81 protein-coding genes are annotated in these 99,045 nt (G+C 41.1%); 52 read left to right on the top strand and 29 right to left on the bottom strand.

The features are described 5' to 3' along the window. Positions 1-310: 310 nt before the first annotated feature. Positions 311-823: a hypothetical protein gene (locus tag ACK4HU_RS10455; protein WP_409806525.1), complete on the bottom strand. Its 513-nt coding sequence runs from the start codon at positions 821-823 to the stop codon at positions 311-313. A 129-nt stretch (positions 824-952) separates the two neighbouring features. On the opposite strand from ACK4HU_RS10455, the gene ACK4HU_RS10450 reads away from it, so the two are divergent. Genes ACK4HU_RS10450 through ACK4HU_RS10435 form a run of 4 tightly spaced genes read left to right on the top strand, consistent with a single transcriptional unit; the run spans position 953 to position 5,907 of the window. Continuing rightward, positions 953-2,545: an ATP-dependent DNA ligase gene (locus tag ACK4HU_RS10450; RefSeq protein ID WP_409806523.1), complete on the top strand. Its 1,593-nt coding sequence runs from the start codon at positions 953-955 to the stop codon at positions 2,543-2,545. Beyond that, complete coding sequence (locus ACK4HU_RS10445) at positions 2,535-4,994, top strand: ligase-associated DNA damage response DEXH box helicase (RefSeq protein WP_409806521.1); 2,460 nt, start codon at positions 2,535-2,537, stop codon at positions 4,992-4,994. Before ACK4HU_RS10450 ends, ACK4HU_RS10445 begins: the two co-directional genes overlap by 11 nt. A 41-nt stretch (positions 4,995-5,035) precedes the next feature. Then, a complete protein-coding gene (locus ACK4HU_RS10440; RefSeq protein WP_409806519.1) occupies positions 5,036-5,458 on the top strand; it encodes a hypothetical protein in 423 nt (140 codons plus the stop codon). Beyond that, positions 5,455-5,907, top strand: a complete 453-nt coding sequence (locus ACK4HU_RS10435; RefSeq protein ID WP_409806517.1) for a nucleotidyltransferase — start codon at positions 5,455-5,457, stop codon at positions 5,905-5,907. Before ACK4HU_RS10440 ends, ACK4HU_RS10435 begins: the two co-directional genes overlap by 4 nt. Positions 5,908-5,913: 6 nt before the next feature. Here ACK4HU_RS10435 and ACK4HU_RS10430 read toward each other — a convergent pair whose 3' ends face one another. The 4 genes from ACK4HU_RS10430 to ACK4HU_RS10415 all read right to left on the bottom strand — a co-directional run bounded on the left by ACK4HU_RS10430 (position 5,914) and on the right by ACK4HU_RS10415 (position 11,431). Continuing rightward, positions 5,914-7,362, bottom strand: a complete 1,449-nt coding sequence (locus tag ACK4HU_RS10430; protein WP_409806516.1) for a TrkH family potassium uptake protein — start codon at positions 7,360-7,362, stop codon at positions 5,914-5,916. Positions 7,363-7,365: 3 nt separating this feature from the next. Further along, entirely contained in the window at positions 7,366-8,712 is a 1,347-nt protein-coding gene (gene trkA / locus ACK4HU_RS10425) for a Trk system potassium transporter TrkA (RefSeq protein WP_409806528.1), read from the bottom strand. Between the two features lie 471 nt (positions 8,713-9,183). After that, on the bottom strand, positions 9,184-10,425 hold the full coding sequence (locus tag ACK4HU_RS10420) for a DNA recombination protein RmuC (RefSeq protein ID WP_409806514.1): 1,242 nt from the start codon (positions 10,423-10,425) through the stop codon (positions 9,184-9,186). Then, a complete protein-coding gene (locus ACK4HU_RS10415; RefSeq protein ID WP_409806513.1) occupies positions 10,415-11,431 on the bottom strand; it encodes an alpha/beta fold hydrolase in 1,017 nt (338 codons plus the stop codon). The genes ACK4HU_RS10420 and ACK4HU_RS10415 overlap by 11 nt, the downstream gene beginning before the upstream one ends. Positions 11,432-11,517: 86 nt before the next feature. On the opposite strand from ACK4HU_RS10415, the gene ACK4HU_RS10410 reads away from it, so the two are divergent. Further along, positions 11,518-12,744 carry an Nramp family divalent metal transporter gene (locus ACK4HU_RS10410; RefSeq protein WP_409806511.1) on the top strand — a complete coding sequence of 409 codons (1,227 nt, stop codon included), beginning with the start codon at positions 11,518-11,520 and terminating at the stop codon, positions 12,742-12,744. Between the two features lie 119 nt (positions 12,745-12,863). On the opposite strand, the gene ACK4HU_RS10405 is transcribed toward ACK4HU_RS10410, so the two are convergent. Beyond that, positions 12,864-13,763, bottom strand: a complete 900-nt coding sequence (locus tag ACK4HU_RS10405; protein WP_409806510.1) for a neutral zinc metallopeptidase — start codon at positions 13,761-13,763, stop codon at positions 12,864-12,866. A 510-nt stretch (positions 13,764-14,273) separates the two neighbouring features. On the opposite strand from ACK4HU_RS10405, the gene ACK4HU_RS10400 reads away from it, so the two are divergent. Continuing rightward, positions 14,274-15,017, top strand: coding sequence for a DUF1080 domain-containing protein (locus ACK4HU_RS10400; protein ID WP_409806508.1), 744 nt, complete (start codon positions 14,274-14,276; stop codon positions 15,015-15,017). Positions 15,018-15,183: 166 nt separating this feature from the next. After that, the gene (locus tag ACK4HU_RS10395; RefSeq protein ID WP_409806506.1) at positions 15,184-15,558 is read left to right on the top strand and encodes a four helix bundle protein; all 375 of its coding nucleotides are present in this window, start codon (positions 15,184-15,186) and stop codon (positions 15,556-15,558) included. A gap of 165 nt (positions 15,559-15,723) precedes the next feature. Here ACK4HU_RS10395 and ACK4HU_RS10390 read toward each other — a convergent pair whose 3' ends face one another. From ACK4HU_RS10390 to rsmA, 5 genes are all read right to left on the bottom strand, one after another. After that, positions 15,724-16,116 (bottom strand): HIT family protein, encoded by a 393-nt coding sequence (locus tag ACK4HU_RS10390; RefSeq protein ID WP_409806504.1) that lies wholly within the window; start codon positions 16,114-16,116, stop codon positions 15,724-15,726. 40 nt (positions 16,117-16,156) lie between these two features. Further along, the gene (gene greA, locus ACK4HU_RS10385; RefSeq protein ID WP_409806502.1) at positions 16,157-16,630 is read right to left on the bottom strand and encodes a transcription elongation factor GreA; all 474 of its coding nucleotides are present in this window, start codon (positions 16,628-16,630) and stop codon (positions 16,157-16,159) included. Between the two features lie 155 nt (positions 16,631-16,785). Further along, positions 16,786-17,718 carry a 2-hydroxyacid dehydrogenase gene (locus tag ACK4HU_RS10380; RefSeq protein ID WP_409806499.1) on the bottom strand — a complete coding sequence of 311 codons (933 nt, stop codon included), beginning with the start codon at positions 17,716-17,718 and terminating at the stop codon, positions 16,786-16,788. Between the two features lie 4 nt (positions 17,719-17,722). After that, positions 17,723-19,090, bottom strand: a complete 1,368-nt coding sequence (mgtE, locus tag ACK4HU_RS10375; protein ID WP_409806496.1) for a magnesium transporter — start codon at positions 19,088-19,090, stop codon at positions 17,723-17,725. Beyond that, positions 19,077-19,862: a 16S rRNA (adenine(1518)-N(6)/adenine(1519)-N(6))-dimethyltransferase RsmA gene (gene rsmA, locus ACK4HU_RS10370; protein ID WP_409806494.1), complete on the bottom strand. Its 786-nt coding sequence runs from the start codon at positions 19,860-19,862 to the stop codon at positions 19,077-19,079. Before rsmA ends, mgtE begins: the two co-directional genes overlap by 14 nt. Positions 19,863-19,967: 105 nt before the next feature. On the opposite strand from rsmA, the gene pdxA reads away from it, so the two are divergent. The 7 genes from pdxA (at position 19,968) to accC (ending at position 25,640) form a co-directional block, all read left to right on the top strand. Beyond that, positions 19,968-20,990, top strand: a complete 1,023-nt coding sequence (pdxA, locus tag ACK4HU_RS10365; RefSeq protein ID WP_409806491.1) for a 4-hydroxythreonine-4-phosphate dehydrogenase PdxA — start codon at positions 19,968-19,970, stop codon at positions 20,988-20,990. Between the two features lie 109 nt (positions 20,991-21,099). Then, positions 21,100-21,666 carry a YceD family protein gene (locus tag ACK4HU_RS10360; RefSeq protein WP_409806488.1) on the top strand — a complete coding sequence of 189 codons (567 nt, stop codon included), beginning with the start codon at positions 21,100-21,102 and terminating at the stop codon, positions 21,664-21,666. A gap of 18 nt (positions 21,667-21,684) precedes the next feature. Continuing rightward, a complete protein-coding gene (gene rpmF, locus ACK4HU_RS10355; RefSeq protein WP_409806486.1) occupies positions 21,685-21,876 on the top strand; it encodes a 50S ribosomal protein L32 in 192 nt (63 codons plus the stop codon). 228 nt (positions 21,877-22,104) lie between these two features. Beyond that, entirely contained in the window at positions 22,105-23,106 is a 1,002-nt protein-coding gene (locus ACK4HU_RS10350; protein WP_409806483.1) for a beta-ketoacyl-ACP synthase III, read from the top strand. Between the two features lie 25 nt (positions 23,107-23,131). Then, the gene (gene efp / locus ACK4HU_RS10345) at positions 23,132-23,695 is read left to right on the top strand and encodes an elongation factor P (RefSeq protein ID WP_409806480.1); all 564 of its coding nucleotides are present in this window, start codon (positions 23,132-23,134) and stop codon (positions 23,693-23,695) included. Between the two features lie 96 nt (positions 23,696-23,791). Next, entirely contained in the window at positions 23,792-24,265 is a 474-nt protein-coding gene (gene accB, locus ACK4HU_RS10340; protein ID WP_409806477.1) for an acetyl-CoA carboxylase biotin carboxyl carrier protein, read from the top strand. A gap of 25 nt (positions 24,266-24,290) precedes the next feature. Continuing rightward, a complete protein-coding gene (gene accC, locus ACK4HU_RS10335) occupies positions 24,291-25,640 on the top strand; it encodes an acetyl-CoA carboxylase biotin carboxylase subunit (protein WP_409806474.1) in 1,350 nt (449 codons plus the stop codon). Here accC and ACK4HU_RS10330 read toward each other — a convergent pair. The 4 genes from ACK4HU_RS10330 to ACK4HU_RS10315 all read right to left on the bottom strand — a co-directional run bounded on the left by ACK4HU_RS10330 (position 25,557) and on the right by ACK4HU_RS10315 (position 31,890). Beyond that, positions 25,557-26,129 (bottom strand): hypothetical protein, encoded by a 573-nt coding sequence (locus tag ACK4HU_RS10330; RefSeq protein WP_409806471.1) that lies wholly within the window; start codon positions 26,127-26,129, stop codon positions 25,557-25,559. The genes accC and ACK4HU_RS10330 overlap by 84 nt on opposite strands. A gap of 165 nt (positions 26,130-26,294) precedes the next feature. Further along, positions 26,295-28,220 (bottom strand): hypothetical protein, encoded by a 1,926-nt coding sequence (locus ACK4HU_RS10325; RefSeq protein WP_409806468.1) that lies wholly within the window; start codon positions 28,218-28,220, stop codon positions 26,295-26,297. After that, positions 28,217-29,272: a DUF4249 domain-containing protein gene (locus tag ACK4HU_RS10320; RefSeq protein ID WP_409806465.1), complete on the bottom strand. Its 1,056-nt coding sequence runs from the start codon at positions 29,270-29,272 to the stop codon at positions 28,217-28,219. The genes ACK4HU_RS10325 and ACK4HU_RS10320 overlap by 4 nt, the downstream gene beginning before the upstream one ends. Next, entirely contained in the window at positions 29,269-31,890 is a 2,622-nt protein-coding gene (locus tag ACK4HU_RS10315; protein ID WP_409806462.1) for a TonB-dependent receptor domain-containing protein, read from the bottom strand. The genes ACK4HU_RS10320 and ACK4HU_RS10315 overlap by 4 nt, the downstream gene beginning before the upstream one ends. Before the next feature lie 336 nt (positions 31,891-32,226). On the opposite strand from ACK4HU_RS10315, the gene ACK4HU_RS10310 reads away from it, so the two are divergent. The 6 genes from ACK4HU_RS10310 (at position 32,227) to ACK4HU_RS10285 (ending at position 41,451) form a co-directional block, all read left to right on the top strand. Then, positions 32,227-34,536 carry a PSD1 and planctomycete cytochrome C domain-containing protein gene (locus ACK4HU_RS10310; protein WP_409806459.1) on the top strand — a complete coding sequence of 770 codons (2,310 nt, stop codon included), beginning with the start codon at positions 32,227-32,229 and terminating at the stop codon, positions 34,534-34,536. A 1-nt stretch (position 34,537) separates the two neighbouring features. Further along, positions 34,538-35,992, top strand: coding sequence for a DUF1501 domain-containing protein (locus ACK4HU_RS10305; RefSeq protein WP_409806456.1), 1,455 nt, complete (start codon positions 34,538-34,540; stop codon positions 35,990-35,992). A 9-nt stretch (positions 35,993-36,001) separates the two neighbouring features. Next, positions 36,002-38,116 carry a c-type cytochrome domain-containing protein gene (locus ACK4HU_RS10300; RefSeq protein ID WP_409806453.1) on the top strand — a complete coding sequence of 705 codons (2,115 nt, stop codon included), beginning with the start codon at positions 36,002-36,004 and terminating at the stop codon, positions 38,114-38,116. 14 nt (positions 38,117-38,130) lie between these two features. Continuing rightward, the gene (locus ACK4HU_RS10295; protein ID WP_409806450.1) at positions 38,131-38,871 is read left to right on the top strand and encodes a sugar isomerase domain-containing protein; all 741 of its coding nucleotides are present in this window, start codon (positions 38,131-38,133) and stop codon (positions 38,869-38,871) included. Between the two features lie 338 nt (positions 38,872-39,209). Next, complete coding sequence (locus ACK4HU_RS10290; RefSeq protein WP_409806447.1) at positions 39,210-40,421, top strand: DNA cytosine methyltransferase; 1,212 nt, start codon at positions 39,210-39,212, stop codon at positions 40,419-40,421. Then, on the top strand, positions 40,372-41,451 hold the full coding sequence (locus tag ACK4HU_RS10285) for a restriction endonuclease (RefSeq protein WP_409806444.1): 1,080 nt from the start codon (positions 40,372-40,374) through the stop codon (positions 41,449-41,451). Before ACK4HU_RS10290 ends, ACK4HU_RS10285 begins: the two co-directional genes overlap by 50 nt. 80 nt (positions 41,452-41,531) lie before the next feature. On the opposite strand, the gene ACK4HU_RS10280 is transcribed toward ACK4HU_RS10285, so the two are convergent. Further along, positions 41,532-44,054 carry a family 20 glycosylhydrolase gene (locus tag ACK4HU_RS10280; RefSeq protein ID WP_409806441.1) on the bottom strand — a complete coding sequence of 841 codons (2,523 nt, stop codon included), beginning with the start codon at positions 44,052-44,054 and terminating at the stop codon, positions 41,532-41,534. 167 nt (positions 44,055-44,221) lie between these two features. Here ACK4HU_RS10280 and ACK4HU_RS10275 point away from each other — a divergent pair, with 167 nt between their 5' ends. Then, positions 44,222-46,426 (top strand): adenylate/guanylate cyclase domain-containing protein, encoded by a 2,205-nt coding sequence (locus ACK4HU_RS10275; RefSeq protein WP_409806438.1) that lies wholly within the window; start codon positions 44,222-44,224, stop codon positions 46,424-46,426. 33 nt (positions 46,427-46,459) lie between these two features. Here the strand turns inward: ACK4HU_RS10275 and ACK4HU_RS10270 are convergent, their stop codons facing one another. Beyond that, positions 46,460-47,764, bottom strand: coding sequence for a S8 family peptidase (locus ACK4HU_RS10270; RefSeq protein ID WP_409806435.1), 1,305 nt, complete (start codon positions 47,762-47,764; stop codon positions 46,460-46,462). A 240-nt stretch (positions 47,765-48,004) separates the two neighbouring features. Between ACK4HU_RS10270 and ACK4HU_RS10265 the strand changes: the two genes are divergently transcribed. The 3 genes from ACK4HU_RS10265 to ACK4HU_RS10255 all read left to right on the top strand — a co-directional run bounded on the left by ACK4HU_RS10265 (position 48,005) and on the right by ACK4HU_RS10255 (position 52,628). Continuing rightward, positions 48,005-49,150, top strand: a complete 1,146-nt coding sequence (locus ACK4HU_RS10265; protein WP_409806432.1) for an acyltransferase family protein — start codon at positions 48,005-48,007, stop codon at positions 49,148-49,150. Between the two features lie 76 nt (positions 49,151-49,226). Next, entirely contained in the window at positions 49,227-50,219 is a 993-nt protein-coding gene (locus ACK4HU_RS10260; RefSeq protein WP_409806429.1) for a hypothetical protein, read from the top strand. 126 nt (positions 50,220-50,345) lie between these two features. Then, entirely contained in the window at positions 50,346-52,628 is a 2,283-nt protein-coding gene (locus ACK4HU_RS10255) for a DPP IV N-terminal domain-containing protein (RefSeq protein ID WP_409806426.1), read from the top strand. Between the two features lie 151 nt (positions 52,629-52,779). Here the strand turns inward: ACK4HU_RS10255 and ACK4HU_RS10250 are convergent, their stop codons facing one another. Together ACK4HU_RS10250 and ACK4HU_RS10245 are read right to left on the bottom strand one after the other, a co-directional pair. Continuing rightward, positions 52,780-53,004 carry a DUF2283 domain-containing protein gene (locus ACK4HU_RS10250; RefSeq protein ID WP_409806423.1) on the bottom strand — a complete coding sequence of 75 codons (225 nt, stop codon included), beginning with the start codon at positions 53,002-53,004 and terminating at the stop codon, positions 52,780-52,782. Next, entirely contained in the window at positions 52,992-53,303 is a 312-nt protein-coding gene (locus ACK4HU_RS10245; RefSeq protein WP_409806420.1) for a hypothetical protein, read from the bottom strand. Before ACK4HU_RS10245 ends, ACK4HU_RS10250 begins: the two co-directional genes overlap by 13 nt. Positions 53,304-53,578: 275 nt before the next feature. Here ACK4HU_RS10245 and hisG point away from each other — a divergent pair, with 275 nt between their 5' ends. The 6 genes from hisG (at position 53,579) to ACK4HU_RS10215 (ending at position 59,743) form a co-directional block, all read left to right on the top strand. Beyond that, positions 53,579-54,439, top strand: coding sequence for an ATP phosphoribosyltransferase (gene hisG / locus ACK4HU_RS10240; protein WP_409806417.1), 861 nt, complete (start codon positions 53,579-53,581; stop codon positions 54,437-54,439). A gap of 30 nt (positions 54,440-54,469) precedes the next feature. Then, on the top strand, positions 54,470-55,765 hold the full coding sequence (gene hisD / locus ACK4HU_RS10235; protein ID WP_409806414.1) for a histidinol dehydrogenase: 1,296 nt from the start codon (positions 54,470-54,472) through the stop codon (positions 55,763-55,765). Next, positions 55,762-56,817, top strand: coding sequence for a histidinol-phosphate transaminase (hisC, locus tag ACK4HU_RS10230; RefSeq protein WP_409806411.1), 1,056 nt, complete (start codon positions 55,762-55,764; stop codon positions 56,815-56,817). The genes hisD and hisC overlap by 4 nt, the downstream gene beginning before the upstream one ends. A 389-nt stretch (positions 56,818-57,206) precedes the next feature. Beyond that, complete coding sequence (gene hisB, locus ACK4HU_RS10225) at positions 57,207-58,301, top strand: bifunctional histidinol-phosphatase/imidazoleglycerol-phosphate dehydratase HisB (protein WP_409806408.1); 1,095 nt, start codon at positions 57,207-57,209, stop codon at positions 58,299-58,301. Positions 58,302-58,462: 161 nt separating this feature from the next. Beyond that, complete coding sequence (locus ACK4HU_RS10220; protein WP_409806405.1) at positions 58,463-58,834, top strand: cupin domain-containing protein; 372 nt, start codon at positions 58,463-58,465, stop codon at positions 58,832-58,834. A gap of 282 nt (positions 58,835-59,116) precedes the next feature. After that, positions 59,117-59,743 (top strand): tetratricopeptide repeat protein, encoded by a 627-nt coding sequence (locus tag ACK4HU_RS10215; protein WP_409806402.1) that lies wholly within the window; start codon positions 59,117-59,119, stop codon positions 59,741-59,743. A gap of 308 nt (positions 59,744-60,051) precedes the next feature. Here ACK4HU_RS10215 and ACK4HU_RS10210 read toward each other — a convergent pair whose 3' ends face one another. Continuing rightward, positions 60,052-60,963 (bottom strand): RimK family alpha-L-glutamate ligase, encoded by a 912-nt coding sequence (locus tag ACK4HU_RS10210; RefSeq protein ID WP_409806399.1) that lies wholly within the window; start codon positions 60,961-60,963, stop codon positions 60,052-60,054. A 516-nt stretch (positions 60,964-61,479) separates the two neighbouring features. Here ACK4HU_RS10210 and ACK4HU_RS10205 point away from each other — a divergent pair. After that, the gene (locus ACK4HU_RS10205; RefSeq protein ID WP_409806396.1) at positions 61,480-62,232 is read left to right on the top strand and encodes a polyprenol monophosphomannose synthase; all 753 of its coding nucleotides are present in this window, start codon (positions 61,480-61,482) and stop codon (positions 62,230-62,232) included. Here ACK4HU_RS10205 and ACK4HU_RS10200 read toward each other — a convergent pair. Continuing rightward, on the bottom strand, positions 62,210-63,427 hold the full coding sequence (locus ACK4HU_RS10200; RefSeq protein ID WP_409806394.1) for an ABC transporter permease: 1,218 nt from the start codon (positions 63,425-63,427) through the stop codon (positions 62,210-62,212). The genes ACK4HU_RS10205 and ACK4HU_RS10200 overlap by 23 nt on opposite strands. Before the next feature lie 39 nt (positions 63,428-63,466). Between ACK4HU_RS10200 and ACK4HU_RS10195 the strand changes: the two genes are divergently transcribed. The 9 genes from ACK4HU_RS10195 to ACK4HU_RS10155 all read left to right on the top strand — a co-directional run bounded on the left by ACK4HU_RS10195 (position 63,467) and on the right by ACK4HU_RS10155 (position 73,063). Next, entirely contained in the window at positions 63,467-64,645 is a 1,179-nt protein-coding gene (locus ACK4HU_RS10195) for an exo-beta-N-acetylmuramidase NamZ domain-containing protein (protein ID WP_409806392.1), read from the top strand. 29 nt (positions 64,646-64,674) lie between these two features. Beyond that, positions 64,675-65,550: a DNA-methyltransferase gene (locus ACK4HU_RS10190; RefSeq protein WP_409806389.1), complete on the top strand. Its 876-nt coding sequence runs from the start codon at positions 64,675-64,677 to the stop codon at positions 65,548-65,550. Further along, positions 65,519-66,475, top strand: coding sequence for an XcyI family restriction endonuclease (locus ACK4HU_RS10185; protein WP_409806386.1), 957 nt, complete (start codon positions 65,519-65,521; stop codon positions 66,473-66,475). The genes ACK4HU_RS10190 and ACK4HU_RS10185 overlap by 32 nt, the downstream gene beginning before the upstream one ends. Before the next feature lie 496 nt (positions 66,476-66,971). Then, positions 66,972-67,895 carry a methionyl-tRNA formyltransferase gene (fmt, locus tag ACK4HU_RS10180; RefSeq protein ID WP_409806527.1) on the top strand — a complete coding sequence of 308 codons (924 nt, stop codon included), beginning with the start codon at positions 66,972-66,974 and terminating at the stop codon, positions 67,893-67,895. A 76-nt stretch (positions 67,896-67,971) separates the two neighbouring features. Further along, positions 67,972-68,832 (top strand): DUF4412 domain-containing protein, encoded by an 861-nt coding sequence (locus ACK4HU_RS10175; protein WP_409806384.1) that lies wholly within the window; start codon positions 67,972-67,974, stop codon positions 68,830-68,832. A 173-nt stretch (positions 68,833-69,005) separates the two neighbouring features. Then, on the top strand, positions 69,006-69,506 hold the full coding sequence (locus ACK4HU_RS10170) for a dihydrofolate reductase (protein WP_409806381.1): 501 nt from the start codon (positions 69,006-69,008) through the stop codon (positions 69,504-69,506). A 2-nt stretch (positions 69,507-69,508) separates the two neighbouring features. Further along, entirely contained in the window at positions 69,509-70,294 is a 786-nt protein-coding gene (locus ACK4HU_RS10165) for an SDR family oxidoreductase (RefSeq protein WP_409806378.1), read from the top strand. Positions 70,295-70,417: 123 nt separating this feature from the next. Further along, positions 70,418-71,674 carry a competence/damage-inducible protein A gene (locus ACK4HU_RS10160; protein WP_409806375.1) on the top strand — a complete coding sequence of 419 codons (1,257 nt, stop codon included), beginning with the start codon at positions 70,418-70,420 and terminating at the stop codon, positions 71,672-71,674. Between the two features lie 87 nt (positions 71,675-71,761). After that, on the top strand, positions 71,762-73,063 hold the full coding sequence (locus ACK4HU_RS10155; protein WP_409806373.1) for a dihydrolipoamide acetyltransferase family protein: 1,302 nt from the start codon (positions 71,762-71,764) through the stop codon (positions 73,061-73,063). 40 nt (positions 73,064-73,103) lie between these two features. On the opposite strand, the gene ACK4HU_RS10150 is transcribed toward ACK4HU_RS10155, so the two are convergent. From ACK4HU_RS10150 to ACK4HU_RS10135, 4 genes are read right to left on the bottom strand one after another with little or no spacing between them, the layout of a single operon-like run. Continuing rightward, positions 73,104-75,956, bottom strand: coding sequence for an ATP-binding protein (locus ACK4HU_RS10150; RefSeq protein ID WP_409806370.1), 2,853 nt, complete (start codon positions 75,954-75,956; stop codon positions 73,104-73,106). Then, positions 75,956-76,969, bottom strand: coding sequence for a PDC sensor domain-containing protein (locus tag ACK4HU_RS10145; protein ID WP_409806367.1), 1,014 nt, complete (start codon positions 76,967-76,969; stop codon positions 75,956-75,958). The genes ACK4HU_RS10150 and ACK4HU_RS10145 overlap by 1 nt, the downstream gene beginning before the upstream one ends. Before the next feature lie 23 nt (positions 76,970-76,992). Continuing rightward, entirely contained in the window at positions 76,993-77,232 is a 240-nt protein-coding gene (locus ACK4HU_RS10140; RefSeq protein ID WP_409806365.1) for a hypothetical protein, read from the bottom strand. Next, positions 77,229-77,648: an OsmC family protein gene (locus ACK4HU_RS10135; RefSeq protein ID WP_409806362.1), complete on the bottom strand. Its 420-nt coding sequence runs from the start codon at positions 77,646-77,648 to the stop codon at positions 77,229-77,231. Before ACK4HU_RS10135 ends, ACK4HU_RS10140 begins: the two co-directional genes overlap by 4 nt. Before the next feature lie 206 nt (positions 77,649-77,854). Between ACK4HU_RS10135 and ACK4HU_RS10130 the strand changes: the two genes are divergently transcribed. Continuing rightward, complete coding sequence (locus ACK4HU_RS10130) at positions 77,855-78,007, top strand: hypothetical protein (protein ID WP_409806360.1); 153 nt, start codon at positions 77,855-77,857, stop codon at positions 78,005-78,007. 30 nt (positions 78,008-78,037) lie between these two features. Here ACK4HU_RS10130 and ACK4HU_RS10125 read toward each other — a convergent pair whose 3' ends face one another. Further along, a complete protein-coding gene (locus tag ACK4HU_RS10125; RefSeq protein WP_409806357.1) occupies positions 78,038-81,415 on the bottom strand; it encodes a methylmalonyl-CoA mutase family protein in 3,378 nt (1,125 codons plus the stop codon). Positions 81,416-81,733: 318 nt separating this feature from the next. On the opposite strand from ACK4HU_RS10125, the gene ACK4HU_RS10120 reads away from it, so the two are divergent. Continuing rightward, the gene (locus ACK4HU_RS10120) at positions 81,734-83,077 is read left to right on the top strand and encodes a sugar porter family MFS transporter (protein ID WP_409806354.1); all 1,344 of its coding nucleotides are present in this window, start codon (positions 81,734-81,736) and stop codon (positions 83,075-83,077) included. Then, positions 83,070-83,951 (top strand): carbohydrate kinase family protein, encoded by an 882-nt coding sequence (locus ACK4HU_RS10115; RefSeq protein ID WP_409806351.1) that lies wholly within the window; start codon positions 83,070-83,072, stop codon positions 83,949-83,951. Before ACK4HU_RS10120 ends, ACK4HU_RS10115 begins: the two co-directional genes overlap by 8 nt. A gap of 142 nt (positions 83,952-84,093) precedes the next feature. Here ACK4HU_RS10115 and ACK4HU_RS10110 read toward each other — a convergent pair whose 3' ends face one another. Then, positions 84,094-84,561 (bottom strand): SixA phosphatase family protein, encoded by a 468-nt coding sequence (locus ACK4HU_RS10110; RefSeq protein ID WP_409806348.1) that lies wholly within the window; start codon positions 84,559-84,561, stop codon positions 84,094-84,096. Between the two features lie 156 nt (positions 84,562-84,717). On the opposite strand from ACK4HU_RS10110, the gene topA reads away from it, so the two are divergent. From topA to ACK4HU_RS10075, 7 genes are all read left to right on the top strand, one after another. After that, the gene (topA, locus tag ACK4HU_RS10105) at positions 84,718-87,045 is read left to right on the top strand and encodes a type I DNA topoisomerase (protein WP_409806345.1); all 2,328 of its coding nucleotides are present in this window, start codon (positions 84,718-84,720) and stop codon (positions 87,043-87,045) included. A 606-nt stretch (positions 87,046-87,651) separates the two neighbouring features. Then, positions 87,652-88,350, top strand: a complete 699-nt coding sequence (locus ACK4HU_RS10100; protein WP_409806342.1) for an SIR2 family NAD-dependent protein deacylase — start codon at positions 87,652-87,654, stop codon at positions 88,348-88,350. 91 nt (positions 88,351-88,441) lie between these two features. Further along, positions 88,442-89,782, top strand: a complete 1,341-nt coding sequence (locus ACK4HU_RS10095; RefSeq protein WP_409806341.1) for a flavin-containing monooxygenase — start codon at positions 88,442-88,444, stop codon at positions 89,780-89,782. A 5-nt stretch (positions 89,783-89,787) separates the two neighbouring features. Beyond that, positions 89,788-90,894 carry a serine hydrolase domain-containing protein gene (locus ACK4HU_RS10090; protein WP_409806338.1) on the top strand — a complete coding sequence of 369 codons (1,107 nt, stop codon included), beginning with the start codon at positions 89,788-89,790 and terminating at the stop codon, positions 90,892-90,894. A 10-nt stretch (positions 90,895-90,904) separates the two neighbouring features. Then, positions 90,905-92,239 (top strand): YfcC family protein, encoded by a 1,335-nt coding sequence (locus tag ACK4HU_RS10085; protein ID WP_409806336.1) that lies wholly within the window; start codon positions 90,905-90,907, stop codon positions 92,237-92,239. Between the two features lie 231 nt (positions 92,240-92,470). After that, positions 92,471-93,490 (top strand): L-glyceraldehyde 3-phosphate reductase, encoded by a 1,020-nt coding sequence (gene mgrA / locus ACK4HU_RS10080; protein ID WP_409806333.1) that lies wholly within the window; start codon positions 92,471-92,473, stop codon positions 93,488-93,490. Beyond that, positions 93,490-94,659: an MFS transporter gene (locus ACK4HU_RS10075; protein ID WP_409806331.1), complete on the top strand. Its 1,170-nt coding sequence runs from the start codon at positions 93,490-93,492 to the stop codon at positions 94,657-94,659. Before mgrA ends, ACK4HU_RS10075 begins: the two co-directional genes overlap by 1 nt. Before the next feature lie 57 nt (positions 94,660-94,716). On the opposite strand, the gene ACK4HU_RS10070 is transcribed toward ACK4HU_RS10075, so the two are convergent. Then, on the bottom strand, positions 94,717-95,508 hold the full coding sequence (locus tag ACK4HU_RS10070; protein WP_409806328.1) for a hypothetical protein: 792 nt from the start codon (positions 95,506-95,508) through the stop codon (positions 94,717-94,719). A gap of 199 nt (positions 95,509-95,707) precedes the next feature. Here ACK4HU_RS10070 and ACK4HU_RS10065 point away from each other — a divergent pair, with 199 nt between their 5' ends. Both ACK4HU_RS10065 and ACK4HU_RS10060 read left to right on the top strand, forming a co-directional pair. Continuing rightward, complete coding sequence (locus ACK4HU_RS10065) at positions 95,708-96,832, top strand: pyridoxal phosphate-dependent aminotransferase (protein WP_409806326.1); 1,125 nt, start codon at positions 95,708-95,710, stop codon at positions 96,830-96,832. Further along, entirely contained in the window at positions 96,832-97,371 is a 540-nt protein-coding gene (locus tag ACK4HU_RS10060) for a GNAT family N-acetyltransferase (RefSeq protein ID WP_409806324.1), read from the top strand. Before ACK4HU_RS10065 ends, ACK4HU_RS10060 begins: the two co-directional genes overlap by 1 nt. A gap of 137 nt (positions 97,372-97,508) precedes the next feature. Here the strand turns inward: ACK4HU_RS10060 and ACK4HU_RS10055 are convergent, their stop codons facing one another. Then, positions 97,509-98,867: an exonuclease domain-containing protein gene (locus ACK4HU_RS10055; protein WP_409806323.1), complete on the bottom strand. Its 1,359-nt coding sequence runs from the start codon at positions 98,865-98,867 to the stop codon at positions 97,509-97,511. Positions 98,868-99,045: the final 178 nt, after the last annotated feature.

Here is a 99,045-nt window from a genome sequence, read left to right as displayed (position 1 = left end):
CAACCTAATTCCCTCTTGCCCCCGACGCCGCTCGCCCACCGTGTTTTTTTATATTTGGCCGGGTGGGGGCATGGAGCGGCTCCCCCGCTCCATCCCCCCTCCCAACTTCTTTTAAAATAAATTCCGGACACCGAGCGGAGTCGAGGTGCTTCCGATATAATTAATTTTTTTTCTTCAGATTTAGCACAAATAATTGTCGTGGAGTTGAGTCTAGAACAACTGACTAAAAACAGTCCCACATTTCGACTTGGATCAATGTCGAAATCGGTTATTATGAGGTCCGCCCCTTTTATTTGAATTAATTATTTCCTTAAAAACTCTTTCCGCAAACAGTAATCTTGGAAGGATCAAATCCTAACTCGGGATTGAAATTAGCACCTACATTCCCAGCAACTAGAATCACTTGGTAATCGGGCCCCTCATTTGCCAAATGTATTTTGACATGACCATCGAAATTTTTCATCTGATCAAAACTTACTTTTGATCCATCCGACAATGTATTTACCACAGATACGCTCTTGAGATCAGATCCAGAGACAGGAGTTAAAAGTTGAGCTATTGGTGCATCTGCCTGATCATAGCTACCGAAGTGAAGGTGGGCTGGATAAGAAATAGAGCTCGTCGAAGTGGCTCCATCCAACTTTATTGTGAACTCCAGATCACCAGTTACCAATTCCTGAACCACCAAATTTCCGCTGTAATTAAAATCGCTCGATTTGAACAATTCAAAATCCAAAGATTGACCGGTGTATGGATTTGGTTCCTGATCACTACAAGACCAAAGTCCGACTGAGATCAATAAACCAAGGAGTAACTTTTTCATCTGATTAGAGTTTGTTTAACTAACGAAAAGCTTTCGCTTCCTGTTTTATTCAGATCTAAATTTATCATTTTCAAGAACAATCTTGGTATCCTAGTTCTCCAAATCTCAAATCCCCTATTTTTTTTTCACATGAAGCATTTTGCAGAACTGATCACCAAACTTGACCAAAGCAATAAAACCAATGATAAAGTCAATGCTTTGATTGATTTTTTTGAGAAATCAGTAGATGAGGAAAAGATTTGGGCAGTTGCGATTTTTTCCCATCGTCGACCGAAAAGGCAGATTTCCACCAAGCAGCTTCGGGAGTGGTGTCAAGAACTTGCTCAAATCCCTGATTGGCTTTTTGATGAATCTTACCATGCTGTCGGTGATTTGGCAGAGACGATTGCCTTGCTTTTACCATTGCCCACTTCGGAAAACGATAAAAACCTCGGTCAATGGATCCAATTTCTTCAGGATTTGGAAAAACTACCTGAAGAAGACAAAAAGGAAGAAATCCAAGCCGCTTGGTTTCAATTAGATCGAACCGAGCGCTTTATTTTCAATAAAATTATTACTGGGGGATTTCGGATAGGAGTAAGTCAAAGTTTGATGAGTCAAGCCCTCGCCAAAGTGCTCCAACTAGACAGATCCAACATTGCGCATGCATTGATGGGAAACTGGAATCCTAAGGAAACCAGTTTTATCACACTTTTTGATCAAGAAGAAATGAAACTTGACATTTCGAAGCCTTATCCTTTTTTTCTAGCACATCCTTTGGAAATTGCTCCAAATGAATTAGGTGACGCTTCAGAATGGCAAGCAGAATGGAAATGGGATGGAATCCGTGGTCAGCTCATTCGCAGAAGTGGAGAAACCTTCCTTTGGAGTCGTGGTGAGGAATTGGTGAATGACAAATTTCCGGAGCTTTTGGAATTTGCAAAAGGGCTTCCCGATGGAACAGTCATTGATGGTGAAATCATGGCTTTCCGGGATGGCTCTCCCCTGCCCTTTGCTCTGCTTCAGACACGGATTGGAAGAAAAAATCTGAGCAAAAAGCAGCTTTTGGAAGCTCCAGTTAGTCTTTTGGCTTATGACCTGTTAGAATTTGGGGGAAAAGACATCCGAGATCTACCGATACAAAATCGCCGAAGTCTCTTGGAGCAACTTCACCTTGATTTTCCTCATGACCGGCTGCAACTTCCAGCTATAATTCAGGCAGAGTCCTGGGAGGAATTGAGTGAATTACGAACGCTTTCCAGAGATCATTTGGCCGAAGGCCTGATGCTCAAACGGAAAAACTCCAGCTACGAAGCGGGACGAAAGCGTGGGAGTTGGTGGAAATGGAAAATTGAACCGCTGACCATCGACGGAGTGATGATCTATGCGCAAAAAGGTCATGGTCGACGATCAGATTTATACAGTGATTACACCTTTGCAGTTTGGGATGGTGATAATTTGGTGCCATTTGCGAAAGCTTATTCGGGTCTGACAGATGCTGAAATGCGCCAAGTGGATGCTTTTGTGAAGAAAAACACCCGGGAGCGATTTGGCCCTGTACGAACTGTAAAAGCAGAATTGGTATTTGAGATTGCCTTTGAAGGAATTCAGGACAGTCCGCGTCACAAGAGTGGGATTGCACTGAGATTTCCACGAATATTGCGCTGGCGCAAAGACAAACCAAAGGAAGAGGCAAACACTTTGGATGATCTGAAAGCCATTCTGAAAACCTATGGAGGATAAGCGCTTAGCAGTTGGGCTGGAATATTTTGAGAAAAAAGGCTGGACGCCCTTTCCTTTTCAGATAGAGACTTGGCAGGACTTTTTGGATGGCAAATCCGGACTGCTCAATGCGCCTACAGGTTCGGGAAAGACCTTTGCGCTTTGGTTTCCTGTCCTTTTGGAATACATCCAAAAAAATCCAGATACTTGGCAAAAACCTCAGAAGAATGGAATTCAGCTGATTTGGGTCACACCACTCCGAGCTTTGGCACAGGACATCCAAAAAGCCATGCAGGAAGTCTGTGAGGTCATTGGACTACCTTGGCAAGTAATGGTCCGAAATGGTGATACGGATCCCAAAACTCGGGCTGCAATGAAGCGAAATCCGCCAGAATGCCTGATCACTACGCCTGAGACACTTCATGTACTGATTTCCCAGAAGGATCATCAAGGCCTCTTTCAATCGATCCAAGCTGTTGTTGTGGACGAATGGCATGAGCTGGTTGGAAATAAGCGTGGCGTCCAAGTGCAGTTGGCCTTGGAATACATTCAATCGATCTGTCCGGGTACGTTTAGAAGATGGGCAGTTTCGGCGACGATTGGCAATCTTAAGGATGCTGCAAAAGCACTTTTGGGAGAAAATCTTCCTATGCATATCGTCAAAGCCAAGGTGAATAAGGAGATTCTGATCCATTCTGTTTTTCCGGAGGAAATAGAAACATACCCCTGGCATGGTCATTTGGGCATCCGGATGATGGACCAGGTCATCGAGATTATTGAAGCTGGAAAGACGGTTTTGCTTTTCACCAACACGCGCTCGCAAACAGAGATTTGGTATCAAAGGATTCTTGAAGCGAGACCGGACTGGGCAGGCTGGATTGCGATGCATCACGGTTCGCTGGATAATTCTGTACGCGCTTGGGTTGAAAATGCGCTACATGAAGGAAAACTCAAACTGGTCGTCTGTACCTCGAGTTTGGATCTTGGGGTCGATTTCCGACCTGTGGATCGCGTGATTCAGATCGGCAGTCCAAAAGGTGTTTCTCGCTTTGTACAGCGAGCAGGACGTGCAGGACATCAGCCGGGTTTACCCTCAGAGATCTTTTTTGTCCCGACCAATTCTCTGGAATTGATCGAAGCGGCAGCACTTCGGGACGCGATCGAAAATGAGGAAATGGAGTCACAATTCACTCCACAATTGCCCTACGACGTTTTGATCCAGTTTTTGGTGACATTGGCAGTTGGCGAAGGTTTTGACCCTGAGGTAATTTATCCGGTGGTAAAAAGAGCAGCCTCATTTACTCAGCTTTCTCAAGAAGAGATGAACTGGATGATGGACTTCATTACAAAGGGTGGAAATTCTCTGGGGAATTATGAAGATTTCCTGAAAGTCAGTTTGGATGACGATGGCCTCTATAAAGTAAAAAGTAAGCGAATCGCCATGAAGCATCGGCTGAGTATGGGGACGATCGTCTCAGATGCGATGATCAAGGTAAAATTTAAAAATGGTGCTTACCTCGGGACCGTGGAAGAGTATTTCATTGCGAAAATGAAGGTAGGTGATCGGTTCTTTTTTGCGGGAAGACCCTTGGAATTGCTTCAGGTGAAGGATTTGAACGCTTTTGTAAAATTATCCGAGAAAAAAACGAACAATGTCGTGAGTTGGATGGGAGCAAGAATGTCACTTTCGTCCATGCTTGCAGACAAAATCCTTCAGATCTTTCAAGAGTATAATTCAGGGATCATCAAATCTGAGGAAGTAAGAAGGGTTTTACCCATTCTTGACTTACAGGACAAACTGTCAATTGTACCTGATCAAAATACCTTCTTGATCGAGTCCCATCGAAGTAAAGAAGGCTATCACCTATTCTTTTATCCATTCGAAGGGCGAATGATGCATGAGTTAATGAGTGCCTTGATCGCGTACCGAATTTCATTGAATTTCCCGATTTCATTCAATATGGCCATGAATGATTATGGGTTTGAGTTGCTTACAGACTCTCCGATATCGGCAGAAGATATTTTGGAGGAAGATATTTTCTCTATGAAAAACATCGAAGAAGACATCCTTCATTGCGTGAATGAAAGTGAAATGTCGAGACGAAAATTTCGGGAAATTGCCAGCATAGCAGGATTGATTTTTCAAGGTTATCCCGGCAAACCCATGACTTTTAAGCACATTCAGGCGAATTCAGGATTGCTTTACCAGGTATTTGAGCAGTATGATCCTGACAACCTTTTGCTCAAGCAAGCCAAGAAGGAAGCGCTCAATCAGCAAATGGAGCAAGATATGTTTTACCATGCTTTGCGCAAGCTGAATCAAAAGGAAATCGTGGTGAAGCATCCGGTTCAGTTTACTCCATTTTCCTTCCCGATCATGGTGGACAGACTCAGCCGAACCAACATATCATCCGAAACGATAGAGGATAAAGTGGCTAAAATTATGGCGCAGTTTGAGGTGATGGAATAAAATTTTAACCAATATTTGCATCATATTGGTTAAATTTGAAGATGGATTCAAAAAAAACTTCAAAAAAGCGAGTAGTAATTGCAGTTTGGAAAAATCGTATTGAACGAGCAATTGAGGTGTTTTCAAACCTCAAGGTTTTCTGCGAATCCTATCCCGGTTTCAGTTACAACACGTTGAATAATTACCTAGGAAAGGCGAAAAAACCATTTGAAAACGAACAATTATTTCTCTCCAGAAAAGAAGTTTTTACAAAACCAATCGTAAGGAAAGTTAGATCAATCCAACCCGTTGTAAATCGATACGAACTAACAAATCATGACGAAGGAGAACAAAATCTGGACTTTTGGCTTGCTGCTGACCCGGAAACCAGGATTTATGCAGTGACTAAACTTGTTGCGGAAGGAATTCCAAAAGAGACCAAAATGGATAAGAGTATAGTACAAAAACTTAAAATGAGAGAATGATACTATTCCCCGACTTTGAAGATTTTATTAAGCTATTAAATGCTCATTCCGTAGATTATATGGTTGTAGGTGGATATGCTTTGGCATTTCATGGGAAACCAAGAAACACTGGAGATTTAGATATTTGGATTGAAATTTCAGAAACTAATGCGAAAAAGCTACTTCAAGTTCTTGATGACTTTGGCTTTGGTAATCTGAATTTCAAAAAAGAGGATTTCACAAAACCTGGATACATTTCCCAAATAGGTTACCCCCCTCTTCGTATTGACATTTTAAACAATATCGATGGTGTGGAATTCAAGGACGCATTTCCTAACTCAAAAATCCTGACAACAGAAAATTTAGAAATCAGATTTATTGGTTTAAAAGACTTTATCCAAAATAAATCTGCTTCAGGAAGACCACAAGACCTTGTAGATATTCAGGAAATCAAAAAGAGAAGAAAATAAGGAAATCTAATTCGCTCTCCAGAAAAACGGCGTAAACAGGATCAGAATGGTGAATAATTCCAATCTGCCAAGGAGCATCATGAAAGACAGAATGATTTTTGCAACTGGTGAGAAAAACGCGAAATTATCTACTGGACCAACCTGACCGATAGCAGGACCGACATTTCCCAAACAAGTCGCCACTGCGCCTAGCGATGTGGCCAAATCATAGCCTAGCAAAGAAATTAATAGCGAACCTATCACAAAAGTACTCAGGTAGATTAAGAGGAAATTCATGATGTTATTGATGATCCTTCCTGTGACTCGCTCTCCATTGATAATCAGGGGCACGATCGCTCTTGGATGGACAATACGTTTGAACTCGAGCCATGAATTTTTAAGGAAGGTCACATGTCGGACAAACTTGATTCCACCTGCCGTAGAACCTGCCGAGCCACCCAAAAAGAGTAACATAAAGCAAATAAAAATAACTCCTTCTCCATATTGGGTGTAATCATCAGAAACAAAACCTGTCGTGGTGACCAGAGAAACTACCTGAAAAGCTGCCTTTCGAAAGGCAAACTCGGCACTGATATCCGATTGAGAATAAATGGGTAAGAAGAGAATAATTGAAAGACCGAGGAGTGCGAAAGAATAGGCTTTGAATTCGTCACTTCTGATCACTTTTCTAAACTTCCCAATCAATCCAAAGTAAATCAGCGTAAAGTTGGTCCCTGCCAAAAACATGAAAAAGATAGCTGTGTATTGTATAAAAGCAGAGTCATAGTAAGCCATAGAGGCATTTTTTGTCGAAAATCCTCCTGTAGCCAAAGTGGTTAAACCATGATTGACTGCATCGTAAAAAGTCATTCCACCCGCCCAAAAAAGCAGGGAAGCAGCAACAGTCAAGCCCACATAAACATACCAAAGTCGCTTGGCTGTCTCCGAAATTCTTGGATGAACTTTATCTGAAGTCGGGCCCGGAGATTCGGCAACAAATAGTTCAATTCCTCCGATTCCCAACAAAGGAAAAATTGCGACAGTCAAGACGATAATTCCTAATCCGCCTATCCATTGGGTCATACTTCTCCAGAAAAGAAGCCCCTTCGACATGGCCTCTATATCTGTTAAAATAGAAGCCCCCGTGGTAGTAAGTCCAGAAACCGTCTCAAAAAGTGCATCAGCAACTGAAGTAACTTCTGAGGAGAGGATAAATGGGAGCATCCCAAATCCGCTCATAAAAACCCAACTTAAAACCACAATCAGGTATCCTTCTCTTTTTCTGACCAGCTGATCATATTTAGAAAAAGAGAAAAATGCAACCATTCCTATGAAAAGAGAGATTGCCGCAGAAATCATAATTGGAGCAGAATTTTCCTGATAAATCCAAGAAATGGCCGCAGCAGGAAGCATCAATACCCCAATCAAAAAAAGAAGGGCACCCATGATTTTACCTATCGCCTTGAAATGCAACATCCTTTAATGGAAAAGTTTTTCTAATGGCAACTTAGCCTCAGGCAAAGCCAATACAATGGCCTTATCATTCATTTGAAGTAAAAAATCACCGTCAGGAATAAAAACCTCATTCCCGCGAATTACTCCGGCTACAATTGCCGTTTCAGGAAAGTGAAGTGCCCTAAGTGGATACTTGGTGAGTCTGTTGTTTTTATTTACACTGTATTGAATAAACTCCGCATCAACACCATAAATCCCAGAAACAGCCTCTACAGTCCCCTTTTTTAGATAGCGGGAGATTTCATTTGCCGCTACCAGCTTTTTGTTGATCAAGGAATCCACACCGATGCTATGAGAGATATGAATGTATTCCCGAGTGTCAACGTGGGCAATGGTCTTGTAAACACCGTGATTTTTGGCTGACAGACTTGTAATAATGTTAGTTTCGGAAGATTCAGTCAAGGCTAAGAACGCATCCATCTGCTCCAACCCTTCCTCCACAAGCATTTCAATGTTTTTGTAATCCCCGTTGATCACCAAAGTATCGGGAAGATGTTCGGCCAGCCATTTACATCGTTCCTTATCTTTATTGACAAGTGTTACTCGATATTTATCCTGAAGTTTGATTGCAGTAGTGACGGCCATATCGTCGCCTCCGATGATCATGATATTCTTGATCTTGACCTTTTTTTGTCCGAGGACTTCTTGGATCGTTTCCGTGTTTTTCTTATTGGAGATAAAATAAACGTGATCATTGTTCCGAATAATCGTGCTCCCTCTAGGAATCATTGTCTTCTGATCACGAACAATGGCAATTATCCTAATGTCCTCATAAATCGGATCCGATTTGGTATCCATGATCCGCTGATTAACAAGCGGGCTAAATTGATCCAGAGTAATCCCAACGATGTTTAATTTTCCACTGCCAAAATCAAATACTTCGGTAAAACTGGAGTTTTCTATCATATTGAAAATCTCCCGTGAACAAAGCATCGTGGGTGAAATCAGATTGTCAATGCCCAGATTATTGAAATAAGGCAGGTTTTCTTCATTCAGGTAAGAATGATTTCTCACACGAGCCATCACTCGCTTGGCCCCAAGCTGCTTAGCTAGAACAGCGGTGACGATATTTGTTTTCTCAGAGGTGGTGACTGCCAGCACCATGCTTGCCCGTTGGACATTTGCCTGTTGAAGGACATCAATTGAAGTGGCGTCACCTTCGATCACCATCACATCAAGCTTAGATGCTACATAATCCAAAACATCACGTTCTGTATCAATTAGCGTGATATCCTTGTTGTCAAAACTTAATTGCTCGGCCAGGTGGTATCCCATGTCTCCTGCACCGGCAATTACTATATGCATCCCCATAGAGGTAGTAAGTGTAATCTGAAAGGGTGGCAAAATTAGAAGCTTTCTGAATGATTTTCAGTGATAAAGCTTTTTTCTTTTGATTAACAGCACAAAAGGTAAAAAATAGACATCATCAAAAGCGATTACCTCCTGATTTTTTCTAAACAATATATACCTAAACGTCCATCAAGGCTTTGCTTTCCTCCATCCAAGGACAGAAATGATTTCTTTCTTAACTCCGATGAATTTCTTTAGGAGCTTAAAAAAGCTTTAGCTTTTTTACTTTGTGCCCTTGAAAATGATTGATTCATTAAGAAATCCTGAAGTTTGGAAGGAGTTTACTACTTACATTTCTCTCTTACTTTGTGCAATCTTTGCGGTAAAAAAAAGTAATAAAATGGAAGTTAAGGTTTGAATTTAATGTATCGAAAAACCACTATCATCCCTCATCAGTAATATCTAAGTTTTTCTATTCAGCAAATTGATTGCTTATTCGTCCAGCAAGGCTTTGCTTTCCTGCTCCGGCAGTTCCTGAATTTCTTTCAATTTTCGTTGAATCACACGAGTTCGCACTCCGACCAATTTATCCAACTCAGTATTGGCCTCATGGATCTTTCGTTGGGTCTTTTCGAGCAGATGCCCAAAAGTCCCAAATTCGGTTTTGATTGCTCCAAGAACCTGCCATACTTCAGAACTCCGCTTCTGAATCGCCAAGGTTCTGAAACCCATTTGAAGCGAGTTTAAGATTGCCGAAAGGGTCGTAGGACCAGTTACAATCACTTTGAAATCCTGCTGAATCTGTTGTGCGAGGCCGGCTTCACGCAAGATTTCAGCATAAAGACTTTCCACCGGCAAAAATAAAATCGCAAAGTCGGTGGTCTGAGGTGGATGGATATACTTGTTTTGGATTTCCAAAGCTGATTTTTTCACTGCTTTGATCAATTCTTGTCGGTAAAAATCAATAGAAGCTTTGTCTGCAATCTCATAAGCATCGACTAAGCGCAAATAGGATTCTTGAGGGAATTTTGAATCCATAGGCAAAAGAACGGTTTCATCTTGTCCTGGCATTTTCACTGCGAATTCTACGCGGTCTCTCGTTCCATTTACAGCTGCATTTAGGATATATTGATCTGGTGCAAGCATATTTTCTAAAAGTGCCTGAAGCTGGTATTCACCCAGAATTCCCCGACTTTTTACATTGGTAAGGACCCGCTTAAGGTCTCCTACTCCATTCGCTAGCGACTGCATTTCTCCCAGACCTTTTTGCACTGCTTGCAATTGATTACTTACTAACTCGAAGGATTGCCCAAGCCTTGTTTCCAGGGTTTTTTGGAGCTTTTCATCCACAGTTTCCCGGATTTTTTCCAGGCGCATTTCTGTGTTTTTGACCAAGTCATCCTGACGCAGTGTAAGCTGTCCAAACTTTTCTCGTTGGAGATTATTCAGGTCCTGCATGGTCGATCTCACAACCTCGCCAAATGCCCGAAGTGATTCATTTTGCTCTTTTGAACTCGCTCGTTGATTTTCAAAAATGAGACGAAATTGCTGTGACAGATTTTCGCTGGATTCCTTTCGGGCTTCGCCCAAAGCTTGGGCAAGTTCCTTGCTCATTCTTGCCAATTCGGACTGAAGGAAGATTTTTTCCTGATCACTCTTTTTTCGGAAAAATATCAAGCCCAAAATCAAAACTTGAACTGCAAGGACTACGAAAAGAAGGATCTCAATCGGCATATACCATTTGTTTGTTGGGATCAAGGTACTTTTTTCTTACCTCCACCCCTAAAAAGGACAAGTATTCTGCGACAGATTCCGTCGGGATTTCTTCCATTGGCACATGACCAGCATCATCAAAAATAATAAGATTGGAGCCCGGAATAGCCTTTTCCAGTGCATAGGCTTGTGAAACAGGAATCCAGGAGTCTTTTCCACCCCAGAGAATCAAGGTCGGCATAGTCAGCCTTTTAAAATCCACGGAAGATTTTCTTGGCATACTCAATCGATCCAAAGTTGCACGTCTATTTCCTTCACGGAGCATCAATTCAAAGTATCGGTCGGTCGTTTCGGATTGAATCTTGGACTCATCACCATAGACCTCCTTTATATTCATAGCGAATAGAAACTTTGGGGTACATTTCAGAAAAACCGTTGAAATAATGGGATTCTCAATCAGTTTGAAAACCCATGCACCTCCACCACGAGAGGAAGTTTGAGTCGAATCCAGACTCCGCGCTTCCATTCTAGGTGCACCGGATGAATCGATCAAATTCAGGGTCAGAACTTGATCCGGCCTTGTAGAAGCCACCTGAAGTGCCACAGCACCTCCCATTGAATTTCCCGCAAGATGAAATTTTCTGAGATTAAGCTTTTCTGCCAAAGCAAGAATTAACTCACTGTAATCCTTAACACTATAGCGCTTCAATTCATCCGGACCGGTCAGACCATGGCCGGGGAAGTCCAGTGAAATTGTCAAATAATATGGGCTAAGTTCCTGCTGCCACACATCCCAAGTATGAAGTGATGAAAAGCTTCCATGAAGCAGGAAAATGGGTTCTCCTTCACCCAAAAATCTTACATGAACATTGACTCCATCGACTTCAATAAAATGAGATTGTGGAGTTTGGTATTTTGCATTAATTTCCTCCGCCGGGATATCCCTTCGATAGAGCAAAAGCAAAAAGAATACAACAGTCAAAAGTAGGCCCGCCAAAAGTTTTCCAATTCGCTTTATCCAAATCATAGTATCGTTTCTTATCTATTCTTGCTTCTCAACTCTAAAACCTACAAAAATTCTTCTCAATTCTCTATTTTCAGAAAAATTTACCTTTGATCATCAAAAATCCATTTCGAAATCTAGGCCCGGGTCCATTGATTGCAGCCGCTTTTATCGGGCCGGGAACGGTGACAGTTTGCACCCTTGCCGGAGCAAATTTTGGATTTTCGTTGATATGGGCATTGGCCCTTTCAATCATCGCCACGGTGATATTGCAGGAAATCTCAGGCAGGATCGGAATTCTAACTGGATCAGATTTGAGCACTTTGCTCAGAAACCAAAAAGGCAATCCAATATTTCGGCTTTTTTCAATGGTTTTGGTGCTTTTAGCGATCGTACTTGGAAATGCTGCCTATGAATCGGGAAATATCTCAGGCGCAAACCTAGGGTTAGCTTTTTATTGGGAAGCTCCGACCTTGAAGTTTCTCGGTTTGCAACTTCAATCGGGGAATTTCATCTTGGGATTAATTGCTTTTTTACTCCTTTGGACGGGCAGCTATAAGGCATTGGAGCGGATTCTTGTTGCATTGGTGATTTTTATGTCTATCGCATTTTCAATCACAGCCATTCTTACAAAACCCGATCTTTCTTTACTATTAACTGGCTTTGTTCCCAAATGGAACACTAACGAAATCCCCACTTTGGTAGCGCTAATTGGAACTACAGTCGTTCCTTACAATTTATTCTTATATGCATCATTAGTAAATAAGCGCTGGAAAAAGGAATCCGACCTTCCCCTGATGCGTAGGGATATCGCAGTTTCAGTAATTCTCGGTGGCATCGTATCAATGGCCATTCTTATCGTGGGTGCTGCAAATACCAGTACCGAAATCACATCAGCAATTGATGTCTCCAAAGGTTTGGAAACCGTATTTGGCAGCTTTGCAGGCTACATGATGGGCTTTGGTTTACTTGCAGCAGGTTTGACTTCATCACTCACTGCACCTTTAGCAGCAGGATTTGTAGTGTGCGGAATTATGGGTTGGGATCAGGAGATCAAGTCCAGATCCATGCGAATCAGTATGGGCATCATCGTCGGCCTGGGACTTTTGTTTTCTTCCTTTGGAATCAAGCCAGTTCAGCTTATTACGCTGGCTCAACTCGCTAATGGAATCCTTTTACCAATCATCAGCGGCTGGATTATTTGGATTGCTTCGCAAAATTCGGTTTTAGGCAAACACAAAAACACACCTATAGCAACAGGAATCGCAGGATTTATCTGGTTGATTACGCTGGTATTGGGCTTGAAAAGCGTGGGGACTGTATTTGGTTGGTTTTAGGTTTTTTACCATTAAGAAGATTAAGGAAATTAAGAATGAAGTCCGAATTGGAAACATATCGGATAGATAAATTTCTTAAATCTTAAATCTTAGATCTTATGTCTTTATAAAATCTAACCTCAAAGATCCCTGGTATTAAACGTATCCCCTTGTTTCAGATCACCCGTATCAAACCCTTTTTTGAACCACTTCATTCGCTGGGCGGAGGTACCGTGCGTGAAAGAATCGGGCACTACTCGACCAGTTGATTGCTTTTGAAGCCGATCATCTCCGATAGCATTCGCAGCTCTCAAGCCTTCTTCCAGATCTCCAGGTTCCATCATTCCAACTTTGCGCTGACTGTGATGCGCCCAAACTCCCGCAAGAAAATCTGCCTGAAGCTCTAATTTCACAGAATTTAAATTATATTCTTTTTCACTGACTTTACCTCTGAGGCTATGAACCTTCTCAGTTAATCCCATGATTTTTTGGATATGGTGCCCCACTTCATGTGCAATAACATAGGCATAGGCAAAGTCCCCGCCTGCTTTTAAGTTCTTTTCCATATCTTGGAAAAAGCTTAAATCAATGTATAATTTTTCGTCTCCAGGGCAATAAAACGGACCTGTTGCACTTGATGCTGATCCGCAGGCAGATGACACCGCACCAGTGTACAAAACCAAGGTTGGTTCTCTATAATTTTGCAATAGCTCATTCCAGACAGTTTCCGTATCTGCCAGCATTGTAGCGGAAAAGGCAGCGAGCTCATCTTCTTCAGCCGTAGGGGTATAATTAGACTCGGTAGTGAATCCCTGTCCGCCTCCACCCACTAACCCACCCAGGAGGCTGAGTGGATTGTATCCCATTATGATCGAACCAACGATAAAAATGCCCGCGATGATCATCCCGGTTTTGGAAAATAGCAATTTCAGCAAAGGTGCAATTAGCATAGGACTGAATCCGCCAGCCCCCATTCTTGGGCCACCCTGCCCCCGTCTGTCATCCACATTGGAGCTTTGTCTTCTACCTTGCCATTTCATATGATTATAATTTGATTTTTAAAGGCCATATGGAATCTTCGCATGAATTATAATCATCCCTCTGTGTGTCGCCGACAGGGTCATGCTTGATTTCATTTGTTTATAATTTGTTTTTTTATTGCCACATGGAATCTCGCATGGTTTATAATCATCCCTCTGTGTGTCGCTTTGGGTCATGCTTGATTTCATATGATTATAATTGTTTTTAAGCGGTCATATGGAATCTGCGCATGTTCGATAATCATTCCAGTGTGTGTCGGATACGACATGCTTGATTTCATGTGTTTATAATTTGTTTTTTAATGGCCATATAGCCTGTCCCGGACTCGATTCGGGAGAATCTCGCATGTAGCCCCGATAGCCATCGGGGCATCCTAGTGTGTGACGTTCTTGTCATACTCGATTTCATTATATTAAAAGATTAGATTTAAGCTAAAATTAACCAAATTGAATGCTGAAACACTAGCCTACTTGGATTTTCATCAACAATATATTTAAAACCCAAAACCTATGAACCTAAAAATATTTGCAAGTGCAATTGCACTCCTAGTTTCCATATCCGCAATAGCTCAAGAAGCTTCATATCTAGGAACAAAAGCCCCAAAAGGCGCAAAGATTTACCTCGACGGTTCAAGCAAATCTTTACACAAAAACTGGAAATACTGGGAAGGACCGCGTTTTTCGGCAGAAATGCCAATCAAATGGCCAGAAGTAGTTGATCCTGTAACAGGTGGGAAAGCCATCAGTAGCAATGACCCGGCAGGTGCCGGGGGCAAATACGGAGCAGCTGATATCGTGACCAAAAAGGAGTTTCGCGATTTTGAAGCTCACGTGGAGTTTTTGATTAAAAATGAAGGCGGAAACAGTGGGGTTTACCTTCAAAACCGATACGAAATTCAAATCCTGGATGGAGATTACGGACTTCATGGCTTGGCAGCTGTGATCAATGAGCACCTACCAACTTCAGAAGAATACAATGGGGTTGGCAAATGGAATGCTTACGACATTAAGTTTCGGGCTGCACGATTTGAAAATGGCCAAAGGACCGAAAAAGCTCGTGTCACGGTCTTTTTCAACGGAGTCAAAATCCATGACGATGTAGAAATCACCCAAGTCTGGGGCGGACCCAACTCAGGAATCGATGGCGGAAATGATGGTGGAAAAGGAATAACCGATACTCCTGGAGGATTGAAACTTCAAGCTGAAGGGCATGATGTGCTGTATAGGAATATTTGGATTAAGAAAGTGAAGTGAGTGAGATGGCAGTGGTCAGTTGGCAGTCTCAGTGATCAGTGATCAGTCGCAGAATCCAGTCATCAGTAAATAGTCGCAGTCTTAAACATCTAATAACCTAAGCTTATGCAGCTTGGGTTATTTTTTTTCATTTTAGTAGATTTAGTTTCACTTAAAGACTACAATCATGGACTTCAAAGAACTATTAGCTTACAAAAAAGCATTTAACCTTGCGATGGAGATTTTTCAACTATCCAAAAGCTTTCCAAAAGAAGAAAAGTACGCTTTAACAGATCAGATCCGAAGATCCAGCAGATCAATTTGTGCCTGCATTGCTGAATCTTACAGAAAAAGAAAGTATCCGGCACATTTCATCTCCAAACTCAGTGATGCTGATATGGAAAACAGTGAAACACATGTTTGGCTTGATTTTGCATTTGCATGTGAATATCTAGAAAAATCAACCTATGACCGATTGTTATCAGAAGTAATAGAAATTAGAAAACTCTTAAACTTTATGATGCTCAATCCAGAGAAATTCGGATCTAAAAAACTATTGTAAAGTTAAATCAATCCCGAAATCCAAGCTTTTGTACCTAAACAAAATAATTTTGTTTACTTAACTGTAAACAAACTAATAACTGTGACTGACCACTGCAACAGAAAACTGATCACTGCGACTGAACACTGATCACTGCAACTGAACACTGCGACTGAATACTGAACACTAAAACCCTCCTCTAATCATATCCCCCACTTCAGCCAATTCCTCGGAAGTCAATTTCAACTTGGGACGGGTGAAATTGATATCATCCATTGTGCGTAGAGGAACTAGGTGAATGTGAACGTGAGGTACCTCCAAACCGATAACGGCAACTCCGATTCGAGTGCATTTGATCGTTTTTTCCATAGCCTTCGCTACTTTTTGAGCAAATAGATGAAGTCCCGCTAGTTCATTGGGCTCCATGTTAAAAATGTAATCCACTTCCTGTTTTGGAACCACCAATACATGTCCTTTCACCAAAGGCATGATGTCTAAAAATGCGATGTATTTCTCGTCCTCGGCAATGATTTGGGAGGGGATCTCTCGATTGATAATTTTGGTGAAGATGCTTGCCATAATTTTCTAAAAAAAATCCCGGAACATGCCGGGATTTGAATTAATAAGTAATGTCTAAGATTTCGAATTGTAATTCTCCTGCCGGGGCATTGATTGTAGCGATATCGCCAATCACTTTTCCAACCAACCCTCTTCCAAAAGGTGAGGCAAGGGAGATTTTACCTGCTTTCAAATCAGCTTCTTCCTCAGAAACCAGCTTGTAACTCACAGTCATTCCGTTCTTGACGTTTTTGATTTTCACAGTAGACAGAATTCCAACTTTGGACGTGTCCATCTGAGAATTATCTAAGATTCTCGCATTCCCAACGACTGCTTCCAACTTAGCGATTTTAAGCTCCAAATGACCCTGAGCATCTTTTGCAGCATCATATTCTGCGTTTTCACTTAAGTCACCTTTATCTCTCGCTTCTGCGATTTGTTTGGCAATATCCAGACGACCTTTGCCCTTCAATTCCTGAAGTTCGTCTTTCAATCTCTTAAGTCCTTCTTCGGTGTAATATTGTATTTTTGACATAATTTAAATCTTTTCGAAAGGGACAAAAAACAAAGTAACGGTCACGTGGTGGAGACCGTTACTTTGCTTTTCCCTTTAATTACGTCCAAAGATAGGAAAGCTTTTTGACAAAGCAAGTCTTTAGAAATTGGGCCTGCTTTTCATAAAGCGAGATTTTAAATAGAAAAGGCGTTTTTTATCTTCTTGACTAATACTTTGTTTATTTTCTCATATGATTCAAAAGTCCATCCTGCGACGTGGGGAGAAAAGATTACATTATCCCGCTGAGATAACTTTTCAAATTCAGCTTTTTGCTCTTCAGTAAATTTATTAAACTTCTCGTTTTCCAATACATCCAAGACTGCTCCACGAAGAATTCCCTGATCCAAAGCCGCATTTAAAGTGGCAAAACTCACCACTTCTCCCCGAGCAGTATTGATAAACCAAATTGGTTTTGCAAACGAAGCCAATTCCTCTAAGGTAAAGTAATTACGGGTCTCAGAAGTAAGAGGCACGTGGATACTCAAGATGTCCACTTCAGATTTCAACTTTTCCCACATTACCTCTTGAACTTGTTCAGTTCCAAAGTCGAGTTTGAATTTATCGTAAGCCAAAATTTTAACTCCAAAGCCACTAAGCCGTTTGGAAAAAGCTTTACCCATATTGCCAAAACCCATGATTCCGACCGTTTTCCCCATCAGTTCGTATCCTCGGTTTCCTTCTCGGTCCCAGATACCCTTTCGGACCTCGGTATCTGCTTTTTTCAATTGGTTGAAAAGCGCCAGCAATCCTCCTACGGCATGTTCAGCCACAGCATCACGGTTGCCCTTGGCTGCGTGAAAAAGCTTTACCCCGCGCTCCACTAAATAGTCCAGATCGATCTGATCCAAACCAGCACCCGCCCTTCCAATAAATTTCAGATTGACAGCCTTCTCCAGAAGTTCCCGATCCATCGGAGTCTTGGATCTAATGATGAGGCCTTGGAACTGAGAAACAATTTCGAGAATTTCATCTCGGGTAATTTTTGGTAAATAAACAACCTCATGCCCCAGTTTTTCCAGCATAGGAATGATACTGTGGTGCATTTCGTCAATAATGAGAACCTTCATTTCCCTACAAATTCAATAAAGACACTGCAATTAAAAAGTAAACTGCCAAGCCAATTAGATCATTCGCAGTTGTGATAAATGGTCCGGACGCCAAAGCGGGATTGATTCCAAAACGATCCAAAACGATTGGGGTCAAAGTACCCATAAATGAGGCCAACAGGACGACTGAAAACAAGGCTATGGAAACAACCATGGCGAATTTGGCTTCATTTTTATAAACCAAAACCACCACCCCAAAAACGAAGGAAGCCAACACCAAACCGTTGATCACGGCTACTAATAATCCTTTTATAAATCGTCTGGATAGACTATCGTCAAAAGCGGATTTGTTAGCCAAAGATTGCACCACAAGCGTAGAGGACTGTATCCCAACATTGCCACCTGTAGCTGTAATCAAGGGAATGAAAAAGGCCAACGCCGTAACCTTACTTAGTCCTTCTTCAAAAAAACCGATGAATCCCGCACCGAAAAGCCCTCCGATTATCCCGATCATCAGCCAAGGTAGGCGAGCTTTAGTCAGTTTAAAAACACTGTCGTTTTCATCAACCTGATCCGAGATACCGGACATGGCCTGGATATCCTCGTCAGCTTCTTCCTGCACGACATCCAGGATATCATCGACGGTGATTCGACCTACCAATTTGTTTTTCGCATTGATGACAGGAACAGATTCCAAGTCATATTTCCGCATCATTGAGGCGACTTCTTCCTGGTCCATGTGAACAGGTACAGCAATCACCTCGTCATCATAAATATCCTCGATTTTAGTATCAGCACCGGCAAGGATAATCTTTTTTAGAGAAACCCTGCCCAAAAGATGTTGTCTATTATCGACTACGTAGATAGAGTAAATCTTTTCGACGTTTTCGGCCTGACGACGAATCTCATTAATGGTCTGAATTACATTCCAGTTTTTGTTTGCTCGGATAAATTCCTTCGCCATGATACCCCCAGCAGTATCTTCTTCATAGCGTAAGAGTTCAAGAACCTGCTCAGATTTAACTTTATCCTGAAAATCGGCGATAACCTCTTCTCTATCCTTTTCCGATAAAAGAATTAAAATATCCGCACCATCATCGGAATCCATCATCTCGATCCAAGTGGCGATCTCGGAATTTTCAAACTCCTTCAATACTCTAAAAAGTGTGACATCGTCCAGCTCGATCAGAATATCAGCTGCATGTTGCTTTTCCAGAAGGCGTAGGACATACACCGACTCCTGCATACTCAGCTCATCCAGAAGCGCGGCAATATCCGCTACGTTGACACCATCTAAGGATTCTCGGATGAAATCTACCTGCTCATTTTCAATCCCCAACCGGAGACTTTCAAGGTATTCTTTTGATAATTCAAATTGCTTAATTGCTTCCACGTCCTTTTTCGATTTGTTGGGTCAAAAACACAAAATCCGCTACACCTAATTGCTCAGCCCGCTTATCCAAAATTGGATTTGTCTTGAATTCTTCTGTTAGCTCAAAAGATTTCAATGCGTTTCTCAGGGTTTTTCTTCTCGTACTAAATCCGCCTTTCACAACTTTAAAAAAAAGCTTTTCATCACAATCCAGTTTCTCCACAGAATTTCTGGTGAGACGAATTACTCCCGAATTGACTTTGGGGGGCGGATTAAAAACAGTTGGTGGCACTGTAAATAAATATTCGATGTCATACCAAGCCTGTAGAAGCACGGACAAAATCCCATAATCCTTATTCCCTTTTGGAGACGCAATCCGCACGGCCACTTCTTTTTGAAGCATGCAAACGACTTCTGTCACTCGATCTTTCTCTTCCAATACTTTAAAGAAAATCTGGGAAGAAATATTGTAAGGAAAATTGCCCGCAATGGAATATTTGTCAGGCAATACTCTAGATGCATCGTATTTCAGATAATCCCCTTCAATGATCCGATCCCCGAATTCAGGATATTTCTCGTGCAAGTAGGCGATACTTTCCCTGTCAATTTCGATTAGGAAAAGCTCTTGCGGGTTTTTCAAAAGAAAATCCGTCAACACCCCCATTCCGGGACCAATCTCCAGGACTTTGTTCACTCCCTGATGACCTTTGACAGCCTGAGCAATTCGCTCAGCAATACTCAAGTCAGTCAAGAAATGCTGTCCAAGATGCTTTTTAGGTTTGACTTTTTCCATCCTCAGGCTGAGATTATTTTTTATAACTTGCGGGCCTAAAAATAAGGGAATATTCCTAAAGGTTCGGGAAATTTGTCCTATCCTACTTATACAGCAGACCAGAATATGAACGCCAGAAAACAAAAACCCATCATAGGAATCAGCATCGGAGATATCAATGGAATCGGAGTGGAAGTGACCCTGAAAGCATTGGCTGACAGTCGGGTGTATAAGTCTTTTACTCCTTTAATTTACGGCCATGGCAAGGTGATCACATTTTATCGAAAGCTGATGAGTTTGGAGGATTTCAATTTTTCTCAAATCCGTTCTTTGGATGAAATTCAACACCGAAAAATCAATGTGATCAACGTGATGGAGGAAGCTCCCGAAGTGATTCCTGGGGTGGAAACGGCAGAGGCTGCTAAAATGGCTTTGGAAGCACTCAAAGCTGCTGTAGATGACCTGAAAGATGGGAAAATCCAAGCATTGGTCACGGCACCATTAAATAAGAATAACCTTAACTCTGAAAACTTCCATTTCATAGGTCACACCGAGTTCATCACCGAAGCTGTCGGGGCAAAAGAAAGTCTAATGATGATGGTAGACGATTCGCTTCGGGTGGCCATGGTCACAGGTCATTTGCCTTTGGCCAAAGTTTCAGAAACAATCACAAAAGACCGAATTCAGAAAAAAGCTAATATTTTTCTAAAAAGCTTGGAGGATGATTTTGGTATAATAAAACCGAAAATCGCCATTCTGGGACTGAACCCACATGCAGGAGAAGATGGGCTTCTTGGCGAAGAAGAAGAAAAAATCATCAAACCGGCAATCAAAGAACTGAAGGACCAAAACAAATACGTTTTTGGACCCTACCCTGCTGATGGATTTTTCGGAATGATGCATCAGCAGAAGTTTGATGGAGTTTTAGCCATGTACCATGATCAGGGATTGATTCCATTTAAGTCTATTGCATTCAGTTCTGGGGTGAATTTTACGGCTGGTTTGCCAGTCGTTAGAACTTCCCCAGACCATGGCACAGCATATAATATTGCCGGAAAAAATATCGCGGACGAAGGTTCTATGCGAGCTGCGTTGCACTTAGCAGCAGATATCATTCAGCTGCATGAAAGTGAGGAAGTTGAGGCTTAGCCTAATTATATTTAGAAAAACAGTGCCTTGCCAAATATAATTTCAAGTTCTGTTTCAGCTATTTTAAAATATTACCTACATTTGCGGTCTTAAATCGGGAGGACAAATCGTGAAATTCTGGAAAACCTTTGATATTGAAGTAATTAAGTTCAAGGAGGGAAGGCACGAAATTGACTTCGAGATTGGAGACGCGTTCTTCCAAAATTTCGAAGACAATGAAATCGTCGAAAAAGGCAATTTGGCCGTAAGGGCCATTTTGGACAAGGGAGCAAATATGATTGAAGTCAATTTCCACATTCATGGGAGTGTTCAATTGACTTGTGATCGCAGCCTGGAAGTATTTGACCATCCGCTAGATTTTCCCGAAAAGATGATCTATAAATATGGATCTGAGGTAAAAGAAATAGATGAAGAAGTCTTCATGATCACCAGAGATACTCCGGTAATCAATGTGGCTCAATTGATCTATGAATTTATTTTGCTCGCACTGCCACTTAAAAAGATTCATCCGGATCACAGAAATGAACTGGATGATGAAGAATTGGAAGTAGAAGGAGGATATGTTTACATCGATGACGAATTGGAATCGGAAGATGAAAATCCAGAATCAAAAGAAGAAAGCAAGCCTGTCGATCCACGATGGGAACAATTAAAGAAACTTAAAAACAAAGAATAATCATAAACCACGCATAAAATGGCACATCCTAAACGAAAAATTTCGAAAACCAGAAGAGATAAAAGAAGAACTCATTATAAATTGGAAGCTCCTGGAATGGCGAAATGCCCTACAACTGGCGAAATGCACCTACCTCACAGAGCTTTCTGGCTTGAAGGTAAATTGTATTACAAAGGTCAAGTAATCATCGAAAAAGAAGTAAAAGCATAAGTTACTTTTGAAAGATATTTGAAATCCATTCCTCAAAAGGGATGGATTTTTTTATGTCTAAAAACTGAAAACACCTGACTTGCAGTAATTTGGACGGGAGAAGTAGGATTGGTTTTGGTGGACAGAGGTCATTATGCTATTTTTGGCTTTTCTCAGTAATTTTCTGAAAAAACTTCAACCCAGCTTGAGGTATTTATTAACGTAAATACCTCTTTCAAACCTATAAGAATGGATAGAATCAGAGCCAAAATCACCGGAATCCAAGGTTATGTTCCTGAATATCGTTTAACAAATACAGAACTTGAAAAGCTCGTAGAAACCAACGATGAGTGGATTACATCTCGTACTGGTATTAAGGAACGAAGAATCCTTAAAGGCGAAAATCAAGGGACGTCCGTAATGGCTGTTGAGGCTGTCAGAGGTCTATTGGAAAAAACCAACACTGACCCGATGGAAATCGAACTGATCATTTGTGCCACTGTAACTCCAGATCTACCATTTCCAGCAACAGCAAATATTATAGCCGATAAAGTTGGGGCTAAAAAAAGCTACAGCTTCGATGTGGCCGCAGCATGTTCGGGTTTTTTATATGCTCTGCAAGTAGGCGCTCAGTTTATACAATCAGGAACTCACAAAAAAGTAATAGTCGTAGGGGCAGATAAAATGTCTGCAATCGTTGACTACGAAGACCGGACTACATGTATTCTATTCGGTGATGGGGCTGGAGCAGTATTGCTTGAGGCTACCACCGAAGAAACCGGGATCATGGATGCGATACTCAAATCTGATGGATCCGGTGAACCCTATCTTCATATGAAAGCCGGCGGAAGCCGCAGACCGGCTACACCGGAAACCCTCGCCGCTAGAGAGCACTTTGCCTACCAAGAAGGAGCTTCTGTTTTCAAATTCGCAGTAACCAATATGGCAGACGTAAGTGCTGAAGTCATGGAAAGAAACGGATTGAAGGGTGAAGATGTAGCTTGGCTTGTTCCTCATCAAGCCAACAAACGAATCATCGATGCTACAGCAAATCGAATGGGAATCGGGTTTGATAAAGTCATGATGAATATTGAACGCTATGGAAATACCACAGCGGCAACCATTCCTCTTTGCCTATGGGAATATGAAAGTCAACTCAAAAAAGGGGATAATCTTATCTTGGCAGCATTTGGCGGTGGTTTTACCTGGGGCTCCATTTATGTAAAATGGGCCTACGATCCAAAGAAATAATATTAAAAATTCTATACTTATAACTATGGCAAGTACTGCAGATTTTAAGAATGGCCTTTGTCTGGAAATGAATAACGACATCTACTCAATTGTCGAATTCCAGCATGTTAAACCAGGAAAAGGAGCAGCTTTCGTCCGAACAAAATTAAAAAGCCTAAGATCTGGTAAGACCTTAGAAAAAACCTTCAACGCGGGTGAAAAAGTAACTACCGCAAGAGTAGAAAAGCGACCATTTCAGTTCCTCTATGCCGATGATATGGGGTATAACTTCATGAATACAGAAACATTCGAGCAATTATCTTTGGAGGAGCGCTTAATCGAAAGGCCAAAACTCCTAAAAGACGGTCAGTATGTTGACATCCTGATTCATGATGAAACGGAAACCCCGCTTTCGGTAGAACTACCCCCTTTCGTGGAATTAATGATTACCTATACCGAACCCGGAATCAAAGGTGACACTGCTACCAATGCACAGAAACCAGCCACTTTGGAGACAGGTGCAACAGTGATGGTGCCTCTCTTTGTAGAGCAGGATATCATGATTCGAGTGGATACCAGAGACGGATCCTATTCCGAGAGAGTAAAATAACTTGTATTTGGCCTTGTGATTTATTTAAATTACAGGGCTTTATTGTTTTTAAACCCATAAAAAATGTCACTCGACATTTTATCTAACTAAAACCCTATGAAAGCTAAAGAGATTCAGGAATTGATCGACTACATTTCCAATTCCGGCCTTGCAGAGGTCAAAATCAAAACTGAGGAATTTGAACTTTCCATCAAGAAGTATGCAGAATCTGCTCAGATTGTACATGCACCTGCTCCGGCACCTGCGCCAATTGCAGCTCCTGCACCAGTAGCAGCTTCAGCACCTGCAGCTGCCCCAACTCCGGCTCCTGCTCCAGCGCCTTCTAATTTAGTCGAAATCAAATCACCTATGATTGGGACCTTTTACCTTACTCCCAACCCAGACTCTGCTCCGTTTGCCACTGAAGGGGCTACTATTAAGGCCGGTCAGACAGTTTGTATCATTGAAGCTATGAAGCTTTTCAATGAAATTGAATCCGAGATTTCTGGCAAAATCGTCAAAATCCTCGTTTCCAACGCTACTCCTGTTGAATACGATCAGCCATTGTTCTTAGTAGATCCGGCCGGTTGATTTTTTCACTAAACCAATATAGACCGTGTTTAAAAAAATACTAATCGCCAACCGTGGTGAAATTGCGCTCCGAATCATCCGCACCTGCAAAGAGATGGGAATCAAAACGGTAGCAGTTTACTCCACCGCAGATAAAGACAGTCTTCACGTTCGCTTTGCCGATGAAGCTGTATGTATTGGGCCGGCACCTAGCCGTGAATCCTACCTAAATATTCCAAGAATCATCGCAGCGGCAGAAATCACCAATGCTGATGCCATTCACCCGGGATATGGCTTTCTCTCTGAGAATGCTGAATTCTCAAGAATTTGTGAAGAATACGGCATCAAATTCATTGGAGCTTCTCCGGATATGATTGCTAAAATGGGGGATAAAGCTACTGCCAAAGCGACCATGAAAGCGGCTGGGGTACCTACTATCCCCGGTTCAGAAGGTCTAATTGACACCATCGAGCAAGGCATGAAACTGGCCAACAAGATGGGTTACCCGATTATCCTCAAAGCCACTGCAGGTGGTGGAGGAAAGGGTATGCGTATCGTCCGAGAAGACAAAGACTTCAAAAAAGCCTGGGATGATGCCAAAATGGAATCCAGTGCATCTTTTGGAAATGATGGGCTTTATCTCGAAAAATACGTTGAGGAGCCTCGTCACATTGAGATCCAGGTCATCGGTGACAAAACAGGTAAAGCATGTCACCTCTCTGAGCGAGATTGTTCTATTCAGCGGAGACATCAGAAATTGGTAGAGGAAACCCCTTCCCCATTCATCACAGATGAACTTCGTGAAGCAATGGGCAAAGCCGCTATCAAAGGAGCGGAGGCAATTGGCTACGAAGGAGCGGGTACCATCGAATTCTTGGTAGACAAGGACCGCAACTTCTACTTCATGGAGATGAACACCAGAATTCAGGTGGAGCATCCAATTACTGAAGAAGTCACTGACTTTGACCTGATCAAGGAACAAATCAAAGTTGCCGCCGGTGAAACGATCTCAGGCAGAAACTACTACCCAAAACTCTTCGCAATGGAGTGCCGAATCAATGCGGAGGACGTAGCCCACAACTTCAGACCTAGTCCGGGAAAAATCCAGAATCTTCACATCCCTGGAGGACGTGGAGTCAGGATTGACTCCCATGTGTATGCTGGGTATGTGATCCCACCGAATTATGATTCAATGATTGCCAAGCTTATCGTGAGCGGTCAATCCAGAGAAGAAGTGATCGTGAGAATGAAGCGAGCCCTAGAGGAATTCGTAATTGATGGCATCAAAACTACCATTCCTTTTCACATTGCCTTACTGGAAGATGAGGAGTTCAAAGCCGGAAACTTCACCACGAAGTTTTTGGAAACCTTTGATTTCTCTAAAGTCAGATATTGATTTTCGGTAATTGTATTTAGCAAAAAGCCACTCGAAAGGGTGGCTTTTCTCTTTCCAACCAAATCCTCCACCATTTGACCAGCTAATTGCAACAATTGCAATTGAAATTCCCAACCCTCCCAAGGCTACAAGTGGGGCAGTAGCGGCAGCACTCACCCTTCTTACGTACAAAGTTTCAATTTCATCAATGGGAATTTCCTTAATTTCCTCAACCAGGATTTTGCTTTTATTCACCTTTTGAATACTCCCTCTAATATTTACTCCGTTTACATTCGAATAGGTCATATTATACCTAAATCCTGAAATAGTGAACAGTATAATTTCATCGCCAGGAACCAACTTATTTAAAGCGCTTTTATCAAATGGTCCTTCCTTAATCTCTTCAGAAGTCCTAGGCTTTAGGTTTTCAACATTTCTATAAGCCTTACAAGAACATAGAAAAAGCGATAAGATTAAAAGTCCAAATAGAGTAAATCTTTTATTTTTCATGGCGGCTTTTTTTCTCAATTTACCCCGACTCGAAATCAAATCTTAAAAAATCAATCAGAATAATTGGCAAAAATCGATTATCCTACACTTTTATTTTGCAAATAATGCGAATTTCAAAGGTTGATACTTGATTTAAAGATTTTCTAAACCCCTAGAATTTCAATGTTAAGGATCAATTACTACCCGCTTCTGAATTCTTTCAAAACCGGAGTTTCCAAAAACCCAAGCTTCTACCAACCAGCTACCGGCCGTATCGAATTTGAGATTGCCTGATTTGCTCCTTCCACGATAAAAGGTCAAACCTGAATCCAAAAATTGCAGTGCATTGGCACTGATCTTTTGGGTGCTCTTCCCGGAATAATCCGGTCGGCGGGGCACACTGACATCCGCTAAAAAATATCGATCCTTTCCAAGATTGTTTTTCAGAAAATATTCATTGTTTTTGGTGTACACCACAATCAAACCATCACCCGATGCTTCTCCAAGGTTAGTCTTCTCTAGAGTGGAACGATGATAATAGAGCTCTATCCGATCTACAGAAACCATGTCAAGCTTCCAAAATTCCTCCAGAGAAATCGGTCGGTAAAAGTCTACTAGAATCAAAGGCTTCTTGTTGAATTTTACGTTTTGATTGTCGGTGTTTGCTACAAAAATCTCTTTGACATCCTGTGTTTTAGATTTTCTGAACCGAACCTGTGGAACAATCTCTTTCATGAATACTTCCAAATTTGGGAACTCGAAATAATCTTGGATGTAATAAACCTTGTCCGCCTGAAAAGGAGACTGTAGCGCCACTACTTCTTCAGCAATCTCAAAATGCTCCCTATAGATCTTTCTATTGATAAAAGGATCTAAGAGTTGATCCGAAATTGAAAAAGAAAATCCAGTTGGGTTTACAGAGCTTTTGAATCGACTAGAGATATCCGTAGACCAAATCTTGTAATCGAACATGGGACTGTAGTCTTTCAGCATCAATGGATTTTCTACAGCACGGCTCAGCGAGGTTACCAAATTTGGATTATTAAATTCTGAGGTTAGATTCTTCCAATTGGGATGATTCAAAATGTCGACAAAGTCAGAAATCGAGGTTTCCCCTTCCTCCTTTGCCATTACAATTCCATCCTGGTATTGAGACAGAAAACCCACCAAATCCAAGGTCATTGCCTCTCCTGTTTTGCCGCGGGAATTTACAACCATCTGACCAGAGGTCTTGGTAGGAAGTTGAACCTGATAGCTCCAGACTAGCTGATTTGATTCGTTAACAATCGAAATATCAAAGGAACTCAGGTTCTGATAAAATGCTTTGTTGAGTTGAGATTTTGCTTGGTTTAAAGCAATATCTTCAATCACCATCCAATTCGAGTGCGTGATGATTTTAAGCTTTTCAGCCCCAGAATTAGCGACAGAGTTCAAGGTAAAACCGGAAGGTTCCCAATGCCATTTTTGTGGTTCAATCTCAAAAGTGGAATTCCTGAAGACGATTTTATATCCTTCCTCGGGTTTAACCCTTGAAAGTGTTTTTTTCAACGGAAAAACTGCCTCCAGAATTTCAATGGTTTTCCCATCCTTATCCTGAATCTCCACAACCTCCTTCTGATCCGAAGTATGGAAAATACTGATTGGTGCATTTTCAAACGGAATTTGCTCCCAGAACAAGGCCGGTTCTCCCTGAGCTTTTGGCGCATTGGGATTCGCCACCAGAAATTCCTTTTTAGCAATTGGAAAATCGTCAAAATTGGCCATCCACATGGTATATACGACTATTGAGAATACACCCGTCTTAGAATTTTCGGGAATAAAAAAATCGCCATATACCATGTCTTGGCCAGTCAAAAGCATTTTTTCCTGATGGATTGGATTTCCTGCTCCATCCAAAACAGCGATGTAGGCAAGTTTGCTGTAGCGGAAGCTTTCATGATTTTTCAAAAGCTTGGCTGCAAACCAAACACGGTCACCCGTCAAGTAAAAATCCTGGTCAGTGATTAATACAAAGTTTTCCAATTCTAAATCTGCAGCCCTCTGCTTCTGACCAAAGGAAACGCTTTGGAAAAAGGCACTCAGAATAAAAAGAAAGATTAAGGTGCGCTTCATGGTCTAAATGCTGGAGGAACAATCGGAGATGCATTAATATAAAATTCGGTGCAAATGCCATTGACAAATGGAAGAGCGTCTATGGTATGGTTGAGGCTCAATGACTCACTTCGGATTTGAACACGATAAAGGAGCTTCTCGAATGTGCTTTCCTGAAAAAGAAAAAATCCTCCCAAAACCTGCTGATTTTCAGCTCCTCGTTTTTTTATATTTCCCTTGATTCGAAAAGGCGCCGGATCAAAAATACTTCCTGAATTTCGCTGTTGCTGATCCACCTGTTTGAGGTAATCATAGCTTGACTTATTCACTACTTTAATCTTTGTGCTTACAAAGAATCTACCCAAAGAACTGAGTGGTATTTCACCCAATGACAGGCCAAAACTCCTCCCCTGAAAAGGTTGATTAGAAGTCAAATTAATTCCTGCAAAAATATTCGGAACCCTTTCATAGCAGGTGCAAGCACAGTTATCCACGTTTGCGTCAGTGTAAAGCTCGGTGATCCCTGAGGATTCTATCAGGTAACCTAATTCTCCAAGACCGGGGTCGGAAATTTCAGCCTGAACATCAGCAAAGGTTTTGACTTGAAAAAATTGGGTCTGACCGACAGTAGTCATCACCTGCTTTTGAAAAGCCTGCGCATTAATATCTTCGATTTCTACAAGTGGGGGCATGCTTTCCCAAGTGCTTTCAAACACTTCTCCCTCCAGCGTCTCAATAAGCAATCTATAGCTCCTACCGGGAATTGGGGTGAAACTAGTCTGGGGCCGAAATATATTTCCTCCCACTTGTCTAAATGGTATATTCCCCCCTTCTCTCTCCTCCAATAGAACTGACCTGACAGGAACTGACAAGTAGGAAGGATTGAGAACTCCCGACACATAAGGGGCCGTCCGGTAAATCTTCACATAGGTCTCTAAAGAATTATTCCCTATCCAAGCATCAATTACCACTGCCTGATTTGATTGCTCAAGAGAAAGATTGATCTCATCCACACAGGAAAATGTCCCGAGAATCAACGCAAATGCGAACAAATTTTGAATAAACTTCCTCATCGGATCGAAAAATTATAAGTCACAGAAGGGATTACAGTACCTATCACAGCTAAGCGATAGGATTTGGGAATTCCGAGTTCAGGTGTCGGCTGGAAGAACCAGGAGAACGCATTCCTTCTTGCATACACATTGTAGAAAGACAGGCTGACAGAGCTTTTGTAATTGCTATTTTTCTTCTGGTAGAAATAGTAAGTCATCCCAAGGTCCAATCGATGATAGTCAGGAATTCGAGCCTGATTTCGTTCCTGATAGTCGATGACAATATTGCCTCCAATATCATAAATTCCGCTTGGAAGCGTAATTGGTCGGCCAGTCCGATAGTTGAATGTTGCATTGAATGAAATGCGTCTAACTGGCTGCCAAGCGGCAACCATGGATAAATCATGCGGCTGATCCCAATTAGCAGGAAAGTATTCGCCCTGATTTACTTCTTGTCCAAATTCTGATTCTACTTTTCTGAGTGTTTTGCTGAACGTGTAAGAAATCCAACCATTGAGTTTGCCGGAATTTTTCCTGATTAGAAATTCCGAACCATATGCATATCCTGAACCCATCACCAAATCTGTTTCCAAAGCTGGATTCAAAAACAATTGAGCGCCGTCCAAGTATTCAACGATGCTGGGCATATTCTTGTAGTACACTTCGAGAGAAGTTTCAATCTTATTCTGATTGATATTTTTGTATAGCCCCAGCGCATATTGCCAAGCTTTTTGAGGCTCGATGTAGGAATCACTGAGTTTCCAAAGATCAACAGGAGCCGAGGCAAAATTATTAGTCAACAAATGAAGGTATTGTATACTTCTGTTGACTGAAGCTTTGACCGAAAAATCATCTGTTATGGCATACCTCACTGTTATTCTCGGCTCAAATCCCCCGTAGGACTTGATCAATTCTCCAGGGCTGTAAGAAATGGTATCCTGAATGGTACCGGTTTGCCTCGATGCTCCAGGCTGATATTGGTAAACATCCTTTTCTCCAAGGGCGAAAAAGTGAGAATAGCGCATCCCAATTTGCCCTTGAAGTTTGTCACTGATTTTCCAAGGCAATTGGAAATAGGCTGCACTTTCTATCCCACGTTCATCTTGTATGGAAACGGGTTCAACAAAGGATTCATTTGAATTGGATTTTAAATCCCCCATTCCCATTTGATAGGAATTGGCCTGAAAGCCGAACTGTAATCCCCTTAATCTATCTCCGGACCACTCAAACTGCTGCTGGAAACCAAGAAAATCAATGGATGACTGCAACTGAAAATTGAGTGGATCAGCTTCGCCGATTACTGAATACCGATATCCGGAGTAAGTCAGATTCGTTTCACTTCCTAGGTTTTCTCCCCAATACGACTTCCACTTTAAACTGGCGAGATTGGTCTGCCAAGTGTAAGCTGTATCGGTACCAAATTTGAAATAATCCGAACTCGAATATCCACTGATGATCAGACTATTTCGGTCATTAATCCTGTGATCAATTCTGAGATTTCCGTCTAGAAAATTGGTAGCACTTTCGTTAATACTTGGATTGGGTACGCGTTGCAGAATCCAAGTTGGATATGCCGCACGAATTGTTGCCATCAGCTGGGTTTTATCGCTTATCGGACCATTTGCGCCTAATCTACTGGACAAAAATCCCACACCTCCATTTAGATACCAGTCTTGCGTGTCTCCTGCTTTGGTGTTGATATCCAAAACTGAGCTCAGCCTTCCTCCAAACTGGGCAGGAATATCTCCTTTGTAAAGTGTAGCATCATTGACCGCATCCTGATTGAAGATGCTAAAGAACCCAAACATGTGCGAGGGATTAAAGACGGGTGCTCCATCCATCAAAATCAGATTTTGATCCACTCCACCACCTCTGACATTAAAGCCGGAAGCACCCTCTCCCACGGTAGATACGCCAGGCAGCAAGAGCATACTCTTCACCACATCTACTTCCCCAAGAAGTGGTGGGAGGAGTTTCATCTGCTCCATAGGAATTCTGGTCGCACCGGGCAGTGTACTCATCACATTGGCATCGATCGCTCGGTCAGTCACCGTGACCAAGTCCAATTCACTGATCGTCTCAAAAAGCGTGACATCAAGGTCCTGATCCCGATACACTTTGATGATTTTTTGCTCGGTTTGCTTGCCCATCGAACTGAAATATCCAATGTAAGTTCCCTCTGGAACTTGTGCGGAAAACTCTCCTTTTTCATTGGTTAAGAAAGCGAGTTCAAGTTGAGGAATTGAGAAAACCGCACCTGCAATGAATGTTTTCATTTCATTGTCCCGGATTTTCCCTTTTACTTCAAAAACCGACTTTTCAATAACACCAACATTCTTTTCATCTTTCGCTATATAGCTTTCCCGAAGGTATTTGGGATAGATAACCACATACTTTTGCTGGAAAATGAAAAAGCTATAATCTGATCCTTCGGTTAAGATAATCGGCAAGTTTTTCAATTCACTTTTAGAAATGGGATTAAGCCCTGAAATGTCTTTGTCAAGAATCAATATCCGTTGACCTGATAACTGGAAATATGTTTCCATTTGTCGTGCAAGCTCACTTTCATTTGTTTTGACCTGAGCTTCGGCCGTGAAAATGAAAACAAAGCACGCCAAAAACGTGAGAAAAAACTTCATGCAATAGTTGGTTGTCTTCTTAGAAAGCCCGAAACTGTCTAAAGTATTTTTTTTTGAATGATGAAATTGGAGTATCGGTAATTAAACACTTCAAATGGCATTTTGAATTAACTCCATTTAGGCTTTAAGCAAATCGAAAATCCTCTGGGTTAAAACAGAATTTCTACCCCAAACGCTACAAGAATTCAAAATGAATTTCCTACACAACTAAATCCATGTATGATTTCGATCATTGAGATATTTTTAATCTTAACCGTTGAAATTTTCATTTTAGCAATCTATCCTGCCTTTTTTAAATTTTTTCAGTAACTTTTTAATTCCTAAATAATTGCCCAAATGCCTGTCCAAAAACTTCTTTCTCCAATTCTGTTTCTTCTAATTTTATGTGGGATATGGAGTTGCGGAAAAAATCAAGAGATGGAACTTGATTTGACGGACTCCGATCAAATCAGCTATAATTTCCACATCCGACCCATCCTCTCCGACAAATGTTTTGCATGCCATGGTCCCGATGCCAACAAGCGTGAAGCAGATTTAAGACTTGACACTGAAGACGGTGCTTTTGCAGGGCTAAAGGAAAGTCCGGGGAAATTTGCTCTGGTCTCGGGTGATCTCCAAAAATCAGAAGTTTATCACCGTATCAATTCCACCGATTCCGGTGAAATGATGCCTCCACCTGAATCCAATCTATCCTTGAACCCTGAGGAAATCGAACTGATCAAACGCTGGATAGAGCAAGGTGCTAAATACGAACCGCATTGGGCTTTTTTGAAAATAGAAAAACCTATAGTTCCAAAGGTCGATTGGGGAACCAATGAAATCGACGCATTCACCTATCGGAAAATGCGCTCCAAAAAGCTGAAGCCGAATCCTGAAGCCAAGCCTCATGAGTTAATCAAGCGGGCAAGTTTGGATTTGACAGGCCTCCCTCCTTCACCGTCGATTTTGGATAAATACTCAGGTTTTTCAGGTGAGAATACTTACGAAAAGCTCTTGGATGAACTTTTGGCGCAGCCAGCCTTTGGCGAAAAGCTAGCGATACTTTGGTTGGACATTTCGCGCTATGCAGACAGCTACGGCTACCAAGATGATGAAGTCCGATCTCAATGGCCCTATCGGGATTGGGTGATTCATGCATTCAATAATAATCTGTCCTATGATCAATTCCTGACATGGCAGCTTGCAGGCGATTTACTTCCCAATGCTACCAAGGAGCAGATTTTGGCTACTGCTTTCAACAGAAATCACAAGTACACCGAAGAAGGCGGAATCATCGAAGAAGAATACCGCATTGAATATGTTTTGGACAAAACGAACACCTTCAGCAAAGGGATTTTGGGTATCACCATGGAATGTGCCCAATGCCATGATCACAAATACGATCCGTTTTCCCAGAAAGAATACTTTGAGCTTTTTGCTTTTTTCAACAACTCAAAGGAAAAGGGATTTGAAGGAGACATCAGCAGAACCAAACCTGCAAAAAATCCGATTCTCTGGATCGAACGAGATGATCTCGATGGAATAATGAGTTTCATAAACCATCCTGATACCACCAAACTCATGGTTTCAGTGATGGGCGAAAATGATGAAAAACGAACTACCTACATTCTGGACCGCGGAGTTTATGATGCTCCCACTATTCCAGTCGAAGTCTCTACTCCTTCATCAATCTTGGAATTCCCAAATGACATAGAGCAAAACCGCCTCGGTTTAGCTAAATGGGCTACAAACCGTAATAATCCACTTACCTCTCGAGTTTTTGTCAATCTGATTTGGCAGGAAATCTTCGGAAAAGGAATCGTCAAATCTGCAGGAGATTTCGGGATGCAGGGAGATTTACCCACTCATCCTGAATTGCTTAATTGGTTGGCTGCAGACTTTATGGAAAATGGCTGGGATATCAAGCGTCTGCTCAAACAGATCATGACTTCGGCAACTTATCGTCAGTCTGCTGTGGTTTCAAAAGATCACTTAACCAAAGATCCTGAAAACATATACTTGGCCCGAGCACCAAGAATGAGACTTCCTGCCGAAAATATACAGGATCTTGTTTTGGCGAGTAGCGGACTATTGCAGACTTCCATCGGTGGACCAAGTGTAAAACCTTACCAGCCTTCCGGACTTTGGGAAGCTGCCACCTCCGGTAGAGGAACCTTGGCAACTTACATTCAGGATTCGGGAGATAAGCTTTACCGCAGGGGAATCTATAATTTCATCAAACTTACAGTCCCACCTCCCAAGGCAATCATATTCGATTCAAGCAATCGGGATCGATGTGAAATAGGTCGAAACCGGACCAATACTCCACTTCAAGCATTAGTAATGATGAATGACCCAATGGTATTGGAAGCTTCCCGAGTTTTGGCAATTAAGCTTTCTGAAAATCAACCTGATGATGAACTTGCCATTCGGGAAGCTTTTAAACGTATTGTCTGTAGGGAGATGAAATCCAAGGAAAAAGACCTGCTTTTGGGATATTACAAAAGTCAATTGAAAGAATTTGAGGATAATCCTGAATATGCTATAAGCACATTGGATGTGGGAGAATATCCGATGAATGAAAAAGCAATAACCCCAAGGAATGCAGCCCTCATGCAGGTGATTGTGAGTCTGTATAACCTGGAAGAAACTATAACCAAAAGCTGAGATGGAAAAGGAAATTTTTGAGCAGGGGCTGAATCACAACAGAAGGAAGTTTCTTTCGAGGCTAAGTCTGGGAATCGGAAGTGTCGCTTTGGGTTCGCTTTTGATACCCGATTTATTTTCAGGAAAACAAGAGGCGGAAGATGGCTTGATGCGTGCCTTGCCGCACTTTGCTCCAAAGGCGAAGCGCATTATCTATTTGTTCCAAAACGGCGCTCCTTCCCAATTGGAGACCTTTGATTACAAACCGCTTTTGACCAAAAACTTTGGACAGGAACTTCCTGAGTCCATTCGTGCGGGACAACGTTTGACCGGAATGACAGCCGGGCAAAGTTCTTTTCCGCTTGTGGGTTCTTACTTCGGTTTCAACCAATATGGACAAAGCCGAGCCTGGATTTCCTCGCTTTTCCCACACATTTCCAGGGTAGTAGATGATCTCTTGATCGTCAAATCCATGCATACCGAAGCGATCAATCACGATCCGGCCTTGACTTTTTTCCAAACAGGAGCTCAAGTAGGTAACCGTCCAAGTATGGGTTCCTGGTTGAGCTATGGATTGGGAAGTGAAAATGCCAATCTTCCTGCATTTTGTGTTTTGCTGAGTAGAGGTAAAGGCAATGGTCAGGGCGTTTATTCCAAACTTTGGAGTAATGGTTTCCTGGACGCCACCCATCAGGGCGTTCAATTTTCTAATTCAGAAGATCCTGTCCTCTACCTCAAAGATCCTGAAGGAATGAGCCGAGCTCAACGCAGGAAAATGATCGATCAGATCGCCGCATTGAATGAAATGAACTATCAGGAATTCAATGATCCTCAGATTACTGCTAAGGTACAGCAATATGAAATGGCGTACAGAATGCAAACCGCCGTTCCTGAGATTACCGACACTTCCAAAGAACCTGACAGTGTCATCAAACTCTATGGACCGGATTGCTTGGTTCCGGGAACTTACGCGGCAAACTGCCTTTTGGCGAGAAAACTTTCAGAAAACGGCGTTCGATTCGTTCAGCTTTACCATCAGGGATGGGATGCGCATGACAATCTCCCCAATCAAATGATCGGTCAGGCAAAAGACGTAGATCAAGCCACAGCTGGTTTGATTACCGACTTAAAACAGCGAGGACTTTTGGACGAAACTTTGATAATCTGGGGAGGTGAATTCGGCAGGACTAACTATTGCCAAGGTAAGATTCAACCTGAAAATTATGGCCGAGATCATCATCCAAGGGCTTTTTCCATTTTTATGGCTGGTGGAGGAGTGAAATCAGGAATGGTCTATGGAGAGACAGATGACTTTGGATACAACATCACCGAAAATCCGGTACACGTGCATGACTTCCAAGCCACGGTGATGCATCTGATGGGAATTGACCATGAAAAACTCATCTACAAACATCTCGGCAGAAGATATCGCCTCACTGATGTCCATGGCAGAGTAGTAAAAGACCTGATCGCTTAATTTCCCTTTATGCCCAAAGTATCCCGGATCAATTCGATTCTCGAAAGTCTTCTCTTTTTCTGGTTAGGACTGGCATTCATCCTGAGTATAGCAGGAGATTCATTACAAATCCCAGCTGCACTTCAAGTATTGGGAAGGACCCATCCACTCCTACTCCACTTCCCGATTGTGTTGCTTTTGATGGCAGTGATATTGCTTTGGCTTCAAGACGAAAGATTGAAAAAGGCTGGTGCTCAAATCCTGCTACTCGGAGCAAATTTGACGGGGATTACCGTTGTGGCCGGGTTGATTTTGGCAAGTGAAGACTATGAAGGCGATGCATTAGGTTGGCATCAATGGCTGGGTGTTGGCTCCCTTTTTCTTGCGGTATTGATTTATTTTTTCAGAGAAAAGTCTACTGTTTTTCTACGGGCTACCTCAGCAACTTTAGCTGTTTCAATTATTCTAACCGGTCATTTTGGAGCAAATCTGACTCATGGTGAAGACTTTCTCCTTGCTCCGCTTCGATCAAATGAATTGGAACTGGTTGCGTTGGAAAACGCTGAGGTCTTTCAACATTTGGTGCAGCCCATCCTAGAAGCCAAATGCATCGCCTGTCACAAGGAAGGCAAAATCAAAGGCGAACTTCGGATGGATCAATTGGCAGGATTGCAAAAAGGTGGAAAAAACGGGCCACTTGTAATTCCGGGAGACATGGAAAAATCGCTCCTAATTCAACGAATCAATCTACCAAAAGATGAAAAGGAGCACATGCCTCCAAAAAATAAGGCCCAGCTGACAGACGAGGAAATTGAAATTTTGGAGGCTTGGGTTGCAGCAGGAGCTTCTTTTGATCAAAAGGTGACTGAGTTGAAATCCCAGGAAGTGCTATTTCAGCTGGCCTCCAATAAATTTTCCAATCAGAAAGTCTACACGTTTGATCCGGCTTCAGAATCAGAGATTAAGAAACTAAACAACTACTTCCGAAAAGTGAATCCAGTATACCCGGGTTCTCCAGCTTTGGAAGTGGCTTATTATGGCATTTCAACTTTTGATCCTGCTTCACTCAAGGATCTGAAAAAAGTAAAAGAACAGGTTGTTAAGCTAAACCTGAACCGCATGCCCCTCGCTGAAGTCGATTTGGGTTTTCTTAAGGATTTTTCCAATCTGGAAGAATTGCAACTAAACTTCACAGGAGTTTCTTCAACCCAACTTTCCAGCTTGGAAAAACTAGAAAACCTACAGAATTTGGCCCTTTCAGGAAATCAGTTTAGCGGGCAAGTTGTGAAAGATCTCAGCAAACTTCAGCAAATCAGAAAGCTATTTCTCTGGAATTCCGGTTTAAGCGATTTGGAAAAAGAAGAATTAAAAAAGGCAATCCCCAATGCTCGAATCGGCTTTGGGTTTGATGGTAAAGGAGTGATCTATGCACTCAATTCACCAAAGATAGAATTTGACAAAGTGCTTTTTCAGGACTCTATCGAATTGGTCATTTCTCACCCTATCAGAACTGCAGAAATCCGATATACCTTGGATGGTTCAGAACCTGACAGTATTCAAAGTCCGGTTTATTCCAATCCAATTTGGCTAAAAAAGACCACTCAAATCCGTACCAAAGCATTTGCAGCAGAGTGGAATGGAAGTCCGACGGTCTCGACACTTCTTTTCAAAGAGGGAATTAAACCTCAATCCTATAAGCTTGCCTACGAACCCCACACTCGCTATTCAGCCAAGGGAGCCTCAACTTTGTTTGATGGAATAAAAGGCAAAACGAACCACGGTTCTGGCGATTGGCTTGGATTTACAGATACCCCATTAGAAATCGAGATATTTTTGGAGAAAGACTCCAAACCTAAAACGATGGATTTGAGCATCTTGATCAATGAAGGGGCTTACATCTTTCCTCCGGAAACTGTGGAAATCTGGACGGGAGATCAATCTGGATGGCAAAAAATACCTGAAACTCCGACACAAAGCTCTTCGAAACTTGAGGAAAAAAGATTTGGCGTTTTGTCTTATTCCCTTCCTGAACCAAGTTTTGAAAAGCTTAAAATCAGACTCAAACCTATTTCCAAACTTCCTGCTTGGCATCCCGGCGCAGGTGCAAAAGGATGGGTTTTCGTGGATGAGATTATTTTGAATTAAGAATTGGCCCAATCATGAGCATTGCACCCTACAAACTATATCAACAAGTGGTTTTTGAAAAACTCCAGCTTGCCTTTCAACAAGAACGAGAAATTGGTCTCGCTGCTGGATGGATTGCGACTGCCTTGGAAAATAAAGGTTGGATCTACACCAGTGGCACAGGTCATTCCCACATGCTTTCGGAGGAGATTTTTTATCGAGCTGGAGGATTTGCTCGAGTCATACCAATTCTGGATCCTGACTTGATGCTGCATAAAGACGCTTCAGGAAGTACAGAAGTGGAGCGCCGGGAAGGCTATGCAGATAAACTTTTAAAGGAATATAAAATGACTGAAACCGATGTTTTCATCATTGCTTCAAATTCCGGCAGAAATTCAGTTAGCATCGAAATGGCTCAATTGGCACAAAAGTCGGGAGCAAAAGTCATAGCATTGACTAATTTACGTCATAGCAAATCAGTGGATTCCAGACATTCATCCGGCCTGAAATTGTACCAAGTCAGTGATGTTTTCTTGGACACTTATGGCGAAATTGGTGATGCTTCCATTAGTCTACCTGGTTTAAAATCCAAAATGGGAGCGACTTCTACCGTCGTTGGCACAGCATTGCTTCATACCATTTTGATTCAATCCGCTACAATTTTGCTGGAAAAAGGAATTCAACCGGAGATTTTCAATAGTTCCAACTCAGATGACGGTGAAGCTTACAATGATTCTTTAATCGAGAAATATAAAAGACAGGTTAAGATTCTTTAATCTAGGGAAACGTTTTTTTTAATTCCTATTGCTGATTTTTTGGGCAATACCTTTCATTCGAAAATCATACCTATTGAAAATCAAAATCAGTAAACTATGGCATGAACCCTCTTTTGAAAAGCCAATGTTACCGATAGTGATCCTCTTAGGGCTTAGCTTAATCTCGTCATATTAGCACTGTCCAAAATCGTTTAAAAAAATGCCCTCTTGTGATTTTCGTTTATTGGGTCGGTTTGTGTGGCTTGCAATATTGAATATTTTATCCAAGGTAAATTGTTCATTAATATTGGCAACAAACAGAAAATGAGTCGGGATTTAAAAGGTTTAAATTATTACCTTTGAATGAAACGATGGAAAAAAAAATTGGCATATTCTCATTTTTTGCGGGTGCAGGTTTCCTTGACTTGGGTTTTGAAAAAACTGGTCACTTTGAAACCCTATTTATGAATGAATATCATAAAGCGTTTGCCGATATATATGTTGCATCAAGAAAGAATTTAGGAATAGCACCACCTGTTTTTGGTTATCAAGTAGCTGATATTACAGAAAACTTGATTAATCTAAATTCAATCTGGTTGGCAGATAATTTAAAAGAAGCAAAAAAAAGTCACGATATCGTTGGATTTATTGGTGGCCCACCTTGCCCAGATTTTTCTGTTGCTGGAAAAAATAGAGGTCAGTCTGGTGAAAACGGAAAATTATCGGGCACATTCATAGAGTTGATCTGTAGAAATAAGCCCGATTTTTTTTTATTCGAAAATGTCAAAGGCCTTTACAGGACAACTAAACACAGAGAATTTTTTGAGGCCATGAAATTGAAGTTGATCAATTCGGGTTATTATCTTACCGAAAAGCTAATCAACGCAATTGAGTTTGGCGCACCCCAAGATAGAGATAGAATCATTTTGATTGGATTTCAAAAAAATTCTTTAGGTGATTTTGGTTTTAAATTAAATGGCACACCATTAATAAAAAACTTTAATTGGGAAAAGAATACTTTGTTCAAAGCCGATGAAGTTTTTAAATTGAATTGGCCAGCGTTAGAGAAGTTCGAAGAAGATTCTTTAAAGCCTATACCGTCCAATATTCCTATAGAATTAACAGTTGAACATTGGTTTAAAAAGAACGATGTCGAACAACACCCAAATAGAAATCATTTTTTCACTCCAAGGGCAGGCCTCGCAAAATTTAAAGTAATTGATGAGGGTGATGATTTAAAAAAATCTTACAAACGTTTACATCGGTGGCGTTACTCACCAACTGCCGCTTATGGAAATAATGAAGTTCATTTACACCCATATAAGGCTAGAAGAATTTCTGCTGCAGAAGCGCTGGCAATACAGTCTTTACCCAAAGAGTTTGTAATACCTGATAATATTACACTTACGGATATGTTTAAGACAATTGGAAATGGAGTTCCATATTTGGCAGCAAAAGGTCTAGCCGAAATTATTTTTGATTTCATCTACAACAATCCAATAAAAGATTTGAAAACATCACATGCGGAAATTAACAGCAAGCAATATTGTAGAATTCATCAATCAGCTTGATAAAAATTCCACCTATAACTATTTAAACCCAAGAAATAAAGGTGTAATTAAAGTTGAAGAGGTGGAATTTCCAGAAGGCCCGGTTAGAATTAAAAGGTGGGATCCATCCAAAGGTGAAATTTCTGAGAGAAAAAAAGTTGAACCAATTTCAACCGAATTGATTTGGAGAATCGCAAATGCGTTTACGGTCAATCAACCAATAAATTTTGATAGAGTTTTAGGAGGAAGTTACAATACGCGAAGTGTGTTAGAAGCTTTGCTTGCTCACACTCCACAATTCCAATTTTGTTACCCCGGTCGAATTGAAACTACGGGTGGTAATCCAGTAATAAAAAGAGGTCATAAACACTTAATGTGGACACCAGATGAGCCACACAAAAATGGAATTATTAAAGAAACGAAAACTGAAATTGTTATCTCTGAAATTCCAAATCTTGAAGTATTTTACGATGCACTGGTTTTGCCATCTGAAATCAAATCCAATAACATTGATATTAATGTACAAAGGCGACATGCACAAATTCAAATTGCTCTGTACCATATCGGATTACAATTAGGTTTTAGAACTTGGGTTGCACAAAACGATAAAGGTATTTTATACCAAAATAAAAAGTTAGGCGAGTTTGAGGGAATAATAGTATCATTAAAAGATGAAAAATTGATGTCTGCTTATGATGACGCAATTCGAGCGGCACTGTTGATTGATTGCATTTGGTTTAAAAATGGAAAATTAATTCCCGCTGTAATGGAAGTCGAACACTCAACTGGAGTTATAAGCGGATTGTCAAGAATGAAAAACTTTAAAGACAAGTTTCCTCCATTTCCTACAAGATATGTAATTGTTGCTCCAGATGAGGATAGAGATAAAGTAATAAGGGAAGCTAACAAGCCACAATTTAAGGATTTGAACACTCGGTTTTTCCCCTATTCTGCAGAAGAGGAATTGTACGCCCTCTGTCAGAAAAGAAATCTTAAGGGTGTTACGGAAGAGTTTTTAGATTGTTATATGGAACCTATATTGGAGAATTAATTACCAAATATTTAAGACTAGCACCATTGCCGAGTGATGTGAAAATTTAATTCTTTGTTTTTGCAAAGTTTAAATTAAGTTCAATTAGCCGTAACTACCAGGCCTCCGTTTCCCTTTTGGCTAAAAACCTGAAACCGTTCCCCTCCTTTTTGTGGAATAGGATCATTGTAAATTGGAGAAGTCGCAACTGGATCAGTACCATCCTGAGTATAGCGAATGATCAATCCAGGTGTCTGAACATTGGCGTGAATCATCCCATTTTTGACGATTACACCAGGTTTTGGGATTCGATGATTGAATCCACCAAGAATTGTTTCCAATCGGGGAATTTCTCGCTGCCCGATTAGATTGGCGAAGACATTCCATTCCTCCGATCTTTTCTTCTTCATTTCGACTTCAGTTTTGCTTTCAGACCAGAGTGGGTCTCCTACCCAAGCACGCTCCACGTAGCCCAGCATCTTTGGAAAAAGATAATATTCCAGCATCTCGGGGCTTTTTACAGTTTCTGTCCACAGTTGCCCGGAAACTCCGATGATATTCTTCTTCCCCTCGGGAGTAAGCTTGGTGAAGTTTTTTTGGGCCTCAGTCCAGTTCCACTCATTGCCTTCGATCGTCTGATCGTGAGAAAGGTAGAGCTTGCCGGGTACAGTTTTCCATGACTGATACATATCCGTCACTCCGCTCCAAGTATGTCCTCGCTCCTCAGGATCCCAGTCGTATGCTAGGTCAAAATAGAAATTGGCGCTGGAACAGATCACCACAGGATAACCTGCATTCGCCAACTGATAGGCCATATCTTCACCTCCCCAACCAGCGACGGCATTCCAGGCATAAAGCCTCCAATTATGATCCGAAAACTTTGTATTCGGAACCACTATGTTTCCTTCATAAGTTTGTCCGATTTCCTCCCAACCTCCCATTTCCAAACCATTCTTTTTTAATATCTCAGCGGCTCGACTTCTGAAGTAATCATTTAGATCTTCCAATTTAATGTCTGGATTTTCTGCCACAAATTCCTTGCAAATTGGAGATTCCGTCCAGACTCCACTTGGCACTTCATCCCCTCCAGTATGCCAATTTTTCAATTCAACCCCAGCTTCTTGATACATGGCTTTGACCTCAGTGACCAACTTTTCATAAAAAGCATAAGTCGATTCCTGACAGACACAGATTGTATTTCCTCGGAAGTTTTGAGCGGAAAGGTATCGGCTTTGATCTTTTGGATCTGCGAGTCGGTATTGAAGCGCTTCAGTGGTTTTGCCTGCTTTTAGCAACTTTTCGAATCGTTTTTCCATAGCCAAAATGGCTGCTCGGGAATGAGCCGGAACACCCAATTCCGGGATTACTTCAATATTTCGAGCCTTTGCGTGAGTCAGGATTTCCTGAAAGTCCGCCAAAGTGTAGAATCCGGTTCCCCTTTTACTGATTTTTGAATCTGCACCTGAAGCATAATACGGCCAGAGAAATTCCGATTCATCTTCAGAAAATCCTCGCTTTGATCCAAAATCAGTCAATTCTGGTAAACCTGGTATTTCCAATCTCCAGCCTTCATCATTGGCTAGATTGAAATGGAAGACATTGAGTTTGTAAATGGACATCAAATCCAGCAGTTTTAGAATCTGCGATTTAGGCTGGAAATTGCGTGCTACATCCAAGAAAAATCCCCGATATCCATAGGCTGGCTCATCCTTGATTTCTACTTGGGGAAGGATAATTTCATTGCTCTGATTTGTAGAAAAGGTTGGAGGCATCATTGCCAAAAAGGATTGAACACCATAAAAAGCCCCTTTTGGAGTTGAAGCGGAAATCACCACTTTTCTTCCTGAGATTGAAATTCCATACCCTTCTTCGGCTAATTCCGGGGATTTGACAATTCTGATGTTAATCGGCGCTTCTGCCTTATTTACCTCGGGCTTATACCCGTCTTTGATTGCCAAAAGAAGATGTTTGGAAGCATCTATGAATTCCGGTATTCCAACAACTGCTAGTCCGGCATTTCTAATTTTTAGTGTTTCGCCTGTGTATTTCCAAGATTTTGGACTTGGCAAATAAGGCGGTATTTTATTTTCTGGAATGATGGATAATCCTTCATTTTGCTGAAAAATGTAGGCTGGTGTCGGAATAGGCAAAGGGGTTTGTGATGCCATTTTTGCCAGTTGATCCACACTTATGTTCTGGACGTGGTAATCTTCAATTTCGAAATGAGTCCCGTCTGCCCTTAGTAAAATCAAACCTCCCGGAGCATAAGAATTTTTCAGAAAAGGACCTTTGGATCGATATTCAATGCTGATTTCTCCAGAGATAGGAATTGTTGGTGTTTTCCCTTTTCCCTCCACGACAAAAAAGTCTCCCTGTAGATGTTTGATACTGAAATTAGGGTCTTGTACATCTGGATAGATGGATAAAAATGGTGTATTAAAATAAAGTTTCCATCCAGACTGAATTGGTGTCGAAGAATTATTTTTCAAAACAAGCCTAGCGACATGGTGTGGGGAGTCAGTAAATTTATTTTCTAACAACTGCCAAGATACAGATACTTGTCCTGTGGATATGGAATCTGTACAACTAAAGAGTATTAGGGAAATTAAGAAAATCCTCATCATGAGACAGAAAACTTAGGGCTGGGTTGGAATTTATATAGATTCAAAATAAAGGCGATTAAGTCGTAAATAGCACTTTTTACAGAAATTTTGATCTTTTTTAATAAGTCAAAATTCCCTAGCTTGGGAAGTTAGAAACAAAATAGCATATCTGAAATACCAAATTTTTTATGAGTCAGGAGCTTAACCGTAAACAGTCTGTAGTTTTCTTTTCAGATATCGTAGGCTACACCCGTCTGATGGGGCAAGATGAAAATGCTGCATTTGAGCTGATGAAGTTGAATCTTCAAACTCACCAAGAAATCTTCGGGAAATACAATGGACAAATAGTTAAAGAACTTGGGGATGGAATATTAGGAGTATTTGACACCCCGGGTGAAGCTTTAAATGCATCGATTGAAATTCAAGAAGTCACCAAATCACATCGAAAGTTTGAGCTCCGGATCGGAATGCATAGCGGAGATATCATTCTTGATCATGGAGATGTTTTTGGTGATGCAGTGAATCAAAGTTCAAGGATTCAAAGTGTGGGCGTGCCTTCAAGTATTTTGATTTCCGCAAAACTTCACGGTGAAATCGACAATGATGTAGACTTTAAAACCGTAGGTTTAGGGTTTTTCTCTTTAAAAAACGTGGCGAAGCAAGTTGAGCTATTTGCAGTGACAAATCCGCCATTGGTTATACCAAAACGGCATGAAATTCTAGCGAACATCAAGGTTCAGGAGGAAAAAAACTGGAAATTTTGGACAGTGTTAGGAGTTGTTTTTATCCTATTGCTCGCATTTCTCTATTCGGCATTTTGGAAGGATTCAGTGTGGGAAAAAGAAAAATCAGTAGCCGTGTTGCCCTTCATTAATCTAAGTGGAAATCCAGAATTAGACTATTTCACTGATGGATTGACTGAAAATTTGATAGGGCAGATTTCTAAAATCAACTCCATCAAGACGATTGCATATAAAACGATGGCCGTTTTTAAAAATCAAAGCCAATCTCTTGACTCCATTTCGGAAGCTCTTCAGGTGTCAACTATATTAAAGGGAACTGTAGAGCAGCTTAATTCAGGTTATCGGTTTAAGTTGCAATTAGTTGATGCGAAAGAAAATAAAAACATTTGGACAGATGAATACACTCGGGAAGGAACAGATTTAACTCAGCTTCAAAATGATATCGCCCGAGAAATAGCTAAAATCCTGGATGTTAAATTAACAGCCGAAGAATCTATCCAAATTGGAAAAGGGGAAACCACTAATGCAGAAGCCTATGACTTACTTTTCAAGGCAAAGCAAATTTACAATGAAGGATTTGAGGATCCTCAAAAGTTTTTTGAGGCCTCTGAACTCCTCAAAAAAGCAATAGCATTAGACCCAAATTATGCTTTGGCTTATACGATTCTTGCAAAAACCTATTATCAAATCGCCTTTGATGACCCGAATGGCCCTTGGTACGATCAGAGTTTGGAGATGAGTTCAAAGGCACTTGAGTTAGAACCCAAATTAGCAGAAGCTTATAATGCTCAAGGAATGGTTTATTATGATCAGGGTCAACATACTAAAGCAAAAAATTCTTTTGAAACCGCCCTTTCTTTTTATCCCAACCTAAGTGATGCTATAGGCAATCTTGCCACTATACAATTTGTCAAAGGGAATCTAGAGGAAGCCATAAAACTTCAGACAAAATCATCCAAACTTGGACCAATATCTCCTATTCCTACCCAGAATCTTGGCTGGACATATAAGATACTTGGAGATTTTGAAACTGCACAACGTTTTTTTGACAATTCTCTTCAGCAATCTAAACAAGCTGGAACTTATGAACTCAAGGCATTTTCGTTCATTAAAGAAGGAAAATTAGATTCAGCTTGGTTCCAAGCCGAAAAAGTCAAAAAAATGGACTATTTGGATTCTAAGGTACTGGGATATATCTACTTCTACAGCAATCAGCTTGACTCGGCATATCGTTATTTGGCCAAAGAAATGACCCATTTTGAAGGCGCTAAGTATCCAAAGTATTCCTCAGTACCTCTTGCATTTTCCTATCTTTTGAAACAAAGAGAAATGTCACATTTGGCAGATTCTATCCTGAAAGAATGTACTCAAGTAAAACTTGAAGCGATGAGTTTAGGATACGAGGATTATTACCTACCCTTGGATCTGGCTGTAGCATATGCCGTCAAAAACCAACCTGCTGAATCCTTAAAATACCTTCAAATAGCGTATGAAAGAGGCTGGAGGGATACTTTTTTCACAGAATACAATCCCATTTTCGCTGAATTAAAAAAGGACATGCGTTATCGTAATATTATTACCCAAATTCAAAATGACCTAAAAGTAATCAACAAAAATCTTTCTTCTAAATCCTCAGAAAGGGAAAGATGAAAATTAACTTGATATTCTTTTTTCGCCAATTATTCATTGGATCTTAGCTATAGGATAATTAGTGTTTTCATCTGAACCATTTCCCCTAATATTTTCTGTTCCTACAGGTAGTTCTCCACCTTTAGCATAGATAATACCAGAAACAATAGCGGCTGAGGCTGAAGTACCGCTTCTGATTTCATAGCGATTATCACCGCTTGTCGTGGAAAAAACCTTAAACCCAGGAGAAACAAAATCGATTGCCGGAATTCCCAGATATGAAAAATCTGAAAAAACCACATTATATCCTCCTGTCATCCCCGTAACAGAAATTGATCCTGTAGTTATAAAATTATCTCCACGAAGGCAACCAGGGAAGTTGATTGTGGAAGAATTTTGTTGCTGAGGATTACCGGTTTCATCAATGTTTCCGGCGGACATAACGACGTAAACTTTCCTGTTTGCTACTGCTTGCCTGAAGGAATTAAACCAAGAGCCATTGAAAAACTGGCAAGCTTCAGGATAATCACCTCCCAAACTCATTGAGATGATATCACCTTCGCTCGATTTTTGTAAGGCAAAGGTCAATCCTAGCATTACTCTTCCCCAAGATCCTTCCCCAAAAGAATTCAGAACTTTAACCGACACTAATTTGGCACCTGGGGCAACACCGTTCATTCGAACATTTAGATCAGAGGTATTGGTTGATTTTGCACCTATGAGACCTGCACAAAAGGTCCCGTGTCCATTTAGATCTTCGTAAGGATCCTGTTCTGAAGGCACAAATGATCTTGCCAATCCTCCATTTACAATAACTTGAGCTGCCAAATCCTGGTGCATTCGGTCAATTCCCGTATCGATAACCCATACTTTTCGACTAAAGTCTGATGGCGTCACAGGACCTCCCACGTAAACTACTCCGGGAGAACTTTGATAAGTGGAGTCATAATCGCCTTGCATCCTCGCCCGAGTGCTTTGTGGTATTGGATTTGACTGCATACGAGCCCGAGTAGACTGAACTGAAAAATCTGGCCTAATCTCGGTCACTGGAGTGAAAATCCCCGTCCAATACATAAATCCTTTAAGCGATTTAATTTGAACTTTATTCAGTCTAGCCACAAACCCAAACGATCCCTCAGAAAAAATCTGTAAGGTATCGAGGTTAATGCCCTTTCGTTTTGCGAAGGCTTTTATCAATTCAGGATTGGAAAGCTTCGGCTTCAAAAAGACGATGTACTCATCTGTAATTAATTTTTCATTCTCAATAGTTCGCCATTTATGGGCTCTATCTCCTATTATAAAATCCAATGAAAATCCAATAACTAGTAAAAGCACTAAAACAGCTATGAGCTTCTTCATTTTTCATAAAAATTTAAATTGTTAAAAATCAATTCTTTGAACGCGCTTCAAATTAGTAAAACCCCTTATAAATTTTAAATCCTCTTAAAAATATTTTTAGGATTTTTTGCCGATAAAGGGAAATTATATTTTGCTGAACATCATTTTTTCAGTTATTATCAACTTAATCAGGTCTTGCTTCCCAATTTTTTCCAATAAACTTTTATCTTCGATTCATTCATATTACCCAAAAAACCACCTATGACCATTGATTCACAAGCCAAGGTTTTGAGCAATCGATACCTTGCCCTGGATGTACTCCGGGGTATGACGATTGCATTCATGATTATCGTCAATACTCCGGGAAGTTGGAGTGCAATGTATGCACCTTTAGCCCACGCTGAATGGCACGGTTTCACACCGACAGACTTGGTGTTTCCGACCTTCCTTTTTGTAGTGGGGAATGCGATGAGCTTTGCCATGAGGCGACTTCAGGAAATTCCAAAAGGCGAGTTTTATAGAAAAGTATTAAAGCGAACTTTCCTGATTTTCCTGATTGGATGGTTGCTTAATGCATTTCCGTTTTTCGACTATAATGAAGCTGGAGAGCTCGTCTTTATTAATTTGACAGAAGTACGGCTCGTGGGAGTGCTTCAGCGAATTGCTTTATGTTACTTCTTCGCCGCATTAATTCTTTATTGGGGTGGAGAAAAACTAGGATGGATTTTTAGTGCTATGGCCTTGCTAGCTTATTGGCCAATCATGTATTTCTTTGGAGATGCGGGTGATTCATATAGTTTAACTGGTAACGCTGCAATCAAACTTGACCGCATATTGATCGGTGAAAGCCGAATGTACATGGGTGAAGGTATACCATTTGACCCGGAGGGGATTCTAAGCACCCTAACATCCATTGTCAATGTGATTGCAGGATTTCTTGTTGGAAAAATGATCCAACGGAAAGGTAACACCACGTCAACTGTACAAACCCTTTTCATCGCTGGCATAGCATTAATAGCTGTCAGCTACCTGTGGGATTTAGCTTTTCCGATCAATAAAAAAATCTGGACGAGTCCTTATGTGACATTGACTGTTGGTTGGGATTTATTGATTTTAGGTGCATTGATTTTCATTGTTGAAATCAGAAAACAAATTTCTTGGACTTACTTTTTCCAAGCTTTTGGCAGAAATCCATTGATTCTTTATGTGCTTTCTGGGGTAGTTATCTCCATTTTCTCAATGATTCCTATCGGTGACACAAGTCTTCAGGGAAAAATTTACTCCAGTTTATTTACCAGTTGGCTAAGTCCAAAAAATGCCTCATTTCTATTTTCAATCTGCTATATGCTACTGATTTGGCTGATCGGGTTTTGGATGGATAAGCGAAAAATCTACATCAAAGTCTAAAAAATATATTCCTGAAATTCAAGCTATTAAGGTAAAGTGGTAAATTTAACAACACTTTATTTTAATAGCTTTTTTTATGAACCTTAGAATCGGAGTCTACAACGTCCAATGGATGCGCGACTTGTTTGAATCAGACGGCAGTCCAAAAACAACGGGTAAAGAAGGAAATCGCAGTAAACATCTCGCTGAAATAGTTCAGGCAATGAACTTGGACTTCCTCGGAATAGTGGAAGGACCGGACACCTTGGTAAATGGGAAGAAAACCGCATCTGGTCAACTGGAAAGCTGGGCAAATCATTTCCTTCCGGGAAATACTTTTAAAGCAATTCATGGATTTCCTTCCGCTGGTCAACAGGAATTAGCCGCGATCTACGATTCATCCAAACTGAAAGTCCTTTTCACACCTGAGATGAAAGATGGCGAGCGATTCAATGAACCATTTCTGATGGATACCACCAACAGGATGATCAAGGAACAATACAAGCACTACCGTCCGCCGCTGGAATTAAGCATTTTGGGTATTGATGATACTTTCATTTCACGGGTGATTATAGCACATACCAAATCCAAGGGAATCTTTGACAGGGTGGACTACGCCCGTTTTGAGCAGATTTCCCAACGAGATCGGCTGAAGCTTTATGGAGAATGTATGCACATTAGAGAGCGTTGCGAACAGTATTTAGCGAAAGGTCAGGATGTCATCGTTATGGGTGACATTAACGACGGTTTCGAACTTGATTTTTATGAAAATCGATTCTCCAAAAGTGCTGTCGAGCTCATCCTAGGTTCCATCTGGAAACCTGAATGGATATTAAAAGCAGCCTTGCCCAAACCCAAATTGACCAGTTATGGCTGGACTCCTTACTCTTCTAAATTCAGGGATCGCATCACCGGAGATATTTTCAACGTGTTGATTGACCATATTCTCATCAGTCAAGGCCTTAAATTGATCAAAGGACAAGTATGGAATCCAATATTGGAGAAAGACGATCCAGCGATTCAAAGCGTGAAAAGCCAGCTTTTCAGCGCAGCTGACCACTATCCAATCGTAGCTGAAATAGAAACCTAAAATCTCCAAACAACAGGATAAAATTATTTCACCCTTCATATCTCATAGGATCAACTCATCCAAAAGCAGGGTTGATCCTATTTCTTTTTTTATAATTTAATCTTCCTTCGATTAATCAATTCATAAATGAACTCTCAAAGACGATTCACCATCACGATTTTGCTCAGTTGGTTTGTCCTCGGTATTTCACAGCAATTGACAGCACAAATTACTGAAGCAACTTATCAACGGGCAGCTTATTTTTTGACGGGAAATCTTGAAAAGCAAATCTATCACCTGGAAGTAATTCCAAACTGGATAGAGGGAAGTAAAGGATTTGTCCATTCGACGTTCACGCCCGATGGAAAGCGATTTTTCAAAACTAATACATTGACATTTGAAACTGGAGTTGCTTTTGACCATGAACTTTTGGCGAAGCTCCTTCAAGAAAAAACCGGTGAATCCATAAATCAATCATATCTGCCCATTGAGCGAGTTTCTATCGCCAATGGAAAAACAGTGACTTTTCTATGGAGAAATCAAAACTGGACTTGGAATTTGGATAGTGGTTCTTTAAATGCTATCCCGATTACAGAACGTAACGAAATGGAATCTTTTTCACCTGATCGAAAATGGAAGGCATTCAGTAGGAATTACAATCTTTTCATTAAAAATCTCACAACCGGGGAAGAAACTCAACTGAGTCTAGATGGTAAAAAAGACTTTGAATATGCTTCATTTTGGGGTTGGAGTGATATGATCTATGGAGAAAACGGTGAGCGTCCTGCTCATTTTATGGTCACCTGGTCACCTGATTCCAAAAAGATTTTCACACAGATAGTGGATCTAAGGATCGCTGAAAAAATGTACCTGTTAGATTGGAGCAAAGACGAAAAATTCCGACCGGAATTACTGTCCTACTACCGAGGATCTCCCGGAGACAGTACGGTGGTCAAGTATATTCCGGTAATTTTTGATCTGGAAAAAAAGAAGGAGAAAAAGCTTCCTGAACTGACTTCGCCGCATTTTATCGGAATCAATCTTCGCTGGTCCGACGACAGTAAAAAGCTAAGCGGTTTTCATATCCTCCGTGGATACAAGGAATATCACTTACTCGAAATTGATGTAGAATCCTTGGAAACGAGGAAAATTTTCTCCGAATCCTCTCCTACTCACGTCAACCGGGATAATGTTTTCCGAAGGTTGAAAAATGGTCACTTCATTTTAGGTTCCGAAAAATCCGGCTGGAATCAGTTGTATTTAATGGATTGGAATACTGGTAAAGAAATAAATGCAATCACTTCCGGCGAGTATGTGGTCAACAAATTGAGTCATCTCGATGAAGAAAATGGGGTGATTTATTTTGAAGCTTCAGGAAAAGAATCGGGAAGAAATCCTTACTTCAACCATTTGTATCGTGTCAATCTCGATGGCTCAGACCTGCAATTGTTAACTCCAGAAAATGCTTACCATGAGATTTACATTTCCTCCGATGGTAAACTTGCAGTTGATAATTATTCTACTGTAAATCAACCTACGCAATCCATTCTGATCGATCTGAAAACAGGGAATCATCTGCAAAAAATTTCAGAGGCAGACATTTCCAAGCTAAAAAGTCGAGGTTACAAATCTCCGGTTCCATTTATGGCAACAGCTAAGGACGGAAAAACTGAAATCCATGGAGTTTACTTTCTCCCGACAACTTTCAGTTCCAAGAAAAAGTACCCAATCATCGACTATACCTACTCTGGGCCGCATACTTCTACTAGTCCCAAAACCTTCAAAGCTGGACTTTTTGGTCATCAGCAACCGATGGCTGAGCTTGGATTTATTGTCGCGACTGTGGATGGTATGGGAGGATTTGGCCGATCAAAGGCTTTCTCGGATGCATCCTACCGAAATCTTGGAGATGGCACCACAGACCATGTGCTTGCAATCACTCAATTGGCAAGCAAAGTGCAGTTTATTGACATAACTAAAGTCGGAATTTTCGGTCATTCCGCGGGCGGATATGATGCCGGGAGAGCGATGCTTTTACATCCGGATTTTTATAAAGTAGGTGTGGCCTCTGCGGGTGATCACGATTTCCGGATGGAAAAAGCCTGGTGGCCGGAAATGTACATGGGTTACCCTGTTGGGGATTATTATCACGAACAATCCAACATCACCAATGCAGCCAATCTTAAAGGGCATCTCCTCTTGGCCCATGGTGGAATCGACGAAAACGTCAATCCTTCAGCCACATTTAAACTTGCAGAAAACCTAATCAAGGCCGGCAAAGACTTCGATCTGTTCATTTGGCCAAGCCGAAATCACAGTTTTGGACGTCCACCGGGTGATTATTTCACTAAAAAACGATGGGACTACTTCATAGAGCACCTGATGGGCGAAAAACCGATCAGGCATTACCAGCTACAAATGATAGATTGAAAGATAGTAGCTAGTATAGGGTATCAAGTATCAAGACTCGGCAAAAATCTACGGAAACCTGCCTGCGGAAGGCAGGTCTGTGGCTTTTTCTGTGAAAAACTTGCCTGACGGCAGTCAGGTCTGCGGGAATTTAATTTGAAAAATCAGGAGATTACATCCGCTTACTTGCGTTTAAAACTGTTATTCCAACCACTTCACCTTTTTCATAACGAATAATTAAATCGTCGTCCGTGATTTCAGAATCATCTGAAATTGCCTTTTCCTTAAAATGAACATATAAAACGTCTGCTTTATCGTCATAATTTGTCCACAGAAATTTATGCTTTAGAAAATAAGGTAATACAGCTTTTATGTCTTTATATGCTATTTCTTCCATATCATTTTTTTCTTTTTTAATCTACTCAATTTTGAAGTCAAAAAAGAGGTTACCAAAAACCCATCCTCTTTATTCAATTCTTTGTAGACAACAACGATAAACTTGCCTAAGTTGCTTAAATAATCTTTAACCGCAATTTTCTCCAAGTTTTTTCCTTGAAATATAAAATCAGGATTTTTAATCGTCTCAAGCACCTCTAATTCTAAGTCGATCATTTCAGGGTGGCCTAAAATAACATGTTCCCAACGTTCCGTTGGAATTCGGATTGGTATCTCGCTGATGGAATATACAATAGCCATAAGATGAAAATAAATGATTTTTCTTCTCGCCCAAAAAAACCATTTCCGCCCTTGCATGTTCTTTTAGCAATTCTATCTTTGCGCTCTTAAATGGAAAACACCAATAGAAATATTGAACTTTTAGCTTTTGATCTGCACGCAGATGTGTTGCATCATATCCATCATTCCTCCTGAGGAAGATACATACACCCCCACCCGGTGATGCTGATGACAGGGATTCGGCCATTCACCAAAATTTAATTTAAACCAAAACTTTCCTAGCGTAACTTGTCCCCATGGAACAAATAATCCGCATTGCTGTCCAAAAAAGCGGCAGACTTTCCGATGACTCACTTAGCCTAATCAAGGAGTGTGGCATCAAATTTTACAATGGAACGGGCAAATTGAAGTCCACTTCCACCAATTTTCCGGTTGAATTCCTATTTCTACGTGATGATGATATTCCGGGCTATGTAGCCGACGGAGTTGCTGATTTAGGAATCGTAGGACAAAATGAGGTTGAGGAAAAAGGCAAAGATGTTCTTACATTAAAGACACTTGGTTTCTCCAAATGCAGACTTTCGCTCGCCATCCCAAAAGGTGAAGACTTTGAAGGTCTCTCTTATTTTCAAGGAAAAAACATCGCAACCTCCTACCCAAAAATCCTTGGAGACTTTCTCAAATTAAAAGGAATCAATGCCGAAATCCACGAAATCAGTGGTTCAGTGGAGATTGCTCCAAGTATCGGATTGGCTGAAGGGATATTTGACATTGTGAGTTCAGGTTCCACCCTAATGATGAATGGCCTCAAAGAAGTCGAGGAAGTATTCAAATCAGAAGCTGTACTAATCGGGAACAAGAATTTAGCTGATTGGAAGAAAGTCATTCTCGACAAACTTCTGTTCAGAATCAACGCTGTCCAAAAAGGCAAAAGCAGCAAATACGTATTGCTCAATGCGCCAAATGAATCCCTGGCAAAAATTATCAGCTTGATTCCGGGAATGAGAAGCCCGACGATTTTACCTTTGGCACAGGCGGGTTGGTCTTCAGTGCATTCTGTACTGAGTGAAGATCAATTTTGGGAAAATATTGAGGAACTCCGGGCTGCAGGTGCAGAGGGAATCCTAGTCGTCCCAATCGAGAAAATGGTTATCTAAAGAAATTTTAAGCTATTCAATTCAATAATTATGCAACTCCTGGTCAATCCTTCTCCTGAAAAGTGGAAAAAAGAACTAGCACGCCCTGTGCAAAAAACCAAGGAAATCAATAAGATCGTCAAGCCTATTTTGAAAAAAGTAGAGCGCAGTGGCGACAAAGCGTTGAAGAAATTTGCGCAGGAATATGATCATGTTCATTTGGAAAACCTGTTGGTTTCTGAGGCAGAAATCCAAGCCTCAGCAGGACTTGTCAGTAAGGAATTGAAAGATGCGATCCAAGTTGCCAAGGTAAATATTGAGCGATTCCATGCTGCTCAGGTGCAGCCTGAACTTATAGAGGAAGTGATGCCTGGCGTGATTTGTAGAAGAAAAAGTGTACCTATCCAGCGGGTAGGTTTATACATACCCGGTGGCACAGCTCCACTTTTCAGTACGGTCTTGATGCTGGGCATTCCGGCAAAGCTGGCAGGTTGCCCTGAAATTGTAATTTGCTCGCCTCCAAATCGGGAAGGGAAAATCCATCCGGCGATTCTTTACACAGCATCACTTATTGGTATCAATAAAATCGTCAAAGTTGGAGGCGCCCAAGCAGTTGCTGCTCTTACTTTCGGGACAGAAAGTGTTCCCAAAGTGGACAAAATCTTTGGTCCGGGAAATCAATACGTAACTGCCGCCAAACAATTGGCTACCAAATACGGTGTTGCGATCGACATGCCTGCAGGTCCGTCTGAGGTTTTGGTTTATGCCGATGAAACCGCAGTTCCGGCATTTGTAGCTTCCGATTTACTCTCTCAGGCAGAGCATGGCATTGATTCACAAGTTGTTTTGGTGACTCCTTCGGAGAAATTTGCCAAAAAAGTACTAAAGGAAATCAACGATCAGGTGGAAAAATTGCCTAGAAAAGATATCGCCTACAAGGCGCTAGAAAATTCAACTGCTGTCGTGATGGAAGATCAGGAAGAGGCATTGGCATTGATCAATGACTATGCGCCGGAGCATTTGATCATTGCAGTGGAAAATGAAGAGGAAGCTGCTGCTGCGATTTATAATGCAGGTTCAGTATTCATAGGAAATTTCACTCCTGAATCAGCCGGTGATTATGCCTCAGGCACCAATCACACGCTTCCAACTTATGGCTATGCCCGTAATTACAGTGGCGTGTCTTTGGACAGCTTTGTGAAGAAAATCACCTATCAAAAAATCACTGCAGAAGGACTGATAAAACTCGGGCCAGTAGTGGAAGTGATGGCAGCCAATGAACTTCTCGAAGCCCACAAAAATGCAGTGACCATTCGACTCAACTACCTGAAAGAGAAGAAGAAATGAGCTTTGATCTAAACTCACTTTTGCGACCACATATTGCAAAACTACAGCCCTACACTTCAGCTCGAGACGAATATACCGGCAAAATTGGAATCTTCTTGGATGCCAATGAAAACCCATTTGGATCAATCACGGATCAGGATTTCAACCGATATCCGGATCCTTATCAAAGTGATCTGAAGGAGAAAATCTCGAAAATAAAGCAAGTAAGCCCAACTCAGATTTTCTTGGGAAACGGTTCGGATGAAGCCATTGATTTGCTTTTCCGTGCATTCTGCAACCCTGGCAAAGACCATGTCATTCTTCTTCCTCCAACCTACGGCATGTACGAGGTCAGCGCGGGAATTAATGACGTGGAAATCAGAAAAGTCTCGCTTTCCGAAGACTTCCAACTCCAGCCGGAAAAGACCTTAGCAGCTGCCGACGAGCACTCAAAAATCTTGTTTATCTGCTCTCCAAATAATCCATCAGCCAATAAAGCAAAGCGGGAAGATATTCTCTTTTTGCTCAATAATTTCAAAGGATTGGTGGTCGTGGATGAAGCTTACATTGACTTCAGTGATGAACCAAGCTTCACTACAGAATTGATAAACTTCCCGAATCTGCTCGTGATGCAGACCTTCTCCAAGGCTTGGGGATTGGCTTCTCTTCGACTTGGGATGGCCTTTGCAAGCGAGGAAATTATACGGATTTTGAATCGTATTAAGCCACCTTACAATATTTCCGGCCTGACTCAGGACACGGTTTTGGCAGCAATTCAGAATAAAGGGAAAGTCGATCAGATGATCAAAGAGATCCTGGAGGAGCGGGATTTTCTCCAAAGCGAATTGGCAAAACTCCCATTTGTACAGAAGATTCATCCATCACACGCCAATTTCCTTCTGGTCCGAATCCCAAATGCAACCCAAGTCTACAATGATCTGATAGCAGAGAAAGTAATTGTAAGGAATCGTGCTAAGGTTCTGCTTTGTGAGGATTGCTTAAGGATTACCGTCGGAACTCGGGCAGAAAATGAGGCGCTTTTGGGGGCGTTGAGGAAGGTTTGTTTGGATTGAAAAATTGGAAGATTCAAAAATTGGATTTACTTCTTTATTCGAAATTCAGCATTCGATATTCGATATTTAAAAAATTCCGTTATCCTGCTTCTCCAGAAGCAGGATATTGTTAGAAAACTCAGTGCAGGTTCTGGAGAAGCAGTACAATTAAGAATAAGTTAATATTGAGCGAATAAGGTAAAACTTTCCCTTTCAGCTCGTAAGGCTAAAATCGTAAATCGTAAATGAAAAAATTACTCTTCCGTTATCCTGCTTCTCCAGAAGCAGGATATTGTTAGAAAACTCAGTGCAGCTTCTGGAGAAGCAGCATAACTAAGAATAAGTTAAGATTGAGCGAATAAGGCAAAACTCTCAATTTCAGCTCGTAAATCGTAATTCTTAAATCGTAAATGAAAAAGTTACTCTTCATAGATCGTGACGGCACGATCATCAAAGAACCGCCAACAGATTTTCAGGTTGATAGTTTGGAAAAACTTGAATTCCTTCCAAAAGCCATATCTAACCTTCGCAAAATTGCTGAAGAATTGGACTTTGAATTGGTTATGGTGACCAATCAGGATGGTTTGGGAACTGATTCTTTCCCGGAAAAAGACTTTTGGCCAGCCCAATACAAAATGCTCAAAACACTGGAGCAGGAAAATATCTTCTTTAAAGCAATACATGTTGACAAGTCCTTCGAACATGAAAATGCCCCAACTCGGAAACCACGGACTGGACTATTGACTCAATATTTCACTGACGAATATGACTTAGCAAATTCCTATGTGATTGGCGATCGTAAAACAGATGTGGAACTAGCGAAAAATCTGGGCTCTAAGGCTATTTTCATTGGTGATCCAAATTCCGAGGCAGCACTTTCTACCAAAGATTGGGACGAGATTTACAATTTCCTCAAGATGCCTCCCCGCTCGGCTGAAGTGAACCGGAAAACTTCAGAGACTGACATCTACATCAAATTAAATTTGGATGGAAGTGGTCAATGCAAGATTTCCACCGGACTGCATTTCTTTGACCACATGCTGGAGCAATTGGGAAAGCACGGAAGCACTGATTTGGAAATTAAAGTCAACGGAGACTTGCATATTGATGAACATCACACGATCGAGGATACGGCTTTGGCTTTAGGCGAAGCCTACCTTAAAGCACTCGGAGACAAGAAAGGAATCTATCGCTATGGCTTCTTGCTTGCGATGGACGATGCGCTGGCGCAGGTTGCGATTGATTTCGGTGGCCGTCCATGGTTGGTTTGGGAAGCTGACTTCAAGCGCGAAAAAGTCGGTGACATGCCTACAGAGATGTTCTATCACTTCTTCAAATCCTTCTCAGATACTGCAAAATGCAATCTGAACATCAAAGTTGAAGGCGAAAATGAGCACCATAAAATCGAAGCGACTTTCAAAGGACTTGCCCGAGCCATCAAAATGGCAGTGATGCGTGACCCAAGAAATATCAATCAGTTACCTAGTACCAAAGGAGTTCTTTGAGAAATTTTAGTTTAAATCAAATTCATCGAAGGAAGTTATAATAAAACTATTGACAAGAAATTAAGGCAACTCCCCCTTTTTAAGTGGGTTAGGGGGATTTTAAAAAGTTAATATTTCTAAAGAAATTCTTATCATCTCTCCTGTTATTAAACAAATCTTTGATGAATCAAGATATGGAAAAAGTCAATCTAAATCAGAAATTCGGGCTTTTCAGCGAGCATTGGTCGCCAAAGATCGCGGGAGAACTCAATGGGCAGCAGGTTAAACTAACAAAGCTTCAAGGTGAATTTGTCTGGCACAAACATGATGAGGAAGACGAGCTTTTCTTTGTGGTCAAAGGCAGCCTTAAAATGGAATTGCGGGATAAGACGATACTCATCGAAGAAAATGAATTCCTGATTGTTCCAAAAGGAATTGAGCATCGACCGGTGGCAAAGGAGGAAGTTTGGTTAATGTTATTTGAACCCGCTTCTACTTTGAATACCGGGGATGCGGAAAGCAACTTGACAAAAAATCATCTCGACTGGATTTAGAATACAAAGAGGCTGTTTTAGAACAGCTTTTTTGCTTTAAAAGAAGTTAAAGACACATATTTTTTTTCAAGTGGCATTTTACTTTTTCTAAATATATTTGTTTATTTCGTTATGAAACGACTCAATCATATATTTACGATATTTTCATCTTTACTTTTATTATTTTCCTGTTCTGATCCAGCAGAAATTGAGGTATTGTATAATTCAGGGAACTATGAAAAGGCGATTTCCGGGATCAATCAAAGGCTATTTTTTCATGTTACTGATATTAAATCATTGCACATGAGAGCTAGATCCTATGAAGAATTGAAGCGACATGATGAGGCTATAGTAGATTATAAACGAATCCTGTCTATTGACAACAATTATTCACAAGCACATGCAGGCATAGGCAAGATCCTATTTGAAAAAGAACAATACACCAAAGCTGAATTATACATTTTAAAAGCTTCCAATATTGACCCGGAAGATTTTGAAATCCTGTACTTGGCAGGGCGCTGTGAATTGATGCTGGAAAAATGGGAAAAGGCTGAACTTTTCCTCAAGCAAGCCGAAAAGATGAACCCGGATTTTGCACCAATTTATTACTACACAGGCATGGCCCGTGCAAGCCGTGGTGATATTTACGGTGCTGCGGCCTCCTTCAATACTTATCTCAAAAAAGAGCCAAACAACATTGTAGCTCGCTATAATCGTGGTTTTGCAATGCTAAAGATTGGCTATCTCAATTGGGCTTTGGAAGATTTCGATTTTGTATTGAAAAACAATCCGGATCATTACGAGGCACTTGGAAAAAAGGGAATCTGTCTTGCCAAGATGGGTAATCCTGAAGGTTGCGGTCTGATTCGAGAAGCTGCTAAGAGAGGAAGTGATTACGCAAGTAGCAGAATGGAGGAATTTTGTTCTTAAAAAAGCTTTAGCTTTTTCTCTATAGGCAAAAAACTCCGCTGCCTCTGCGTCTCAGTGGTAAAAAAACAGATCGTGCCTTCAGCACTCTAACCTTGACCATTCCCATTTAACCCAGCATTCCATACTGGGCTATTACGGGACGTGCCGTTGGCACTTTTAAGTCCTCAAAACCAATTACTCATTTCCCTCTTTGTGGTGAAAAATCTTTGCGTGACTTTGCGAACTCCTTGCGGTTAAAAAAAGTGCATAAGGCAGTTTAGGATTGGAGTTTAAACCGACATTCCTTTTTTGTAAATCATATGTATTTCTTATTCAGGTAGAGCTCCAAAGCCCAAAAGCCGCTCTTTCAATGCCTCCTTATAATTCGGAATGGCATCTTCGGTAAGTGCCAGAAACAAGTACGGTTCGATCAGTTCCAATTCCATCAGATGGAATACTCCTTCGATTTCTACTCCGTCCACTCTTCCATAAAGCGTGTTTGGCGCAAAAGTATTCATCAGTTTCTGGCAAGATTCCAGCATTTCGGGTTTGGGATCAATCACTTGGATCGTTCCACCAAAATAATGCTGTACCCGAAAATCTGACTTTGCAGGAGTTTTGAGTACTGCATGCGAAAATTTTCCATTGAAAAAGAGGAGCGAATATTCTCCCACCTCAGCCACTTCTGAAACGTAAGGCTGTACAAGAAAATCTTCCTCTTGAAGCAAGTCTTCAAGTTTTTGGGAATAATTGTCCCACTCGGAAAGCTGGATTTTCAGGGTGTTTTTCGCTCCACCACTTACCAAAGGTTTGACGACAATGGTATCTGATTTTATTTTTTCCCGGATCAAATTCAAATCGGGTTTTGATTCCGCTTCCAGAATCAAACCTGAAATCACGGGGAAGCCTTTTTCCTCAATTTCTAATAAATACTCTTTGGAAGAGTTCCATAAAATCGTGTCTAAACTATTCCAGACAGGGATATTCAGCGTTTTCATTTTCTCAATCCAATCCAGAAACTCAGGATAATAGTCGAAATAATCCCAAACAGATTTGATCAAAAGCGTTGAAAAATTCTCCCATTCCACATCTGGGTCAGACCAAATCACAACTTCATGGGAAATGCCAAGTTCAGTCAAAACATCTGAAAGGATTTTGTCCTCATCGACAGTTTCTGTATCATAGGCTCCAATTGAAAAATAACTAACGATCGCTACGTGGCGGGGCATTTGTGGGGTCATTTGATCCGGATTTTATAAAAGTAATTTTAGCAGTACAGAACTTCGTGAACAATTACTGGAGTGTTTTTATGAATTAGGTCTTTTTGTTTACCTTCTAAGATTGACAATTGAAGATCGGCTGTTTTTGTCCAAACTACTTTGCGTTTAGCCATTCAAGATTCCTTTTTTCGATTGCCTCTTGAGAAATAAGCCTTCCATTTAAGATATCCTCCTCGCTCATTTCCAGCATGATTTTCTGGTCAGAAGTTAGACTCTTAACTTCTATCTTCTTGGTGTTGCTAGAAATAATTCTGTCTAATGCTTCAAAAAGTCCTTGTTTTGGATAGAAAGAATTTTATCAATCAATCCATTTCTGATATTTTCAATTGTAGGCATATTTTTATTTTCTAGATTCTCCAAAATTCAGAAATGCATTCGAGCTTTCCAATTGAAACAAAACTAGCTTTTAAGCAAAATTCATCTCGACCACTCTTCAAAAATCGCAGCTAAATCTTACTTTTGCCCATTGACTGCACTATGGACCACCGAAAACTCGTCATCATTCCAACTTTCAACGAACTGGAGAACATCAGTGAAATGGTTCAAGCAGTTATGGAATTGGAAGGCAGTTTTGAGCTTTTGGTCATCGATGACGGTTCACCCGATGGTACAGCTACTGTCGTCAAAACCCTGCAATCTACTTATCTTGATCAGCTTCACCTTATAGAACGAAAGGGGAAACTAGGATTAGGGACTGCCTACATCACCGGTTTCAAATGGGCCTTGGAGCGGTCTTACGATTTCATTTTTGAAATGGACTGTGATTTTTCTCACGACCCGAAAGATTTGATTCGACTCTATGATGCTGTGAAAGAGCGGAATTTCGACCTTGCAATCGGCTCTCGATACATCACAGGAGTGAATGTGGTCAACTGGCCCATCGGCAGAGTCTTGATGTCATACTTTGCTAGCGTGTATGTGAAGTTTATCACCGGACTTCCAATCAAAGATGCCACAGCAGGTTTCAAATGTTATCATCGCAGTGTGTTGGAAGGTATTCTCTTGGACGAAGTGAAATTCATAGGTTATGCCTTTCAGATCGAAATGAAATTCACAACCTGGAAACTTGGATTCAAGATCATTGAAGTGCCAATTATTTTCACTGACCGGACTAAAGGCACTTCCAAAATGAGTAGAGGGATCTTCAAAGAAGCTGTCTTAGGAGTGATTTGGATGAAAATCAAGAGTGTTTTTTCTCCCTACAAACTCAATCAAATCGGATCGACTTGATCGGATCAACTTTGGAAATCACTAAAACCGGAATCCAAAGCACAATAGCCGTCAAAAGAGCAATCCCAACATTAAGCCATATGAATACTGGCCAATTCCACTCAATCGGAACATAACCCATGTAGTAACTAGCTGCATCCAGCGGTACCAATTTGAATTGGTCTTGCAAAAACCCGATTCCAAGTCCAAAAAGATTTCCCAGAAGCAATCCCCTGCCCAAAATTTTCATACCGTTCCAAAAGAAAATTCGCCTCACCTGAGCATTTCTTGCTCCCAATGCTTTAAGCAACCCAATCATTTGAGTTCGCTCCATGATCAGAATAAAAAGTATAGCACCCATGTTGAAAATCGCCACGAAGCCGATTAATGAAATGAATACAACCACATTGGTATCGAGCAATGATAGCCAATCAAAAATCTCCAAAAACCGATCCTGACTGTCGATGAGCTTTAGGTTGAGATCCATTTCCTGTTCGATCAAAGGAAAGTAAGTCGCAGTCTTTTTCGGATTGTCAACAAAAATCTCCAAGCCACCTACCTGATCAGCAGTCCAGCCATTCAGATTTCGGATGGTCTGCAGTTCGCCAATCACGATTTTCTCATCGAAGTTTTCCAAGTAAGTTTCAAATATCCCCACCACTTCTACCCTTCTGAATCTAGGCGGATCCTGGACAAAATAGAGCGTTACCTTGTCTCCAACCTTCAGCAGCAACTTATTCGCAATAAACTTGCTCAGTAAAACCTCATTGCTCGTGCCAGAATCAGGCAAATGCAACATTCGTCCCTCCGTCAGATACTTTGCGAAAGAAAGTGTGTCAAAATCCCGACCCACTCCTTTGACCAAAACACCTTCTACCTCCTCATCACCTTTGAGCAAAGCTGCTTTATGTGCGAAAGATTGAATTCTAGTGAGAAATGGCAGGTTTTTTGACTTTTGAGCAAATTCGGAATTAAGTGAAAAAGGAGCTTCCTCGAAAGCGTTGCTCATTTGAAAGCGCTGAACCTGAAAGTGCCCAGTAAATCCGAAAACACGGTCCGAAACTGTGCTTTGAAAGCCACCCAAGACCATGATTGCCAAGATTGAAACACCGAGTCCCAAGGCTAAACTTCCGACAGCAATCCGATGAATAGTACCCGAAAATCCTCCGGCCTGTCTGAAGCTGATTCTTTTGGCAATGAAATAGGAAAGGTTCAAGGGCTTGATTTAATTTGTTCAAAATCCCCGCAAAATAGCATGAAGCAAACGAAAAATTCATTCCTGATTTACTTTTTGGTTTTTTCTCTTTTCCATTGCCACCCAAAATTGTCAGAAGCACAACAGCCTATATTGACTGGTGCGGAACAGTCTGAACTCTATCTCCCACTTCTTGAGGGAAAAAGAGTCGGTTTTGTCGGAAATCAAACCAGCATTATGCCTCAGTCAGCAAACAAACATGTGGTTGATTTTCTTTTGGAAAAAGGCGTTCAGGTGAAAAAAGTTTTTGTGCCAGAACATGGATTCCGAGGAACTGCAGATGCCGGGGAGAAAGTCGATAATAGCATTGATCAAAGAACCGGCTTACCGATAGTTTCACTTTATGGAAATAACAAAAAACCATCAGCGGCGCAAATTGCAGACCTTGATGTGGTGATTTTCGACCTTCAAGACGTAGGAACACGCTTTTTCACCTACATCAGCACGATGCACTATGTGATGGAAGCTTGCGCAGAGCAAGGCAAAAAGGTCATTATCTTCGATCGTCCTAATCCAAATGGTGGATATATCGATGGGCCGATGCTCAAGCCGGGCTTCGAATCATTCGTCGGAATGCATAACATCCCGATTGTCCATGGTTTAACCGTAGGCGAACTGGCCAAGATGATCAATGGAGAAAAATGGCTGAAAGGTGGTTTGACAGTGGATCTTGAAGTGATTCCTGTGACAAACTGGAATCGGCAAATGGCATACAGCCTTCCAGTAAAGCCTTCACCTAACTTGCCCACCGATCTAGCTATCAAGCTTTACCCAAGCACTTGCCTTTTCGAGGGCACAGTCGTTTCCTTGGGTCGAGGCACCTACTTCCCTTTCCAAGTTTATGGATATCCTGATCCCAAATTCGGCGATTTCCAATTCACACCTGTCAGCATTGATGGCATGTCCAAAACACCACCGCTTCAGGACAAACTTTGCTATGGGAGAGACTTAAGAGGAGAATCAATGGATCATCAGTTTACCCTGGAATATCTCCTCGAAGCCTACTACAAATCCGGGATGAGGGAGAAATTCTTCAATAATTACTTTAATACTTTGGTCGGAACGGATGAGCTTAAAAAGCAGATTCTTGCGGGGAAAAGTGAATCAGAGATTCGAGAAAGCTGGAAGGCTGGATTGAAGGAATTTGAGGGGAAAAGGGAAAAGTATTTGATATACTAACAATTAATTATGAATTCGTAATTTACAACATGCTTTTAGAAAAATTTGAGGAACAGGATTTAAACATCGACTTAAAAAAAAGCCAAATAATCTTAGGCGATTCGAGGAAAATTATTGAATCATTACCCAATAATTTTTACTCGAGTTGCATAACTAGTCCACCCTATTGGGGACTTAGAGATTATGGATATTTTGGTCAAATAGGAGCGGAAAATGACATCAATGATTACATAAGTAGTTTGGTTGATGTCTTCAGAAAGATTAAGGGGAAATTAAAAGATAATGGTACTCTTTGGATCAACATTGGAGATTCTTACACTAGCGGAAATAGATCTTGGAGAGCAGAAGATAAAAAAAATCCGGCAAGAACAATGAGTTATAGACCACCCACTCCCAAAGGACTAAAGCCAAAAGACTTAATTGGACTTCCATGGAGATTAGCGTTTGCTCTTCAAGCCGATGGATGGTATTTACGTTCGGACATAATTTGGCACAAACCAAATTGCCAACCAGAATCTGTCAAAGATAGACCTACTCAATCTCATGAGTATATATTTTTACTTTCTAAATCAGAAAAATACTTTTTTAATCAAGAAAGTATAAAAGAGCCGTCAGTTGATCAAAAAAAATCTAGAAATAAACGAAGTGTCTGGTCAATTAATACTGAACCTTTCTCTGGAGCTCATTTTGCTACTTTCCCTGAAGAATTGGTAAAACCAATGATCTTAGCCTCATCATTAGAAGGTGAATTCATATTAGATCCATTTTTTGGATCTGGTACGGTGGGTGTTGTTTGTGAAAAATTATATAGGAATTTTCATGGTATAGAATTAAAAGACGAATATATAAGTATTTCAAAAAAAAGAATAGCTAATGAAAAACCAAGCATTAATTTTAAGCACTGAACTTCAAATTAATTTTTTTTATAGACTGAAATTAATAAAGGAACAATACTTTAAAAAATCTCTTACTGCAACAGTTTCAGTTTTAGATATTGAGGAAATTAACAGTGAGCTGTCTAAATTTATCAATAAAAGTTCATTGAACAAATTAGCTGCTCATGGATTAAGAGGAGAATTGTTTTTCTCTTCACCCATCATTCTAAAAACGAATCCATATTTACTAGGATATTATCGTTTACTTTATGGGTTTTCACAAAAAGAATTTTTCAGTAAAGGCCCATTCGGTGGATTCAAATTAATGGAAGAAAAAGGAATACTCTCCAAAACGGCTGCATCAAATCTTGAATTCTTATGCGAAACACTTGCTAAGTGTGGGGAAAATATCGTCAATGGAATTGATGAATTTACTTTTGAAACTATTTCAGATCTTCAACTTCTAACTTTGGGACCTCAATTCAGAGGGTCTAGAAACAATGAGTATGGTCAAATTGCATCTCAAAAGATATTTTATATGATTAAGGAAATCGTTTCCAAAAACATTATTAATTCTACACCAAATAAAATTACTCTAATTAATGATACGGGTAGGGAGGTGGAAATAGCATTTTCTGCAGATCCTGATATAGAAATAACAGAAAAACTCCTTTCTCAAAAGAGAGGGTTGATATCCATAGAAATAAAAGGGGGAAGGGATTATTCTAATATTCACAATAGAATAGGTGAAGCTGAAAAAAGTCACCAAAAAGCGAAAAAAAGAGGCTATTTTGAGTTTATGACAATTTTAAGTGTGGAAATAGACTATTTAAACTTAAGAAGCGAATCACCTACAACAAGTCATTTTTTTAACCTCGATAAGATTTTAGATAATAATTCATCTGAATTTTTAAGTTTTAGAGATATCCTTACATCTATAATAAGTATAAAATAATCTAATTAATAAAACAGAAAATACATTGAGCCCCAAAACTTGGAATACAATCAAGAACGAGATCTATGGAGAAAAGGGAACTCCACGAAGAAATGGTCTTGATCGCGATTTTGAATCCCTCAAAATCAGACTGAAACTATTGGAAATACCTTAAAGCCAAGCTCAAGAAAGATGGAAGTCAAGTGGTTAGTCTTACTACCCAGTTGAAATTACTTTCTCCTGACGGAAAAAACACTTGTCTGACATGCTCCACTACGAGGGCATTATCGCTTTAGGAAAAACTTTTCCCGGCATCAAGGGCTGTTCTTCGGAATTTGCAATTCCGAAGCAGTATTATAGGATTTCTAATCCGACAAAACTAGTCTCAGGATTCCCAAACATTCGGACAATAAATCCCAAGAAACAAAAATCCTTAAAATACCTTTGGGATACTCAAATCTCAAATTTCAAATTTCAAATATTGAACACCGAACACTGAAAGTCGAATAACGAAGTGATAGAAAAGGATCTTAGAATAATTTACATGGGCACCCCGGAATTTGCCGTGCCAGCACTGGAAAAATTGGTGGAAGCAGGTTGGAATGTGGTCGGTGTCCTCACCGCGCCGGACAAACCACAAGGCCGAGGACAGAAACTCGTAGGTTCGCCTGTAAAGCAAGCCGCTGAAAAGCTTGGACTCCACATCCTGCAACCTACAAACCTGAAAAACCCGGAATTCCAGCAGGAATTAAAGGATCTAAATGCTGATCTTCAAATCGTCGTCGCCTTTCGAATGCTGCCGGAAGCTGTTTGGAATATGCCGCCTTTGGGCACATTCAATCTCCATGCCTCTCTCCTACCCAACTACCGGGGTGCCGCACCTATCAATTGGGCGATCATCAATGGAGAGAAGGAAACCGGTGTTACAACATTTTTCCTCAAGCATGAGATCGATACGGGAAGCATTATTTATCAGGAAAAAATCACAATCTATCCTGAAGACGATCTCGGGACGGTTTATGAAAAATTGATGACCATCGGTGCGGATTTGGTTGTCAAAACTGTAGAAGCAATTTCGAAAGACGAAGTCAATCCGAGTATTCAGGATGAATCTCAAGCACTCCATCACGCCCCTAAAATTTTCAAAGAAACCTGCAAAATCGACTGGACGAAATCAGCCGAATCCATTCACAATTTGGTAAAAGGACTTTCTCCCTATCCTGCTGCTTGGACGGAATTTCAGGATAAAACCTGCAAGATTTTTAAGACCGCTTTCAGCGAAGAAGATCTGCTCGGCAAACAGTCAGGCGACTGGGAAACGGACGGTAAAACCTTTCTGAAATTCCAAACTGGCTCAGGAATCTTGGAGATTTTGGAACTCCAGCTGGAAGGGAAAAAGCGAATGAAAACAGATGAATTACTGCGAGGGCTTAAATTTTAAGCCTTTTTTTTAGTACTTTACTTTTGTATCTAATTCATTTTTAGGAAATTGAATCAAATTTTTAACCATAACTTTTATGAAAAACTCAATTATAATTCTAATGGTTTTCGCCGGAACCTTATTAGCAACCCCTTCCCAAGCGCAACTTTTGAAGAAAATCCAGAATGCTGCAGCCCAAGGAGTAGAAAACGCAGCTACAAAAAGAGCGAGTGAGGCCTCAGAAAGGAAAACCAATGAAGCAATTGATGGGATGTTTGGTGGAATGATGAAACCTGCACCTACTGAAGCCGAATACGATTTCACCGGATACATGGTGATGGAAATAATAACTACCGATAAAAAAGGAAAAAAAGAAGATCCGGTGAATATGCAATATTTACTTTCGAATAATTCCGAATTTATGGGTATGGAGTTTAAAGACCCCAAAAGACCTGGGAGTTCAACAACCTCTATTATGGACACCAAAAATCAAGCTATGGTCATGCTAATGGAAGATAAAGGCGAAAAGTCAAGCTTTGCAATTAAACTGGACTATGATAAAATTCAAGGAATGGTCGATGAAGAACTTGAGGACCAGGCTGAGGACACTAATTATAAAATAACCAAAACAGGAAATAAGAAGACTATTTTGGGATACAATTGTGAAGAATACGAAGTCACTTCTGATGATGGAAGCGGTATTTATTGGATCACCGAAAAACCCATTGATGGACTGTCCATTTTTTCCCCACAGAGCAATCCAATGGTGTCCAATAAGACGATGGACCGGTATAGCTCCATGTTTTCAAATGCTCCAAAAGGTAGTTTTATGGAAATGCTTTTTACCGATAAGGATGGATCAAAGACAGATATGAAAGTGATCGAAATCCAAACCAACAGTCCGCGAAAATTCAATATGGCCGAATTTCCAAACCCCATGGCAAATGCCGGTAATTAATTGTTAAAAAGGGCAGTTTTTCTGCCCTTTTTCATTTTTTACATACTAAAGACTGGTAACTTCAAGCCAAACATTGAAGTCCTGTGCAAATCGAGCTTGACGAAAAACGTCAGTTGAAATTCAACTCTTGCTTCTGAGAGATTCGTTCTGGCCGATAAATCAATTACAAACAGATGCAAATCACATTAATCGTAGCCAAAGCAAAAAACAACGTCATCGGCAAAGACAATCAGCTTATCTGGAAACTATCCTCCGACCTTAAAAGATTCAAAACTCTGACTTCCGGACATTACATCTTGATGGGTAGAAAAACCTTTGAATCTTTGGGGAAGCCACTTCCAAACCGAACTCATTTAATCATCACTCGAAACTCTGATTATCAAGTTCCTGAGGGTCATTATGCTTTTCAATCTGTAGAGGAGGCGTTTATTTTTTGCAACAAAAAAGACATAGAACAACTTTTCATAATCGGAGGAGGGCAGATTTACGAGGAGACAATCAACATGTGTGACTGTTTGGAAATCACGGAAGTAGAAGCTGAACCTAAAGGAGACACCTTCTTTCCCGAGATCAATCCAAAGATTTGGAAAGAAGTGGAGCGGGAAAGCTTTCCTGCCGATGAGAAAAATGAATTTGCCTTTGATTTCGTTACATACGAGAAAATTAAAAATTAACCATGCCAAAATCAGTTATTTGGATCACTGGAGCATCTTCCGGAATTGGTGAAGCTACCGCAAAAAAGTTTTCAAAAGAAGGTTTTCAAGTGATTATCTCCGCCAGAAATGAAGGCGAGCTCAACCGAGTGAAGCTTGAATGCTCAAATCCCTCAGAGGTTCGGGTATTGCCATTGGATTTGGTGGAAATCAATACTTTCAAAGAAAATGTAAACCAAGCCATTTCATTTTTTGGAAAGGTGGATATCGTACTTCACAATGGTGGAATCAGCCAACGATCTTTAATCAAAGAAACTGGTTTAGAAGTCGATCGAAAACTAATGGAGGTCAATTTTTTTGGAACTGTAGCATTAACAAAAGCAATATTACCTCATTTTATCTCCCAGAAATCCGGGCAATACGCAATAGTGAGTTCTCTGGTTGGAAAGTTCGGATCACCGTATCGCTCCTCTTATGCAGCCTCTAAGCACGCACTTCACGGTTTCTTTGATACGTTGAGAGCGGAGCATTTTCAGGATAATATCGCTGTTACCATGATTTGTCCCGGTTTTATCCGCACCAATGTTTCCATCAATGCCATCACCGCCGATGGAAGTACACTTGGAAAAATGGACGAGGCCCAAGAAAAAGGAATGAGTCCGGAGAATTGTGCAGCCGAAATTTTCTCAGCTGTTACTCGAAAAAAGGAAGAAGTCTATATCGGGGGTAAGGAAACTTTTTCAGTTCATCTCAAACGATTCTTACCAAGTATTTTTTCCAAAGTCATCAAAAAAGCTAAAGTCAGATAAAAATAGGCTGGCAGCCTGCCCGCGGAAGGCGGATCGGGATCAGAAGACCGAAGAAAGGAAAAACCAATTATTGCGCACTTCCAATTACACATTCTAGTTCTAAAAAATAAATTTTACACGGGAATGCAACTCGTAAAAGCAGAAATTATAGCCATCGGAGACGAATTGCTCTATGGACAAATAGTAGATACCAATTCTCATTGGATCAGTCAAGAACTTGATCTGATGGGCGTGAAGGTTGTAAGGAAAACAACGGTTGGTGATAACAGAACTGACATCCTTTCGGCATTTGGAGAAGCAGAAAAACGTGCTGATATCGTGTTAATTACCGGTGGACTGGGACCAACTCAGGATGATTTGACCAAGCCGCTTTTAGCCGAATATTTCGGATGTGATATCGTGGAGGTTCCTGCCGCAGTCGAGGCTGTCACCTCTTTTTTCAAGAAAAGAGGACGAGAAATGACGCCGCTGAATATTCTTCAAGGCCATCTCCCCTCCTGCTGCACCTATGTGCCAAATGAAGTCGGTACGGCACCGGGAATGTGGTTTGAGCAAAATGGAGCCTTTTGGATGTCTATGCCGGGAGTGCCTCATGAGATGAAAAAACTCATGAAGGACTTTGTTCTCCCAAAACTCCCAAGCCTTTTCACCCTTCCTATCATTTTCCACAAAGTCATCAAAACCGTTGGTATTGGAGAAAGTTGGCTGGCAGACTTGATCAAGGATTGGGAAAATTCACTTCCTGAACATATCAGACTGGCCTATTTACCTTCACTTGGACACGTGAAACTCCGTCTGACTGGATTTGGTGACGACAAGTCCAAATTGGAACGGGAGATTGATCATTTGATTGATGTCATCTTGCCGACAATAGGCAAGTATGTTTATGGTTATAATGAGGAATCATTAGAAACTGCTATTGGAAAGCTTTTGAAGCAAAATGGGAAAACTGTAGCTTTGGCAGAGAGCTGTTCGGGAGGTTATATTTCACATTTGATTACTTCAATTCCCGGAAGTTCCCATTATTTCCAAGGGGGAGTTATTCCATACCAAAATCAGTTCAAGGAAAAAGTCCTTGGCGTCAAGTCGGAAACTTTGAGAAAACATGGTGCTGTCAGTGAAGAAACAGTGCTGGAAATGGCAAAAGGTGTGAGAACACTTTTTAACTCAGACTTCGGTTTATCCAGCAGTGGTATCGCTGGCCCAGAGGGTGGATCTGAGGAAAAACCTGTAGGAACAGTCTGGATTTCTTGCGCCGGAGAAAGCATTAACGAATCAAAAAAGCTACAATTGACCCAAGACCGAATTCTGAATATTCAATTAACCGGCGTTGCTGTTTTGAATTTGCTAAGAATTTGTATCAATCAGAATAACAAATAAAATTTTACTATCAAGGTTTGGGTAGGAGTAAAAGAAAATTTAATTTTAAATCTTGAATTTAAACCCAATTTAATTACCTCAATCACTATGGCCAATGTAGAAATGCTGATGCCCAAAATGGGCGAAAGTATCATAGAAGGAACCATCCTCACCTGGCTAAAAAAGGAAGGAGATTCCATTGATCAGGATGAATCAGTCCTAGAAGTGGCCACTGACAAAGTGGATACTGAAGTTCCTGCTACGCATGCAGGCATTTTAAAAAAGATCCTTGTAAAAGAAGGTGAAGTGGTCGCCGTCGGAGCACCTATCGCTGTGATAGAAACAGCTTCTGAAAATGGAGTAGCTTCCCAACCGAAAAAGGAAACCCCATCTGTAAAGGAAGAACTTGTAGCTAATGCACCTTCAAATACAGCTGCAATACTCCAACAGCCCGAACCCATCAAAGAAACGCCTTCGGAAGACGGTCGGTTTTATTCACCGTTGGTTAAAAGCATTGCCAAGGAAGAAAACATAACTTTTGCTGAACTTTCTAAAATCCCCGGTAGCGGAAAGGAAGGTAGAGTCACAAAGGAAGACATGCTCGCATATCTAAAAAAGCGAACAGAATCTCCTGCACCTTTTCCATTGGATAGATCAATCCCTTCTATTTCAGCACCCAAAGTTCAGGTCAGCATCTCGGCAACGGATGAAATCATAGAGATGGATCGAATGCGAAAGATGATCTCCCAGCGGATGATCGAATCCAAGCGCATCTCGGCACATGTGACCTCATTCGTTGAAGCTGATATGACGAATATTGTGCTTTGGAGAGAGAAAAATAAGCTTGCTTACAAAGCAAAGTACGGTGAAGGGATCACTTTCACTCCATTCTTCATCGAGGCAATCGCTAAAGCAATTCGAGACTTTCCGATGATCAATATTTCAGTGGACGGCGAACGAATCATCAAAAAGAAAGATATCAACGTGGGAATGGCAGTGGCACTTCCTTCAGGGAACCTTATCGTGCCAGTGATAAGAAATGCAGATCAATTGAACTTGGTGGGCATTTCAAAAAAAGTAAATGATCTAGCCAACCGAGCCCGAACAAATAAACTAATTGCCGACGACCTCGCTGGAGGCACCTACACGGTTTCTAATGTTGGTTCCTTTGGAAATGTGATGGGTACGCCGATCATTCCTCAGCCACAAGTCGCCATCATGGCTGTAGGCGCCATTGTGAAAAAGCCTGCTGTAGTAGAAACTCCTACAGGAGATGTGATCGCTATCCGGCACAAGATGTTCCTGTCACACTCTTATGACCACCGAGTGGTAGATGGGGCACTTGGAGGAATGTTTGTGAGACGTGTGGCTGATTATCTCGAGGGATTTGATCTCGATACCGCATTGTGAAAATTTAGAATGGCTCTGGGATTGTTCAGAGCCATTTTACCTATACTTTTTCCTTCACTTTTCTATAATAATACTCCAGCTTATCTGCCAAAGCTGCAAGTCTTATGGGTTTGGTCAGATAATCATCCATTCCTGATTCTAAGGCTTTCTTCTGATCTTCTTCAAAGACGTTGGCAGATAAGCCAATGATAATGATTTGATCAGTTCCTTCCATTTTTCGAATCTCACGAGTAGCCTCTAGTCCGTTCATTACAGGCATTTGAACATCCATCAGAATTACATCAAACTGTTGAATAGTTACCTTCTCCAAAACCTCGGCTCCATTTTTTGCCACCTCAAATTGAAAACCCAATTGCTGAAACATCAGGGTCATCAGTTGCAGATTGAGGTCATTATCCTCAGCAAGTAAAATTCGGAGAGGAAAAACAGCACCCATATCTTTGATATCTTTCCAAGTCAATTGATGGCTTTCAGGGATAAGGTTATTTTCATTGGATTTTTTGACTACGACTGAAAAACTAAATTTAGAGCCTTTGCCGGGTTCACTTACTATCTTTAGCTCGCCTCCCATCAGTTCAATGATTTTCTTCGCAATAGCCAAACCAAGACCTGTTCCCTGATAGGTCCGCGTGTTTGAGCTTTCAACTTGAAAAAATGGGTCAGTAAGATGTTCGAGGTGCTCCTTAGAAATCCCAATTCCAGAGTCTGAGATCTGAAATGATAAAAAGTACAAATTATCATCAATCGGACTGAGTTCCATCTTTACATCGACCGAACCTTCCTCCGGGGTAAATTTGATCGCATTCCCGATCAGATTGAGCAGTACTTGATTAATTTTTCCTTTGTCGGCCTCGAAAAGCAAATTTTCAGAGTTTTCATGATTACTGACAAGATTAATCCTCTTTTTACTTGCAAGACCTGATAATATCTTGATTTGATTTTTCAGCTCTTCCACTGGATCAAAGACCGTAGGCTGAATATCAATTTTACCGGATTCGATTTTTGAGTAATCCAAAATATCACGAATGATATTCAAAAGTGAGTTGCCTGAGTTTTTGATGATCTCCACATATTGTTTTTGGATCTTATTGAGATTGGTACTTTCCAGCAAATCAATGATTCCGAGCAAACCGTTCATTGGAGTTCTGATCTCATGGCTCATATTGGCCAAAAATTCCGATTTTAATCGACTCGCCTGATCTGCTGCATTCATTGCTTCCACCAATCCTTTTTCCCAAATTTTCTGACCGGTTATATCCTTGGAGATAGACATTACCTGATTTTCATCCAATGGAAAAAATCGCATCTCGTAATGCTTATCCCCCATTGAACTATGCCAAACCACATCTTTAGTCTGAATGCTATTAGTCGTTTTAGCAAGATTAAACACGCGAATGATCTCTTCGGCTTGCCCGTGGGGAACAAATTCCAGTAAGGATTTCCCTAAAGTGAATTGTGCAGATGATTGTAGGTTTCTCTTGTCCTGAACGTGAAAATCAAGAACTTTTCCCGTGTTATCATAGATAAATATGGTATCGGGTATACTGTTGATGAGTGTTCTGAGTCTGTTTTCGCTTTGTATCGTTTCTTGCCTAGCGAGGTATTGTTCTGTAATGTCTGTGCAGATTCCGATTCCACCTGAGAATCTTCCCTCCTTATCGAACATTAATTTTTCAAATACCCTAAGCCGTATTTTTTCGCCAGTTGGCTTAGTAAAATCATCCTCCAAATCCACAAAATCTCTTGATTCGTTCAGCGCTTTCTTAGCTTCCTCTTTGATCATATTTGCCTGTAAGTGGACAGAATCAGACCTGAAAGCAACAATAAAATCTTTTTTTGGATGGCCAAGAATGTTTTCAACTTCATCAGATACCTTGGTGATTTCACCTTTGTGATTGTGAAAAAAAACGAATCCTTTAACCTCCTGCAAAAGTAAATTCTGCTGATCAAACAGTCGCGATATCTCATTGATATTGGCATCCTGAAGCTTAATTGAATCGAAATTTCCTTTGAGAGAAATTATAAAAAAGGAGACTGTCCCAATCAAAAGTATCACCACACCAAGAAAAAGTACCAGATAAGTACTATAAAACCCAGAAGTCAAACCTTCCATTGGCATAAAAAATACCAAAGAAGCTGGTTTTTCTGAACCGGCGTAAGAGAATGGATATTGTGCCAATATTCCTGAAAACCCCATTTCTCCACCGTCCTCAGAAACTTCATAGAACCCTTTTAAGCCAAGGTTAATGTCATTTTTGACCAGATTAAAATCATTTTTACTTAATAATACTGATTTTTCTTTTTTCTTAGGCCCGATTGAAATAAGGTTTTGTTCATAAAAAAGATACTTTTCTCCACCCGGATTGAGATAAAAATTAGTAACAAAGTCCTCACTATATTTGGGTATATCCATCGAAAATAATATTCGAATACTGGATTTCCCTTCCAACAGGATTTGAGAACTCCTTATTTTTCGAGGAAAACCCTGTGAAGATTTTTTTCCCAAAAAATCATTTCGCTCCGTCATGGTAAAAATGATAATAGAGTCATTCAAATCAACCCAAATAGAATCGACCAACCTTGGAAAACTTGTGAATGTCCTCCTTGCTACAACTGTAAACTCATCCTGAAGACCAGACTCCTCCAAATAAGGTGCTTCAAGAAACCCAAGCAATAGCTTGGACTCATCCTTGAATCTATTCAAATCCACCTCCAAGCCCCTTGCAGCTAGCTCGGTTTGACTGATCAAAAACTCCTTGCGCGAATCAACTTGTGCATGATAGATTGCATTGAAGAAACTAATCCCCAGTGCAATCACAAGAATCACCAGCAAACTGCCGATGACAGTAATCCGCCAGAAATTAGAGCGATCTATGAAATCTCTAACCTTCATCAGTAATTAGGGAAAACCTCGATAAGATACCATCCAATAGCTTGGAATGGGACACAAACTGCATGTGTCAACCTTGGTTCATTCTTAAATTTAAACCGACCCCGTTTCTGAAGAAGAAATACCTGTGCCATTTCCCTTACTTCTTTGCTTTTGCTGTTGAATAGGTTAAAATCTGAAATCCTGAAATTATCTGACTGGACAGTTTCCCTATACACATGATTTTTTAAGGGGGGTAGACTTAGGCTTTCAATTGCATCAGCTTTTCCGGCCACGATATCACCTTTCTCATTGACCATTACAAACTCCCCTTCTTCGGAATTCAAATAATTTTCGATGATATCGCTGACGGTATAATCTACACCCAATACTGCAAAAAGCTCTGAGCCATCATACACAGGATGCAATAAGGATAAAATCCATCCCTTACCGGCGGGATCTACGTAGGCATCCGATATCCATACCAATCCTTTACCGGGATTATGCTCCAAATCCGCTTCGTAATAAAAATTAAACTTCGTTACATCAATATCCGGATCAACAATGTTTTTGGTATCATAAGAAGGATATACCCTACTTACCTGCATCACAGAATTCGAATAGATCTGTACTGCTAGCGGATTTTTTCTCATAAATGAGGAAAATACACTATCCAGGACATTCGTCAATACTACTTCTTGTTCTGCCTTATTACGATCAGGAGTAGGATTTAAAATAATAATTGAACTCAAAGCGGAATCTTCTCCAGGTTCATTTATCGAAAACGCCCCCTCGTATTGATAGGGATTTGATTTTGCGTTTTTTAAAATAGAAACTTTTTTACTCAAAAGTTCTTCATAAAAATGGGCTACCGTATCCAGTTGAAGGGCCATTTCCATCCCTCCAGCTTCCATCCTTTGAATCAAAGCCTTGACCTTTTCAATTTCCTTCATCTTCACTTCTTGCTCCGAAATATTACAGCCAATACAAAAAATAAATGCAGCGAAGTAAATAAATGAAAAGCTAGACTGACTCATGATTTATTCTGATTTCTGGGAAATTAGAGATTTTCCAGCTGCGAACGAAAAGATATGCCCATTTCGTTGAATCGAAACTTTACTTTTTCAAAAAAATCGCCAGACATAAAAGAATCCAGTTCTTTCTCTTCCAAAATATCAGTTTCGCTTAGCTTAAAAGTCTGCTCCATTGGGCCAAGCTCAAACTTGAGAATATATTTATTGTTCCAGGAGAAAATACTAATCCGTATTTCCTCCTGAATCAGTTCTTTGACGACTCTCATTCGGGTCTTCGGACTTCTGATTTGTAAGTGATTGTCGACTTAAGAGTTGAAGCTACTGAGCAATATTTGTCGACTGAAAGTGCTACCACTTTTTCAAATTCCTCCGATGTCGCATCAGGAGACACCAATACAAAATTCAATTGGATGTCTGTGTAAAATGCAGGAATTCCATCATTCCGAGTCCCTTCTGCTTCTACAAAAAAATCAACAATTTCCCTGCGCTTTTTCTTCATCATCAACACCGCATCCACCGAAGCACAGCCTCCCAAAGCTGATAGCAGCAAATCCATCGGAGACTGGGCATGCTTATGCTCAGGATCATACATATCGATATTGACGACATTTCCTTGAGGATTACGAGCTTCATACTCCAAATCCGCTTTCATGCGGACAGTAATGTTTCTTTTATTTGACATTTTGATTTACGATTTACGGTTTTTGATTTACGACGTTTAGACTAAATTCAGAACAAGTATTTGATTTTTGGAGCTGGTTGTGCTGCTTCTCCCGAGGCAGCACTTACTAATTAAATATCCTGCTTCTGGAGAAGCAGGACTTTTTACCTCTTACCACTAACTACTTACTCTGGTTGTGTTGCTTCTCCCGAAGCAGTCCAAAGTTATTGAACACCTCTGGTTGTGCTGCTTCTCCCGAAGCAGCACTTAGTATTGAACCTGAATATCCTGCTTCTGAAGAAGCAGGACTTTTTTACCTCTTACCACTAACTACTTACTTTTTACTTCTGACTCATTACGTCTTCCGTCTCCTATCTTGATACTTATGTCTTGATACTAATATCTTTAGTTTACATATTCCTCCTGTACTGCCCACCTACTTCATACAATGCATTGGTGATTTGGCCCAAAGAACAATATTTAGCCGCTTCCATCAATCTCCTGAACACATTTTCATTCTTCACTGCGGCGATTTTTAGCGCATTCAATTGTTCGTGCTCCAAACCTTCATAAGTCTTATGCAAGTTCTTCAAAGTCTGAATCTGAGCTTCTTTTTCCTCAGGATTCGCTCGAATGACTTCGCCGGGTGTAACAGTAGGAGAACCATCAGAGGAAAGGAATGTATTCACGCCAATTATCGGGAATTCTCCGGTATGCTTCAGCATTTCATAATGAAGACTTTCTTCCTGAATTTTGCCACGCTGGTACATCGTTTCCATTGCTCCGAGCACTCCGCCTCTTTCCGTAATTCGGTCAAATTCAACATAAACTGCTTCCTCCACAAGGTCAGTCAACTCTTCAATAATAAAGGCTCCTTGAAGAGGATTTTCGTTTTTCGTCAAACCCAGTTCCTTATTGATAATCAACTGGATAGCCATCGCTCTACGAACTGAAGCTTCAGTTGGCGTTGTGATTGCTTCGTCATAAGCATTGGTATGAAGTGAATTACAATTGTCATAAATCGCATACAAAGCCTGAAGCGTAGTTCGGATATCGTTGAAGTCGATTTCCTGCGCATGGAGCGATCGTCCAGAGGTCTGAATATGGTATTTCAACATCTGTGCTCGTTCATTTGCACCGTATTTCAACTTCATAGCTTTCGCCCAGACTCTTCTTGCCACCCTTCCGATCACGGCATACTCCGGATCGATTCCATTGGAAAAAAAGAAGGATAGATTCGGTGCAAAATCATTGATATTCATTCCTCGGGACACATAATACTCCACGTAAGTAAACCCGTTGGAAAGTGTCAAGGCGAGTTGGGTAATCGGATTGGCACCTGCCTCAGCGATATGATAGCCAGAGATGGAAACAGAATAGAAATTTCGGACTTTCTGATCAATGAAATATTGCTGAACATCTCCCATTAGTCTCAATGAGAATTCAGTGGAGAAAATACATGTATTCTGGGCTTGATCTTCTTTCAAAATATCCGCTTGGACAGTTCCCCGCACTTTGGAAAGCGTATCCGCTTTTATCTTTTCATAAATCTCACCAGGCAAAACCCGATCTCCAGTCACCCCGAGAAGCATGAGGCCTAGGCCATTGTTGCCTTCAGGAATTACTCCATTGTAAGATGGTCTTGGAAGTCCTTTATCCTTGAAAATCGCATCAATTTTCGCATTGATTTCTTCTACCAATCCATTGGCTTTGATGTAAACTTCGCATTGCTGATCGATCGCTGCATTCATAAAAAATGCTGTCATCGTTGCTGCAGGACCATTGATCGTCATGGAGACGGATGTCATCGGATCGACCAGATTGAAACCTGAATAGAGCTTTTTAGCATCATCCAGGCAACAAATATTCACTCCGGAGTTTCCAATCTTTCCAAAAATGTCCGGTCTGTAATCCGGATCTTCCCCGTACAAAGTTACCGAATCAAAAGCCGTGGAAAGGCGCTTTGCAGGCATTCCTTGAGAAACATAGTGAAAACGCTTATTCGTCCGCTCTGGTCCGCCTTCACCGGCAAACATTCGCGTTGGGTCTTCGCCTTCCCTTTTAAATGGAAAAACTCCAGCTGTGTAAGGAAATTGGCCCGGCACGTTTTCTCTCAAGCCCCACTTTAGCAATTCTCCCCAAGCTTCATACTTTGGAAGAGCAACCTTTGAAATGCGGGAATTGGAAAGTGATAAAGAATAAGTCTGAATTTTGATTTCCTTGTCCCGAACTTTAAAAATGTAAAAGTCATCCTGATACTTAGCAGATTCTGCCGGCCATTCTTCCAGCCATTTCTTGTTTTTAGGGTCCAGGTTGAGTTCGACCTGCGCATATACTTCCTGCAATTCTTTGGTCAAGCGATCCATATCTTCCACTTTGGTGGATTTGATGGCTTCGATGGATTTTTGGATACTGTAGAGTTGCTGTGCAATTTCCTTTTGCTCCTCCACCCACTTATCGTAGTTTCGATTGTTTTCGGTAATCTCGCTCAAGTACCGAGTTCGGGCGGGAGGAATGATGTAAATCTTCTCTGAAGAACCGGCTACGAGCTCTGAAGTACTTTCCCAGCCTTGGAATTTCTCGGCGACTTTTCCAATCAAAGCCCGATAGAGCTGATTCATTCCAGGGTCATTGAATTGAGAAGCGATGGTCCCAAAAACCGGTAGCGTTTCATCCGCCACATCCCATAAGTTGTGATTACGCTTGAACTGTTTTTTCACATCCCGAATCGCATCCAAAGCTCCACGCTTGTCAAACTTGTTGAGCGCAATAACATCGGCAAAATCGAGCATGTCGATTTTCTCCAATTGAGAGGCCGCTCCGTATTCGGGAGTCATCACATACAGCGATAAATCGGAGTGTTCTATGATTTCTGTATCCGATTGCCCAATGCCGGAAGTTTCCAAAATTACCATATCAAAACCTGCGGCCTTCACTGTATCCACAGCATCCTGCACATATTTGGAAAGTGCCAAATTGGATTGTCTAGTTGCTAAAGAGCGCATAAAAACTCGTGGATGATGGATTGCATTCATACGAATCCGATCTCCTAAGAGGGCTCCACCTGTTTTTCGCTTAGAAGGATCAACTGAGATGATTGCCAGTGTCTTATCTTCAAAATCAATAATGAATCTTCTAACCAATTCATCTACTAAAGAAGACTTGCCAGCTCCGCCTGTTCCTGTAATTCCAAGGACTGGAGTTACTGCTGCTTTACTTTGCTTTCTAACAGTTTCTAGCAAAGCCTTTGAGTTTTCCGGGAAGTTTTCGAAAGCAGAAATGGCTCTGGCCACATGTTCTTTTTTGTCCTGAACCAAATCAAAACCTTCCGGTAATTCATCACCGATTGGAAAGTCACATTTCTGCACCAAATCATTGATCATTCCCTGCAATCCCATAGAGCGACCATCATCAGGAGCATAGATTCGGGTTATTCCGTAACCGTGCAGTTCTTTGATCTCTTCGGGAAGGATTGTTCCTCCTCCTCCTCCAAAGATTTTGACATGTCCTGCTCCTCTATCTCGAAGCAAATCATACATGTATTTAAAAAATTCCACATGTCCTCCCTGATAGGAAGTGATTGCGATTGCCTGTACATCTTCCTGAATGGCACAATCCACAATATCTTGCACAGATCTATTGTGCCCGAGGTGAATTACTTCACATCCTGTGGATTGGATAATCCGCCGCATGATATTGATTGCCGCATCGTGTCCGTCAAAAAGTGAGGCTGCGGTGACGATCCGAATATGATTTTTGGGTTTATAAACTTCAACAGGCGTAGTCATGACTTTGGGTTAATATCCTTTGTTTGGTTCAGTTTTTAAGTGCTTTGGAGCTAAAATTATCCTAAGCTTTTATGCTTGCGAATATAACACTTTTAAGGAAGGAAGAGGTTTTGAGGTGTATTCAAAACAAAATATTCTTTGGTAAACATCTGATTTTTTTTAATTTTCATTCGAAAAAATGTTCTATAAATTTTGAAATTTGAAAATATCATTCTGCCTTTTCAGGATAATAAGTCCTAAATCCACTGAATTACATCTCGTAGATTTTGATTTATTCTGCTTCTGTTTAGTTTAGTGATCCAATCGACCCATTCCTACATGTCTTCAAAACAATACGCGTTTTTTGTCTCGATCACGGCTGCGCTCGGCGGCTTTTTATTTGGATTTGATACCGCTGTAATATCTGGTGCTGAGCGGGATATTCAGGAAGTCTGGCAACTCAGTGACTGGGTTCACGGACTGGCTATTGCCTCCGCACTCTATGGGACAGTAATCGGAGCCTTGTTTGGTGGGATTCCTGCAGATCGATTTGGGAGGAAGAAAAGCTTGCTCTGGATTGGATTATTTTATTTCATTTCGGCTCTTGGATCCGGTTTGGCTTGGGATGTTGAATCATTTACCTTTTTCAGGTTTATTGGAGGACTTGGAGTTGGGGCATCTTCTGTTGTCGCTCCAATGTACATTTCGGAGATTGCTCCAGCCAAAAACCGGGGGCAATTGGTAGCACTATATCAATTCAATATCGTCTTCGGCATCGTGATAGCCTATATTTCCAACTACATGATCGGCACAGCCGGACTGCCCGAGGATTGGAGATGGATGCTAGCAGTCGAAGGAATTCCTGCTTTAATATATAGTGTGATGATTTTCAGAATTCCTGAAAGCCCACGTTGGTTAATCGCCAAATTCAATGATCAAGTAAAAGCACGGGAGATACTGACCCGAACCGATCCCGATGGAGTCGATGAAGCCATCAGATTGGCGATCGCTGAAGAAAAAAGCATGAAACAAAAGGCAGGTTTTGGTGCCCTGTTTAATTCAAGGTTCTTTTCAAGCACCATGCTGGCAGTAATGATAGCTTTTTTCAACCAAGTTTCTGGGATAAATGCAATCATCTACTTTGCTCCCAGAATCTTCGAAATGGCTGGCATCTCTACCGAAAATGCACTGATCTCCACGATTGGAATTGGAGTTGTAAACCTGCTGGCGACTTTCATTGGACTTTATCTTATCGATAGACTCGGGCGAAAAAAACTGATGTACATCGGATCCTTCGGATACATCATATTTCTTGGATTGATGGCTTTCAACTTCCTCGGCCCGGGAATTCCTACGTTTTGGCTACCGATATTCGTTTTTGGGTTTATTGCATCGCATGCTGTAGGTCAAGGCGCAGTGATTTGGGTCTTCATATCAGAGATGTTCCCCAACGAACTTCGAGCCTCCGGTCAATCTTTGGGTTCCTTTACACACTGGATTTTGGCTGCGCTGATTGCAAATGTGTTCCCCTTCTTTGCAAATAGCTTTGGTCCGGGATATATCTTTGCGTTTTTCTGTGCAATGATGATTCTTCAGCTGCTTTGGGTGAAGTTCAAAATGCCTGAAACCAAAGGACGTTCTTTGGAAGAAATTCAAAACGATTTACATAAAAACCATGCGTGATCAAGTCATAATATTCGGTGAAATGCTTTGGGATTGCCTTCCCACTGGACCAGTAGCTGGAGGTGCTCCTATGAATGTTGCGCTCAATTTGCATCAGCTTGGTTTAAATTCCAGCCTGATTTCGGCCGTGGGTGATGATGAAGATGGAGAAAAGCTTTTGGATTTTTTGAGGGACTTTGGACTTCCTCTGAATTTAATTCAAACCAAGGCTGATCATGAGACTTCAAGGGTATTGGTAGATACCACAGATCCGGAGAATATCAAATATAATATTGTCTCACCGGTTGCATGGGATTTTATCGAGTGGTCCCCCGAGAACGACAAAGCTGTCGAGGAAGCTGATGCTTTTGTTTTTGGAACCCTTGGAGTAAGAAATACTCAAAGCCTCAAAACATTGATCAAACTTCTCCAACATCCTACCTTACGAATATTTGATGCCAACCTTCGCCCTCCGTATTATGATTTTGAGGTGATAGAGACACTTTTAGGTTTCACCGATGTACTCAAAATCAATGAGGATGAAATGGAGATTTTTGCGGATTATTTCGGAACTGAACCTAGTGTAAATTCTATCTGTGGTTATTTAGATCAAAATTTCCCAATGGAAATTATATGTATTACTCAAGGTTCAAAAGGGGCTTTGATCTATCAAAAGGGGGAAATTTTTTCGCATTCGGGTTACAAGGTAAAAGTGCAGGATTCCATAGGAGCGGGAGATGCCTTCCTCAGCGGTTTTATCAAAACCTATTTGGAAGAAAAAAATCCGAAAGAAATCCTAGACTTTGCCTGTAAAATTGGGGGATTTGTTGCTACTCAAAAAGGTGGAACACCAAGATATACTGAGGCTGATATTGAACGGATTGGAGAGAAGTGAATGGTAAAAAGTAAGTCGTAAGAGGTAATTAGTGAGGATAGTAACTAGTAATATGATTTAACTTAGCCCTGTAGAATCAACTTACCCTTAACCACTTACAATTTTTACAAAAGCTCATTAGTAAGCCTAAAGCTTCAAAAAACTACCGAATCACCTCTTTCAAGGTCCCTGTCCCCATCCCTATCATTTTCCAATCACTGATTTCCAAGTCCAAGACTGCCATCGATCCAGGTTGAAGCCCTATATAATTAGAATGCGTCAAATGAGAGGCTAGCACACTTATAGTCGGATTATGCCCAATCAAAACACAGGATTCAGCGTCCTTTGGTGTGTTTTCCAATAAATTGAGAACAGACTCCAAGCTGCCTTCATAGATCTCTTTGGAATATTCTTCCTCCCCTACCTCAATGTATTTTTTGATAATTTCGGCGGTCTCACGAGTTCGTGTAGCCGAAGAGCAGTACAAAAAATCTACTTTGACGTTTGCACCAAAGAGATTTTTACCTAAGCGGTCCAAGTGTTCTTTTCCTTTTGGCGTAAGTTTTCTCTTGAAATCCACTCCATCCGAAAAGCCTGCCTCACCGTGTCTCAAAAGAATTAAATGTTTCATTTCACAATTGATTTATCTTATTATGAAGATCGAAATCCTCAAATATTCATCCAAATCCAACGCAAGCTTTTTTTTATTATTTGGACAAGAAAACTAGGCCCTCTATTTTTAGCTTTTCATAATTGGCCATTTGGTCATGAATTTCAAATTTTCTATATGTCAAAAAATCTAGTCATCGTCGAATCCCCAGCCAAAGCAAAGACCATTGAAGGCTACCTTGGTAAGGATTTCAAGGTGGTCTCCAGCTACGGGCACGTACGGGATCTTCCTAAAGGCGACAAAGCAATAGACATTAAAAACCGCTTCAAACCTACCTATGAGGTCACTGCCGATAAAAAGGAAGTGATCAAAAACCTCAAAGCCTTGTCTAAAGATGCCGAAATGGTCTACCTAGCAAGTGACGACGACCGTGAAGGAGAAGCTATCTCTTGGCATCTCAAAGAAGTACTCAATCTGAAAGAAGATCGTACCAAACGAATTGTCTTCAGAGAGATCACCAAAAATGCAATCACCAAAGCGATCGAAAATCCCCGTGGAATCGACTATGACCTAGTCAATGCTCAGCAAGCGCGAAGAATTTTGGACCGTCTTGTGGGTTTTGAGCTTTCTCCTATCCTTTGGAAAAAAATCAAGACTGGTCTCTCAGCAGGACGGGTTCAATCCGTCGCCGTCCGATTAATCGTGGAGCGTGAGCGTGAGATTGAATCACATAAGTCCAAGTCCTCATTCCGAATCACAGCGATTTTTGAAGTAGAAGGCAAATCCTTTCAAGCCGAGCTTCCAAAGAAGTTTGAAACCAAGGCCGAGGCAGAAGAATTTCTGAAGAAATGTCTGGATGCTTCCTTCTCTGTAGCCAATCTCGAGAAGAAGCCAACCAAGAAAACTCCTGCTGCACCTTTTACCACTTCTACTCTTCAGCAGGAAGCTTCGCGAAAGCTGTATTTCTCTGTCGCTCAGACTATGTCCGTGGCTCAAAAGCTCTATGAAGCCGGTAAGATCACTTACATGAGAACAGACAGCACCAACCTATCAGATGATGCTATGGGTGCTGCAAAAGCTGCAATTGAAAATTCTTTCGGTGGAAAATACCATAAGTCACGAAAATTCACCACCAAATCCGAAAGTGCTCAGGAAGCTCACGAAGCTATTCGTCCGACAGATTTTTCAGCCAGTCAAGTTTCCGGTGAGCGAAATGAGCAGCGACTTTATGAATTGATCTGGAAGCGTGCTATAGCCTCTCAAATGGCTGATGCTGAACTTGAGAAAACAGTCATCACGATTGCTATTTCCAACTCAGCACTGAATCTTGTTGCTACCGGAGAAGTGATCAAGTTTGATGGATTTCTGAAAGTCTATTTGGAAGACACCGATGACGAGCCGGAGGATGATGAAGAAGGCAACAAGTCACTTTTGCCTCCGATCAACATTGGACAAGGTTTGAACCTTCAGGAAATGAAAGGTCGGGAAACCTTCAGCAGACCTGCACCGAGATATACAGAAGCATCCTTGGTGAAGAAGTTAGAAGAACTCGGCATTGGCCGACCTTCTACCTATGCACCGACCATTTCTACGATCCAAAAACGGGAATATGTAGTCAAAGAAGCTCGGGACGGCACTCCACGAAATTATGTGGAAATGAAAATTTCCCAAGGGAAGTTTCAAGATTCCACCAAAACAGAAAACACTGGAGCAGAGAAAAACAAACTCTTCCCTACGAATATTGCCATGGTCGTCAATGATTTCCTTGTGGAACATTTTCCAAATGTGATCGACTTCCATTTTACCGCAAGGGTAGAAAAGGAATTTGACGACATCGCATCAGGCGGACAGGATTGGCAGGACATGATCGATGGATTTTATGGCAAATTCCATAAAAGCGTTGAGGATACAGATCAAGTTTCCCGTCAGGATGTGAACACAAGCCGATTGATTGGAGAGCATCCAGTTTCAGGGAAAAAAGTCTATGCCCGTTTGGGAAGATATGGACCTCTAGTTCAGATCGGAGAAACGGAGGATGAAGACAAGCAGTTTGCAAGTTTGAAAAAAGGACAATTCATCGAGAATGTCACTATTGAGGATGCCTTGGAGCTATTCAAACTTCCACGTGAAGTAGGATTCTTTGAAGACAAAAAGATGACGGCTGCACTCGGGAGATTTGGGCCTTATATCAAGCATGAAAGTGCGTTTTATTCCTTAACCAAGGAGCAGGATCCGATGTCCATCACCGAAGCAGAGGCGATCGAGTTGATTGTAAACAAGCGCGATGCGGATGCCAAAAAGCATATCAAAAGCTTTGATGAAAATCCTGAGATTCAAGTCTTAAACGGTCGTTGGGGTCCATATATCAAGTTAGGCAAACTCAACTATAAAATCCCAAAAGGTAAGGAAGCCGAAGAACTTACTTATGCCGAGACGATCGAAATCATCGAATCTCAACCGGATGCAGGTAAGAAAAAAGGAAAGTTTCCTGCTAAGAAGAAGTAATCCAGAACCGACCTCAAAAGGGTCGGTTTTTTTTTGGGAAAATGATTTTTAATGAGAAAAATTCCTTTGGTAAAAGCGATAGTAATTTCTAAACCAAAAAAGGTTCGACCCGCTACGGGCCTGCCTGTCGGCAAAGGCAGGGTCGAGGGGATGGTTGCGCCATTTTGTTTTCCACGGGTTGCACCTGCCTACCGGCAAAGGCAGGCCCGCGGTTATTGAGAAGTTTGACCCCTTATCAGGGGTCAGAAAATTACATTTCGAGTGGATAGGAAATTAGTATAATGACCACGGAATAGTCGAACCTTTCAATACTTGTGCGCCACTCCACAGGCGCGGCGGAGCACTATAGTAAAAAAAGGAGACCAAAACCAAGGACATCAATCCCGTTTGGAGAATTATTCAAAAGGTAAAACAAGGAATTAAAGATCCTGAAAGGATCGAACCTTTCAATAGCCCTAGGTGCAACCTAGGGAAAAATGTAAACGATAATGAGGACGACAACCCCGAAGGGTGTTGAACATTTGTGGAATAAGATTAGACACCTTCCTAGTCTGGCTCAGCGCTGAAATTTTCCTATTTTTCCCTTTCAAATATTCTTCAATTCCCATGAACCAAAAAAAACTAGTTGTCCTCTCCGGTGCCGGGGTGTCTGCCGAAAGCGGGATCAGTACATTCCGTGATAGCAATGGCCTCTGGGAAAATCATGACGTCATGGAAGTAGCTTCCCCGGAAGGCTGGCGGAAAAATCGAGCGCTGGTTCAGGAGTTTTACAATCAACGAAGAAAACAAGCACGCAAATGCCAACCCAATGCTGCGCATTTGGCTTTGGCAAGCCTTGAAAAACACCTTGAAGTACAGATCATTACCCAAAATGTTGACGACCTTCACGAGCGTGCTGGATCTTCCAATGTCCTTCATCTGCATGGAGAACTCTCCAAAGCCCAAAGCACCTTAGATCCGAAATTAGTCTATCCGATGGACGGCTGGGAAATCAAGGAAGGTGACAAATGCGAAAAAGGAAGTCAGCTTCGACCCTTTATCGTCTGGTTTGGAGAAGCTGTACCCATGATGATTCCAGCCATGAAAATTGCTGCTAAGGCTGATTTTTTTCTTGTTTTGGGGACTTCCATGCAAGTTTATCCTGCAGCTAGTTTGATTGATTATGTACCGAGAAATGCCGACAAATACCTGATCGATCCCGCTCAACCTGACTTTTCACTTCCAAAAAACCTGATATTCATCCAAAAGAAAGCAACAGAAGGAATGGAACTTTTTACAAAATTAATTCTTGAAAAAATAGCCTAAAGCATGTTTAACTAAGGACAATGGAACTGATTTCAAAATTTTTATTCTAGATTATAAGCCCAATTAAGAATTAAAACCAACCCAAAATACGATGCATTTAAAAGTTGCTGTGATAGGTGCCGGGCCTTCGGGAATCACTGCTTTGAAAAACCTTTTGGATCAGGGAATAGATGCCCTTGCGTTTGAGAGAAACGAAGAGGTAGGAGGCAACTGGATTTATTCAGAAAATGAAAGCCATTCGAGTGTTTTTGAAAACACCCATATCATTTCATCCAAAACGCTGTCCCAATACGAAGACTTTACTTTCGACGATTTCGATCCCGAAGCAGCCGATTATCCGGATCACGACACCCTAAGAAGGTATTTTCAGGCATATGGTAAAAAATTTAACCTTTATCCTCATATCCAATTTGGCACTTTAGTTAAGCACTGTCAGCGAATCGACGGAAAGACTTGGCATATCACTACAGAAAAAGATGGAGTCGAAGCCACGCATACCTTCTCGCACTTGGTGGTGTCAAATGGCCATCATTGGAAACCACGATATCCTGAGTATCCTGGAGATTTCACAGGGGAATATATCCACTCTCACAACTTCAAAAAGGCCGCTCCTTTTGCAGAAAAACGGGTTTTAGTAATCGGTGGAGGAAATTCAGCCTGTGATGTAGCTGTGGAGACGAGCCGTGTTTCAAAAATGACAGCGATCAGTTGGAGAAGAGGCTATCAGATTGTTCCCAAGTTCTTTTTTGGCAAACCCTCGGACAAATTTGCCGAAACCAGTAAATGGCTTCCCATCAAAATTCGGGGATTCTTCAACAAAATTTTGCTCAGAATCATGCTGGGCGACAACAGTCAATATGGATTGCGGCCGGTTACTGGCCCATTTGGCGCAACTCATCCCACTATAAATGACGAGCTTTTGCATAGAATCAGGCACGGGAAAGTGAAGCCAAGGCTTGATATCAAGCGATTCGAGGGGAAAAATGTAATTTTTGAAGATGGCAAATCAGAAGAATTTGACTCCATTATCGCCTGCACCGGATATTGGCTGAGTCATCCGTTTTTTGACAAAGAATTCATTGATTACTCCGAAGGTCCCGTTCCGCTTTATTTGAAAATGTTTCATCCCGAGTATCAAAATCTTTACTTCATTGGGATGTTTCAACCTTTGGGCTGCATTTGGCCTGGGGCAGAGTTGCAGAGTAAACTCATGGCTCAGGAACTGATGGGGAAGTGGAAACGGCCTGAAAATATCCGTGAGCTTTGCGAAAGAGAAGTCACTCATCCCCATTTTCAGCAGGTAAATACTCCACGGCATACGATCACGGTGGACTATCATCTTTTTGTAAAAGCCCTCAAAAAGAACCTACCAAAAAGCTACGTTTCCAAAAACCCAAAGAAAGAAAACCGGTCTAAGACCGTTTCTACCTGACCTAGATGAAGCGGACCAAGAAATATATCTTATTAGGACTGGCGTTTTGGGTCTTCCTTTTCCTGGGATGGGAGTGGTGGAATAGTTTTCCAAAAGTCCGTCTCACCCCTATTTCATATCCGGAGACCAAAGAAGCTAAAATTGACTCCGTTTTAATCCAAGGTTTGAGCCATTATTTGATTCCCGGGATGGCAGTAGGAATTATTGAAAATGAAAAAGTCACCTACCTCAAAGCTTTTGGTTTCGAAAATCTCCAAACCAAAGATTCCTTAACTGTCCAAAGCCTGATTCCTGTAGCTTCGGTTTCCAAGATTTTTACAGCGCTTACTTTAGCCAATTTCGCATTAGAAAATGAATTAAGTATTGATACGACCATCAATTCAATTTTATCCTCCGAAAAAAGAATGTCGGCAGAATTCAATGACATCACTTTAAAAAACCTGCTAAATCACACTTCAGGCCTTTCTGACAACAGGGGTATTAGCTCCCTTTTCATCAATAAAGACAAAAGAAATCTTGCTCATCTCCCCAATCAATTGAAAGTTCCCAATCTTTCAAAGCTGGATTTTCAATATGCTGATGCAAATTTTGACTTGATCGGATATTTGATGGAAGCCATTGAGGGGCGACCTTTTGAGGAAATTGCAAAAGAACGAACGCTTCAAGCTGGAGGGATGAAAAAAAGCCATTTTGTAACTGAATGGCCGACAGACACCTTAGGCATCACGGGACATCAACGAACTTTTCTATGGAAAAGAATCGAGAAAAAAGTGTTGAAATTAGAGCGATTCCCCTCTCCTTCTTCCGGGTTAATTCTTACACCTCATGACCTTTCAATGGCACTTCTCCACCTCAGCCGCGAGGATATGGGGATTTTTGGAGATGAACTTGCCTGGCTCAAAAACGATACTGATTTTCCGGTAGGATTTCAATCAATTGACCTTAACGGTTCTATATTTATTGGGCATTTTGGTGATCAAGGAGGATACAGTTCACTGGTCGTTTACTCTTCTGAATTAGAACTGGCTTTTTTTTTAGTAGCAAATGCGGAGGATCATCCTGACTTTCGAAAGGCCATTGCTGCCGAGGTTTTGAAAATTATCCTGAATTAATTCACCGACTATGAAACTCTCATTTCCACATCCTCTAATCATCCTACTGGGATTTATTGTTGTGGCTGCGCTGTCGACTTTGTTTATTCAGTCGGGAAGCTTTGACAGAGTGTTGGATGAAAATACAGGACGCGAAATTGTCGTTCCGGGAAGCTTCAGAGCAATTGAAGACATCAATCCCAGCTTTTTTGAAATTTTGAAGTCCATTCCCGAGGGATTTGTTGCCGGTGCTGATATCATTGTGTTGATATTACTAATAGGAGGTGCCTTCTATATAGTTGAAAAAACAGGGGCACTTCAGGCAGGAATCGAAGCCTTGATTTATCGGTTTCGTAGCAACCAATATTTACTTTTTTACTTGTTGGGGACGGTTTTTGCGATTGGAGGGGCGTCGATTTCCATGCAGGAAGAATTGATTCCTATGGTTCCTATTTTTGTGATTTTGGCTGCCAAGCTGAATTATGATCTTCGGGCGATTATCGCAATTACTTTGGGTTCATCATTAGTCGGAGCAGCATTTTCCCCTATCAATCCTTTTGTTGGACTGCTCGCGCAAAACATCGCTGAAGTTCCACTTTTTTCAGGGGTGCTTTTTCGGAGTATTTTTATGGTTTTGGCGGTCTTTGCCTGGATTACCTACCATATTAAATTAGGAAAGCTTAAAAATGGAGATCAATTGAATGCAGATTTCAGACCAAGCCCACTGTCCCGGAAATATGGAATCATTCTACTCCTTTCCTTCGGAGGAATAGGAGTTATGATCTATGGGATCACTTCTTTGGATTGGGGATATATAGAAATGTCAGCTTTATTTTTTGTCATCGGGGTGACTTGCGGATTGGTTGGTGGGATGGGTCTCAATGGTACTGCAAGAACTTATGCGGCCGGATTTGGAGAGATGATTTTTGCAGGAATGATCGTAGGTTTAGCCAGAAGTGTTTATTTGGTTTTGGAAAAAGGCGAAATCATCGACCCTTTAATTCAAGCACTTTTTTCTCCTCTGGAATCACTTCCCGAGACTTTGGCTGTGGCGGGAATTTTTGTCAGTCAGGCGTTAGTACACATTCCTGTACCAAGCACCTCGGGACAAGCTGTTTTGACAATCCCTTTGACGGCGCCTTTATCAGATCTTATTGGATTAAGCAGAGATGTAGCTGTACTTGCTTTTCAATATCCGGCAGGCCTCATGGACATACTTACCCCTACCAATGGTGGAATGATGGCAATTATCACAGGTGCTGGAATCAGCTATAAAGACTGGATTGCTTACATTTGGAAAAGTTGGCTTTTCATAGCCATTTTTGCCCTTATCGCTTGTTTCTTGAGTATCCTTTTATTCAAATAAGTAAAATTTCAGTTTATTGCTCCCAGTAAAAATGACCTCGACTTCGCTCGGTCACCGGATTGGGATTATATTTGGAGGAGAGGAATATGCGGCGCTGCCGCATATTCCTCTCCTCCTTTAAAACAAAAACCTCCGGGCACCGAGCTTGTCGAGGTGCGGAAATAATCTAATTTCACCGTTTTTTCCATTTCTTATTTACAAATTCAATTAATCCTAAAACCTATCTAACCCATGCATATCAACGATCACAACCCACTCCTTCCCTATCAGCCGGCATCCGAACGGTATGATCAGATGAAATATCGCTATTGCGGAAAAAGTGGACTACAGCTACCCGAAATCAGTCTTGGCCTTTGGCACAATTTCGGACACAATGCCGACTTGACTTTGGGTAGAAAAATACTCCGAAGAGCCTTTGATCTGGGTATTTGTCACTTCGACTTGGCCAATAATTACGGACCTCCATTTGGCTCTGCTGAAGAAAATTTTGGCAGAATATTAAAGAAAGACTTTCTCCCTTACCGAGATGAATTGCTGATATCCAGCAAAGCAGGTTGGGATATGTGGCCTGGTCCTTATGGAAATTTCGGTTCCAGAAAATATTTGATCGCGAGTTGTGACCAAAGCCTAAAGCGAATGGGGCTGGAATATGTCGATATTTTCTACCATCACAGGCCCGATCCGAAAACACCACTTGAGGAAACTATGGGAGCTTTGGATCAATTGGTACGTCAGGGAAAAGCACTGTATGTGGGAATATCCCAATACAGCGCTGAAGACACTGCGAAAGCTTACGAAATCCTAAAGTCTCTTGGTACCCCACTTCTCATTCACCAGCCTCGCTACAGTATGATCGATCGTTGGGTTGAAAATGGTCTGATGGATGTATTGGGTCAAAAAGGAATTGGAAGCATTGCCTTTTCCCCATTGGAGCAAGGAATGCTCACGGACAAATATCTGAAGGGAATCCCTGAAGATTCACGAGCAGCCAAAGATGGACGCTATCTTAAGCCTGAGTCACTCGTTCCTGAAAAAATGGAAATGATCAGCAAACTGAACGATATCGCTTTGAAAAGAGGTCAGTCATTAGCGCAAATGGCTATAGCGTGGCTCTTAAAGGATCCTAGAATTACTTCTGTACTGATTGGAGTCTCAAAGCCCGAACAGTTAGATGATAATGTAGCCTCAGTGAAAAACTCGAATTTCACCTCCGAGGAAATCACTCAAATAAAAACAATTTTGCGGGCCTAATGCCAACACTGACTTCATCCCGAAGTGCCCTGATTTTGATTGTCACCGCTCAATTTCTGGGCACTTCGCTTTGGTTTGCAGGTAATGTAGCTGCTCCGGAAATCGAAAGTCTTTTAGGCGCATCCGGAATGGTTTCATGGATTACTTCGGCCGTTCAACTTGGGTTTATTGCTGGGACATTTTTATATGCTATAGGGTCTATTGCAGACCGTTTTTCACCTTCGTCTGTTTTTTTATTCAGCGCCCTATTGGCAGCCACTTGCAATCTTTTGATTACTATTCTTCCATTGAGCCTATTTTCCGTTTTGGGTTTTCGGTTTCTCGTGGGCCTATTTCTTGCAGGAATCTATCCTGTAGGGATGAAAATCGCTTCGGACTACTTTGAAAAAGGATTGGGTTCAGCCTTAGGTTTTTTGGTTGGCGCGCTTGTTTTGGGAACAGCATTTCCGTTTCTTCTAAAAGTGCTAGGAACGGCAATTTCATGGAAAGCCATTCTTTGGATCACTTCGGCTTTGGCATTGGTTGGAGGAGCTTTGGTAGGACTTTTTGTCCCTAATGGGCCCTTTCGTAAAGAGAATTCAGTTTTTGATTTGGGGTTAATTCCCAAACTTGCCAAAATCAAATCCCTGAGATCTGCTGCCGCTGGGTACTTTGGTCACATGTGGGAGCTCTATACTTTTTGGGCTTTTCTTCCATTTTTGATAATGGACTTGAGGAATGAAACTGAGCTTGGGAATCAAAATTCAGCTTGGACATTTGCTATTATCGCTATTGGAGGAATTTCCTGTGCTGTAGGAGGATTTCTGTCGGGAAAAATCGGGAGTGAAAAAGTAGCTCTCTTCAGTTTAGCTGGGTCAGGGATATGTGGAATAATTCTGATTTTATTTCCTGAAGTATCAAAGAACCTAATTCTACCTTTTTTGCTCCTTTGGGGAATTTTGGTCACTGCTGATTCTCCTCAATTTTCTACGTTAGTAGCGCAAAGTGTGAGACCTGAATATCGCGGAACAGCTCTTACTTTAGTCAATTCCATTGGTTTTGGCTTGACTATCATCAGTATCCAATTCAGTCAATTTTTAAGCAATTACTTTTCCCCTAAAGAGTTTCTTGGTTGGCTGGTGGTTGGACCAATTCTGGGTATATTGGGATTTCGGGTTTTTAAAAAATGAAATAAAAAAAAGAGGCCTCTTTCGAGAACCTCTCTGCTAGCAAGTCTAACCGGACTACTATCTAACTACATTTTCAAGATTTGCAAGGTAAATCCACTTTTGATCCCTTGAATTTAAGCCTGCATTTACAGCTTTACGCTGCTCTTCGGTCTGATTCATGTCTTCATACGCTTGCGCATTGAAAAACTGAATATAATCTTTATACAAATTTACAGTCAAGTGAGTGGATGGTGCTTCTGAACCCTGTGGAAGTGCTGCTCTGAGAAAACTCCAATGTCCCATCATTCCCTGGTTTATTCGGTTTTGGTGGATGGGTTTAAACACCTCAATTTCGGATTTTTCATAATCGTTAAACTTGCCCTCAACTGCCTTCATTAGATCGAATGAAGCCAAGACGCCGGGTTTATACTGGAAGTTGTCATTAGTCGAGGCAAGTTCTCGCATGTATAGCCTCACTGGTAACTCCCTAATCGCAAGTGATTGTTGAAACAAAGTCCGAACTTGAGAATCTGAAAGATGCGGATAGGCAATCTTCGTGTATTCAATCATCGCCTCATCGTCCAATCCATTCATCATTTTCACAGGATCATCATAATGCGTCACCATGATGTATTGATATTGACCATGATCGGAACCTGTTTGGACCTTCCAGAAATCCCAACCTTTAATTCGCTTGTCGTTAAGTGCTTGTCGATAGACTTTCTCTGTCAAATCTTTAAATTCGATGTAGTCAAAAAGCTGGTCTTTCTCCACCTTAATGAATTCGAATACCGAATACTGAGTTTGCTGGGCATGAAGTACACTTGTCCAAACCAACCCACAAACCAAGAATAATAAAAACTTTTTCATATTGAATTGAGGTTTAGGGTATATTGTGCAGTCAATAATTTAAAAATTAATTCTGTAAAAAATCAAATACCAGAATAAAAACTTTTTTTATTCATAATTAACCCACGATTCTATTATCAAAGAAAGTGCTGGCAAAAATGTAATTTTATCAATACGATTGGGGAAAGCTTAGTATTTTAACAATTAAAATAGAAAATCAATGAAAGGACTATCAAGAAGAGACTGGCTAAAAAGAACTTCGCTTGGAGGTGGATTGGCACTTCTAGGGGGTACTGGAATCGCATCTTCCCTTAGTGCGGAAGAAATCAAGAAGTATAATCCACGTCCTATGGTAGGACCAATCAGGCTAGGATCCAATGAAAATCCTTATGGACCATCGGAGTCTATGCGAAAAGCCATGACGGCTGCTTTCGAAAATGGCTGTCGCTACCCTTGGGGCTACAATGCATCCTTGGTTAAAATGATCGCTCAAAAAGAGGGCGTTCCTGAAGAATATATAGTCCTTACGGCCGGTTCTACTGAGGGACTGAAAGTCGCTGGGCTAACATTCGGCAGGGGTCGAGAAATCATCAGCTGCACTCCTACTTTTCTTTCAATGATGGAATACGCCGAACTTTGGGGTACGGAGATCAATTGGGTTCCATTAACCAAAGATCTGGATTTTGACCTCCAAGAAATAGAAAAACGCGTGAGTTACGAAACTGGATTGGTTTTCCTCTGTAACCCAAATAATCCCACGGGAAAGCTTTTGCCGGCTAAAAAAGTGATGGACTTCTGCGAAACGGTAAGCAAAAGAACCGTAGTATTCAGCGATGAGGCTTACTATGATTACATCACCGAACCCAACTATCCATCTATGGTGGAATTGGTAAAAAAAGGTCATGACGTGGTGGTTTCCCGCACGCTTTCCAAAGTGTATGGACTGGCAGGAATCCGAATGGGATACCTGATCGCCAAACCGGATTTAGCTCAGAAACTGAAAGACCGTGTAGTTGCCAATACCAACATTATGGCAATAGAAGCCGGGAAAGCAGCGCTTGCAGATGCTGATTTCTACAAGTTTTCTCTTCAAAAAAATGAAGAAGCCAAAGCTATGATTATCGCAACGCTCAACGAATTGAAATTACCTTATCTTCCCTCACATGCCAATTTTGTGTTTTTCCAATCAGGAAGAGATGTTAGCCAACTGGGCAAAGCCATGGCAGAAAAAGGATTTATCATCGGTCGTCCTTTTCCTCCGCTCAACGATTGGTGTAGAATCTCCACGGGAACCATTGAGGAGATAGCGCTTTACAACAAAGCAATTAAGGAAGTTTTGGGCTGATGATTGATCGGAACCTTATTCTTGAAAATGAAAAAGTCCTGCTGAGACCTATGACTCGGCAGGACTTTCCTTTGTTGCAATCGCTCAGTTTAGATCCTGAGATGTGGGTGTATTTCACCCATGATCTCAGTATAGAAGAAGAGTTTGAGAAGTGGGCAGCGCCTCATTTTTTAGAAGATCGACTTCAATTTACCGTCATAGAGAAATCGAGGGGAAAGATCGCAGGTGCCACCGCCTTTGGGAACTATTCAGCACGAGATCAGCGGGTGGAGATTGGCTGGACTTGGTTGGGGAAAGAATTTCACTCATCTGGAATCAATCAATCCATGAAAAAAGTAATGCTCGATTACTGTTTTGGAGAATTAAATTTGAAGCGAGTCGAAATCAAAACAGATGTACTGAATATGCCCGCACGAATGGCACTTTTGAAATTTGGAGCTGTGGAAGAAGGTGTACTGCGAAGTCATACCCTGATGACACATGGTAGAAGGAGAGATACGATCTATTATAGCGTTTTGCCGGAGGAGTGGGTGGTTTAAGTAGGCAGTGATCAGTTGGCAGTCGCAGTTGGCAGTTTTCAGGGTGAAAAGCCAATATTTCTGTCAATGAAAAGGGTGAAAGCAATCTTGACTATAAGTTAAAAAGCAAAAGTGAGAAAGCTGAAATGGAATCTGGGTTAACTGACAGAAAAAACCCGGATTTTCTCCAAATCAATCTGGTGAATGTATTGTCTGAGAATGTAGAAAGTCTCGGGGACCTTGGGCACGATCTCTAACTCATCAGGTTCAGGAAAATCTTCACTTTTCAGATAGGAATAGCGACTGAGCATTCCACCTTCGAAATAACAATACGCATTCTCCCCCACTTCTCTTCCCGGCAGATTCAGCATCAAATCCCGTTTTGATTGCTTGATCAACTGGACAAATCCCTCCACCCGCTCGTTGTAGAACTCTGGATTCTCAGCCGATTTGCAGGCCCCCAGACAGGTATGATCCTGTAAGGTTTCGCAAGATACTTTTCGTAAACCGCTTAGTTTTTGACAGAGTTGGTAAGTTTCAATTCCCGTCTTGAGAAATTGATTGGCTTCCTCAGCAGAGAAAAAAGTTTCCAAAGGGCGCAGGTTTTTGGTCACTTTGGCCACTTGAAATCGGTAATATCCCGAGCCATCCTGATAATGAAACAAGCCCCAAAGTGTCCTAGGCATCTTCAAGGCTGAATTATAAGCCGGCCAAAGTCGCTTAATCTCCAAAGTTTCAAAGAGCAAAGCCATAAATTCTGAACCAGTCAGTTGCCAATGCAGATCCACCACTTCAGTTTTCAATTGCTGCTTCAATTGAGGTAAAACCTGACCTGAAAAATGCCCCTTGAAACGCTCCCGGATATTGAGCGCTTTCCCGACATAAATAACTTTCCCTTTGCTGTTGAGCATATAATACACTCCGCAGGATTCGGGGATTTGCCTGAATTTGGAAAGTGGGAAATGTGGAGGTAGAAAAGCTTCACCTGAATTCTTTTTCAAGGATGAAAAAATTACGTCTTGCCTTTCTTTGATCATCCGATCAAAAAGTAAGGCCGTTGCTTTGGCATCTCCCATCGCTCGGTGACGAGCAAGAATGGGAATTTTTTGATTTTCACATATCCTTCCCAGGCTGTAAGAACCCAAACCAGGAAATACCTTTCTGGAAAGCCGGACAGTGCAGAGTTTTTGAGAATTCAACTCTTTACCCAATTTTAAGAAAGCTTCACGGATAAATCCAAAGTCGAAATTCACCGAGTGAGCAATGAATACTCGGTCGACTAAAAGCTCCCAGAGTTCCTCGGAAATCTCTTCAAAAGTAGGTGCACTTCGAACCATTTCGTTATCGATACCTGTAAGACCAGTGATATAGCCTGGGATACTCATTTTCGGATTGATGAGGGTCTGCCATTCGCTCACGATTGACTCACCATCATGAATCAAAACCGCAATCTCCGTTATCCCCCCACCTCTCGGCGATCCTCCTGTAGTTTCAATATCGACAATGGCAAATTCCATGATTCAAAGGTAACTCAATGAGGCTAGTAAATACAGTTTAAGACATGAATTGACAGCTTTTGTTGAAATCTGGAGTATTAGTTATTTTGACTTGAAGATTTTAACCATTAAGAAATTAAGGGCATTTAGAGCTTTAAACCAATCTACTGTTTATCAATTTGTTACAAGTATAAATGAC

The sequence above is a fragment of the Algoriphagus sp. genome, from assembly GCF_046296635.1.
Taxonomy (GTDB): domain Bacteria; phylum Bacteroidota; class Bacteroidia; order Cytophagales; family Cyclobacteriaceae; genus Algoriphagus.
The sequence above is the reverse complement of the archived record's forward strand: the minus strand, read 5'-3'. Positions and strand labels throughout refer to the sequence as shown.

Coding starts and splice junctions, on each gene's coding strand:
- ACK4HU_RS10455 (WP_409806525.1), bottom strand. CDS start 823: ATGAAAAAGTTACTCCTTGGTTTATTGATCTCAGTCGGACTTTGGTCT.
- ACK4HU_RS10450 (WP_409806523.1), top strand. CDS start 953: ATGAAGCATTTTGCAGAACTGATCACCAAACTTGACCAAAGCAATAAA.
- ACK4HU_RS10445 (WP_409806521.1), top strand. CDS start 2,535: ATGGAGGATAAGCGCTTAGCAGTTGGGCTGGAATATTTTGAGAAAAAA.
- ACK4HU_RS10440 (WP_409806519.1), top strand. CDS start 5,036: ATGGATTCAAAAAAAACTTCAAAAAAGCGAGTAGTAATTGCAGTTTGG.
- ACK4HU_RS10435 (WP_409806517.1), top strand. CDS start 5,455: ATGATACTATTCCCCGACTTTGAAGATTTTATTAAGCTATTAAATGCT.
- ACK4HU_RS10430 (WP_409806516.1), bottom strand. CDS start 7,362: ATGTTGCATTTCAAGGCGATAGGTAAAATCATGGGTGCCCTTCTTTTT.
- trkA (WP_409806528.1), bottom strand. CDS start 8,712: ATGGGGATGCATATAGTAATTGCCGGTGCAGGAGACATGGGATACCAC.
- ACK4HU_RS10420 (WP_409806514.1), bottom strand. CDS start 10,425: ATGCCGATTGAGATCCTTCTTTTCGTAGTCCTTGCAGTTCAAGTTTTG.
- ACK4HU_RS10415 (WP_409806513.1), bottom strand. CDS start 11,431: ATGATTTGGATAAAGCGAATTGGAAAACTTTTGGCGGGCCTACTTTTG.
- ACK4HU_RS10405 (WP_409806510.1), bottom strand. CDS start 13,763: ATGAAATGGCAAGGTAGAAGACAAAGCTCCAATGTGGATGACAGACGG.
- ACK4HU_RS10400 (WP_409806508.1), top strand. CDS start 14,274: ATGAACCTAAAAATATTTGCAAGTGCAATTGCACTCCTAGTTTCCATA.
- ACK4HU_RS10395 (WP_409806506.1), top strand. CDS start 15,184: ATGGACTTCAAAGAACTATTAGCTTACAAAAAAGCATTTAACCTTGCG.
- ACK4HU_RS10390 (WP_409806504.1), bottom strand. CDS start 16,116: ATGGCAAGCATCTTCACCAAAATTATCAATCGAGAGATCCCCTCCCAA.
- greA (WP_409806502.1), bottom strand. CDS start 16,630: ATGTCAAAAATACAATATTACACCGAAGAAGGACTTAAGAGATTGAAA.
- ACK4HU_RS10380 (WP_409806499.1), bottom strand. CDS start 17,718: ATGAAGGTTCTCATTATTGACGAAATGCACCACAGTATCATTCCTATG.
- rsmA (WP_409806494.1), bottom strand. CDS start 19,862: ATGGAAAAAGTCAAACCTAAAAAGCATCTTGGACAGCATTTCTTGACT.
- pdxA (WP_409806491.1), top strand. CDS start 19,968: ATGAACGCCAGAAAACAAAAACCCATCATAGGAATCAGCATCGGAGAT.
- rpmF (WP_409806486.1), top strand. CDS start 21,685: ATGGCACATCCTAAACGAAAAATTTCGAAAACCAGAAGAGATAAAAGA.
- ACK4HU_RS10350 (WP_409806483.1), top strand. CDS start 22,105: ATGGATAGAATCAGAGCCAAAATCACCGGAATCCAAGGTTATGTTCCT.
- efp (WP_409806480.1), top strand. CDS start 23,132: ATGGCAAGTACTGCAGATTTTAAGAATGGCCTTTGTCTGGAAATGAAT.
- accB (WP_409806477.1), top strand. CDS start 23,792: ATGAAAGCTAAAGAGATTCAGGAATTGATCGACTACATTTCCAATTCC.
- ACK4HU_RS10330 (WP_409806471.1), bottom strand. CDS start 26,129: ATGAAAAATAAAAGATTTACTCTATTTGGACTTTTAATCTTATCGCTT.
- ACK4HU_RS10325 (WP_409806468.1), bottom strand. CDS start 28,220: ATGAAGCGCACCTTAATCTTTCTTTTTATTCTGAGTGCCTTTTTCCAA.
- ACK4HU_RS10320 (WP_409806465.1), bottom strand. CDS start 29,272: ATGAGGAAGTTTATTCAAAATTTGTTCGCATTTGCGTTGATTCTCGGG.
- ACK4HU_RS10315 (WP_409806462.1), bottom strand. CDS start 31,890: ATGAAGTTTTTTCTCACGTTTTTGGCGTGCTTTGTTTTCATTTTCACG.
- ACK4HU_RS10310 (WP_409806459.1), top strand. CDS start 32,227: ATGCCTGTCCAAAAACTTCTTTCTCCAATTCTGTTTCTTCTAATTTTA.
- ACK4HU_RS10305 (WP_409806456.1), top strand. CDS start 34,538: ATGGAAAAGGAAATTTTTGAGCAGGGGCTGAATCACAACAGAAGGAAG.
- ACK4HU_RS10300 (WP_409806453.1), top strand. CDS start 36,002: ATGCCCAAAGTATCCCGGATCAATTCGATTCTCGAAAGTCTTCTCTTT.
- ACK4HU_RS10295 (WP_409806450.1), top strand. CDS start 38,131: ATGAGCATTGCACCCTACAAACTATATCAACAAGTGGTTTTTGAAAAA.
- ACK4HU_RS10285 (WP_409806444.1), top strand. CDS start 40,372: ATGCGGAAATTAACAGCAAGCAATATTGTAGAATTCATCAATCAGCTT.
- ACK4HU_RS10280 (WP_409806441.1), bottom strand. CDS start 44,054: ATGATGAGGATTTTCTTAATTTCCCTAATACTCTTTAGTTGTACAGAT.
- ACK4HU_RS10275 (WP_409806438.1), top strand. CDS start 44,222: ATGAGTCAGGAGCTTAACCGTAAACAGTCTGTAGTTTTCTTTTCAGAT.
- ACK4HU_RS10270 (WP_409806435.1), bottom strand. CDS start 47,764: ATGAAGAAGCTCATAGCTGTTTTAGTGCTTTTACTAGTTATTGGATTT.
- ACK4HU_RS10265 (WP_409806432.1), top strand. CDS start 48,005: ATGACCATTGATTCACAAGCCAAGGTTTTGAGCAATCGATACCTTGCC.
- ACK4HU_RS10260 (WP_409806429.1), top strand. CDS start 49,227: ATGAACCTTAGAATCGGAGTCTACAACGTCCAATGGATGCGCGACTTG.
- ACK4HU_RS10255 (WP_409806426.1), top strand. CDS start 50,346: ATGAACTCTCAAAGACGATTCACCATCACGATTTTGCTCAGTTGGTTT.
- ACK4HU_RS10250 (WP_409806423.1), bottom strand. CDS start 53,004: ATGGAAGAAATAGCATATAAAGACATAAAAGCTGTATTACCTTATTTT.
- ACK4HU_RS10245 (WP_409806420.1), bottom strand. CDS start 53,303: ATGGCTATTGTATATTCCATCAGCGAGATACCAATCCGAATTCCAACG.
- hisG (WP_409806417.1), top strand. CDS start 53,579: ATGGAACAAATAATCCGCATTGCTGTCCAAAAAAGCGGCAGACTTTCC.
- hisD (WP_409806414.1), top strand. CDS start 54,470: ATGCAACTCCTGGTCAATCCTTCTCCTGAAAAGTGGAAAAAAGAACTA.
- hisC (WP_409806411.1), top strand. CDS start 55,762: ATGAGCTTTGATCTAAACTCACTTTTGCGACCACATATTGCAAAACTA.
- hisB (WP_409806408.1), top strand. CDS start 57,207: ATGAAAAAGTTACTCTTCATAGATCGTGACGGCACGATCATCAAAGAA.
- ACK4HU_RS10220 (WP_409806405.1), top strand. CDS start 58,463: ATGAATCAAGATATGGAAAAAGTCAATCTAAATCAGAAATTCGGGCTT.
- ACK4HU_RS10215 (WP_409806402.1), top strand. CDS start 59,117: ATGAGAGCTAGATCCTATGAAGAATTGAAGCGACATGATGAGGCTATA.
- ACK4HU_RS10210 (WP_409806399.1), bottom strand. CDS start 60,963: ATGACCCCACAAATGCCCCGCCACGTAGCGATCGTTAGTTATTTTTCA.
- ACK4HU_RS10205 (WP_409806396.1), top strand. CDS start 61,480: ATGGACCACCGAAAACTCGTCATCATTCCAACTTTCAACGAACTGGAG.
- ACK4HU_RS10195 (WP_409806392.1), top strand. CDS start 63,467: ATGAAGCAAACGAAAAATTCATTCCTGATTTACTTTTTGGTTTTTTCT.
- ACK4HU_RS10190 (WP_409806389.1), top strand. CDS start 64,675: ATGCTTTTAGAAAAATTTGAGGAACAGGATTTAAACATCGACTTAAAA.
- ACK4HU_RS10185 (WP_409806386.1), top strand. CDS start 65,519: ATGAAAAACCAAGCATTAATTTTAAGCACTGAACTTCAAATTAATTTT.
- ACK4HU_RS10175 (WP_409806384.1), top strand. CDS start 67,972: ATGAAAAACTCAATTATAATTCTAATGGTTTTCGCCGGAACCTTATTA.
- ACK4HU_RS10170 (WP_409806381.1), top strand. CDS start 69,006: ATGCAAATCACATTAATCGTAGCCAAAGCAAAAAACAACGTCATCGGC.
- ACK4HU_RS10165 (WP_409806378.1), top strand. CDS start 69,509: ATGCCAAAATCAGTTATTTGGATCACTGGAGCATCTTCCGGAATTGGT.
- ACK4HU_RS10160 (WP_409806375.1), top strand. CDS start 70,418: ATGCAACTCGTAAAAGCAGAAATTATAGCCATCGGAGACGAATTGCTC.
- ACK4HU_RS10155 (WP_409806373.1), top strand. CDS start 71,762: ATGGCCAATGTAGAAATGCTGATGCCCAAAATGGGCGAAAGTATCATA.
- ACK4HU_RS10150 (WP_409806370.1), bottom strand. CDS start 75,956: ATGAAGGTTAGAGATTTCATAGATCGCTCTAATTTCTGGCGGATTACT.
- ACK4HU_RS10145 (WP_409806367.1), bottom strand. CDS start 76,969: ATGAGTCAGTCTAGCTTTTCATTTATTTACTTCGCTGCATTTATTTTT.
- ACK4HU_RS10140 (WP_409806365.1), bottom strand. CDS start 77,232: ATGAGAGTCGTCAAAGAACTGATTCAGGAGGAAATACGGATTAGTATT.
- ACK4HU_RS10135 (WP_409806362.1), bottom strand. CDS start 77,648: ATGTCAAATAAAAGAAACATTACTGTCCGCATGAAAGCGGATTTGGAG.
- ACK4HU_RS10125 (WP_409806357.1), bottom strand. CDS start 81,415: ATGACTACGCCTGTTGAAGTTTATAAACCCAAAAATCATATTCGGATC.
- ACK4HU_RS10120 (WP_409806354.1), top strand. CDS start 81,734: ATGTCTTCAAAACAATACGCGTTTTTTGTCTCGATCACGGCTGCGCTC.
- ACK4HU_RS10115 (WP_409806351.1), top strand. CDS start 83,070: ATGCGTGATCAAGTCATAATATTCGGTGAAATGCTTTGGGATTGCCTT.
- ACK4HU_RS10110 (WP_409806348.1), bottom strand. CDS start 84,561: ATGAAACATTTAATTCTTTTGAGACACGGTGAGGCAGGCTTTTCGGAT.
- topA (WP_409806345.1), top strand. CDS start 84,718: ATGTCAAAAAATCTAGTCATCGTCGAATCCCCAGCCAAAGCAAAGACC.
- ACK4HU_RS10100 (WP_409806342.1), top strand. CDS start 87,652: ATGAACCAAAAAAAACTAGTTGTCCTCTCCGGTGCCGGGGTGTCTGCC.
- ACK4HU_RS10095 (WP_409806341.1), top strand. CDS start 88,442: ATGCATTTAAAAGTTGCTGTGATAGGTGCCGGGCCTTCGGGAATCACT.
- ACK4HU_RS10090 (WP_409806338.1), top strand. CDS start 89,788: ATGAAGCGGACCAAGAAATATATCTTATTAGGACTGGCGTTTTGGGTC.
- ACK4HU_RS10085 (WP_409806336.1), top strand. CDS start 90,905: ATGAAACTCTCATTTCCACATCCTCTAATCATCCTACTGGGATTTATT.
- mgrA (WP_409806333.1), top strand. CDS start 92,471: ATGCATATCAACGATCACAACCCACTCCTTCCCTATCAGCCGGCATCC.
- ACK4HU_RS10075 (WP_409806331.1), top strand. CDS start 93,490: ATGCCAACACTGACTTCATCCCGAAGTGCCCTGATTTTGATTGTCACC.
- ACK4HU_RS10070 (WP_409806328.1), bottom strand. CDS start 95,508: ATGAAAAAGTTTTTATTATTCTTGGTTTGTGGGTTGGTTTGGACAAGT.
- ACK4HU_RS10065 (WP_409806326.1), top strand. CDS start 95,708: ATGAAAGGACTATCAAGAAGAGACTGGCTAAAAAGAACTTCGCTTGGA.
- ACK4HU_RS10060 (WP_409806324.1), top strand. CDS start 96,832: ATGATTGATCGGAACCTTATTCTTGAAAATGAAAAAGTCCTGCTGAGA.
- ACK4HU_RS10055 (WP_409806323.1), bottom strand. CDS start 98,867: ATGGAATTTGCCATTGTCGATATTGAAACTACAGGAGGATCGCCGAGA.